Source organism: Pseudomonas sp. P8_241 (assembly GCF_034008315.1).
Lineage (GTDB): Bacteria > Pseudomonadota > Gammaproteobacteria > Pseudomonadales > Pseudomonadaceae > Aquipseudomonas.
The window spans coordinates 4,553,720-4,669,062 of record NZ_CP125377.1 but is presented as its reverse complement, the minus strand read 5'-3'; the positions used below and the strand labels follow the sequence as shown (position 1 = coordinate 4,669,062).

Annotated in this window: 99 protein-coding genes, 4 tRNA genes and 1 pseudogene (1 of these 104 cut by a window edge); 74 read left to right on the top strand and 30 right to left on the bottom strand. The window is 59.5% G+C overall.

Features of this window, described 5'->3' with window-relative positions; translation table 11 throughout:
• A protein-coding gene (mfd, locus tag QMK58_RS20985; RefSeq protein ID WP_053161585.1) for a transcription-repair coupling factor crosses the window boundary here: on the bottom strand, window positions 1-1,201 show its 5' end (the start). 2,249 nt of this gene lie to the left of the window's left edge; the window shows 1,201 of its 3,450 coding nt (coding positions 1-1,201); the start codon lies at window positions 1,199-1,201; the stop codon falls past the left edge of the window.
• A gap of 363 nt (window positions 1,202-1,564) precedes the next feature.
• On the opposite strand from mfd, the gene QMK58_RS20980 reads away from it, so the two are divergent.
• The 3 genes from QMK58_RS20980 (at window position 1,565) to sthA (ending at window position 5,909) form a co-directional block, all read left to right on the top strand.
• Window positions 1,565-3,028, top strand: coding sequence for a glyceraldehyde-3-phosphate dehydrogenase (locus QMK58_RS20980; RefSeq protein ID WP_053161584.1), 1,464 nt, complete (start codon window positions 1,565-1,567; stop codon window positions 3,026-3,028).
• 334 nt (window positions 3,029-3,362) lie between these two features.
• Window positions 3,363-4,307 carry an FAD:protein FMN transferase gene (locus QMK58_RS20975; protein ID WP_082344536.1) on the top strand — a complete coding sequence of 315 codons (945 nt, stop codon included), beginning with the start codon at window positions 3,363-3,365 and terminating at the stop codon, window positions 4,305-4,307.
• Window positions 4,308-4,514: 207 nt separating this feature from the next.
• Window positions 4,515-5,909 (top strand): Si-specific NAD(P)(+) transhydrogenase, encoded by a 1,395-nt coding sequence (sthA, locus tag QMK58_RS20970; protein ID WP_053161582.1) that lies wholly within the window; start codon window positions 4,515-4,517, stop codon window positions 5,907-5,909.
• A gap of 42 nt (window positions 5,910-5,951) precedes the next feature.
• Here sthA and QMK58_RS20965 read toward each other — a convergent pair whose 3' ends face one another.
• Both QMK58_RS20965 and QMK58_RS20960 read right to left on the bottom strand, forming a co-directional pair.
• Window positions 5,952-6,674 carry a glycerophosphodiester phosphodiesterase gene (locus tag QMK58_RS20965; RefSeq protein ID WP_053161581.1) on the bottom strand — a complete coding sequence of 241 codons (723 nt, stop codon included), beginning with the start codon at window positions 6,672-6,674 and terminating at the stop codon, window positions 5,952-5,954.
• A 14-nt stretch (window positions 6,675-6,688) separates the two neighbouring features.
• Window positions 6,689-7,270, bottom strand: a complete 582-nt coding sequence (locus tag QMK58_RS20960; protein WP_320395364.1) for a PilZ domain-containing protein — start codon at window positions 7,268-7,270, stop codon at window positions 6,689-6,691.
• 94 nt (window positions 7,271-7,364) lie between these two features.
• Here QMK58_RS20960 and QMK58_RS20955 point away from each other — a divergent pair, with 94 nt between their 5' ends.
• From QMK58_RS20955 to QMK58_RS20945, 3 genes are all read left to right on the top strand, one after another.
• Window positions 7,365-8,615, top strand: coding sequence for a lipoprotein-releasing ABC transporter permease subunit (locus tag QMK58_RS20955; protein ID WP_320395363.1), 1,251 nt, complete (start codon window positions 7,365-7,367; stop codon window positions 8,613-8,615).
• Window positions 8,616-8,622: 7 nt separating this feature from the next.
• Entirely contained in the window at window positions 8,623-9,306 is a 684-nt protein-coding gene (gene lolD, locus QMK58_RS20950; protein WP_172681847.1) for a lipoprotein-releasing ABC transporter ATP-binding protein LolD, read from the top strand.
• Between the two features lie 66 nt (window positions 9,307-9,372).
• Complete coding sequence (locus tag QMK58_RS20945) at window positions 9,373-10,617, top strand: lipoprotein-releasing ABC transporter permease subunit (protein WP_053161577.1); 1,245 nt, start codon at window positions 9,373-9,375, stop codon at window positions 10,615-10,617.
• A 53-nt stretch (window positions 10,618-10,670) separates the two neighbouring features.
• On the opposite strand, the gene QMK58_RS20940 is transcribed toward QMK58_RS20945, so the two are convergent.
• Window positions 10,671-12,020, bottom strand: coding sequence for a heavy metal sensor histidine kinase (locus tag QMK58_RS20940; RefSeq protein WP_053161576.1), 1,350 nt, complete (start codon window positions 12,018-12,020; stop codon window positions 10,671-10,673).
• A complete protein-coding gene (locus QMK58_RS20935) occupies window positions 12,020-12,700 on the bottom strand; it encodes a heavy metal response regulator transcription factor (RefSeq protein ID WP_320395362.1) in 681 nt (226 codons plus the stop codon). The genes QMK58_RS20940 and QMK58_RS20935 overlap by 1 nt, the downstream gene beginning before the upstream one ends.
• A gap of 155 nt (window positions 12,701-12,855) precedes the next feature.
• Between QMK58_RS20935 and QMK58_RS20930 the strand changes: the two genes are divergently transcribed.
• Entirely contained in the window at window positions 12,856-13,392 is a 537-nt protein-coding gene (locus tag QMK58_RS20930) for a cupredoxin family protein (protein ID WP_320395361.1), read from the top strand.
• Window positions 13,393-13,453: 61 nt separating this feature from the next.
• A complete protein-coding gene (gene queF / locus QMK58_RS20925) occupies window positions 13,454-14,284 on the top strand; it encodes an NADPH-dependent 7-cyano-7-deazaguanine reductase QueF (protein ID WP_320395360.1) in 831 nt (276 codons plus the stop codon).
• A gap of 87 nt (window positions 14,285-14,371) precedes the next feature.
• Here queF and QMK58_RS20920 read toward each other — a convergent pair whose 3' ends face one another.
• Both QMK58_RS20920 and QMK58_RS20915 read right to left on the bottom strand, forming a co-directional pair.
• Window positions 14,372-14,635: a DUF4404 family protein gene (locus QMK58_RS20920; protein WP_053161572.1), complete on the bottom strand. Its 264-nt coding sequence runs from the start codon at window positions 14,633-14,635 to the stop codon at window positions 14,372-14,374.
• Window positions 14,636-14,744: 109 nt separating this feature from the next.
• A complete protein-coding gene (locus QMK58_RS20915) occupies window positions 14,745-15,368 on the bottom strand; it encodes a hypothetical protein (protein ID WP_053161571.1) in 624 nt (207 codons plus the stop codon).
• 199 nt (window positions 15,369-15,567) lie between these two features.
• On the opposite strand from QMK58_RS20915, the gene QMK58_RS20910 reads away from it, so the two are divergent.
• Window positions 15,568-16,257, top strand: a complete 690-nt coding sequence (locus tag QMK58_RS20910; RefSeq protein ID WP_053161570.1) for a VacJ family lipoprotein — start codon at window positions 15,568-15,570, stop codon at window positions 16,255-16,257.
• A 60-nt stretch (window positions 16,258-16,317) separates the two neighbouring features.
• On the opposite strand, the gene QMK58_RS20905 is transcribed toward QMK58_RS20910, so the two are convergent.
• Window positions 16,318-16,617, bottom strand: a complete 300-nt coding sequence (locus QMK58_RS20905) for a PilZ domain-containing protein (RefSeq protein WP_053161569.1) — start codon at window positions 16,615-16,617, stop codon at window positions 16,318-16,320.
• Window positions 16,618-16,893: 276 nt separating this feature from the next.
• On the opposite strand from QMK58_RS20905, the gene rssB reads away from it, so the two are divergent.
• Complete coding sequence (rssB, locus tag QMK58_RS20900; RefSeq protein WP_053161568.1) at window positions 16,894-18,075, top strand: two-component system response regulator RssB; 1,182 nt, start codon at window positions 16,894-16,896, stop codon at window positions 18,073-18,075.
• Window positions 18,075-18,557: an anti-sigma factor antagonist RssC gene (rssC, locus tag QMK58_RS20895; protein WP_020798473.1), complete on the top strand. Its 483-nt coding sequence runs from the start codon at window positions 18,075-18,077 to the stop codon at window positions 18,555-18,557. The genes rssB and rssC overlap by 1 nt, the downstream gene beginning before the upstream one ends.
• Before the next feature lie 207 nt (window positions 18,558-18,764).
• Here rssC and tal read toward each other — a convergent pair whose 3' ends face one another.
• On the bottom strand, window positions 18,765-19,691 hold the full coding sequence (gene tal, locus QMK58_RS20890; protein WP_053161567.1) for a transaldolase: 927 nt from the start codon (window positions 19,689-19,691) through the stop codon (window positions 18,765-18,767).
• Between the two features lie 200 nt (window positions 19,692-19,891).
• Window positions 19,892-20,857 carry a hypothetical protein gene (locus tag QMK58_RS20885; RefSeq protein WP_053161566.1) on the bottom strand — a complete coding sequence of 322 codons (966 nt, stop codon included), beginning with the start codon at window positions 20,855-20,857 and terminating at the stop codon, window positions 19,892-19,894.
• A gap of 290 nt (window positions 20,858-21,147) precedes the next feature.
• Between QMK58_RS20885 and QMK58_RS20880 the strand changes: the two genes are divergently transcribed.
• The 8 genes from QMK58_RS20880 to QMK58_RS20845 are packed head-to-tail and all read left to right on the top strand — an operon-like array spanning window position 21,148 to window position 30,636.
• Window positions 21,148-21,588 (top strand): low molecular weight protein-tyrosine-phosphatase, encoded by a 441-nt coding sequence (locus QMK58_RS20880; RefSeq protein ID WP_053161565.1) that lies wholly within the window; start codon window positions 21,148-21,150, stop codon window positions 21,586-21,588.
• A gap of 39 nt (window positions 21,589-21,627) precedes the next feature.
• Window positions 21,628-23,856 carry a polysaccharide biosynthesis tyrosine autokinase gene (locus tag QMK58_RS20875; protein ID WP_320395359.1) on the top strand — a complete coding sequence of 743 codons (2,229 nt, stop codon included), beginning with the start codon at window positions 21,628-21,630 and terminating at the stop codon, window positions 23,854-23,856.
• A 41-nt stretch (window positions 23,857-23,897) separates the two neighbouring features.
• On the top strand, window positions 23,898-24,980 hold the full coding sequence (locus QMK58_RS20870; protein ID WP_053161563.1) for a glycosyltransferase: 1,083 nt from the start codon (window positions 23,898-23,900) through the stop codon (window positions 24,978-24,980).
• A gap of 15 nt (window positions 24,981-24,995) precedes the next feature.
• Window positions 24,996-26,108: a polysaccharide pyruvyl transferase family protein gene (locus QMK58_RS20865; RefSeq protein WP_053161562.1), complete on the top strand. Its 1,113-nt coding sequence runs from the start codon at window positions 24,996-24,998 to the stop codon at window positions 26,106-26,108.
• Window positions 26,105-27,334 carry a polysaccharide biosynthesis C-terminal domain-containing protein gene (locus QMK58_RS20860; RefSeq protein ID WP_053161561.1) on the top strand — a complete coding sequence of 410 codons (1,230 nt, stop codon included), beginning with the start codon at window positions 26,105-26,107 and terminating at the stop codon, window positions 27,332-27,334. Before QMK58_RS20865 ends, QMK58_RS20860 begins: the two co-directional genes overlap by 4 nt.
• Window positions 27,325-28,428, top strand: coding sequence for a hypothetical protein (locus tag QMK58_RS20855; RefSeq protein WP_053161560.1), 1,104 nt, complete (start codon window positions 27,325-27,327; stop codon window positions 28,426-28,428). Before QMK58_RS20860 ends, QMK58_RS20855 begins: the two co-directional genes overlap by 10 nt.
• 12 nt (window positions 28,429-28,440) lie before the next feature.
• Entirely contained in the window at window positions 28,441-29,478 is a 1,038-nt protein-coding gene (locus QMK58_RS20850) for an acyltransferase family protein (RefSeq protein WP_053161559.1), read from the top strand.
• 27 nt (window positions 29,479-29,505) lie between these two features.
• Window positions 29,506-30,636, top strand: coding sequence for an SGNH/GDSL hydrolase family protein (locus QMK58_RS20845; protein WP_320395358.1), 1,131 nt, complete (start codon window positions 29,506-29,508; stop codon window positions 30,634-30,636).
• 71 nt (window positions 30,637-30,707) lie between these two features.
• Here QMK58_RS20845 and QMK58_RS20840 read toward each other — a convergent pair whose 3' ends face one another.
• Both QMK58_RS20840 and galU read right to left on the bottom strand, forming a co-directional pair.
• Window positions 30,708-31,130: a mannose-1-phosphate guanylyltransferase gene (locus QMK58_RS20840; RefSeq protein ID WP_053161557.1), complete on the bottom strand. Its 423-nt coding sequence runs from the start codon at window positions 31,128-31,130 to the stop codon at window positions 30,708-30,710.
• Between the two features lie 47 nt (window positions 31,131-31,177).
• Complete coding sequence (galU, locus tag QMK58_RS20835; protein ID WP_320395357.1) at window positions 31,178-32,011, bottom strand: UTP--glucose-1-phosphate uridylyltransferase GalU; 834 nt, start codon at window positions 32,009-32,011, stop codon at window positions 31,178-31,180.
• A gap of 382 nt (window positions 32,012-32,393) precedes the next feature.
• Here galU and galE point away from each other — a divergent pair, with 382 nt between their 5' ends.
• The 6 genes from galE to QMK58_RS20805 all read left to right on the top strand — a co-directional run bounded on the left by galE (window position 32,394) and on the right by QMK58_RS20805 (window position 38,594).
• A complete protein-coding gene (gene galE, locus QMK58_RS20830; protein WP_053161555.1) occupies window positions 32,394-33,410 on the top strand; it encodes a UDP-glucose 4-epimerase GalE in 1,017 nt (338 codons plus the stop codon).
• A 229-nt stretch (window positions 33,411-33,639) separates the two neighbouring features.
• The gene (locus QMK58_RS20825; protein WP_053161554.1) at window positions 33,640-33,876 is read left to right on the top strand and encodes a hypothetical protein; all 237 of its coding nucleotides are present in this window, start codon (window positions 33,640-33,642) and stop codon (window positions 33,874-33,876) included.
• 143 nt (window positions 33,877-34,019) lie between these two features.
• Complete coding sequence (locus QMK58_RS20820; RefSeq protein ID WP_053161553.1) at window positions 34,020-35,081, top strand: polysaccharide biosynthesis/export family protein; 1,062 nt, start codon at window positions 34,020-34,022, stop codon at window positions 35,079-35,081.
• Between the two features lie 14 nt (window positions 35,082-35,095).
• Window positions 35,096-35,761, top strand: coding sequence for a YjbF family lipoprotein (locus tag QMK58_RS20815; protein ID WP_320395356.1), 666 nt, complete (start codon window positions 35,096-35,098; stop codon window positions 35,759-35,761).
• A complete protein-coding gene (locus QMK58_RS20810) occupies window positions 35,758-36,519 on the top strand; it encodes a capsule biosynthesis GfcC family protein (protein ID WP_053161551.1) in 762 nt (253 codons plus the stop codon). The genes QMK58_RS20815 and QMK58_RS20810 overlap by 4 nt, the downstream gene beginning before the upstream one ends.
• A complete protein-coding gene (locus tag QMK58_RS20805) occupies window positions 36,516-38,594 on the top strand; it encodes a YjbH domain-containing protein (RefSeq protein ID WP_053161550.1) in 2,079 nt (692 codons plus the stop codon). Before QMK58_RS20810 ends, QMK58_RS20805 begins: the two co-directional genes overlap by 4 nt.
• 24 nt (window positions 38,595-38,618) lie before the next feature.
• Here QMK58_RS20805 and yegQ read toward each other — a convergent pair whose 3' ends face one another.
• Complete coding sequence (gene yegQ, locus QMK58_RS20800; RefSeq protein ID WP_320395355.1) at window positions 38,619-39,944, bottom strand: tRNA 5-hydroxyuridine modification protein YegQ; 1,326 nt, start codon at window positions 39,942-39,944, stop codon at window positions 38,619-38,621.
• A gap of 162 nt (window positions 39,945-40,106) precedes the next feature.
• Between yegQ and QMK58_RS20795 the strand changes: the two genes are divergently transcribed.
• Entirely contained in the window at window positions 40,107-41,168 is a 1,062-nt protein-coding gene (locus QMK58_RS20795; RefSeq protein ID WP_320395354.1) for an AI-2E family transporter, read from the top strand.
• On the opposite strand, the gene QMK58_RS20790 is transcribed toward QMK58_RS20795, so the two are convergent.
• The 3 genes from QMK58_RS20790 to QMK58_RS20780 all read right to left on the bottom strand — a co-directional run bounded on the left by QMK58_RS20790 (window position 41,165) and on the right by QMK58_RS20780 (window position 42,216).
• Window positions 41,165-41,356 (bottom strand): hypothetical protein, encoded by a 192-nt coding sequence (locus QMK58_RS20790; protein WP_053161658.1) that lies wholly within the window; start codon window positions 41,354-41,356, stop codon window positions 41,165-41,167. The genes QMK58_RS20795 and QMK58_RS20790 overlap by 4 nt on opposite strands.
• 115 nt (window positions 41,357-41,471) lie before the next feature.
• On the bottom strand, window positions 41,472-41,666 hold the full coding sequence (locus QMK58_RS20785; protein WP_053161548.1) for a hypothetical protein: 195 nt from the start codon (window positions 41,664-41,666) through the stop codon (window positions 41,472-41,474).
• A 187-nt stretch (window positions 41,667-41,853) separates the two neighbouring features.
• The gene (locus tag QMK58_RS20780; RefSeq protein ID WP_053161547.1) at window positions 41,854-42,216 is read right to left on the bottom strand and encodes a hypothetical protein; all 363 of its coding nucleotides are present in this window, start codon (window positions 42,214-42,216) and stop codon (window positions 41,854-41,856) included.
• A gap of 244 nt (window positions 42,217-42,460) precedes the next feature.
• On the opposite strand from QMK58_RS20780, the gene QMK58_RS20775 reads away from it, so the two are divergent.
• Complete coding sequence (locus QMK58_RS20775) at window positions 42,461-43,279, top strand: shikimate 5-dehydrogenase (RefSeq protein WP_053161546.1); 819 nt, start codon at window positions 42,461-42,463, stop codon at window positions 43,277-43,279.
• Window positions 43,280-43,407: 128 nt separating this feature from the next.
• Here the strand turns inward: QMK58_RS20775 and QMK58_RS20770 are convergent, their stop codons facing one another.
• Window positions 43,408-44,055 carry a YceH family protein gene (locus QMK58_RS20770; RefSeq protein WP_053161545.1) on the bottom strand — a complete coding sequence of 216 codons (648 nt, stop codon included), beginning with the start codon at window positions 44,053-44,055 and terminating at the stop codon, window positions 43,408-43,410.
• Window positions 44,056-44,180: 125 nt separating this feature from the next.
• Between QMK58_RS20770 and QMK58_RS20765 the strand changes: the two genes are divergently transcribed.
• The gene (locus tag QMK58_RS20765) at window positions 44,181-44,690 is read left to right on the top strand and encodes a DUF1993 family protein (RefSeq protein ID WP_053161544.1); all 510 of its coding nucleotides are present in this window, start codon (window positions 44,181-44,183) and stop codon (window positions 44,688-44,690) included.
• A gap of 187 nt (window positions 44,691-44,877) precedes the next feature.
• On the opposite strand, the gene sstT is transcribed toward QMK58_RS20765, so the two are convergent.
• Window positions 44,878-46,110 carry a serine/threonine transporter SstT gene (gene sstT, locus QMK58_RS20760; protein ID WP_320395353.1) on the bottom strand — a complete coding sequence of 411 codons (1,233 nt, stop codon included), beginning with the start codon at window positions 46,108-46,110 and terminating at the stop codon, window positions 44,878-44,880.
• 317 nt (window positions 46,111-46,427) lie between these two features.
• Here sstT and QMK58_RS20755 point away from each other — a divergent pair, with 317 nt between their 5' ends.
• Window positions 46,428-47,588: an MFS transporter gene (locus QMK58_RS20755; protein WP_320395352.1), complete on the top strand. Its 1,161-nt coding sequence runs from the start codon at window positions 46,428-46,430 to the stop codon at window positions 47,586-47,588.
• Here the strand turns inward: QMK58_RS20755 and nhaR are convergent.
• Complete coding sequence (gene nhaR / locus QMK58_RS20750) at window positions 47,575-48,474, bottom strand: transcriptional activator NhaR (protein ID WP_053161541.1); 900 nt, start codon at window positions 48,472-48,474, stop codon at window positions 47,575-47,577. The two genes, QMK58_RS20755 and nhaR, sit on opposite strands and share 14 nt — an antisense overlap.
• A gap of 233 nt (window positions 48,475-48,707) precedes the next feature.
• Here nhaR and QMK58_RS20745 point away from each other — a divergent pair, with 233 nt between their 5' ends.
• Together QMK58_RS20745 and QMK58_RS20740 are read left to right on the top strand one after the other, a co-directional pair.
• Window positions 48,708-48,950: a hypothetical protein gene (locus QMK58_RS20745; RefSeq protein WP_053161540.1), complete on the top strand. Its 243-nt coding sequence runs from the start codon at window positions 48,708-48,710 to the stop codon at window positions 48,948-48,950.
• A 29-nt stretch (window positions 48,951-48,979) separates the two neighbouring features.
• On the top strand, window positions 48,980-49,726 hold the full coding sequence (locus tag QMK58_RS20740; RefSeq protein ID WP_053161539.1) for a TerC family protein: 747 nt from the start codon (window positions 48,980-48,982) through the stop codon (window positions 49,724-49,726).
• Between the two features lie 77 nt (window positions 49,727-49,803).
• Here QMK58_RS20740 and QMK58_RS20735 read toward each other — a convergent pair whose 3' ends face one another.
• Window positions 49,804-49,974 carry a hypothetical protein gene (locus QMK58_RS20735; protein ID WP_320395351.1) on the bottom strand — a complete coding sequence of 57 codons (171 nt, stop codon included), beginning with the start codon at window positions 49,972-49,974 and terminating at the stop codon, window positions 49,804-49,806.
• Between the two features lie 229 nt (window positions 49,975-50,203).
• On the opposite strand from QMK58_RS20735, the gene QMK58_RS20730 reads away from it, so the two are divergent.
• The 3 genes from QMK58_RS20730 (at window position 50,204) to QMK58_RS20720 (ending at window position 51,400) form a co-directional block, all read left to right on the top strand.
• On the top strand, window positions 50,204-50,869 hold the full coding sequence (locus QMK58_RS20730) for a peptidase C39 family protein (RefSeq protein ID WP_413817389.1): 666 nt from the start codon (window positions 50,204-50,206) through the stop codon (window positions 50,867-50,869).
• A 91-nt stretch (window positions 50,870-50,960) separates the two neighbouring features.
• Window positions 50,961-51,173 carry a DUF6021 family protein gene (locus tag QMK58_RS20725; protein ID WP_053161537.1) on the top strand — a complete coding sequence of 71 codons (213 nt, stop codon included), beginning with the start codon at window positions 50,961-50,963 and terminating at the stop codon, window positions 51,171-51,173.
• An 11-nt stretch (window positions 51,174-51,184) separates the two neighbouring features.
• Window positions 51,185-51,400, top strand: a complete 216-nt coding sequence (locus QMK58_RS20720; RefSeq protein ID WP_320395350.1) for a hypothetical protein — start codon at window positions 51,185-51,187, stop codon at window positions 51,398-51,400.
• A 118-nt stretch (window positions 51,401-51,518) separates the two neighbouring features.
• On the opposite strand, the gene pbpG is transcribed toward QMK58_RS20720, so the two are convergent.
• Window positions 51,519-52,457, bottom strand: coding sequence for a D-alanyl-D-alanine endopeptidase (gene pbpG, locus QMK58_RS20715; RefSeq protein WP_053161535.1), 939 nt, complete (start codon window positions 52,455-52,457; stop codon window positions 51,519-51,521).
• A 226-nt stretch (window positions 52,458-52,683) separates the two neighbouring features.
• Window positions 52,684-53,538, bottom strand: coding sequence for a bifunctional methylenetetrahydrofolate dehydrogenase/methenyltetrahydrofolate cyclohydrolase FolD (gene folD, locus QMK58_RS20710; protein WP_053161534.1), 855 nt, complete (start codon window positions 53,536-53,538; stop codon window positions 52,684-52,686).
• Between the two features lie 274 nt (window positions 53,539-53,812).
• Between folD and QMK58_RS20705 the strand changes: the two genes are divergently transcribed.
• The 11 genes from QMK58_RS20705 to QMK58_RS20655 all read left to right on the top strand — a co-directional run bounded on the left by QMK58_RS20705 (window position 53,813) and on the right by QMK58_RS20655 (window position 64,356).
• Window positions 53,813-53,889 (top strand) — tRNA-Arg (locus tag QMK58_RS20705).
• A gap of 32 nt (window positions 53,890-53,921) precedes the next feature.
• Window positions 53,922-53,997, top strand: a tRNA-His gene (locus QMK58_RS20700).
• Between the two features lie 56 nt (window positions 53,998-54,053).
• A tRNA-Leu gene (locus QMK58_RS20695) sits at window positions 54,054-54,138 on the top strand.
• 76 nt (window positions 54,139-54,214) lie between these two features.
• Window positions 54,215-54,290 (top strand) — tRNA-His (locus QMK58_RS20690).
• A gap of 387 nt (window positions 54,291-54,677) precedes the next feature.
• A complete protein-coding gene (tig, locus tag QMK58_RS20685; RefSeq protein WP_053161533.1) occupies window positions 54,678-55,988 on the top strand; it encodes a trigger factor in 1,311 nt (436 codons plus the stop codon).
• Window positions 55,989-56,081: 93 nt separating this feature from the next.
• The gene (gene clpP / locus QMK58_RS20680) at window positions 56,082-56,717 is read left to right on the top strand and encodes an ATP-dependent Clp endopeptidase proteolytic subunit ClpP (protein WP_053161532.1); all 636 of its coding nucleotides are present in this window, start codon (window positions 56,082-56,084) and stop codon (window positions 56,715-56,717) included.
• 111 nt (window positions 56,718-56,828) lie between these two features.
• On the top strand, window positions 56,829-58,112 hold the full coding sequence (gene clpX / locus QMK58_RS20675; RefSeq protein ID WP_007982210.1) for an ATP-dependent Clp protease ATP-binding subunit ClpX: 1,284 nt from the start codon (window positions 56,829-56,831) through the stop codon (window positions 58,110-58,112).
• A 251-nt stretch (window positions 58,113-58,363) separates the two neighbouring features.
• Window positions 58,364-60,760: an endopeptidase La gene (gene lon / locus QMK58_RS20670; protein WP_053161531.1), complete on the top strand. Its 2,397-nt coding sequence runs from the start codon at window positions 58,364-58,366 to the stop codon at window positions 60,758-60,760.
• A gap of 149 nt (window positions 60,761-60,909) precedes the next feature.
• A complete protein-coding gene (locus QMK58_RS20665) occupies window positions 60,910-61,182 on the top strand; it encodes an HU family DNA-binding protein (RefSeq protein WP_002552737.1) in 273 nt (90 codons plus the stop codon).
• A gap of 233 nt (window positions 61,183-61,415) precedes the next feature.
• Window positions 61,416-63,287, top strand: a complete 1,872-nt coding sequence (locus QMK58_RS20660; RefSeq protein WP_053161530.1) for a SurA N-terminal domain-containing protein — start codon at window positions 61,416-61,418, stop codon at window positions 63,285-63,287.
• A 202-nt stretch (window positions 63,288-63,489) separates the two neighbouring features.
• A complete protein-coding gene (locus tag QMK58_RS20655; RefSeq protein WP_320395349.1) occupies window positions 63,490-64,356 on the top strand; it encodes a DUF2242 domain-containing protein in 867 nt (288 codons plus the stop codon).
• Window positions 64,357-64,697: 341 nt separating this feature from the next.
• Here the strand turns inward: QMK58_RS20655 and QMK58_RS20650 are convergent, their stop codons facing one another.
• The 5 genes from QMK58_RS20650 to QMK58_RS20630 form a co-directional block, all read right to left on the bottom strand.
• Window positions 64,698-65,738: an AraC family transcriptional regulator gene (locus tag QMK58_RS20650; protein WP_053161528.1), complete on the bottom strand. Its 1,041-nt coding sequence runs from the start codon at window positions 65,736-65,738 to the stop codon at window positions 64,698-64,700.
• A 3-nt stretch (window positions 65,739-65,741) separates the two neighbouring features.
• Window positions 65,742-66,872 (bottom strand): nitrilase-related carbon-nitrogen hydrolase, encoded by a 1,131-nt coding sequence (locus tag QMK58_RS20645; RefSeq protein WP_053161527.1) that lies wholly within the window; start codon window positions 66,870-66,872, stop codon window positions 65,742-65,744.
• A gap of 112 nt (window positions 66,873-66,984) precedes the next feature.
• The gene (locus QMK58_RS20640; protein WP_053161526.1) at window positions 66,985-67,620 is read right to left on the bottom strand and encodes a TetR/AcrR family transcriptional regulator; all 636 of its coding nucleotides are present in this window, start codon (window positions 67,618-67,620) and stop codon (window positions 66,985-66,987) included.
• Window positions 67,621-67,623: 3 nt separating this feature from the next.
• A complete protein-coding gene (locus QMK58_RS20635; protein WP_053161656.1) occupies window positions 67,624-68,931 on the bottom strand; it encodes a spinster family MFS transporter in 1,308 nt (435 codons plus the stop codon).
• Window positions 68,932-68,948: 17 nt separating this feature from the next.
• On the bottom strand, window positions 68,949-69,932 hold the full coding sequence (locus QMK58_RS20630; RefSeq protein WP_053161525.1) for a flavin reductase family protein: 984 nt from the start codon (window positions 69,930-69,932) through the stop codon (window positions 68,949-68,951).
• A gap of 196 nt (window positions 69,933-70,128) precedes the next feature.
• On the opposite strand from QMK58_RS20630, the gene QMK58_RS20625 reads away from it, so the two are divergent.
• The 6 genes from QMK58_RS20625 (at window position 70,129) to QMK58_RS20600 (ending at window position 79,544) form a co-directional block, all read left to right on the top strand.
• A complete protein-coding gene (locus QMK58_RS20625) occupies window positions 70,129-71,553 on the top strand; it encodes a coniferyl aldehyde dehydrogenase (RefSeq protein WP_320395348.1) in 1,425 nt (474 codons plus the stop codon).
• A 55-nt stretch (window positions 71,554-71,608) separates the two neighbouring features.
• Window positions 71,609-73,261, top strand: coding sequence for a methyl-accepting chemotaxis protein (locus tag QMK58_RS20620; protein WP_053161523.1), 1,653 nt, complete (start codon window positions 71,609-71,611; stop codon window positions 73,259-73,261).
• 161 nt (window positions 73,262-73,422) lie between these two features.
• A complete protein-coding gene (locus QMK58_RS20615; protein WP_320395347.1) occupies window positions 73,423-74,991 on the top strand; it encodes an amidase in 1,569 nt (522 codons plus the stop codon).
• A 355-nt stretch (window positions 74,992-75,346) separates the two neighbouring features.
• Window positions 75,347-77,062 carry an FAD-dependent oxidoreductase gene (locus tag QMK58_RS20610; RefSeq protein ID WP_320395346.1) on the top strand — a complete coding sequence of 572 codons (1,716 nt, stop codon included), beginning with the start codon at window positions 75,347-75,349 and terminating at the stop codon, window positions 77,060-77,062.
• A gap of 2 nt (window positions 77,063-77,064) precedes the next feature.
• Window positions 77,065-78,765: an FAD-binding protein gene (locus QMK58_RS20605; RefSeq protein WP_320395345.1), complete on the top strand. Its 1,701-nt coding sequence runs from the start codon at window positions 77,065-77,067 to the stop codon at window positions 78,763-78,765.
• Complete coding sequence (locus QMK58_RS20600; protein WP_053161519.1) at window positions 78,762-79,544, top strand: SDR family oxidoreductase; 783 nt, start codon at window positions 78,762-78,764, stop codon at window positions 79,542-79,544. Before QMK58_RS20605 ends, QMK58_RS20600 begins: the two co-directional genes overlap by 4 nt.
• 553 nt (window positions 79,545-80,097) lie before the next feature.
• On the opposite strand, the gene QMK58_RS20595 is transcribed toward QMK58_RS20600, so the two are convergent.
• Complete coding sequence (locus tag QMK58_RS20595) at window positions 80,098-80,883, bottom strand: enoyl-CoA hydratase (protein WP_320395344.1); 786 nt, start codon at window positions 80,881-80,883, stop codon at window positions 80,098-80,100.
• Window positions 80,884-81,025: 142 nt separating this feature from the next.
• Here QMK58_RS20595 and QMK58_RS20590 point away from each other — a divergent pair, with 142 nt between their 5' ends.
• The 19 genes and pseudogenes from QMK58_RS20590 (at window position 81,026) to QMK58_RS20500 (ending at window position 107,376) form a co-directional block, all read left to right on the top strand.
• Complete coding sequence (locus tag QMK58_RS20590; RefSeq protein ID WP_053161517.1) at window positions 81,026-81,811, top strand: SDR family oxidoreductase; 786 nt, start codon at window positions 81,026-81,028, stop codon at window positions 81,809-81,811.
• A 56-nt stretch (window positions 81,812-81,867) separates the two neighbouring features.
• Window positions 81,868-82,836, top strand: a complete 969-nt coding sequence (locus QMK58_RS20585; protein ID WP_082344534.1) for an OB-fold domain-containing protein — start codon at window positions 81,868-81,870, stop codon at window positions 82,834-82,836.
• Window positions 82,837-82,844: 8 nt separating this feature from the next.
• Window positions 82,845-83,978, top strand: a complete 1,134-nt coding sequence (locus QMK58_RS20580) for an acyl-CoA dehydrogenase family protein (RefSeq protein ID WP_053161515.1) — start codon at window positions 82,845-82,847, stop codon at window positions 83,976-83,978.
• Complete coding sequence (locus tag QMK58_RS20575) at window positions 83,950-84,369, top strand: MaoC family dehydratase (RefSeq protein WP_320395343.1); 420 nt, start codon at window positions 83,950-83,952, stop codon at window positions 84,367-84,369. The genes QMK58_RS20580 and QMK58_RS20575 overlap by 29 nt, the downstream gene beginning before the upstream one ends.
• Before the next feature lie 17 nt (window positions 84,370-84,386).
• Complete coding sequence (locus QMK58_RS20570) at window positions 84,387-85,565, top strand: lipid-transfer protein (RefSeq protein ID WP_053161513.1); 1,179 nt, start codon at window positions 84,387-84,389, stop codon at window positions 85,563-85,565.
• A gap of 10 nt (window positions 85,566-85,575) precedes the next feature.
• A complete protein-coding gene (locus tag QMK58_RS20565; protein WP_053161512.1) occupies window positions 85,576-86,745 on the top strand; it encodes an acyl-CoA dehydrogenase family protein in 1,170 nt (389 codons plus the stop codon).
• 65 nt (window positions 86,746-86,810) lie between these two features.
• Entirely contained in the window at window positions 86,811-88,016 is a 1,206-nt protein-coding gene (locus QMK58_RS20560; RefSeq protein WP_053161511.1) for an acyl-CoA dehydrogenase family protein, read from the top strand.
• Entirely contained in the window at window positions 88,013-89,155 is a 1,143-nt protein-coding gene (locus QMK58_RS20555) for an acyl-CoA dehydrogenase family protein (protein WP_053161510.1), read from the top strand. Before QMK58_RS20560 ends, QMK58_RS20555 begins: the two co-directional genes overlap by 4 nt.
• Before the next feature lie 192 nt (window positions 89,156-89,347).
• Entirely contained in the window at window positions 89,348-91,030 is a 1,683-nt protein-coding gene (locus tag QMK58_RS20550) for a class I adenylate-forming enzyme family protein (protein ID WP_053161509.1), read from the top strand.
• A gap of 92 nt (window positions 91,031-91,122) precedes the next feature.
• Window positions 91,123-92,505 (top strand): DUF1329 domain-containing protein, encoded by a 1,383-nt coding sequence (locus QMK58_RS20545; RefSeq protein WP_172681845.1) that lies wholly within the window; start codon window positions 91,123-91,125, stop codon window positions 92,503-92,505.
• Between the two features lie 232 nt (window positions 92,506-92,737).
• A pseudogene (locus QMK58_RS20540) lies at window positions 92,738-94,754 on the top strand (type VI secretion system tip protein VgrG).
• Window positions 94,747-95,619, top strand: a complete 873-nt coding sequence (locus QMK58_RS20535; RefSeq protein ID WP_320395342.1) for a DUF4123 domain-containing protein — start codon at window positions 94,747-94,749, stop codon at window positions 95,617-95,619. Before QMK58_RS20540 ends, QMK58_RS20535 begins: the two are co-directional and overlap by 8 nt.
• On the top strand, window positions 95,616-99,050 hold the full coding sequence (locus QMK58_RS20530; RefSeq protein ID WP_053161389.1) for a toxin VasX: 3,435 nt from the start codon (window positions 95,616-95,618) through the stop codon (window positions 99,048-99,050). The genes QMK58_RS20535 and QMK58_RS20530 overlap by 4 nt, the downstream gene beginning before the upstream one ends.
• Window positions 99,043-100,230 carry a DUF6708 domain-containing protein gene (locus QMK58_RS20525; protein ID WP_320395341.1) on the top strand — a complete coding sequence of 396 codons (1,188 nt, stop codon included), beginning with the start codon at window positions 99,043-99,045 and terminating at the stop codon, window positions 100,228-100,230. Before QMK58_RS20530 ends, QMK58_RS20525 begins: the two co-directional genes overlap by 8 nt.
• A gap of 513 nt (window positions 100,231-100,743) precedes the next feature.
• Window positions 100,744-101,499 (top strand): DUF6708 domain-containing protein, encoded by a 756-nt coding sequence (locus tag QMK58_RS20520; protein WP_320395340.1) that lies wholly within the window; start codon window positions 100,744-100,746, stop codon window positions 101,497-101,499.
• Between the two features lie 445 nt (window positions 101,500-101,944).
• Window positions 101,945-102,769 carry a DUF6708 domain-containing protein gene (locus tag QMK58_RS20515; protein ID WP_320395339.1) on the top strand — a complete coding sequence of 275 codons (825 nt, stop codon included), beginning with the start codon at window positions 101,945-101,947 and terminating at the stop codon, window positions 102,767-102,769.
• An 81-nt stretch (window positions 102,770-102,850) separates the two neighbouring features.
• Entirely contained in the window at window positions 102,851-104,041 is a 1,191-nt protein-coding gene (locus QMK58_RS20510) for a DUF6708 domain-containing protein (RefSeq protein WP_320395338.1), read from the top strand.
• Window positions 104,042-104,122: 81 nt separating this feature from the next.
• A complete protein-coding gene (locus QMK58_RS20505) occupies window positions 104,123-105,325 on the top strand; it encodes a DUF6708 domain-containing protein (protein WP_320395337.1) in 1,203 nt (400 codons plus the stop codon).
• Window positions 105,326-105,513: 188 nt separating this feature from the next.
• Complete coding sequence (locus tag QMK58_RS20500; RefSeq protein ID WP_320395336.1) at window positions 105,514-107,376, top strand: long-chain-acyl-CoA synthetase; 1,863 nt, start codon at window positions 105,514-105,516, stop codon at window positions 107,374-107,376.
• 90 nt (window positions 107,377-107,466) lie between these two features.
• Here the strand turns inward: QMK58_RS20500 and QMK58_RS20495 are convergent, their stop codons facing one another.
• Together QMK58_RS20495 and QMK58_RS20490 are read right to left on the bottom strand one after the other, a co-directional pair.
• Window positions 107,467-107,910 (bottom strand): nuclear transport factor 2 family protein, encoded by a 444-nt coding sequence (locus QMK58_RS20495; protein ID WP_320395335.1) that lies wholly within the window; start codon window positions 107,908-107,910, stop codon window positions 107,467-107,469.
• 70 nt (window positions 107,911-107,980) lie between these two features.
• Window positions 107,981-109,309: a spinster family MFS transporter gene (locus tag QMK58_RS20490; RefSeq protein WP_053159825.1), complete on the bottom strand. Its 1,329-nt coding sequence runs from the start codon at window positions 109,307-109,309 to the stop codon at window positions 107,981-107,983.
• A 254-nt stretch (window positions 109,310-109,563) separates the two neighbouring features.
• On the opposite strand from QMK58_RS20490, the gene QMK58_RS20485 reads away from it, so the two are divergent.
• The 4 genes from QMK58_RS20485 (at window position 109,564) to QMK58_RS20470 (ending at window position 115,312) form a co-directional block, all read left to right on the top strand.
• The gene (locus QMK58_RS20485) at window positions 109,564-110,649 is read left to right on the top strand and encodes an alkene reductase (protein WP_053159824.1); all 1,086 of its coding nucleotides are present in this window, start codon (window positions 109,564-109,566) and stop codon (window positions 110,647-110,649) included.
• Window positions 110,646-112,499: a long-chain-acyl-CoA synthetase gene (locus tag QMK58_RS20480; protein WP_320395334.1), complete on the top strand. Its 1,854-nt coding sequence runs from the start codon at window positions 110,646-110,648 to the stop codon at window positions 112,497-112,499. The genes QMK58_RS20485 and QMK58_RS20480 overlap by 4 nt, the downstream gene beginning before the upstream one ends.
• Window positions 112,492-113,577 (top strand): MBL fold metallo-hydrolase, encoded by a 1,086-nt coding sequence (locus QMK58_RS20475; RefSeq protein ID WP_320395333.1) that lies wholly within the window; start codon window positions 112,492-112,494, stop codon window positions 113,575-113,577. Before QMK58_RS20480 ends, QMK58_RS20475 begins: the two co-directional genes overlap by 8 nt.
• Before the next feature lie 67 nt (window positions 113,578-113,644).
• The gene (locus QMK58_RS20470) at window positions 113,645-115,312 is read left to right on the top strand and encodes a DUF1302 domain-containing protein (RefSeq protein ID WP_053159818.1); all 1,668 of its coding nucleotides are present in this window, start codon (window positions 113,645-113,647) and stop codon (window positions 115,310-115,312) included.
• Window positions 115,313-115,343 lie beyond the last annotated feature (31 nt).

The window sequence follows — 115,343 nt, the reverse complement described above, 5'->3', positions numbered from 1 at the left end:
GCAGTTCGAGCAGCACTTCGCGACGGCCCGCGGACTCGGCGGTAAACAGCACGCGTCCGGGGAACTCATCGAGGAAGTTCGCCAGTGCCGCCAACGGCTGGGTAGCCTTGGCTTCGATCGCAAGGTTGGGCAACTCTTGAGCGGGGAAGCGTTCGCGACCGGCGCCGCTTTCGACATCCTGTTGACTGGCGACCACGCGCGGCCAGTTCTTCAGGCGCGCGAAGCAGTCTTCCACCGGCAGGAACAACTCGGCGGGTGGCAATAAAGGACGGGATGGATCGACGCGGCGCTCTTCGTAGCGATTGCGTACATCGTTCCAGAAGTTTTCCGCGGCCTGCTCGATGCCTGGCAGCGAGAACACTTGGGTGTCCTGGGGCAGGTAATCGAACAGGGTCGAGGTTTCGTCGAAGAATAGCGGCAGGTAGTACTCGATACCGGCCGGGGTAATCCCGCTGCTCAAGTCCTGGAAAATCGGGCAGCGGCGGAAGTCGACGTCGAAGCGCTCACGGAACCGCGCCTTGAAGCGGGTGACCGCATCCTTTTGCAGCGGAAATTCCCGGGCCGGCAGCAGCTTGACCGAATCGACCTTGTCGATGGAGCGCTGATTTTCCGGGTCGAAGGTGCGCAGGGTTTCGATTTCGTCGTCGAACAGGTCGATGCGATAGGGCAGTTTACTGCCCATCGGGAACAGATCGATCAGCGAACCGCGTACGGTAAATTCGCCATGCTCGTACACGGTGTCGACGTAGCGGTAGCCGGTCGCTTCCAGGCGGGTGCGCATTTGTTCGACGTCGAGCTTCTGCCCGACGTCGAGCACCAGGCTGCTGCCGAGCAGGAACTTGGTTGGCGCCAGACGATGCAGGGCCGTAGTGATCGGCACGACCAGCACGCCATGCTCCAGCTCCGGCAGCCGGTACAAGCTGGCAATGCGCTGGGAAATGATGTCCTGGTGCGGCGAAAACAGGTCGTAGGGCAGGGTTTCCCAGTCGGGGAAATGCAGCACAGGCAAATCCGGAGCGAAGAAACTCAGCTCCTGTTCCAGCCGTTCAGCACTTTGGCTATCGGCGGTCAGCAGCAAGGTAAAGCGCTTGGCAGCGCTCGCAGCCTCGGCAATGGCCAGGCTGAGGGCGGCACCGGGCAGGTTGCCCCAGTGCTGTTTACCTGCCGCGGCAGGGAGAAGCGGTAGACGCAGAACGGGCACGGAAGGTTGAGCTCCAAGCGTTGCGACAAAGTCGGTAATTGTAGCGGTCAAGGGTGCCGCCTGTCAGTTGCAGACTGTGTCTATTACGCAGGTTTGGCGAAATGTAGTGGTAAAGACAAAAAACGCCGGTTTTTTACTGATAAACAACGGATATGTAGTGGTAAAACGAGCAGGTGTTACGGAGGGTTACGGATAAGGTGGCGTTGTCTCCAAAAAAATGACGGCGCTGCGAGCCCCGGTTTTATTGGGCTCCAGCGGGGCGTGATTTTTTTGAAGGCGAATTTGTTACCGGTTGCACGACAGGCGCGCATTGCTACACGCGTCACAGGGCGGCATAATGTAGCCCCTTTTTTCTGCCCCTACATGTGGAAGGTTCCCGTGACTCAGAAGCCCGACCAGTGTCTTGGTGAATGGATCGACCGTGAAGCACTCGCAGAAGCGATGATTCCGCTTATCGGTCAGCTCTACCGCAATAACAACGTGGTGAGCTCGATCTATGGCCGCAGCCTGATCAATCGTTCAGTCATTGCGATTCTCAAAGCTCACCGCTTTGCTCGTCACCGTCAGTCCGACGAAAGCGAGCTGTCCGTCCACGAAACATTCCCGCTGATCAAGGCGATGAGCGAACTCAAGCTCGGCGCCGCTTCGGTGGATCTGGGCAAGCTGGCGGCCAAGTTCAAGGCCGAAGGCAATGGCCGTACTGCCGAGCAGTTCGTCCGTGAAGAACTGGCTGACGTGGTTGGTCAGCAGAACGCTTCCGCCCGCAAAGGCACCGACGTTGTCCTGTACGGCTTCGGTCGTATCGGCCGTCTGCTGGCGCGCATCCTGATCGAGAAAACCGGTGGTGGCGACGGCCTGCGTCTGCGCGCCATCGTGGTCCGCAAGGGCGCCGAGAACGATCTGGTCAAGCGTGCCAGCCTTCTGCGTCGCGACTCGGTCCATGGTCCGTTCGATGGCACCATCACCATTGATGAAGCCAACAACACCATCACCGCCAACGGCAACCTGATCCAGGTGATCTACGCCAAGAGCCCGGCCGAAGTCGACTATACCCAGTACGGCATCGAAAACGCTCTGATCGTCGACAACACCGGTGTATGGCGTGACGCCGATGGCCTGGGCCAGCACCTGGCCTGCCCGGGCGCTGCCCGCGTGATCCTCACCGCACCTGGCAAGGGCGCGCTGAAGAACATCGTGCATGGTATCAACCACGGCGAAATCACCCCTGACGACAAGATCATCTCGGCGGCTTCCTGCACCACCAACGCCATCGTGCCGGTGCTCAAGGCAGTCAACGACAAGTTTGGCATCGTCAACGGCCACGTTGAAACCGTTCACTCGTTCACCAACGACCAGAACCTGATCGACAACTTCCACAAGGGCAGCCGTCGTGGCCGCGCCGCGCCGTTGAACATGGTGATCACCGAGACCGGTGCCGCCACCGCAGCCGCCAAGGCGCTGCCAGTGCTCAAGGGCAAGCTGACCGGCAACGCGATCCGCGTTCCTACGCCAAACGTGTCGATGGCTATCCTGAACCTGAACCTGGAAAAGGCCACCACTCGCGAAGAGATCAACGAGTACCTGCGCCAGATGGCCATGCACTCGGATCTGCATAAGCAGATCGATTACGTGAGCTCCCAGGAAGTGGTTTCCACCGACTTCGTTGGCTCGCGCCACGCAGGCGTTGTGGACGCGGAAGCGACCATTACCCAGGATAACCGCGTTGTTCTGTACGTCTGGTACGACAACGAGTTCGGTTACAGCTGCCAGGTGGTTCGCGTGATGGAAGACATGGCCGGTGTAAACCCGCCAGCTTTCCCGCGCTAAGCCTTAGCTGCACATGAAAACGCCCCGACCTTGGTCGGGGCGTTTTTGTTTGTGCGGATTGTTGGTTATGGCGGTGATTCGTGATTACAGCCTGATCCTCTGTAGGAGCGAGCATGCTCGCGAAGGAAGCGAACGATTACGCGGGGCGCCTGGATAGACTCGGTGCCCTTGCGTCCATCGCGCGCATGCTCGCTCCTGCAGTTCTATCGCATAATAGTTGGCCTTGACGTTGTGTCAGGGTAGAACGCCATTGGAGACGGATTTGTCGAGTGGGTGCAAGTGTCCTTTTCTGGTGCTATTTGTTGCCCTGTCCGGGTGTGGCTCCGGCGACTCCATGGAAAGCTTCAGCGGCCCGACCATGGGCAGCAGTTATTCGATCAAGTATGTTCTCCGTGCCGATCTTCCCGCTCCAGACCAGGTTCGGGGGCAAGTCGAAAAAATCCTCGCTGACGTCGATCAGCAAATGTCGACCTACCGCAGTGATTCGGACGTTGAGCGCTTCAACGCGTTACCTGCCAATCGTTGTCAGACCATGCCTGCGCCGATCCTCGAATTGGTGCGCGTTGGCGAACAGTTGTCTGCGCAAAGCGAAGGCTCTTTCGATTTGACTGTCGAGCCGCTGCTCAATCTGTGGGGCTTCGGTCCGCAGGCGCGTGAGGAAAAAGTGCCGACGGCCGAAGCGCTTGCCGAGGTGCGCCAGCGTGTCGGCTACACCCACCTGCGCATTCAGGGTGATCAACTGTGCAAGGACGCCGCCGTCGAGGTTGATTTCAACAGTATCGCTGCCGGGTACGCCGTTGACACGATTGCTGCAAGGCTTGAGGGGCGAGGCATCCACGACTACCTCGTCGAAGTCACCGGCGAACTCAAGGCCGCTGGCAACAAGCCCGATGGCTCGCCATGGCGCATTGCCCTGGAAGAACCTCGGGATGACCGACAGGTGGCTGAGCGCATCATCGCTGTCGATGGATACGGTGTTTCCACCTCCGGCGACTACCGCAATTATTTCGAGCAGGACGGCCAGCGCTTTTCCCACACCTTCGATGCCCGCGCCGGTGCACCGGTCTCACACAGTTTGGCGTCAGTGACGGTGATTCATCCTTCAGCCTTGATGGCCGATGGCCTGTCGACGCTGTTGCTGATTCTCGGTCCTGAGCGCGGTTTGGACTACGCCGAAAAACACGATATCGGCGCATTTTTTGTGATTCGTGCCGATACAGGTTTCGTCACACGCAGCAGTCACGCTTTCGAACGCCTCAGTGGCGAAAAAACCGAGTGATTTCGGCAATTTGAGCATTGAAAACTGGCGTTGTAGTGCAGGCAAAAGTAGCCTACGACGCGACCAAGGGTTAATGTGCGCGGCGTTGACGCTTCTATAGACTGTGTCCGGGTTCTGCACTGGCCCCAAATTGTTCCTTCACGCCACAGATCGGCGTGATTTAGCCGCAGGTGCCGAGGGTGCCGCGGCCTGTTCTGAGGAGTACGCATGGCTGTCTACAACTACGACGTGGTGGTGTTGGGTTCCGGCCCGGCGGGGGAAGGTGCGGCAATGAATGCCGCCAAGGCAGGGCGCAAGGTGGCGATGGTCGATAGCCGTCGCCAGGTCGGCGGCAACTGCACTCACTTGGGCACCATCCCATCCAAGGCACTGCGTCACTCGGTGCGGCAGATCATGCAGTTCAACACCAACCCGATGTTCCGGGCCATTGGTGAGCCGCGTTGGTTTTCGTTCCCGGACGTATTGAAAAGCGCCGAGAAAGTCATCTCCAAACAAGTCGCCTCGCGCACCGGTTACTACGCCCGTAATCGCGTCGACGTGTTCTTCGGCACCGGCAGCTTTGCCGACGAGCAAACCATCGAAGTGGTCTGCGCCAACGGCGTGGTCGAAAAACTGGTGGCCAAGCACATCATCATTGCTACAGGTTCGCGTCCCTATCGCCCGGCGGACATCGATTTCCACCACCCGCGTATCTACGATAGCGATACCATCCTCAGCCTCGGCCACACCCCGCGCAAACTCATCGTTTACGGCGCCGGCGTGATCGGATGCGAATACGCTTCGATCTTCAGCGGTCTGGGCGTGCTGGTTGAGCTGGTGGATAACCGCGGTCAGTTGCTGAGCTTCCTCGACTCGGAAATTTCCCAGGCGTTGAGCTACCACTTCAGCAACAACAACATCACGGTTCGACACAACGAAGACTACGACCGCGTCGAAGGCGTGGACAACGGCGTGATCCTGCACCTCAAGTCCGGCAAGAAGATCAAGGCCGACGCCTTGCTCTGGTGCAACGGCCGTACCGGTAACACCGATCAACTGGGCCTGGAAAACATTGGCGTGAAGGTCAATGGCCGTGGCCAGATCGAAGTCGATGAAAACTACCGCACCGGCATCCAGAATATTTATGGCGCTGGCGACGTAATCGGTTGGCCAAGCCTGGCCAGTGCTGCTCACGACCAAGGTCGTTCGGCCGCTGGCAGTATCGTCGACAACGGCAGCTGGCGCTTCGTGAATGACGTGCCGACCGGCATCTACACCATTCCGGAGATCAGCTCGATCGGCAAGAACGAGCAGGAGCTGACTCAGGCCAAAGTGCCGTACGAAGTGGGCAAGGCGTTCTTCAAGAGCATGGCACGTGCGCAGATCGCCGGCGAGCCGCAAGGCATGCTGAAGATCCTGTTCCACCGTGAAACCCTGGAAGTGCTTGGCGTTCACTGCTTTGGTTATCAGGCGTCGGAGATCGTGCACATCGGTCAGGCGATCATGAACCAGCCGGGCGAACTGAACACGTTGAAGTATTTCGTCAACACCACGTTCAACTACCCGACCATGGCAGAAGCCTATCGGGTAGCGGCATACGACGGCCTCAACCGGCTTTTTTGACGGGCTCCGGCCGGTGGCCTGAGCCGGCCGGGGAGACCGATTTCAGCAATTCTCGAGCGTGGCGGTGGCCAAACCGGGAAAGTCTGTAATCAGGCTGTCAACGCCGAAGTCGGCGAGTCTGCGCATCAGCGCAGGCTCGTTGACTGTCCACACTGACACATGCAGCCCCTGACGCTGCGCCTTTTGCAGGCGTTCCGGCGTGCACAGGGTCCAGTTCAGCGCCAGAATCTCACAGCCATAGCTTTGCGCGACTTTCAGCGGGTCGAGCCAGGCATACTCGGCCACCAGCCCGCGGGATACGTCCGGCACCAGGTCCAGCGCGGCTTTCAGCACTTCGCGCGAGCTCGACGTGATCGTCACCTTGTCGAGTAACCCATGACGTTGCGCCATTTCACGAATCGCCAGGACCGTCGTCGCGGCGCGGGTGCGCGAAGCGCTTTTGACTTCCAGTTGCCAGTGCTCGAAATCGCATTGCTCGAACAACTGTTCCAGGGTTGGAATCGGGCATGGCTTGATCCAGCCCGGACCCCCCTTGCGCGCATCGTAAGTCACCAGGTCCGCCGCCGAGTGTTCGACGACCTTGCCGCGACGCTCGGTGGTGCGCTTGAGCGTCGGGTCATGGATGACCATCAGCTCGCCGTCCAGGGACAAATGCAGGTCCAGCTCGCAACGGCGTACGCCGTGCTTCAGACATTGCTGAAAGCTGGTCAGGGTGTTTTCCGGTGCTTCGCCCTTGGCGCCGCGATGGCCGTAGATGAGGGTCACGGTTCTTCCTTAAGTTAAATGCCTGAGTCGAGTTGTTCGCGGGCCAGACGTCGTTCCTGTGCCTGCTTCTGAAAGATGTGGCGGGCGAGGAGTTGTCGTTGGGCGTCGGTCAGGTGTTCGAACTCGGTGCCGACGTCATAACCATCGCCCCTGCGGTCGCAATGGGTGACCCGTGCGCGCAGCAGCAGGCCCAAGGCTTGCGGCATCAACACCAGCTTGACCGACAGACGTGATTCTGCAGCAATGGGTGTTGGATGCTGAAAATCGACGCCACCTTCGGAGATGATCACCGGCTGCGGCTCGCCAATCTGTCCGAGTGCGGTGATGGCGATCACCTGGCTCAACAGATCGATGCGTTTGTTCTGGGATTTGAGGAGCGCCGCGAGGTTCCGGTCGCGTTCGCTGATCTGACGCAACAGGTGCTGGGACTCGAATTCGCTCAGGTGCAATTCGCTGAGCAGATTGAAGAGCGGAGAAGCATCCTGCAACACTTCCTGGCCTGTGGCTTCGGTAGCGGACAGGGGCCGAATTTCCAGTGCGATCATGTCCTCGATACGGTAGTATTCGCGGCGATCTTCTTCATCTAATGTCGACATGGCGAACCCATGGTAGCGGCGGTGGTCTGAGTGTAAAGCTGGTTGTCGACCCCCGCCACAAGGACGTTCCTTTTCCCTCCGAACAAGCCCCGACATGTTCAGACCTCTCTTCGTATTTATCGGCACGCGTTACACCCGTGCAAAGCGTCGCAATCATTTTGTGTCATTCATTTCCCTGACTTCGATGATCGGGCTCGCCCTTGGCGTGGTCGTGATGATTGTCGTGCTGTCGGTCATGAACGGCTTCGATCATGAGATGCGCACCCGCGTGCTGGGCATGGTGCCCCATGCGACCATCGAATCCGGCGAAGCCATCAGCGATTGGCAAAGGCTGGCGACGAAGGTCAAGCAGAACCCGCAGGTGACGGCCGTGGCGCCGTTTACGCAAATGCAGGGTTTGCTGACCAACAACGGCAAAGTCTCCAAAGTCCTGCTCAATGCCATCGACCCTGCGCTCGAGCGCCAGGTGTCGATCATTGATAACTTCATGCAGCAGGGCAAACTCGACGATCTGGTGCCCGGCGAATTCGGCATCGTCATCGGCGACAAGGCGGCGGCGAAACTCGGTGCGGCGGTCGGTGACAAGCTGACCTTCGTGGCACCGGAAGTCACTGTGACCCCGGCCGGGATGTTCCCGCGCATGAAGCGCTTCACCGTGGTCGGCATCTTCCACGTCGGCGCGGGTGAACTGGATGGCTACCTGGGTATCACCAATCTGCAGGATCTGGCGCGTCTGCATCGCTGGAAGCCTGATCAGGTCCAGGGTCTGCGCCTGAAGTTCGATGACTTGTTTCAGGCACCGCGTACTGCGTGGAGCATCGCCCGCGACCTCGGCGAAGACCGTTACTACGCCCGCGACTGGACCCGTACCCACGGCAACCTGTATCAGGCGATCCGCATGGAAAAAGCGATGATCGGCCTGTTGCTGCTGCTGATTGTCGCGGTCGCTGCGTTCAACATCATCTCCACCCTGGTGATGGTGGTGAACGACAAGAAGGGCGACATCGCGATTCTGCGCACACTGGGCGCCACGCCGGGCACGATCATGCGCACGTTCATGGTGCAAGGCACGGTCATCGGTGTGGTCGGCACGGCGATCGGCGCCGTGGTCGGAATCTTCGCCGCGTTGAACGTCAGTGCCGCGATCTCGGCCCTCGAAGGCTTGATCGGGCACAAGTTCCTCAACGCCGACGTGTACTTCATTGATTACCTGCCGTCGCAAGTGCAAAGCCAGGACGTTGTCATGGTCTGTTCTGCGGCGTTGGTCCTGAGTTTCCTCGCCACCCTGTATCCAGCCTGGCGTGCTGCGCGCACCCAGCCTGCGGAGGCGCTACGTTATGAGTGAGTCGGGCATGACTGATAAAGCAATCTTGAGCTGCCGCAACCTGGGCAAATCCTACGAGGAAGGTCCTGAGTCGGTAGAGGTTCTGGCCGGTTTGCAGCTGGAGTTGCACCCTGGCGAGCGTGTAGCGATTGTCGGCAAATCCGGTTCGGGCAAAAGTACCCTGCTCAATTTGCTCGGCGGACTCGACACGCCAACCAAGGGCAGCGTCTGGCTCGACGGTGAAGAACTGTCGGCCCTGAGCGAAAAGAAGCGCGGTCTGCTGCGTAATCGGGCACTCGGCTTCGTTTATCAGTTCCACCACTTGCTGCCCGAGTTCACCGCGCTGGAAAATGTCTGCATGCCGCTGCTGATCGGCAAGACTGCGATTCCCGAGGCGCGCAAGCGTGCCACGGCGTTGCTGGAGCGGGTAGGGTTGGGCCATCGTCTGGAACACAAACCGGCCGAATTGTCGGGCGGCGAACGTCAGCGCGTAGCGATCGCTCGCGCACTGGTGAACAATCCAGGCCTGGTGATGCTCGACGAGCCCACCGGCAACCTCGACTCCCACACCGCCCAAGGCATTCAGGACTTGATGCTGGAACTCAGCACCTCGATGCGCACGGCGTTCCTGGTGGTGACCCACGACATGAACCTGGCTCGCCAGATGGACCGCGTCCTGCAATTGCAGGAAGGTTGCCTCACGACCATCTGATTGGCTGAAACCCGACGGGGCTGAAAAGCGCCTCGGGTCTTTTATTTTTATACGGTGCCCCAGCGAATGTTCAGACCGTTATCGATCTTTATCGGCACGCGCTATACCCGCGCCAAGCGCCGCAATCGCTTTGTTTCCTTCATCTCGATGACCTCGATGATCGGCCTCGCCCTGGGCGTGCTGGCGATGATCGTGGTGTTGTCGGTGATGAACGGCTTCCAGCGCGAAATGAGCTCGCGCATTCTCGGTATGGTGCCGCACGCTACCATAGTCGGCGTCAACCCGATTGATGACTGGAAGCCCGTGGCGGCGGCCGCGATGAAAAACCCGGAAGTGACGGCGGCGGTGCCGTTCACCGAGATGGAAGGCATGCTGTCCTACAAGGGCACGATGCAGCCGATTCAGGTCAGCGGTGTCGATCCGGCGCTGGAGGGGCAGGTATCGATTGTGGCCAAGCACATCGTTCAGGGGCGTCTTGACGCCCTCAAGCCTGGCGAGTTCGGCGTGGTTATCGGCGAAATCACGGCGCGCCGCTTTCGTTTGAATGTCGGCGACAAAATTACCCTGATCGTTCCGGAAATCAGCACCGCACCGGGCGGGATTACTCCGCGCATGCAGCGGCTTAATGTGGTCGGTGTGTTCAAGGTTGGCGCCGAGCTTGACGGTTCGATGGCGTTGATCCACGTTGCCGACGCCGCACAGATGCAGCACTGGGAACCGAATCAGGTGCAGAGCGTGCGTTTGGCGGTGAAGGATCTGTACGCCGCGCCGCAAGTATCCAGCGATATCGCCACAGGTTTGGGTGCAGCCTACAAGGCGGATGACTGGACCCACACCCAGGGCAGCCTGTTTAGCGCAATGAAGATGGAGAAGACCATGATCGGCCTGCTGTTGCTGATGATCGTCGCTGTAGCGGCGTTCAACATCATTGCGACCTTGATCATGGTGGTAAACGACAAGGGCGCGGACATTGCGATCCTGCGCACCATCGGCGCCACACCGCGGCAGATCATGGCGATCTTCATGGTGCAGGGCACGGTGATTGGCATCGTCGGCACTTTGATTGGCGGTGTGTTGGGCGTGATTGCCGCGCTTAACGTCAGTCAGATTGTGGGCTGGATCGAACGGGTCAGCGGGCAGCACATCTTCAGTTCCGATGTGTATTTCGTCAGCAACCTGCCGTCTGAGTTGCAGGGGGCGGATGTGGCGTTGATCTGCTCGGCGGGCTTCATTCTGAGCTTTTTGGCGACTGTTTACCCGGCTTGGCGTGCGGCGAAGATCGAGCCGGCTCACGCGCTCAGATACTCGTAAGCCTGTCGACCGCAATCGCTAGCCTGCTAGCGATGAGGCCGGAACGGTTGGCGTCAATCGCTCTTGGGTAACTCAATCACAAACCGCGTCCAGCCCCGATTCGATTCACAACGAATCTGCCCATCATGGGCGCGGATGATGGACTGCGTAATCGCCAGCCCCAATCCCGCATGTTCACTGCTGCCTTCACGGCGCGCCGGGTCAGCCCGGTAAAAACGGTCAAACAGGCGCGGCAATAGATCATCGGAAATCGGTTGGCCGGTATTTTCAACGCTCAGGCGCAATCTTTTTGGATGATCGACGATTCGCACCCAAACCTCGCCATTGACCGGCGTAAACCGCAGCGCATTGTCCAGCAAGTTCGAAAGCGCCCGCCGCAACATGCTGCGATCACCCTCGATCTGTGCATCACCCTCACGGCTCAGTCTCACCTGTGCGTCTTCAGCCAGCGGCGCAAAAAACTCCAGGAGCAGGTCCGTTTCCTGTGCCAGATCCAGCGTTTCACGCTTGGGCATCAACAATCCGTGATCAGACTTCGCCAGGTACAGCATGTCGTTGACCAGTTGCGCCATCCATTGCAGTTCTTCGAGGTTGCTGTGTAACGCTTCGCGGTAATCCTCAAGGGCGCGTGGGCGGGTGAGGGTGACCTGGGTGTGGGTCAGCAGGTTCGACAGGGGCGTGCGCAGTTCATGGGCGATGTCGGCGGAAAACGCCGACATCCGCTGAAATGAGTCGTCGAGACGTCCAAGCATGGCGTTGAAGTGCTGGGCCATTTCCGCGAGTTCCGGCGGCATGTTTTCCTCCGGCAGGCGTGCATCGAGCGATTGCGCAGACACGCCCTTGGCGACTGCACTCATGCGCCGTAACGGACGCAAGCCGCTGCGGGCTGCCCAGGCACCCAATAGGGCGGTAGCGAGTGCGGATAAACCCACCGTCAACCAGATCAGATGCTGCATGCGTTGCAGGAAATGCTGGTGATGGGTGATGTCCAGCAACAGGGTCAGTTGCGGCGAATCCGGCTTGTCGGGAAACAAGGGCGCATTGAGCACACGGTAATCGGTGCCGTCGTATTTGATAGTCGAAAGACCGGACGGTTGAGAGAGCTTGTCTGGCAGGTTCGGTGAGCTGTCAAACCAGCGTTGGCCATCGCTGCCGGTAAGGCGCAGCGACAGGTCGGCCTGCCGGATCAACTCATCGGCCAGCTTGATTTCACGGTCATTCGATTGAAAGTCCCGCAGTGTACGGCGCAAATCAATCACCTTGCCATTGAGCAATTGCTGATCCAGCTCGACAAAGTGCGCCTCGCTGGCGCGGCTGAACAGCACGCCGGCAAACAACGACACCACGGCGGTGCACGCCGCAAACAGCAGCGCCAGACGGCTGCTCAAGGACAGTCGGCGCATCAGGTGGTGCGCTCTTCGAGGACGTAGCCCATGCCGCGCACGGTATGGATCAGTTTGTTGGGGAACTCATCATCGATCTTCAGGCGCAGGCGGCGTATCGCGACTTCGATGACATTGGTGTCGCTGTCGAAATTCATGTCCCAGACCTGGGAGGCGATCAGCGATTTCGGCAGGACTTCACCTTGGCGGCGCAGGAACATTTCCAGCAGGGCGAACTCCTTGGCGGTCAGGTCGATACGTTGTCCGCTGCGTTCAACCCGGCGGCGAATCAGGTCCAGGCGCAGATCGGCCAGTTGCAAGCTGGTATCCGGTGGCGTCGTGCAGCCCCGACGCAACAGGCTGCGAACCCGGGCCAATAGCTCGGAAAACGCGAACGGTTTGACCAGATAGTCATCGGCGCCCAGTTCGAGACCATGAACCCTGTCTTCTACGGCGTCGCGGGCGGTCAGAAAAAGTACCGGGGTATCCAGGCCGGCGCTGCGCACCGCCTGTAAAATCTGCCAGCCATCGCGGCCAGGCAGCATGACGTCGAGAATCAACAGGGCATATTCACCGCTGAGTGCCAATTGCTGGCCGGTGTTGCCGTCGGCCACCAGTTCCGTATTGAACCCGGCCTCGGCCAGGCCTTGGCGCAGGTAATGGCCGGTTTTCGGTTGGTCTTCGACGATCAGCAGTTTCATGGGCGACTCAGGGAAAGTGGAACGAACGCTTTATACCGTGGGCAGCGCTCATACAGGCCAACCTGACAAAGTTGTAATCTGGCTGTCAGGTTACGGGCAGTGTCAGCAGTTTAGAGTTTTTCGCACGCTGAGCCTTATCTTGTTGGAGCATGACCATGTTTTTACGCCAATCACTGGTACCTATCGCCTGTTTACTGGCACTGAGTTCGACGGCATGGGCAGGCCCGGCGCACACTTTCGACTTTGGCCGGCCGGCACCCGCAGCCAAAGCAACCCGCAGCGTCGAAGTGATCATGGGCGACATGTCCTTCACCCCCAAGACCATCGATATCAAGGCCGGCGAAACCGTACGCTTCGTGCTGGTGAATAAAGGTCAATTGCTGCACGAGTTCAATCTGGGTGACGCAGCGATGCATGCCCGGCATCAGCAGGACATGTTGCAGATGCAGCAAAGTGGCATGCTCACGCCTGCAGGCGTGAAGGAAATGGACCACGGCAACATGGCCGGCATGGATCATGGTTCGATGGGGCACGGCATGAAGCACGACGACCCGAACAGCGCGTTGGTGGAACCGGGCAAAACTGCCGAACTGACCTGGACCTTCAGCCAGGCTACCAATCTGGAATTTGCCTGCAATATTCCCGGTCATTACCAGGCCGGCATGGTTGGCAAATTGACTGTCAGTCAGTAAGCACTCAAAGGCGGGCGCAAAGGCTGATAGAATCCGCTGATTCTTCAGTCAGGTTTCCGCCATGCATCCCGCAGCCGAACACTCGCCGCTGGGCAAATCCAGCGAATACATCGCCACCTACACGCCGTCCCTGCTGTTCCCGATTCCGCGCACCGCGAAGTGGGCGGAGCTGGGCCTGACGGCTGAAACCCTGCCGTACAAGGGCGTGGATTTCTGGAACTGCTTCGAGCTGTCGTGGCTGTTGCCGTCGGGTAAGCCCGTGGTCGCGATCGGCGAGTTCAGCATTGCGGCGGATTCGCCGAACATCATCGAATCGAAGTCGTTCAAGTTGTACCTCAACTCCCTGAACCAGACGCCGTTCGCCGACACGGCAAGCCTTGAAGCGACGCTGGTCAACGACCTGTCGGCCGCTGCCGGCAAGCCGGTGGGCGTGCGCATTCGCCGCTTGAAGGATGTCGAAGCCGAAGGCGTCGTGGCGTTGCCCGGCGTGTGCATCGATGATCTGGACATCAGCGTCAGCAATTACGAGCACCCGCGTCCGGAGCTGTTGCGTTGCGACGATTCGCGCATTGTCGAAGAGAGCGTGCACAGCCATTTGCTCAAGTCCAACTGCCCGGTCACCAGCCAGCCGGACTGGGGCAGCGTGGCCGTGGAGTACCGTGGTTCGGCGCTGGATCATGCGAGTTTGCTGGAGTACATCGTCAGCTTCCGCCAGCACTCGGACTTCCATGAGCAGTGTGTGGAGCGGATTTTCCTGGACCTTCAGCGGTTGTTGAAACCGGAGAAGTTGACGGTGTATGCGCGCTATGTGCGTCGTGGCGGGCTGGATATCAATCCGTATCGCAGCACTGAAGAGGTGCAACTGCCGAACCATCGTCTGGTCCGTCAGTAAAAACAAAAGATCGCAGCCTTCGGCAGCTCCTACGATTCAAGGTGTAGGTGCTGCCGAAGGCTGCGATCTTTTTTGCGTCTGGCGGGCTCAGATCCCCATGCTGACCAAGGCTTGCCCGATGTTGCGCAGTGTCCCGGCAAGGGTCGGGTGTTCGAGTTCGAAGCGTTCGACGGCAAGGTTGACGTTGTCGGCGAGGTTTGTGTCCTTGGTTTTGGTTTCGAGCTCAAGTTCAAGTTCGATCTGTTGCATCAGTTCGTGCAGGTTGTCGCGCTCGGATTCGGACAGAGGCGGATTCTGTTCCAATTGCTCGCGCAGGGCATTGAGCTGTTCTTGCAGTTCGCGGGCAGGCATGGCGTTCTTCCTTCTCTCGATTGGCACTGGCATAGACCGCAGCGGTTCGCCAAAGGTCTGTGGCTGACCTTTAGATTAATCCACTCCTGCCTAACCTGCATGATCTCGATCAGGGCTTTTCGCCTTTGAGTCGGCGCAGGCTGATGTCTGCCAGGCAGGTGTCGAGCTCTCCCAAGTGGTCGATTACCGAATGCACGCCCAAGCCAAACAGCTGCATCGTCGCCTTGCCGCGCTTGATGTCGCGCTCCGGTGGGCTCAACGCTTGCCACGCCTCAGGCGCCAGCCCGCACAGCGAGCCGCACGACGCCAGGCCGATGGTCCACAGTCCGGCATTCAGAGCCGATTGCAGTAATCGGGGTTCGCCGCTGACCAGTACACAGCCGTCCAGTCGCTCGACGCCTAGATTCATTAACGCCTCCCAGCACGCGTCAGGCGCAGGCCAGGGTTTGTTTGTTGCCAGATGTTGCGATGGTTTGATCCATTCTGGCAGATCCATGGCCAGGGAATGGCTGAGGGCGAGAGGAAGTTCATCGAGCCAGGCGCAGCGAATTTGCTGGCGCTGCAAACTCTTCAGGCTGTCCAGTGCGCCGGGCGTTGTCTCGGCATGTTCGGCCAAAGCAGGGCTGCCATGCCCACGTGTGCGTGCGCCGAAGTCCACCAGGCAGCCACTGAGGCCGAACAACACTGCGGTCAGGTTCAGAGCGGTTTGGGGCAGTGTTTCGGCGCGCGGCATGTGGACGTCCCTGAAATATCCTGAAGGCTAAAGGGCGACAGTGACAGTTGAGTGACATTGATGTGAATTGCTCACATTCAGGTTGAATCCATTCAACGGGGATTCGTGCAATGTGTCTAAAGCGGTGTTTACGCCTTATACTTGCCAGCTTGTTGCTCGGGCCACGCGCTCGAGTCGGTACAGTCCAAGGAGTTTTTCTATGCGCTGGAGCAATCATCTAGCCCAGATTTGTGTGTGTGCCAGCCTGTTGCTGGTTCCGTTCGTTGCCCAGGCAGCCTCGGAAGACGACCCTTGGGAAAGCGTGAACCGCCCGATCTTCCAGTTCAACGATTTCGTTGACAGCTATGCCCTGAAACCTTTGGCTCAGGGCTATCAGTTTGTGACGCCGCAATTTCTCGAAGACGGCATTCACAACATGTTTCGCAACGTCGGTGATGTCACCAATCTGGCCAACAACATCTTGCAGGTCAAGCCGGCCGCCGCGGGTGTCGATACCGCGCGCCTGATCTTCAACACGACCTTCGGCCTGCTGGGCTTCTTCGACGTCGGCACGCAAATGGGCCTTCATCGCAATGACGAAGACTTCGGCCAGACGCTCGGTTACTGGGGTGTAGGCAGTGGCCCGTACGTGATGCTGCCGCTGCTGGGTCCAAGCACCTTGCGTGACGCGCCCTCGAAGTATGTCGATGGTTACACCGGACCGTATCGCTACATCAACGATGTGCCGGTGCGTAATTCGGTGTTCGGTCTGAACATCGTCGACACCCGCGCCAGCCTGTTGTCGAGCGAGAAGCTGATCAGCGGTGACAAGTACACGTTTATTCGCAACGCTTATCTGCAAAACCGCGAATTCAAGGTGAAAGATGGCCAGGTAGAAGACGATTTTTAAATCCTGACCGATAAAACAAAAAAAAGCGGCTTTCGAGCCGCTTTTTTTTTTGGAGCGAAGTTAATGCATCGCAAGGATTGTCAGGCCGAGTTTCTGCCTGCCGTCGTCCTGTTCTCTGACCCAAACCACCTCGGTCTCGGCCTCAAGACCTTTCAACGCCGCATGATCGGAGTCGATCCGTACATCAAGCCGATCGCCGACCTTGAACGAGCGCGGCGCCTGGACCTGCATGCCGCGGCTGGAAAGGTCGATGCAGACGGCTGGCACCTCATCGCCTTGATGAATCAGCGACACCTCGGCATCGACCCGCATGCGGATGAAATCGCGCTTTTCGCTGTAGTCTCGACGAGTTTGACTCATGGGCTTGATCCTTCCATTGGGTTACGGTTTTGACGGTTCTTATAACTCCCGGTGATTTGGAGAGTGTAGTCGTCAAGCGACCATCGGCGTGAGCTTGAAACGCCTCGCGGATGGGAGTACCGTCTGCGCCTTAGAAGGGCACCTTTGGTGTACGTGTGTGTAGGGCGAATGCTCGAAAGCAGTGCGACAGAGAGGCTAGAAAGCGAATCCAGTAGTGTGAGCCGGGATGCATTCCCCGCCAGCTACGCCAACCTAATTCTGGCGCCGTTTGCCCACATGCCAAAAACCAGTGCCACGCTGCTGATAATCGATGATGACGAAGTAGTGCGCGCGAGCCTCGCCGCCTATTTGGAAGACAGTGGTTTCAGCGTCTTGCAGGCCAGCAATGGCCAGCAGGGTCTTCAGGTATTCGAGCAAGACAAGCCCGACTTGGTCATCTGCGATCTGCGCATGCCGCAGATGGGCGGACTCGAACTCATCCGCCAGGTTACCGAGCGGTCCTCGCAAACGCCGGTGATCGTGGTTTCGGGTGCCGGTGTGATGAACGACGCGGTCGAGGCGCTGCGCCTGGGTGCGGCGGATTACCTGATCAAGCCTCTCGAAGATCTGGCGGTGCTTGAGCACTCTGTGCGTCGCGCCCTGGATCGTGCGCGCCTGCTGGTGGAGAACCAGCGCTACCGCGAGAAGCTGGAAAAGGCCAACCGCGAGCTCGCCGCCAGCCTGAACCTGCTTCAGGAAGACCAGAACGCCGGTCGCCAGGTGCAGATGAACATGCTGCCGGTCAGCCCCTGGGCCATCGACGAGTTCAAGTTTGCCCACCAGATCATCCCGTCGCTGTACCTGTCGGGTGATTTTGTCGACTATTTCCGGGTCGACGAGCGTCGGGTAGCGTTCTACCTGGCAGACGTTTCCGGTCATGGCGCCTCTTCAGCCTTCGTCACCGTGCTGCTGAAATTCATGACGACGCGCTTGCTGTTCGAATCCAAGCGCAGCGGCACATTGCCGGAATTCAAGCCTTCAGAAGTCCTTGGTCATATCAACCGGGGGCTGATCAGTTGTAAGCTGGGTAAACACGTCACAATGGTCGGTGGAGTCATCGACGAGGAGACAGGTTTGTTGACCTATAGCATCGGCGGACATCTGCCGTTGCCTGTGTTGTACACACCCGACAGTGTTCGTTATCTGGAAGGGCGTGGTCTGCCGGTGGGCCTCTTCAATGAGGCTACCTACGAAGATCACGTACTGGAACTGCCGCCGACGTTCAGCCTGACGCTGATGTCTGATGGCATTCTGGACCTTTTGCCAGAACCCACACTCAAAGAGAAAGAAGCGGCGTTACCCCAACGGGTCAAGGCTGCGGGCGGCACCCTGGATGGGCTGCGGCAGGTTTTTGGATTGGCCACGCTAGGGGAGATGCCGGATGATATCGCCCTGTTGGTGTTGAGCAGGAATCTTTGATGAGTACCGGTAGAATCCAGTTCGCCGAGCAGGACGGCACCTTCGTCCTGAAATTCGTCGGTGAAGTTCGCCTGACCCTGTGTTCGGCGTTGGATGCGACTATTGATCGGATCTTCACCGCGTTGAATTTCAACGCCATCGTGATCGACCTGACCGAAACCCGCAGCATCGACAGCACCACCCTTGGCCTGCTGGCCAAATTGTCGATCCTGTCGCGGCAGAAGGTTGGCCTGTTGCCGACCGTCGTCACCACCCACGAAGACATCACCCGTCTTCTGCAGTCCATGGGTTTCGAGCAGGTGTTCAACATCGTTGACCAGCCTGTGCCATGCCCGGAATGCCTGGACGACCTGCCAGACCAGGATCAGTCCGAAGAAGTGGTGCGGATCAAGGTGCTCGAAGCGCACAAGATCCTCATGGGCCTGAATGACTCCAATCGTGAAGCGTTTCATGACCTGGTGAATGCGCTGGAACGCCACTGATTTCCTGAGCCGATGGTGCTTGTCCAGGCGCCATCGCCAGCAAGCCGGCTCCTACAATTGAACACATCGATTACCCTGTAGGAGCTGGCTTGCCAGCGATGGCGCCCGTTGAGCCACTGCAAAAACCGCGCAGCCAACCTGGTCAAACAGCCACAAAAAAGGGCGAACCCACCAAGGTTCGCCCTTTTTGCATTTCGCTGAATCAGATCACAGCTTGGCTTGCAGCAACGCCTCGAGCTTTTCCTGATCGCGAGCGAACTGGCGAATGCCTTCAGCCAGTTTCTCGGTGGCCATCGCGTCCTCGTTGGACAACCAGCGGAACTGCGATTCGCTGAGGATCAAGCGCGCCTCACCGGCATTGCCCGGTGCCAGTTTGCGCTCCAGCTTGCCAGTGTCAGCTGCCAGCTTGTCGATCAGGTCCGGGCTGATGGTCAGTCGGTCACAACCGGCCAGCTGCTCGATCTGGCCCAGATTGCGGAAGCTGGCACCCATGACCACGGTTTTGTAGTCATTGGCCTTGTAGTAGTTGTAGATGCGCGTCACCGACTGCACACCCGGATCATCGGCACCGGTGTAGTCGTTGCCGTTGGCCTTTTTGTACCAGTCGTAGATGCGGCCCACGAACGGCGAAATCAGGAACACCCCGGCGTCGGCACAGGCGGCTGCCTGAGCGAAGGAGAACAGCAGGGTCAGGTTGGTCTGGATGCCTTCCTTTTCGAGAATTTCGGCAGCGCGGATGCCTTCCCAGGTGGAGGCGATCTTGATCAACACGCGGTCACGGCCGATACCGGCCTTGTCGTACAGCTCGATCAGGCGATGCGCACGCTTGAGCATGGCGTCGGTGTCGAACGACAGGCGCGCATCCACTTCGGTGGAGATACGGCCGGGGATCACCTTCAGGATCTCCTGGCCCACGGCCACGCCAAATCGGTCGCTGGCCAGGCCAATATCGCCCTTGCAGTCATTGACGCTGGCGTTCAGCAACTCGGCATACGCAGGAATGGCCGCGGCCTTGAGCAGCAGGGAAGGGTTGGTGGTGGCATCCACCGGTTTGACGCGAGCGATCGCTTCGAAGTCGCCGGTGTCGGCAACCACGGTGGTCATTTGCTTGAGTTGTTCCAGCTTGGAAGTCATGGGCGTGCTCTGTCCTATGGTCTGATGACATTACCCGAGCGCTGACAGCCACTCAAGGGTATGTACGTGTATCGAAGGCTCCTGCGGCAACAACCTGTATACGATTGTTTGAAAGGCGGGGGGCGGTAGTGATCAATACGATGCCAAAAAGCGCCACAGGTTCAAAGCAACTGACCGTCAGCCCGCCGTTTACGGATGTCCTACTGGTCATTCAACTGGGTTGAGGCAGCCACGCTCGCTGGTTTCGGTTGACCGCCAGCAGTCAGCAAACCGAAATTTCTCTCCCGTTCATTGCTGCCAGTTTGACTGTTTTTCCACTCATAGATCGAAGTAAGCGGGATGTTGAGCCTTTTGACCTCGGCGATGAAACCGCTGATTTTGCCGGCCTGCGCCTCGATCCCGCCGTTGGAGTTGAGCGAGGGAACGCCCCATTCACTGATGACGCCCGGTAGGTTGAAGTTCTGTTGAATGAACGTCTGCGCAGTGCTTATCTGCGCGCCCGACATCCCATAAGGGTGATAGGAGATTGCGCTGAGACACTTGGGGTATTCACTGACGATGCTGTTCAACGCAACGGTTGACGCCGTTCCGGCACTCGGCGGGCGGGCGAAGCCGAAGCCAATCAGCGGCGTCGATTGCAGCGTGTCCTGCTGCGACCTGCATACGGCACTCATGATTGGAACAAACGTGGTGTCGAAATGGCCCGTTGGCCAGTACGTTTCCAGGTCCGGCTCGTTCCATATTTCAATCGCGACGAGCTGCGTGCCATAGGATTTCTCCAGACTCATCACCGAGTTGGCAAACGACTCACCCGCGGCGGCCAGTTCATTGATGTTGCCGGGCCCGGAGAGCAGCGACTTGGTCGAGCGAACGGTCATCAGTACCGGCAGCCCGGCGGATTTTGCCGCGGCAAAGGCGTCGCTGATCTGCTTTTGATACGCCGGGCCGCCCAGGCTATTGGTCCATACGCCAAAGCGCACGAAGCCGAACCCGGCGGCTTTGATCTGCTCGGCATCGGAAGGGGAGAAGGTCTGGATCTTCACTTGGACGCCAATGGTTTTGTTCGCGGCAAGTACGGGGAACACGTCGTTGGCGTGAACCTGATTTACCGTACTGAGCATCAACAGGGTCGAGGCGGTGAGCCATTTGAAATGTACTGATCTCATGTCTGCTCTCCTGGATGGTAATGGCACTCGCCAATCATTTATTCATTCCTTTCATTTCGAGAGCGACGAAATCACAAAGTGCGTGAATGTTATTTTTTGTCAGGTAATGATTGCCGGAAAATCACAGTTATTTTTGGTCCGCTAATTCTGGTTGGGAGCTATTAAGTGCTGTGGTACTTAATACACTTGTATTAACAGGGCGAATCTATTTGTGCGTGCCGCAAGGTCTGTGGATTCACTCAAGTCCACATCTAGATGTTGGCCTATTGATATTATCCAGGAAAGTAACCTTGTTCAAAAAGATCCTTGTCGTCTGCGTTGGCAATATCTGCCGAAGTCCGACAGCAGAAACTTTGCTGCGTAACGCACTGGCCCCTTCAGCCATCAGTGTGACCTCTGCGGGCCTTGCAGCAAGGGTCGGTGAGGCCATGGAGCCGGTGGCGCTCCAGGTGCTGGAAGAGTATGGGCACAGTGCCCAAGGGTTTAAGGCACGGCAAATTACAGCGGATATCGTGAATGAATCAGACCTGATTCTGGTCATGGAACAAGCCCATGTAAAACAAGTACTGAACATTGCCGCCCATGCGCGGGGCAAAGTGTTTCTGCTCGGTAAATGGCAAAGCGAGCGAGAAATACAGGATCCGTATCGTCAGGGAAAGGCCGCTTTTATTCATGCCCATGCATTGATTGAAGATGCTGTTTGCTCATGGGCGCAGCGCCTCGGACATTGATGAATATCCTTCAGATCAGTGAATGGTAAGAACAAACTTATGCAGTTACCGTCAGTAATCGGCACCCGGGACAACGATCAAGACAGTATTGATCTTCTCGGCATTTTTGGTTCTTTGGTTGACCAGAAATGGTTAATAGGTGCGCTCACCGGAGCGTTCATGATGACCGGCGTTGCCTACGCGGTTTTGTCGACGCCGGTGTACATGGCGAACGCGCTGGTGCAGGTCGAGCCGAAAAAGAACGACATGCTCGGTTTTTCCGACCTCAACAGCATGTTAGGCGGACAATCGCCGTCGGTGACCGAGATTGGCATCATCAAGTCCCGCGCGGTGATCGGCAAAACTGTCGATGATCTTCGCCTTGATATCGACGTCACCCCCAACACCTTCCCGGTGATTGGCGGTTTTTTCGCCCGGCGTTATCGCGGCGAGACCGAGTTCAGCGTAGCGGCACCGCGTTTCGGTCTGAACAGCTACGCCTGGGGCGGTGAGCGCCTGGAGATCACCCGGCTCAATTTGCCAAAAGAAATGCTTGGCAAGAAGCTCACGCTGGTCGCCGGCGAGCAGGGTCGATTCCAGTTGTTCGATGAAAACGACAACTTGCTGGTCGCAGGTGTCGCTGGCGAGGCGTTCGCGCAGGGCGGGATAGAGGGGCAGGTCGCTCAGCTGTCGGCCAACCCTGGCACCCGCTTCGAAGTGGTGCGCAACCCACGGATCGTGACCATCCAGAGTTACCAGGATGCGCTGGATATTTCCGAGCAAGGCAAGGAGTCGGGGATTATTCGCTTGGCCCTGGCCAGCACCGACGCGGCCGAGGCGGTGAGGATTCTCAATAAAGTCGCTGCGTTATATGTGCAGCAGAACGTACAACGCACGTCGGCGGAAGCGGCGCAGAGCCTGGCGTTCCTGCAAGGTCAGCTGCCGCAAGTCAAACGCGACCTGGCCAAGGCCAGCGATGCGCTCAACGGTTATCAAACCCGCGGCAAGACGGTCAACATTTCCCTGGAAACCCAATCGGTGCTGGAACAGGTCGTCAGTCTGGACACCCGTATCTCTGAACTGAAAATGCAACAGGCGGAGATGGATCGCAAATTCACCAAACAGCATCCGGCGTACCGCGCCTTGATGACCCAGATCGGCGAATTGACCCAACAGCAGAAGACGCTGGAGAGCAAGGCACAGGACCTGCCTGCCACACAACAGGAGCTGCTGAACCTGACCCGCGATGTAGAAGTGGCGTCGCAGATCTACACGCAACTGCTGAACAAATCCCAGGAACTGGACATCGTCCGGGCAGGGGCGGTGGGCAACGTGCGATTGGTCGACACGGCGGATGTCGACATGACCAACCCGGTCAAGCCGCGCAAGGCACTGATCGTGCTGATTGCAACCTTTCTCGGCGCCTTTTTCGCGGTGGCGCTGGTGTTGCTGCGCAAGTCCCTGAGTCGCGGCCTGGAAGGTCCGGAAGCCATCGAGCAACTCGGCTTGCCGGTGTACGCGTCAATTCCATACAGCGCGTTGCAACAGGAAGAGGACAGTAAAAAACTGCGCTCGAAGGGCGCGTCGGACAAACCGGCCTACCTGTTGGCGCTGCGCAACCCGACGGACTTGTCCATCGAGTCGATCCGCAGTTTGCGCACCTGCCTGCACTTTGCCGGTCTGGACTCGACCAATAACCGGATCATGATTTCCGGGCCCAGCCCCCAGGTGGGCAAAACCTTTGTCTCTTCCAACCTCGCGGCGGTCATGGCGCAGAGCGGTCAGCGGGTGGTGCTGATCGATGCCGATATGCGCAAAGGTCACCTGCACAAGACGCTGAACACACCGATCACCAATGGTTTGTCGGACCTGTTGGTCAAGCGCTGCACTATCGAGCAGGCGATCAACCAGGTCGAAGTCGACAACCTGTATTTCATCAGTCGCGGTCAGGTTCCGCCCAATCCTTCAGAACTGCTGATGCACGCCAATTTTCGCGAATTGTTGGCACAGCTCAGTGAGCTTTACGACGTGGTGATCATCGACACGCCACCGCTGCTGGCGGTGACAGACGCGGCGATTGTCGGCCGTGAAGCGGGCATCAGCCTGATAGTCACCCGTTTCGGGGTGAACCCGGCCAAAGAAGTCGAGTTGACGATTCGACGATTCGCACAGAACGGCATCGAGTTGAAGGGCGCCGTTTTCAACGGCGTCGAGAAGCGTGCTGCGAGCTATTACGGCAACGGCGGCTACGGCTATTACAACTACGAATACGCGTCCGACAAATCCTGAGTTTCAGCGATTTTTCTTACATGCATGCAAGTGGGTGGACTGTGAAAAAAATACTGCACGTGGCTGAAACGATAAAAGGTGGTGTGGCGACCGTTATCCGCACGATTTCGACTTCGCCCGAAGATGACGCGGCTAACTATGAGCTGGTCTATCTAGTGCCACAGGATCAGGAAAAGGAGCTGCACGGCATCCCTGCGCAGCAGATTCGTACCTTTGCCAGGACTGGCCGCAATGTGCCGTCATTGCTGCGTTTCGCCTGGCGACTGACCCAGGTGATGCTCAAGGAAAAACCCGATGTGGTGCATTTGCACAGCACCTTTTCCGGGGTGATCGGCCGTTGCGTCTGCGTCCTGTTGCGACCTTGGCGCAAGCCGAAAATCGTCTACTGCCCGCATGCTTTTTCATTTCTGATGGAAAGCTCCCCGACCAAGCAGAAAGCCTACGCATGGATCGAGCGGGTGTTGCAGAAGGTCACCGACGTGATCATCTGCGTCAGCCAGTACGAACTCGACAAAGCGGCGCGGTTTGGCATTGAGCGCCAGCGCATGAAGCTGATCTACAACGGCATTCACCGCAAGGATGACACGCCGAAAACCACCAGCCCCGAGCCGATTCATCTGCTCTTCGTCGGCCGCCTCGATTATCAGAAAGGCTTCGACGTGCTGCTCAAGGCCTTCGCTAATGTGCAGCGCACCGATCTGAAATTGACGGTGGTGGGCAGTGCCGTCAACGAGGATTCGGTCGAATGTCCACCGATGGACGCGGTTGAATATTTGCCTTGGGTCACGCCGAGCGAAGTGCAGGCGCTGTACCAGCAAGCCGATGCGTTGATTGTGCCCAGTCGCTGGGAAGGTTTTGCCATGGTGCCGCTGGAAGGCATGGCCATGGGCCTGCCGGTAATTGCCAGCAATTGCACGTCGTTGCCCGAGCTGGTCTCCCATGAGGTGTCCGGCTACGTTTTCCCCACCGGTGACCACCAGGCGCTGGCCGATGTGCTGACGAAAATCCAGAAGCCACGGTTGCTTGACCTTGGCAGCGAAGGTCGCAGCATCGTGCGCGAGCGCTTCAGCGCCGCGTTGATGATCCGCCAGACCTACGACCTGTATCGCGCCCCCTCTTTTTAAGTAGAACTCAAGCTTATGAACGTAACGATTTTGCATGGCTATAGCGCGTCCAACTCCGGTGACGGTCTGCTCGTCGATCTGGCCATTGCCCTGGTGCAGCGCAATTTTGGAGAAGAGACTTCGATCAGTGTCGTGGCCTCAGATCCCGACTCCTTCAATTACTTGCCGCACAAGCGTTTCGACGCGCCGGTGATGGCGGCCAAGGGCTTGGGCCGGGTCAAGCAAGCGGTGTTTCTCAATCAGTCTTACGCTGGTCTGGCTGACCTGTTGAAAAAGACCGATTTGATCGTTGGAGTCGGCGGCGGCTACATGCGCTCGAAAAGTGCCTTCGAACACATCAAGTTGAAACTGGGCCACGCCAAGCAACTGGAAACGGCGATCCTCAGTAAAGTACCGTCGGTGTACCTGCCGCAAAGCATCGGGCCGTTTCATGGCGAAAGCAGCAAGATCGTCGAGCACTACGCGCGCGCCGATGCGGTGTTTGTGCGCGATAACCGCTCCTCGGCAATTTTCGATGCCTGTGAAAATGTCTACCGCGCGCCTGATCTGGCAGTCCAGTCATTGGCCGGCAAAATCCTCATGCAACCCAAGTTCACCCATTGCGCGTCTTCGCCGGCAACGGTGTGCGTGGTGCTGCGCAAGCCGCCGGCGTGGAGCAAGGAAAAGAAAGTTGCCTACGTGGCCAACCTGAAGTTGCTGCTGCAGCGCTTGAAGAACAAAAGCAAGGTGGTTTGCGCGGTCCAGAGCGCCGTTCGCGGCAACGATGACGGTGCGTTCTATCGCGAATTGGGCATTACCGAAGACCTGCTGCCATTGAAGGCGACGCTGGCCAGGTTTCAGCCGGATCTGGTGATTTCCGTGCGCTTGCACGGCGCCATCGAATCGCTGCTGTCCGGTGTGCCGGCGTACCACATCAGCTACGAGAGAAAAGGCTTCGGCGCCTATCAGGACATGGGTGTGGAAGACTGGGTGATCAACGGCGGCGATATCGATGTCGACACCATCATCAACACGGTTTACGCGCCGAACGCATTGTCCGATTTTGGCAAGCGCCTGACCGACACCTGTCGCGAGATCGAAGCGAAAGCCGTGGCCATGGACGAGATTATCAAAGGCATCGTTCGATGATATTCCGGTTGTTGCTCCGGGGCGGGGCATTGGGCGCGAAGTTTCTGCTGGTGCTCGCCATCACCCACTACCTGGGTTATGAAGCGCTTGGCCTTTACGGCGTGGTGGTCGCTGCCTCGTTGATTGCGTCGAAGTTCTACAGCGTTGGTTTCAGTTCCGAGATCAATCGGCTGATCAGCGTTGGCGGCAGTTCGCGGGGAGTGATTGACAAAGTGCTGCTGCTGTATCTGGCGGTGGGGCTGGTGTTGTCGGTGGTGACGGTGTTGATGTATTCACTGTTCCAACAGGTTGTCGCGCCGACCGCACTGATCCTCTGTGTGACGCTGGTTTTACTCACTGAGCACCTGTCGTTCGAAATCAACTCGTTCGTGTTTTCCGCGCAAAAAGCCACGGCGGGCGCGCTGCTGTTTTTTATCAAGACTGGCCTGTGGGCGCTGTTGGCGGTGGGCGCGATGATGCTCGGCTGGGTGTCGGGAGTCGCCGACGTGTTGTGGCTGTGGGTCGTCGCCAACGTGTTGGTGATCGTCGCCGGTTACCTGATTGTGGCGAACGTGCACAAGGGTCGAGCCAGCGGGACGCCGGCCACGGCCACGGTGTGGAAAGCCGGGTTGCCGTTCTATCTCGGCACCGGGTTGATCGCGTTGAGTCAGTACGCCGAACGCTTTCTGATCATCGACATCGAACCCTACGCCAGCCTCGGTCAATACGTGTACGCCTGGTCGGCGGCCAACACCTTGCAGGCATTGTCTTACGCGGTGGTGGCGGTGGTCGGCATTCCGGTGCTCGCCAAGCGGTTTCAGGCGAATCAACAGCCGTTTACGGTCCGGCAACTGTTCGTGAACAAATGGGTCATGCGCTCGCTGGCGGTGTCCGCCGCGGTGGCTGTGCTGATTTATCTGTTCTTCAATGTCGTGCTCGATTACGTCGCCACGACAGTGCCGCGTCCGGATAACGCGATCCTTGGCGTGCTGATTTTTTCCTTCGCCCTGCGTGCCATTGGGGACATCGTCTGGGGCGGGTTGATTGCTTCGAAGAACAGTCGGGTTTCACTGGCCAGTGCGGCGATCTGCTTGTTGGTTTCGGTACCGGTCAGCTACGTGCTGATCAAGCACTATTCGATCTACGGCGCCGCCTGGGGCAACGTCTTTGCGATCATCGTGCAGCTCGGCGTGATTGCCGTGCTGACCCGTGTGACCCGTCCGAAAGGGGCTCTGGCATGGGGTTGAAGCTGCCGTGCATCGAGTTTCGCGGCAGAAAACTCGATTCCTCGATTTCGTTCCTGATCCTGTTCACCGGGTTGTTTCTGTCAGTGGCCATGCCGCTGTTGATTCCCCGCGATCCCGGCCCCGATGCCATGACCTTGTGGTCGTCATACGCCCGTGCCGACAACTGCAATTTCTGGAACCCGTTTTCGCCGGATCGCTCTTCCTATGAGTGTTCGGCGTTTCTGTTGCGGCCCACCGGGATCAATCTGACCAATGCCTGGGCCTATGGCATGTTCTGCAATTTTTTCCTCACGGCGATTCCGGTGGTGGTCTTCCGGCGAATGCCGCTGACGATTTTCGGCACCCTGTGTCTGTGGGGCATCGTTCGCTCGTTTTTCCTTGAAAATCTGACCAAGGAAATCATTGTGTCGGTGGCGGTGTTGAGCATTTTGCTCAGTTCGTTGACGCGCAAATATCGCGGCGGATTTTTCCTCTCGGCGGTGATCTACGGCGTACTGATCCGCCCCTACTGGATTTTGTTTTCACTGTCGTGGGTCGGCGTCTGCGTGATGAAGAAGTACGTCTCGCGTTTCACCTTCTTCCTGATGCTGTTCCTGTTCTACCTCGCAGTTGCAATGGCGATTCAGGTGGCGCTCGGGTTTCCGGTGTCGTCGATTCGCGCCAGCAACAACGAACTGCGCACGGCGGGCGAGGAGGGGTCCAAGTCGTTGATTGTCTCGTGGCTCAGTGGCAGCGACTTTGTCTCGCAAGCGCTGGATTCGATGATCATCTTCTTCCGGCTGTCGTTCCCGGTGGAGCTGATTTTGCTGTCAGGACCGGGGCAGGTGATCTTCGTGGCGTTGATGATCATGACCGCGTTGCTGCTGTTCAAAGTCATCACCTCGACCGATTACAAGGGCGCGCCGATCCAGACCAAGCCCAAGGAGCTGATCGCGATTCCGTTGGCATTTCTGCTGGTTCAAGGTCTGTTCGAGCCGGACTTCGGTTCCTTCGCCCGGCACTTCTCGATGGTGGTGCCCGTGTTGTTCGTGGGCCTGGGATTGATGCTGCGAGCGAACAAACCGATGCAGGTTGAATCAAGAGTTCTGAATTGAGGCGGGTGCTTTATGTCGAGCAATAAAAAGTCCCTGGAGATCGAAACCCTGCGCGGACTGGCATGTCTGTTGCTGGTGCTCTATCACGTGATCGGTCCGTTGGGCGGTGGTTTGAAAATAGACCTCGGCTCGCCGTTCCGGGTGATCGCCGATTCCATGGTGTACGTGCGCATGCCGCTGTTCACCTTCATCTCGGGCTACATCTATTCGATCTACAAAATCCGCGGCAATGACTTTTCGGCGTTCTTTGCCGGTAAGGTGCGACGGCTGATCGTGCCGCTGTTTTGCGTGGGCGTGCCGTTCTCGGTGTTGCAGGCGGTAGGGCCGGGGGTGAACAAGGACGTCGGTGTGATCGATGCGTTGTTATCGTTCTGGGTGCCGATCAACCACTTCTGGTTTTTGCAGGCGGTGTTCATCATTTTCATGTTTGTCGGCCTGCTGGAGTGGCGTGGTTTGCTGCGTTCGGCGACGCGCTTGTATCTTCTGTTTGCCTTTGCGGCGGTACTGTTTTTATTACCGCCGTTCAAGCTCGATGCGTTCGGCATTAATGGCGCGATCTACCTGCTACCGTTTTTCGTAGCAGGGATGATTGGCCAGGAAAATGTCGATGCGTTCAAGCAACGGTTCAAGGTGATCGGGCCGTTGGTGTTTGTGTTGATCTCGCTGACGCTGCTGTACGTGGCGGCGATTGATCGCGAGTTGATTGTCGACCGCCGCAGCCTGATCGGTTTGACCGTGGGTTGCGTGTCCTGCATTGCGTTGCTGTCCAGTGACATGCGCTCGAAGTGGTTGACCTGGCTCGGTGGGTACTCCTACGCGATCTTCCTGTTTCATGTGCTGTTTGCGGCCACATCGCGGTTTGTCCTGGGGCGCTTGGGCGTGAAGGACGAAAGCGTTCTGGTGCTCGGTGGTGTGGCGTGTGGTTTGCTGGGGCCGGTGGTTCTGTCGATCGTTTTCAGTCGGTTCAACTTCACCTCCGTGCTGTTTCTGGGAGAGCGGGCAGCAGCCAAAAAACCAGCGGCGAATATCGTCCCGGTGTCTCAGACTTGATGTTTCTCCAAGTGAAGGAAGCGAAGCATGTTGGCAGTGGATGACGTCCGGCCTGTTGCGACGTCAGTGGTCGAAGTCGGCGACGCTCGCGAGCGCTTTGGTCAGTGGCGCGAAGGTAAAGCCGGGAAGGTTCTGTCCATCTCGGTGATCGGCGACAGCTACAGCGCGGGACAGGATTTCTATTTGAACAAACTGGTGCAGCGGCTGGCCGGGGAGGCGGGTTTCGCAGGGCCCGGCTATGTCGGCCTCAACCACGGTGCGGCGCTCGGCGGTACGCATTACAAATACACTCGCAGCAGCGATCAGTACTTCGGCGGTGACTGGCAGGTGTCCGGCCTTGGACAGGCCAGCCCCGACAGTCGCACCGTGTCGGGTCGACCCGGTGCCTGGCTGGAGATTGATGCCAGTTCGATAGCGGCCATCGATACGGCGGTCACCCAGGCGAAATTACTCTACCTCGGCAATGACGAACCTCATGAGATTCGTTACCGCTGGAGCCCTTCGCAAACCTGGCAGCCATTGACGCTGGCGGGCGAGGGGGTTCAGGAAGTGTCACTGCCTGGCACATCGGCAGCGAAAGACTGGTCGTTCCGGCTGGAAGTGGTGAAAGGCGCGCCAACGCTCTTCGGCCTGTGGATAACAAACGATCAGGGCGGTGTGCGGGTATCCAAACTCGCAGCGTCCGGCGCGGCGTCCGCTGACTTTTACCACAGTGATGAGCATTGGCAAGCGCAGTGGAAGACGGTGGTGTCGAAGATTCCCGCAGACATCTACCTGATCATGCTGGGCGGTAACGACCAGGGTTTTGGCGTGAAACCCGAGGAGTACCTGAAGAACATTCAGGGTTTGGTGGGGATGGTGCGCGAGATTCAACCGGCGGCGAGCATCAACCTGATCCTGCGTCAGGACACGACGCGTTCCAGTGCTTACCCGATGTCAGCCTATGCGCAAGTCCTGGAACCCTGGGCACGCAAGGAACACCTCGGTTACGCCAATCTGCAGTGCGCGTTCGGCACCGATTTCAAGCGCTATGCTGCCACCATGATCGGCCCGGACAAGATTCATCCGGTTCCGGCCACGGGTGGGCGGGTGATCGCTGACTATTTCTATAGCTGGATTGTTGGTGAGCAGGACCGCTGTGGTGCTGGCTTGATGTAGGAGCTGCCGAAGGCTGCGATCTTTTGATTTTTTTCAGGATCATGTCAAAGGATCGCAGCCTTCGGCAGCTCCTACAGGATGCTGCGGCAAATTTCGAATGTCTCCAGATGAGCGAGCAGCTCTGCTGTCTTGAGCGGCATCAGTTGCGTAGCACAACGGGTCTCCACGTTGATGATGATGGCCGGATCGTTGCAGCAAATGCGCACTCGGAATCGCCAGTCACTGAAAATCAATTTCAGCCCGTCACGGTCATCCATCTCCAGCGCCTGCCCGCGATAAAGTCTTTTCAGGTGAGCGAGGAGGGGATAGGGATCGAGCATCGGCCGGCGGATGTCTCCGGAGGCGGGAAACAAGCCGATTCGCTCCACCAGCAGCGTGGGGCCGAGCCAGGACTCGTTGGCGCTCGGCAACCGCTGATGTCGCGATAACGAGGACATCACCCCGAGGTTGCCCACCTCCATTGCAATGTATGCCGAGAGTTTTTCAATGTTCATGGTTGGCCTGCCTGAATGAAGAGTGGGCGTCGGGTATTGGAGCGTTCTCAGCGGCCCTTGAGGTACACGTTGTCGTAGCAGAAGTTGGTCGCCTGCAAGTAACCCTCGGCGTCACCGCAATCGAAGCGCAAGCCCTTGAACTTGTAGGCCAGCACGCAACCGTTCTGCGCCTGTTTCATCAGTGCGTCGGTGATCTGGATTTCCCCGCCTTTACCCGGTTGCGTATCGGCGATCAGGTCAAAGATATCCGGCGTCAGAATGTAGCGGCCGATGATTGCCAGGTTGGATGGCGCGTCTTGCGGAGCGGGTTTTTCCACCATGTTGTTGACCCGGTAAATCCCATCGGAGATCAGCTCGCCGGCGATCACGCCGTACTTGTGGGTCTGGTCGCGCGGCACTTCCTGGATGGCCACGATCGAGCAGCGGAATTTTTTGTAGAGCTCGATCATTTGCGCGAGAACTCCATCACCCTCCAGGTTCAGGCACAGGTCATCGGCCAAAACCACGGCGAAGGGTTCGTCACCGATCAACGGGCGGCCACTGTGAATCGCGTGGCCCAGGCCCTTCATTTCCACCTGACGGGTGTAGGAGAAGGTGCAGGTGTCGATGAGCTCGCGGGTGCCGGCCAGGAACTTCTCTTTCTCGGTGCCGCGAATCTGGTGCTCGAGCTCGTAGCTGATATCGAAGTGGTCTTCCAGCGCGCGCTTGCCCCGGCCGGTGACGATTGCCATGTGCTGCAAGCCGGCGTCGCGTGCCTCTTCGACGGCGTACTCGATCAATGGCTTGTTGACGATGGGCAGCATTTCCTTGGGCATGGCTTTGGTCGCCGGCAAGAAACGCGTGCCATAGCCGGCAGCGGGGAACAAACATTTACGAATCATAAAAGTATCCTGGACAGTCATGGAACACAGCCAACGGGTGCGCACAATAATGAGTGATTGCAAGTTTCAATGATTATTGAAGGCTTGCTTTAATACCTGAGTCGGGCCGTTAGTGGCAAATAGCAATGTGCGAATAACACGACAATGTTATGAGATGTCGGTTTAATAGTTATTGGTTATTTTTAGTCGGTATCTGTTGATAGTGGTGAAGTCGTCGGAGTGCTAATAAGTATCCCGCACTACAGTTTGACCTGCAAAAAAATTTATTGCCAGTCGTTGAACTAATTTTGTTTTGGGTTGTTGTCGCTCTTGTTTGTGTGGTTCAGCACACATCTTTGACAAGAGAGGCTTGACACGCACTTCTGCCACTATGGACCGCACTATGAAAATTCTGGTAACGGGTGGAGCCGGTTATATCGGCTCGCACACCACACTCGCGCTGCTTGAAGCAGGCTATGAAGTTGTAGTGCTGGATAATCTTTGCAACAGCAGCGACGCGGCATTGCATGCAGTAGAAGGTATTTGCGGCAAAAGTGCACTGATGGTTCGCGGCGATGTGCGCGACCGGGCTTTGCTCGAGCGGATTTTCCAAGAGCATGCCATTGATGCCGTCCTGCACTTTGCCGGGCTCAAGGCCGTGGGCGAGAGCGTGCGCAAGCCGCTTGAGTATTACGAGACCAACGTCAGCGGCAGTATCACGCTGTGTCAGGCGATGGCCGCTGCTGGCGTGTTTCGCCTGGTGTTCAGTTCATCGGCAACGGTATACGGCGCGCCGGAGCAGATGCCGATCCGCGAGGATTTCCCCACGGGCATCCCGACCAATCCCTACGGTCAATCCAAGCTGATTGTCGAAAACGTGCTGCGTGACCTGAGCCTGGCCGATCCGCGCTGGAGCATCGCCCTGTTGCGGTATTTCAACCCGATCGGCGCGCATCAAAGCGGTCAGTTGGGCGAAGACCCCAATGGCATTCCCAACAACCTGGTGCCCTATATCAGCCAGGTGGCGGTTGGCAGCCTGAAAGAGCTGTCGATCTTCGGCAACGATTACCCCACGGTCGACGGCACTGGCGTGCGTGACTACATCCATGTCGTGGACCTCGCGGACGGGCATCTCAAGGCTTTGCAATCCATTACCGGGCGTATTGGCGTTCATACCTGGAATCTCGGTACGGGCGATGGCTACAGCGTGATGCAAGTGCTGCGCGCGTTTGAACAGGCGTGCGGGCAGCCGGTGCCGTATCGGATGATGCCGCGACGTTCGGGTGACATTGCCCAGAGTTGGGCAGATGCTTCCAAAGCGGCGAAAGAGCTGGGCTGGAAAGCCACACGCAACTTGCAGGACATGGTCACCGACACTTGGCGCTGGCAATCGAATCATCCCAAGGGCTACGAGAAATGATGGCGATTTAGCTCAATGTTATTTTCAGTCAGGTTGTTAGATATCGTCTGCAAAATACACTGGCAATGCCATTTGCAAGTCCGTAGATATAAACCTGCCGTTCGACTTTATCAGTTGGGTAAGACTGTGAAAGAACAACGGCTCTTGTTCGCTCTTTTGCGGACTTGAACGCTACCACCTCTAACACACACACGGTTTCGATCGGGTTGAATGTTAGAAAGGAGTTGATATGAAGAAAGTGATGGCAATTGCCCTGTTGTCGATGGTGAGCAACTGGGCCGGCGCGGTTGAAGCGCCGCTTACAGCAGCGACCAATGTATTGGGTAACGTGGCGGCGACTCAAGCCACAGCAGCCAGTACTGCAATGGTCGCCAGCGCTGTAGCGGCGTCCAACAGCGGTGGAAGTGCCAACGGCGGTACCACGGGTACGACAGGTACCACTGGTACCACCGGCACGCATAACTAACCGGAACATCGGTTAGTGCAGTACAGGGTCGCCCGACGCAAGTCGGGTGACTTTGTTTTAGATTCGCCCTTGAATAGCGTAGTGCCATTATGACTCGTAGTTTTTCTCTTTTAATGTTGGCAAGCATCGCTTTACAAGGTTGCATGTTTTCCCCCGGCCAATACCTGAGCACCAGTGATATCACACGCCAGGGCGCCAGTGAGAGCAGCCGAGTCGAGCTCATTCCGATCACGCCCAAGCTCATCGCCATGAACAGGGCCACGCAAAAGCGTGAGTCCGTGCCGACGGAACTGTTGGCGGCCCCGGCCGAGTACCGCATCGGCAGTAACGATGTGCTGTACATCACGGTCTGGGACCACCCGGAGCTGACCGCACCCTCCGGCGCGCAACAGCAGATCGATGCCAACGGTCGCCTGGTCCGTGCCGATGGCACGCTCTACTACCCGTTTATCAAAGAGGTGCAGGCGGCCGGCAAGACCGTCCAGCAACTGCGATCGGACATCGAAGAAAGGCTGTCGGCCTTCATCGCCGACCCGCAGGTGGATGTCGCCGTGTGGCGCTTTTCCAGTCAGAAAGTCGTGGTGACGGGCGCCGTTGCCAAGGCCGGTCCGCAGGCGATTTCCACCAATCCGTTGAGTGTGGTCGAGGCCCTCGGTACAGCCGGTATCGATACGACGAGTGCCGACTTGTCCGGTCTTTTGCTGACGCGAAACGGGCGGGTGTACACGCTCAGTCTCGACACGCTCAATCAGCCGGATTCGCAGTTGCAGAATGTCTATCTCAAGGGTGGCGATCAGCTCTATCTGCCGTACAACGACAAGAAACGCATCTACGTCATGGGCGAAGTCAACCAGCCACGCGCATTGAGTTTCAAGACCGCCACCATGAACCTGTCCGATGTGCTGGGATCGGTCGGCGGATTGAGTCAGACCACCTCCAACGGCAACGCCGTGTACGTGATCAGGGGTGTTGAAAACCTCGATGTGGAGCCGGCGAAGGTCTACCAGTTGCAAGCCCAGTCACCGACCGCCATGGCGCTGGCCACGCACTTTGAAGTACGTCCCCAGGACGTTGTCTACGTAGGTCCTGCCAACGTGACTCGCTGGAATCGCTTCGTCAGCCAATTGGTGCCGTCGGCAGCGATTGTCGGTACGGGCGCGTCTGCGGCGAAGAACATGAGCGAAGTCAGCAGCAACAGCAATTAAGGCCGGGTCCGATCGTGAGAACGTTGAATGTTGGCGTCTGCTTGATAGCGGCCTTGATGTTGTGTGGCTGTAACCCGCTGATGGTCGCTTCCTTGACCAACTTTAAGTCGGCGGTGACGGGGCCGGATGAACTGGACGTGACGGCAGCCCAGGTGGCGGATGTTCGCTATCCCCAGCTCAAGCTGACCACGCCGTCCGGTTCCGGCGTGCTGGCGTTGGTGCGTGAGCGCGGCGACCTGCAGTTCTGGGTCGCGTCCGGCAAGCAGGTGCTGCTGATGCGCGATGGCCTGGCGGTGCGCAGCATCGGCCTGGGCCTGGGCGGCGATCTGGACGGGACGCGCCTTGCAGCGGTCTCGCCCTTCAAGAAAGGTCTTCATCAAGTGCCGGATGGCTACACCAGCCAGCGCTGGATTGACCTCTACCAGGGCCAGGAAGTCGGGGTGACCTTGAACAGCCGCTTCTCCCGCCAATCCATGGAAACCCTCGAAATCCTCAACAAGGAATACGCCGTGCTGCGTGTCGACGAGCAGATTGACGCGCCGGCCATCGGCCTGCATGCGACCAATCGTTATTGGGTCGATCCCGTTGACGGTTTCATTGTGCAGAGTGAACAGCAACTGACTTCGCAGTTGCGGGTCAGGATTGTTCAACTGACCCCTGATCGCAGGCATGCGCCTTGAAGCGGGTCAGAGCGTTATCGGCGTGCCTGCTGTTGATCACCGGCGTGAGCCAGGCGGCGGTCACCGTCACCGGTGACGTTGCCAACCCGGGAGCGGTCGAACTGCCTGCGGGCGGACGATTGCTCGACGTGATCAACGTGGCACAACCCAATGCCGAAAGTTACTGGTTGGCGGGCGTTTTGCTGCGGCAGTCGCTGATTGAACAACAGACCCGACTCAAGGCCGGCGTGCTGTTTGATCTGGACGTGTTGCAGCGTATGGCCATGCTCTTCGACAGGCCGAGCCGGGCCGCCCTGGCGGTGCGTCTGGCCGAGGACGTCAGGCGCATGCCGGTCACCGGGCGCCAGGTGGCCGTTCTGGACCCGGTCGCCGTGGAAGTCGGGTTCGCCCGCAACATTCGCCTGGACGACGGTGACCGTCTGATCTATCCGCTGCGGGTCGATGAGGTCGAGGTGTTTGGCGCTGTCGCCGAACCTTGCCGGTTGCCCTATCAAGCGCTGCAAGAAGCCCGCGATTACCTGCAAGGCTGTGCGCCGCTCGAGGACGCTGACGCCGATTACCTGTGGTTGATCCAGCCCAACGGCGTCTCCCGGCGAGTCGGCATTGCGCACTGGAATCGCGAGAGCGGGCAGATACCGGCCGCCGGAAGCAAGATTCTGGTCCCGGTCAAAAACGATGACCTTGATCCGCCTATCCCTGAACTGAATCAGCAGTTGGCCGAATTTATTGCCACGCAGCTGGCTGAGGTGGTTCGTTGAATTTACGTTTTGCAGCCGTGTTGTTGTTTCCGTGTGGTTTGGCCTATGCAGAACCGCGTATTACCCAGAATGATTTCGGTGGTGCGGGCCTGTTGCAAACGCCGACGGCCCGAATGGCGCCGGCCGGTGAATTGAGCCTCAATGCCAACCGCACCGATCCCTACAGCCGTTACAGCGTTTCACTACAGCCGCTTGAATGGCTCGAAGGGTCGTTCCGCTACACCGCGATCACCAACCGCCCTTACGGCCCCGAATCGCTGAGCGGCAGCCAGAGCTATAAGGACAAGGCGGTCGACCTCAAAGCCCGCGTATGGGAAGAAACCCATTGGGCGCCCGAAGTGGCCGTGGGCTTCCGGGACATCGGTGGTACGGGCTTGTTTTCCAGTGAGTTCGTGGTGGCCAACAAGCGCTACGACAACCTTGACTTCAGCGCCGGGATTGCCTGGGGTTACCTGGGCAATCGCGGCGATTTCGAAAACCCGTTGGGCTATATCGATGATCGCTTCAAGACCCGACCGGACAGTGAAGGGACCGGTGACGTTAACGCCGGTGCGTACTTTCGCGGCAGCCCTTCCTTTTTCGGCGGCGTAAGCTATCAGACGCCTTGGGATCGGCTCAGTCTGAAACTCGAATACGAGGGCAACGATTACAAGAACGAGCCGAAGGACAACGAGATCAAGCAGGACTCGCCGATCAACCTCGGCGCGGTGTTCAAGCTGACTGACTCGGTCGATTTCAGCGCGGCGTGGGAACGTGGCAACACGGCGATGTTCGGCGTCACCTTTCACACCAACTTCGTCAGCCGAAAGGCACCGGCGAAGACGTTCGATCCACCGGCTGAGCCATTGCCGGCGAAAGCGCCGAGCACCGAGTTGGATCAGGTCAATTGGGCCGATGTGTCACGGCGCCTGCAGCAAAATGCCGGGTACAAGGTCGAGCGCATCAGTCAGCGCGATTCCGAATTGATCGTGTATGGCGAGCAGCAGCGTTACTTCCATTCGGCCAAAGGCGTAGGCCGTGCGAGCCGGATTCTGGACAACAGCGTCAACGACGAGATCGACTGGTTCACCGTGGTCAACAAGCGCTACGACCTGCCGCTTGAAGAGACCAGTGTGCCTCGGCAAACCTTTCGCGAAGTGATCAACAACGAGGAGCCGCTGCAAACGCTGCACCGCACCACCGAGATCAACCCGGCGATGCCGCACAACGAGAAAACCCTCTACACCGAAGCGCCGCAGGCATTCGCTTATGGCGTCGGGTTGGGATTCAAGCAGAACGTGGGCGGCCCCGATGGCCTGCTCTATCAATTCAGCGCCGATGCGGACGCCGAGTACCGGTTCAACCGCAACACCTGGTGGAGTGGCTTGCTCAGTGCCAACCTGATCAACAACTTCGACAAGTTCACCTATGACGCGCCCAGCGGCTTGCCGCGTGTGCGCACGGACTTGCGCCAGTATATGACCACCTCCGATGTGACCATGCCGCTGTTCCAGGTCAGCCATGCCGAGCAGTTGGACAAAGACCTGTACGGCATGGTGTACGGCGGCTATATGGAGTCGATGTTTGCTGGTGTGGGGGGCGAGGTGCTGTTTCGTCCGACCGGTGAGCGCTGGTCATTGGGGGCGGACCTGAATTACGTCCGTCAGCGTGATTTTGACCAGGGGTTTGGTTTGCGTGATTACTCGGTGGTGACCGGTCACATCACCGGCTACACCGACTTGCCCTACGATACGCTGGCAGCCATCAGCGTCGGGCGTTACCTGGCCGGCGACTGGGGTGGCACGCTGGACATCTCACGGGAGTTTTCCAACGGCGTACGGTTTGGTGCCTGGGCAACCATCACCACCGCAACCGGTGCAGAATACGGAGAGGGTAGTTTCGACAAAGGCATCTACCTGTCTATTCCGTTCGACGAACTGATGAGCATGTCGACCATGCGCCGCGCCAACCTTGTCTGGTCGCCACTGACCCGAGACGGCGGTGCACGGCTCAATCGCAGCTACCAGTTGCATTCCATGACCGACAGCCGAGACGACGACCTGTTCTACCGCAACTTCGAGAAGATTACCGAGTAATTCCGGCTCCGGTGTTGTTGATGGTCAGGTCAGGCGCACATCGCGCATCAGCAGGCCAAAACTTAAATCCACCGCATCCGGTATCGGTAAATACACCGTATGCCCATCCCCCGGAGCCACGTCAATCGCGTCGCCTTTGACATTGTTCAGTTGATGCAGATCGAAGTGAAAATTACCCCTGGGCGTCATCAGTTCCATGTGATCGCCCAGGGCAAAGCGGTTCTTCACCTTGACCTCCGCCAACCGGTCCCGTCGCTCGCCGGTCAGTTCGCCGACGAATTGCTGCCGTTCCGACACCGAGCTGCCGTTCTGGTAATTCTGGTACTCGTCATGCACGTGCCGACGCAGGAAACCTTCGGTGTAGCCGCGTTGGGCGAGGGACTCCAGGTCGGTCATCAGACTGCGGTCGAACTCGCGACCGACCACTGCATCGTCGATGGCCCGACGGTACACTTGCGTGGTTCTTGCACAGTAGAAGTGCGATTTGGTCCGGCCTTCGATTTTCAGTGAATGCACGCCCATTTGCGTCAAGCGCTCGACATGCTGCACGGCGCGCAGGTCCTTGGCGTTCATGATGTAGGTGCCGTGTTCGTCTTCGAAGGCGGGCATCAGTTCATCGGGGCGATTGGCTTCCTGCAGCAGAAACAACTGCTCGGTGGGGGCACCGAGACCCAGTGTCGGTTCCGGTTGAAAGAGTTGAACGATGTCCCCGGCGAGATTTTCCGTGGCCGGTTGCGCCGCATATTTCCAGCGGCAGGCATTGGTGCAACTGCCCTGGTTGGCGTCGCGCTTGTTCATGTAACCCGACAACAGGCAACGACCCGAATAGGCCATGCACAACGCGCCGTGGACGAACACTTCCAGCTCCATGGCCGGGACTTGCTGGCGAATTTCGGCGATTTCCTCCAGGGACAGCTCCCGCGACAGGATGATCCGGCTCAACCCCTGTTGCTGCCAGAACTCGACACTGGCCCAGTTGACCGTGTTGGCCTGTACCGAGAGGTGTATCGGCATCTGCGGGTAGTGACGGCGCACCAGCATGATCAAACCGGGGTCGGACATGATCAGGGCGTCCGGCGCCATGGCAATGATCGGTGCCAGGTCCTTGAGGAAGGTTTTGAGCTTGGCGTTGTGCGGCGCGATGTTCACCACTACGTAAAAGCGCTTGCCCTGAGCCTGGGCCTCGCGAATGCCGAGGGCCAGGTTGGCGTGATCGAATTCGTTGTTACGCACGCGCAGGCTGTAGCGCGGCTGGCCGGCGTACACCGCATCGGCGCCGTAGGCGAAGGCGTAACGCATGTTTTTCAGGGTGCCGGCGGGGGCAAGCAGTTCCGGAGCAATGAGATTCATGGTGAGTCGATCGCAAAAGTCGCGCAGGGTAACCCCCTTGGTCCGAGGACTTATTGATCTGGATCTATGCTTTATTCACCAACGGATGGCACTCGTGCGCGCTGCAGTGGCCTAAGCATCAGGGCGTACCTTCGCGTCCCGGCGCACTGGCATGGATCGGACATGAACAAAGAGACGCTCAAAGACAAATCGTTGGCCATCTTGCTGTTGCTGGTGAGTGTTGCGTTCATCTGGATACTGCTGCCGTTCTACGGTGCGGTGTTCTGGGCGGTGATCCTCGGTATTCTCTTCGCGCCCTTGCAACGTCAGCTGCAGCTGAAATTCGGCTGGCAGCGCAATCTCACCTCGTTGCTCACACTGAGCATCTGTCTGCTGATTGCGATTCTGCCGGTGATTATCCTGAGTATCTTCCTGGTCCAGGAGGGAACGGCGCTCTACAAGAACATCGAAAGCGGCGAGTTGGACATCGCCGGCTATGTAGCGCAGTTCAAGCACAGCCTGCCGCCGTACTTCCAGCATCTGCTCGACCGCTTCGGCATGGGTGAGCTCAATGGGCTTCGCGAGAAAATCATCAAGAGCGCCATGACCGGTAACGAGTTCGTCGCCACCCAGGCCTTCAGTTTTGGTCAGGGAACATTCGAGTTCATCGTCAGTTTTTTCATCATGTTGTACCTGCTGTTTTTCTTCCTGCGCGACGGTGCGGAACTCGCACGCAAGGTGCGCATGGCCGTGCCACTGGAGGAAAGCCAGAAGCGTCGGTTGCAGCTCAAGTTCAATCGGGTGGTGCGGGCGACGGTAAAAGGCAACCTGGTGGTCGCCATTACCCAAGGCGCCCTGGGCGGTTTGATTTTCTGGTTTCTGGAGATTCCCAGTGCATTGATCTGGGCGGTGTTGATGGCGTTTCTGTCATTGTTGCCAGCGGTGGGGGCGGGGATTATCTGGGCGCCGGTTGCTGCGTTCTTCCTGTTCACAGGAGCGATCTGGCAAGGGGTGACGCTGGTGTTGTTCGGTGTGTTGGTGATCGGGCTGGTGGATAACGTATTACGTCCGATCCTGGTGGGCAAGGACACCAAGATGCCGGACTACATGATCCTGATCTCGACCCTCGGCGGCCTGGCGATTTTTGGCCTGAACGGCTTCGTCATCGGCCCGTTGATCGCGGCCCTTTTCATGTCGAGCTGGGCCATTTTCATCGAGACCAAACCGCGTGTTCAGCTGCCTTAGGCGCTGAGTTGCCCGGGCCGACCGGTGCCGATTTGTTGCGACATCGCCCTGGCGGCGGGCAGCGAAGTGAGTGGGCCGCTGATTGGCTCGCCGTCCTGCACCAGATACCAGCAGGCAAGCATGCCCAGTTCTCTGAGTGAGGCGGGAACGGCGCTGCCGATAACGGACATGATCTGAATCTGAGACATCATAAGTACCTCCATTAATCTATGGAGCTACCTTACGGTTCTGGAGCGGCAACGAAAAATCAACGCGTTCGATAGTGGACATTGATGCCGCAGTGGGCAATCGACCGGCTGTCGGTCAGTCGACCACCTGATCGAGCATATGAACCACTTCCTGCTCGCTGAGCAGGCCTTTGCGCACCAGGTTCCTGGTCAGCAGCGAAAGAAACTTGGCGCTGCGGTGGCCTTCCAGTTGCTTGAGTTCGGTCAGTACGTTGTACACCTTGGCGCAGGTGCACAAACCGACAATGCGGTGCGGGTTTTGTGTGGGCATGAGGTCGTCCTTGTTCTTATCAACTGTTTGACGGACAGTTTTTCCAATCGGTGTCGATCGGGCTGTTCCCAGAGCGACCTTGACGAGATTTATCCAGACCTGCGACGACGAATGGCGGTGTGTGGGAGACAGATTTTTACGCTCGCAATAAAAAGCCCCGCACAGAAAGCGGGGCTTGATGAACCTGTTACCAGCGGCCGTAACCGTGGGGTGGGCCATAGTAGCCGCGAGGTGGGCCGTAATAACCACGAGGCGGACCGTAATAAACCGGGGCCGGGCGATAGTAGATCGGTTGTTGCACGTAGACCGGCGCCGGCTGGTAGTAAACCGGAGGTGGCGGTGCGTAATAGACCGGCGCGGGCTGGGCGTAGACCGGTTGGGGTGCGACATACACCGGTCGATTGGCGTTGATCAGGGCCGAGCCGACGATGGCAGTACCGACAATCGCTCCGTATACCGCCGCATCATTACCACCACCATGGGCTTGCGCCTGACCTGTGATAGCGAGTGCGCTGATCAGCAAGGCAACTGTGGGGATTTTACGGATCATGATAGTTCCTCGTTTCTTCGACCCGGCGCTTGTGTCTGCGATAGATACAAGGATTGTCGCGGGGATACATCTAAGACAGCTTTTTTCCGAAAAACAGCACAGCCGGTGGGTAAATTTTGTGTAAGGTCTGTACCGGTTTGCTGACGGTCGTGACAGGCCGCGAACAGCTGCACAAATATGATCGATCAGAACCGGTGGGCTGGCTAATCCCGTCCATCCGAAAGTGCGTTTGAAGGAGATTTTCATGCAGATGAACCCCAACAAAGACACCCAGTTGTGCATGTCGCTTTCCGGGCGGCCAGGGAACTTTGGCCTCAGATTTCACAATCATCTGTATGAACAACTGGGCCTGAATTTCTATTACAAGGCCTTCGCCAGTCAGGATCTGCCTGGCGCAGTCGCCGGAATTCGAGCACTACGGATCCGTGGGTGCGGTGTGTCGATGCCGTTCAAGGAAGCCTGTATTGCTTTGGTCGATGAGCTGGATGCATCGGCGGCCGCCATTCAATCGATCAATACAATCGTCAACTCCGATGGCCATCTGAAAGCCTACAACACCGATTACATCGCTATCGCTCAACTGCTGCGAACCCACGAAGTGCCCAAGGATTCGACCTTTGCCCTGCGTGGCAGCGGCGGCATGGCCAAAGCGGTTGCTAGCGCCTTGCGCGATGGCGGCTATAAAAACGGCGTGATTGTGGCCCGCAACGAGCACGCTGGGCAGGCATTGGCGCGATCATTGGGGTACGAATGGCAAGCGGAGCTGGGTGGCCGACGTCCGCAGATGCTGATCAACGTCACGCCGATCGGTATGACCGGTGGTCTGGAGGCCGATCAATTGGCCTTCGAGGCGGATGCCATCGCCCAGGCGGAAACGGTCTTCGACGTGGTGGCAGTTCCCTCGGAAACACCGCTGATTGTGCGCGGCCGGGCTGAAGGCAAGCGGTTGATCACCGGGCTCGAAGTCATCGCGATTCAGGCGCTGGAGCAGTTTGTGCTGTACACCGGGGTGCGACCGACCGAGGAGCAGTTTGGCAAAGCGGTGGAATTCGCCCGCAGCTGACCTGTATTGATTGTACGGACGCCATCGCGAGCAAGCTTGCTCCTACAGGCGCGCACCGCAAGCCTATTGTGGGAGCGTGCTCGCGATGGCGGCGGTGCATCCAGCATCAAAGTGACTGGAAACTCACTCTACTCCAGTCGCTCCAACCGCTCTTCCAGCGCCGCAATCCGCGCTTCAAGCTCTTCGATCCGCTCGATTGAAACACCGCTGCCGGTACTGCGCTCCGACGGATTTTGCCGCGCCGCGAGAATCGCTTCGATATCCGCCGGATCACCCAGTGCATGGGTATAACGATCCTCACGTTGGCCAGCCTGGCGCGGGATCAGCACTGCCAGGCCTCGGGCAATCAACCGCTCCAGTTGATGCACCACCTGTTCGGTGTCTTCGAATTCATGCATGCGACCACTGCGGGTCAGCAGTTCGTTGACCGTCTGCGGGCCGCGCAGGAACATCAGCCCCGTCAGAATCACCTGCGCCGGCACCAGTTCCAGCGCCTTGTCGACCTTATGCTCCCAGCGATCGGCGCGGCTACCCATCACCAATTTGGCAAAGCCGCGCCCTTCAAGTGCACGCAGACTCTGGCCGACCTGGCCAGGGGTGAGGTTCATCACCGGCTCACGGCTGGTCTTCTGGTTGCAGGCAATCACCAGGGCATTGAGGGTCAGCGGATAGGTTTCCGGGCTGGTGGCCTGTTTTTCGATCAACGAGCCCAAAATGCGGATTTCCGTGCCGTTCAGGCGTGGTTCGTCAAAGGTCTGTTCTTGATCAGTGCTCATCGCGCTTTTCCCTGTGCCGTCGAAGCAGCCTAGCCTAATCCTTGCAGGATAAAAGACAAGCCGCAGGACGGTCGGGGGTGGCTATAATCGGCCCACGTTCTTTCCTGTCATCACACGAGACTGCCATGACCATTTCCCTGTACGACGCTTCTGTGCCTGTTTTCCAGCAAATGCTCAACGCCCTGAGCGATGTGCTGAAGAAAGCGGAAGCCCACGCGAGCGCCAAGAACATCGACCCGAACGCCTTCCTGCAGGCTCGCCTGTACCCGGACATGTTCCCGCTGGTGCGTCAGGTGCAGATTGCAGTTGATTTCGCCAAGGGTGTTTCCGCGCGCCTGGCTGAAGTCGAACTGCCGAAGTACGACGACACCGAAACCACCTTCGCCGAGCTGCAAGCGTTGATCGCCAAGGTCCTGGCCTTCATTGGCGAGTTCAAGCCGGACCAGATCAATGGCAAGGAAGGGATCGAGATCGTCACCCGTCCGGGCACACCCAAGGAGAAACGCTTCACGGGTCAGTCTTACCTGCTGACCTATGGCCTGCCGCAGTTTTTCTTCCACGTCACCACGACTTATGCGCTACTGCGTCATAACGGTGTGGAAGTGGGCAAGCGCGATTACATGGGCGCGTTCTAAAACCGTCCAGATACAAAAAAGCCCCCGGAGCCTTAGGCTTCGGGGGCTTTTTCATGGGTATGCATTTATTCGCTGCACCACGAACCCTGTGGGAGCTAGCCTGCTAGCGATGGCGTACTGTCAGCCAACATCAATGTTGAATGTTGCGCCATCATCGCTAGCAGGCTAGCTCCCACAGAGATTTTTGTCAGGCCAGGCGTTCTGCTTTTGCCTCTTCACCCAGGCAAGCCGCTGCGGTGAACAGCACGTCGGTGGAGGAATTCAGCGCCGTCTCCGCCGAGTCCTGCAACACGCCGATGATGAAACCAACCGCCACCACCTGCATGGCGATTTCGCTGGGAATGCCGAACAGGCTGCATGCCAGCGGAATCAGCAACAGCGAACCGCCCGCCACGCCCGAAGCGCCGCAAGCGCAGATTGCCGCAACGACGCTCAGCAGAATCGCGGTCGGGATGTCCACGGCGATACCCAATGTATGCACGGCGGCCAGGGTGAGCACGGTGATGGTGATCGCGGCGCCCGCCATGTTGATGGTCGCGCCCAATGGGATCGACACCGAGTACGTGTCCTCGTGCAGGCCCAGACGCTTGCTCAACTCCAGGTTGACCGGGATGTTCGCCGCCGAACTGCGGGTGAAGAACGCGGTGATGCCGCTCTCGCGCAGGCAGGTCAGTACCAGCGGATAAGGGTTGCGGCGCAGCTTCCAGAACACGATCAGCGGGTTCATTACCAGCGCCACGAACAGCATGCAACCGAGCAGCACGGCCAGCAGGTGTGCGTAACCAATCAGCGCGCCAAAACCGGAAGTGGCCAGGGTCGAGGCCACCAGGCCGAAGATACCCAGCGGTGCGAAGCTGATCACCAGGCGCACGATCACCGTCACCCCGTTCGACAGGTCGCCCAGTACTTCACGAGTGGTGTCGCCTGCGTGGCGAATGGCGATACCCATACCGATGGCCCAGGCGAGAATACCGATGAAGTTGGCGTTCATCAGTGCACTGACCGGGTTGTCCACCACGCTCAGCAGCAGGCTTTGCAGGACTTCGCCGATCCCGCCCGGTGCCGACACCGCAACGTCCTGGGTCGACAGCACCAGGCTCGAGGGGAACATCATGCTGGCCACTACCGCGACCACCGCGGCGGCGAATGTGCCCAGCAGATACAGGAACAGAATCGGCCGGATATGAGTTTCCTGACCGTGCTTGTGGTTGGCGATCGACGCCATGACCAGCACGAACACCAGAATCGGCGCGACCGCTTTCAGTGCGCTGACAAACACTTTGCCGATAAACGCAGTGGACTTCGCCGCTTCAGGTGCAAACAGGGCCAAGGCAATGCCGGCGATAAGGCCGATGACGATTTGCGTGACCAGGCTCAGGCGTTTGAGGCGGTGCAATAAAGAAGGGGATGAAGCAGTCATAAAACGGCGTCTCTGAATTTTTTATAAGTGCATGATTTCGCCGCGCGTTCGGCGGGCAGGAAACCGAAGTGTGTCGCGACATCGACGCAAAAATGGCCGATGAACACTGGGTGTACGTTTTTCAGGGCGCGGACTTTATCACAGCGTAGGCACGATCTTTCAGCCTGTGACGAACTGCCGCCACGGCCTTCAACGCGAAATGCAGGTTCGTGCAACCGCGTCCGGAAACACTCTGTTAAGATTCGCCATCCTCATTTTCATCTTGCCAGTGGGCCTTCGGGTCTTCGCTGGTGTCGTCGTTTTTTCTGGAGTTTTGCATGCTGTTGCCCATTCTTCTGTTGTCCGCCGCCGGTTTCACGGTGCTGACCACGGAATTCATCATCATTGGCCTGTTACCGGCAATTGCCCGGGATCTGGAGGTCAGCATCCCGCAAGCCGGGTTGCTGGTGACCTTGTTCGCGTTCACCGTCGCCGCGTTCGGGCCGTTTCTCACGGCGTACTTCGCCCGTTTCGAGCGGCGCAAGCTGTTTATCTCGGTGTTGATCATGTTTGGCCTGGCCAACACGCTCGCAGCCCTGGCGCCGAATATCTGGGTGATGGCGTTTGCCCGGTTGGTTCCGGCGCTGGGTCTTCCGGTGTTCTGGGCTTTGGCCAGCGAGACGGCGGTGGACATCGTCGGGCCGGACTACGCCGGACGTGCCATTGCCAAGATCGGCTTCGGTATTGTCTGCGCCTCGGTGTTCGGCATTCCGGTGGGCACGCTGATTTCCGACGCGTTCGGCTGGCGCAGTGCTTTCGCGATTCTGGCGGTCATCGCCTTTGCCAAAGCCTTGCTGCTGTTTATCTATCTGCCGAAAACCAACTTGCATCAACATCAAGTGAGCTTCAGGTCGCAGTTCAAGATCCTGCGCAGCCCGCTGATGCTCGGTCACGTGCTGCTGTCAGTGATTGTGTTCAGCGGCATGTTCACCGCCTACACCTATCTGGCGGACATTCTCGAACGACTTGCCGGTTTCAACGGCACGGTGGTGGGCTGGTGCCTGATGGGCTTCGGTGCGGTCGGACTGATCGGCAACTCGCTGGGCGGTCGCGCCGTGGATCGCCATCCACTGATGGCTTCAATGATGTTCTGTGCCTTCATGATTGCCGGGCTGGTGGCGCTGGTGCCGAATATTCATTCACCTGTGGGGCTGGCGGCGGCGATGGGCGTCTGGGGCGTGACCCAGGCCGCGCTTTTCCTGGTCAGCCATGTGCGCTTGATGAAAGCAGCCCCGCAAGCACCGGCGTTCGCCGCATCGTTGAACATTGCCGGGGCCAATCTCGGCATCGGTCTGGGTGCGATGATCGGCGGACGGGTGATCGACAGCGTTGGCCTGCAAGGCCTTGGTTTCGCCGCGGCCGGTTTTATCCTTGCCTCGATCCTGCTGGCCATTGCACTGATGACCTTCAAGCCGCGGGAAGTCGTCACAGCGCTGTAAACAACTCGCGTCGGGCACCTTCGGTAATGGCGACAATGCCGGGGTGCTTGACCTTGCGTTCCACTGAGATGGCGTAGAACGACTCGCTCACCGCGTCGGTCTGGCCGATCACCTCCACGCCGCATTGGCGTTTCACTTCATCGGCAATTACGCTCGGGCCGATGAAAATCCCGCTGCCCGATTGGCCGAAGGCCTGCATCAATGCACTGTCATCGAACTCGCCGACAATCTGCGGCTGGATCTGCTGCTCGGCGAACCAGCGTTGCAAACGGCTGCGCACCACGGTTTCCGGGCCGGGGATCAACAACGGCGCACCGTGCAGGTTGCGCGGAAAGTCGTTTCCATAACGAGCCGCCAGTTCTGGGGTGGCAAAGAAGCTGATCCCGCACTCACCCAGTTTCTGGCTGTAACCCTTGATGTCCAGGTGCGACGGCATCGGGCTGTCGGAAATCACCAGGTCCAGGCGTTGGATCGCCAGGTCGGCGAGCAGACGCTCAAGTTTGTCTTCGCGGCAGGTGATGCGCAGTGGTTCGTTCAGCTCCATGGTCGGTGCGATCAGGCGGTAGACGATGGATTTGGGCACAACGTCAGCGACGCCGACGCGAAACAGAATCTGCTGTTCGTTGGGCTGGGCGCGTAACATCAACTCCAGTTCGCCACCCAGTTGAAACATTTGTTCGGCGTAGGGCAGGGTCTGCCGACCGGCCTCGGTAAGTTCCAGTTGCCGGCCTACCCGGCGAAATAACTCGATGCCATAGGTCTGTTCAAGCAATGAAATCTGCCCGCTGATGGTTTGCGGCGTGAGGTTCAGCTGTTCACAGGCGCGCACGATGCTGCCGGTTTTGGCCACCACCCAAAAATAATGCAATTGGCGATAGTTGAGCACTACTGATATCCCCGTAGGAGCTGCCGAAGGCCGCGATCTTTAAAAGCAACGTCAAAAGATCGCAGTCTGCGGCAGCACCTACATAAAGCGATTGTGTGATGAATGCTGGATTCGTAAAAACCGAAGTATAGCTGCTAAAAATACGAATTTTCCTGAAGTGTTTGTCTCCCTAGAATGCGTCGCTATTAGCGGGCCATCGTTTCGGTCTCGTTCGTTCTATCGAGGAAAACATCATGAAGGTTAAAGCCACGGCCCTGCTGATCACGTCTTTACTGGTATTGGCCGGTTGCGACCAGGCCGAGAAAAGCGCTCAGCAATTGATGGGCAAGGCAGCCGAAAGCGCCAAACAAGCGATTGACGATACCCACAAAGCCGCCGAGCAAGCGCTCAGCGATGCCACGGGTAGCTTGATCAGCAAAAAAGAATCATCGGAAAAAGAGGCGGAAAAAACCGAATCTTCTTCCCAGGAAATCTAAACGTCTTATAACGAGTCAGGACTGACCCAATGGAATACCTTTTACAGCTTGCCGCCAGCCCCGCAGCCTGGGTCGCCTTGTCGACGCTGATCGTGATGGAAATCGTGCTGGGCATCGATAACCTGATCTTCATCTCGATCCTGACCAACAAACTGCCCTTGCAGAATCGGCAGAAGGCACGCCGAATCGGTATCGGCATGGCATTGATACTGCGTCTGGGCTTGCTCAGCACCATCGCGTTCATCGTCCAGTTGACTGCGCCGGTGTTCGAGGTACTTGGCCATGCGCTTTCCTGGAAAGACATGATCCTGATCGCTGGCGGTCTGTTCCTGTTGTGGAAGGCAACCTCCGAGATCCATCACAGCATGGATCCGGCACCGGAAGATCCGAAGTCGGCGACATCGACCGTGACCTTGGGTTTTGCCGCGGCGATCGGTCAGATCCTGATGCTGGACATGGTGTTCTCCATCGACAGCATCATTACCGCTGTTGGCATGACCGAGCATTTGCCGATCATGGTCATCGCAGTAGTGGTCTCGGTGCTGGTGATGTTGTTCGCGGCTGATCCGCTGGCCAAGTTCATCAACGACAACCCGACAGTAGTGATGCTCGCCCTGGGCTTCTTGATCATGATTGGCATGACGCTGATCGCCGAAGGCTTCGGTGCCCACGTACCGAAAGGCTATGTGTATGCGGCGATGGCATTCTCGGCGGCAGTCGAGGTGCTGAACATCCTGCGTCGCAACCGGCATAAGCGCCTGGCTGCTGAAGCCTGATAGTCGCCAAATGAAACGGCCGCCTGAAACTTCTGGAAGAAGTCAGGCGGCCGTTTTTGTTTGTGCCCCGTTGTAAATCAGTGGGCGCTGGCGTGAGAGGCGGGTGATTCTTCTTCTTTTGCCAGTGGTGCCGGCTGAACCGGATGGTGATGGTGGCGTCGGGTAATCCGCAGCACGCCCCACAACATGGCCGCGGCGACGGCCAGCCAGCCGAAAATCAACATCACGATGGTCATTGTCAGGCTCATCTGTGCCTCCTCTTTGCCCTGCTGCGGGCGCACTCACTGTGCTTGTGCTCTTTAGAACACAGTCTAGCCGTTGCCGTATTTCAGGCTATTGACCAAAGGTCGGCTATCACCAACCAGTTCGCTCTATCCAACCCATTCAACTACGGTTTAAGGCTATACCGGCGCTGCGCGGCGACCTATCATCGACGGCCTAGCCGACGCGATTGCCTGGCAACTGAACAAGAGAGTGATGATAGTGCGAGTGATTCCTCGAGCGCTTTGCATGGCGTTGATTATTGCCAGCCTGACGGGCTGTGCGGGGAGTGTCGACCCGCAGGTCAAGCGTCTGCCTGAGCGGGTGGAGCTTAGTGGTCGGTTCTACAAAGGCGTCGCGTTCCAGAGCGGGCCGCAAGTGTTGGCGAGCATGTTGTCGCAGCAGGGCGTCGTGATCACGCCGGGCCTGCTCGATGAACCCTTGCACCTGCCGGGTGCGGAAGGGCAATTGCAACAAAACATGCAAAGCCTTGCCCGTGAGTACGGCATGGTCGTCTATCCCCTCGACAGTAATTTGCCCGCGTTGCTGAGCCAGGTAGCCGCCGGCTTTCCAGTGATGGTGCGCTTCACTGAGGGTTCTGCGATGTGGGCCGAGCCTCGTTACGCGATTCTTTCCGGATATAACCGCCAGAAGCAAACAGTCTTGCTGCGGGCCGGCATGAATCGCAATACGCTGATGAGCTTCAGCTCGTTTGAATCGGCCTTCAAGGACGCTGGCGGTTGGGCAGTGTTGATCCAGAGTCCGACGCAAATCCCGGCCCAGGTCGATCGTCCGCGCTGGCTCAAGGCGGCGAGTGACTTGGCCCAGGCCGGTCAGGAGCAGGCGGCCGCCAAAGCCAGGAAAGCCTTGGCCGCACAGTAGTCCCGTTCGTCACCTGCCGGGCACCTGCGACCGCAGCCAGCCTCTGATCTGTAAGGGCCCGAACGTTTCGGGCCCTGATCAGGAGGCGACCATGGTTCATTCCTCTACGCCCGACGGCCCACATTCATCTGAGCACTCCTCCGGTGATGAGCTCGACTTTGACCCCGATTCCCCCGATCTCGCTGATCCCCAGGTCGACCCCACAGGGCCGGCCAAGGCCCCTCGGGACGTAAAACCGGGTGATAACCCCAAGGCTCCGGCGAAGCCCTACGATCCCCTTGGCGATCTGAAACCGCAGACTTGATGGAGGTGCGTATGTCTACTGATTCGAGTTTCGATGACAAGCGTCCGGAGACTGTTCCTACGACGCCGGAGAAAGACATGGACCCGGTGATGGACCCTGACAGCCCGCTGCGTGATCCGCTGGCCCGTCCAGCGGTTGCACCCGGGGAACATCCGAAAGGTTGGCGGGATCCGAGCGCTGGAGACGGTATTCCGGATGATGACCAGATGCCGCTGCCTAATGATTAATGGCTAAAAAAAACTGTGGCGAGGGAGCTTGCTCCCGCTGGACAGCGTAGCTGTCCCATGGGGCCGCTTCCCAGCCCAGCGGGAGCAAGCTCCCTCGCCACAGGTTCGTGTCGCGTTGCTACTTCGAGGCTTCAACCACGCCGCTCTGGCGTTGCTTGAGGTTTTTGTCCGATTTGTATTGCAACGCTACGGACGGCACCGTCGCGCTGTTGCCGGTTTCGACCCATTTGCGAATGCGCGTGGCATCGGCGAAGTGGGTGTACTTGCCGTAGGCGTCAAGAATGACCAGCGCAACCGGGCGATTAGCCATATGGGTCACCAGCACCAGGCAGTGACCAGCAGCGTTGGTAAAACCGGTCTTGGTCAGTTCGATGTTCCAGTTCGGTTTGTTGACCAGATGGTCGGTGTTGCGGAAACCCAGGCTGTAATTGGGTTTGCGGAACGACACGGTTTTTTGCTTGGTCGTGCTCAGCTCAGTCAGCAAAGGGTACTTGTGCGCGGCGACCAATAGCTTGCTCAGGTCGCGAGCGGTGGACACGTTGCGCGGTGACAGGCCGGTCGGTTCGACAAAGTGCGTGCTGTTCATGCCCAGTGCCCTTGCCTTGGCGTTCATTGCGGCAATAAATGCCGCATAACCGCCAGGGTAGTGATGGGCGAGGCTCGCGGCGGCGCGGTTCTCCGAGGACATCAGCGCGATCAGAAGCATTTCCCGGCGTGGCATCTCGCTGTTGAGTTTGACCCGGGAAAACACGCCCTTCATTTCCGGGGTGTCACTGATGTTGATGTTGATGTACTCGTCCATGTTCTGACGGGCTTCGACCACGACCAGGCCGGTCATCAACTTGCTGACGGAAGCGATGGGTACCACCACGTCCGGGTTATTGGCATAGATGACTTTGTTGGTCTGCAAATCAACCAGCAAAGTGCTGCCGGACGCGAGCTTGAGTCGTGTGTTGTCCCGCGGCGCCGCGGTCGTTTCGCCAGCGCTGGCGATTGGCGTGATGAGAATCCCTGTAACGGCAAACAATAGGCTCAGGATAGAAAGACGGATTTTCACGCTGGCAGACTCATAAGGTGTTGATAAGCCGTTTTGTAACGGGCTATTTCTCAAAAAGCGCGACATTTTGGAGTATGGCTGAATAACTGTCGATGGTTGTTCAAGTAACAGGTGAAAGTCCTTGGAAACATGAAAAAAACGTCATTTTCCGGCGGATGGTCGATCTTTTTTTACAGACAAAAAAAACCCCGCGATGGGCGGGGTTCTTCTTATGCCAATCTGCAACTTAGCTGTGCAGTGTTTCAGCTGCATACAGAGTGTTTTCCAGCAGGCAGGCACGAGTCATCGGGCCTACACCGCCGGGCACTGGTGTGATCCAGCCTGCACGGGGCAGGGCGGTTTCGTAGATCACATCACCGACCAGCTTGCCGTCTGCCTGGCGGTTGATTCCGACGTCAATCACGATGGCGCCTTCCTTGATCCACTCGCCCTTGACCAGGCCCGGCTTGCCGGCGGCGACCACGACCAGATCGGCGCGGCCGACGTGGCCAGCCAGGTCCTTGGTGAAGCGGTGGGTGACGGTCACGGTGCAACCGGCCAGCAACAACTCCATCGCCATCGGGCGACCAACAATGTTGGAGGCACCGACAATGACGGCATTCATCCCGTACAGATCGGCGCCGGTGCTTTCCAGCAAGGTCATAATGCCTTTGGGGGTGCAGGGGCGCAGCAGGGGAATGCGCTGGGCCAGGCGACCGACGTTATAAGGATGGAAGCCGTCGACGTCTTTGTCCGGACGAATGCGCTCCAGCAGTTTGGAGGCATCCAGGTGCTCTGGAAGTGGAAGCTGCAGGAGAACGCCATCAATCGCCGGGTCGTCGTTCAGGCGATCGATCAGATCGGTCAGCGTTTCTTGAGTGGTTTCGGAAGGCAGGTCATAGGCCTGGGAAAGGAAGCCGACTTCTTCACAGTCTTTACGCTTGTGCGAGACATAAACCTGAGAGGCAGGATCGCTGCCGACCAGGATCACCGCGAGGCCCGGCGTGCGCAGACCTTGCTGGCGACGCTCGGTGACGCGTTGGGCGATCTGCTGGCGCAGGCTGGCGGCGATCGATTTGCCGTCGATAAGTTGTGCAGTCATTGCGCGTGATTAACCATCGAGAGGGGAAAAAAAGAGAACGCATTCTCGCATGTCATGCGGTGAGGGCAAAGGCGCTTGGTCTGCAAATTCCTCTAAGCCCTTTAATTAAATGAATTTTTTTTAAAAAAGATTTGACGGCCTTCAGGTCGCTCTATACTATTCGTCGCACTTGTCGGGCACAGCCTAGCACTGGTTGAGAAGGTCGAGCGGAACCGCGGTTCTGCAAAGCTGGAAAGCACTTAGTTTGTAGTCCTTCAAGGTTACAGCTAACAAGGCGCCCGTAGCTCAGCTGGATAGAGCATCCGCCTTCTAAGCGGATGGTCGCAGGTTCGAGTCCTGCCGGGTGCGCCATTAGGCAACTTTGGCACAAGTAACGCGATATGGTGGGCGTAGCTCAGTTGGTAGAGCACGGGATTGTGACTCCCGTTGTCGTGGGTTCGATCCCCATCGTCCACCCCATATTTCGAAAGGCGCCAGATTAACAATCTGGCGCCTTTGCTTTAAAAGCTTCAACCGCGGATGTGGTGGAATTGGTAGACACACTGGATTTAGGTTCCAGCGCCGCGAGGCGTAAGAGTTCGAGTCTCTTCATCCGCACCAAATAAAGCTTTGCTCATGTCGCTTGGCGTGGTCGAGGTTCAACAGAGAAGTTGTTCATTCTTTGTACTGCAATATGGTGGGCGTAGCTCAGTTGGTAGAGCACGGGATTGTGACTCCCGTTGTCGTGGGTTCGATCCCCATCGTCCACCCCATATTTCGAAAAGGCGCCAGATTTAACAGTCTGGCGCCTTTTTTGTTTTAGCGGCTGCAAGTTCTGAGCTGCAGCGGCGGGGCGTTTCGTCGTATTTATGTTTCTCGATGATGCCGCGCTGCCCGCCGGTCTTGCTTGCAAGATCGGCTGTCAGGGAGATGATTGGCAGTCTCTTCTATATATAGAAGGGTTGGCGCAGAGCCCTGGCGTGACTGGCTGTATTTGCCTTCGGGGCGAGGTGCATTCGTGCATTCGCACCTATAAATTGCCTGCTGCGTTTTTACCCGTTTTCAGTAGGGTGACTTCTTGAGTTTGACCCACTAGAATGCATGCCCTTGATTCTGGGGTCGGAAACGGCCGGCTAACGTCTGTGCAACGAGGAATATCCATGCAAGTTTCTGTTGAAAATACTACTGCTCTTGAGCGCCGCATGAGCGTCACCGTGCCGGCTGAGCGCATCGAGACTCAGGTCAACAAGCGTCTGCAGCAGACTGCCCAAAAGGCCAAGATTGCTGGCTTCCGTCCAGGCAAAGTGCCAATGAGCGAAATCAAGCGCCGTTTCGGTGCTGATGCTCGCCAGGAAGCTGTAGGCGACGTGATCCAGTCCTCCTTCTACGAAGCGGTGGTTGAGCAGAAGCTGAACCCGGCTGGTTCGCCGTCGATCGAGCCAAAATCCCTGGAAGCTGGCAAGGACCTGGAATACGTAGCCGTATTCGAAGTGTTCCCTGAGTTCACCGTTGCCGGTTTCGACGGTATCACCGTAGAGCGCCTGAGCGCCGACGTGACTGATGCCGATCTGGACAAGATGCTGGACATCCTGCGCAAGCAGAACACCCGTTTCGAAGTGGCCGATCGCGCTGCCCAGAACGAAGACCAGCTGAACATCGATTTCGTTGGCAAGGTCGACGGTGAAGTGTTCGCTGGCGGTTCCGCCAAGGGCACTCAGCTGGTGCTGGGTTCCGGTCGTATGATTCCTGGTTTTGAAGAAGGCCTGGTGGGTGCCAAAGCCGGTGAAGAACGCGTTCTGAACCTGACTTTCCCAGAGGACTACCAGAACCTCGACCTGGCTGGCAAAACTGCCGAGTTCACCGTGACCGTGAACACCGTTTCCGAGCCAAAGCTGCCTGAGCTGACCGAAGAATTCTTCGCTCAATTCGGCATCAAGGAAACCGGTCTGGAAGGCTTCCGCACCGAAGTTCGCAAGAACATGGAGCGTGAACTGCGTCAGGCGATCAAATCCAAGGTCAAGAATCAGGTAATGGATGGTCTGCTGGCCACCAACCCGATCGAAGTGCCTAAGGCGCTGCTGTCCAACGAAGTTGACCGTCTGCGCGTGCAGGCCGTTCAGCAGTTCGGCGGCAACATCAAGCCTGACCAGCTGCCGGCCGAGCTGTTCGAAGAACAAGCCAAGCGCCGTGTAGTGCTGGGTCTGATCGTGGCTGAAGTGGTCAAGCAATTCGACCTCAAGCCTGACGAAGCCCGCGTTCGCGAAATGATTCAGGAAATGGCTTCGGCCTACCAGGAGCCTGAGCAAGTTGTGTCCTGGTACTACAAGAACGACCAGCAGCTGAACGAAGTTCGTTCGGTTGTGCTGGAAGAGCAAGTTGTGGATACTGTTCTGCAGAAAGCTAGCGTGACCGACAAGTCGGTCTCTTACGAAGAAGCGGTCAAGCCGGTAGAAGCACCAAAAGCCGACTGATCACTTTTGCGGTAAGAAGCAATCACCATAAGCCAGCCTTCGTGCTGGCTTATGCGTATTCAAGACATAACTATTTGGGAGTGACTGCAGAGCATGTTCCGAAATTCGTATATTCAGCAGAACTCTGATATCCAGGCCGCAGGCGGCCTGGTCCCGATGGTTGTCGAGCAGTCCGCTCGTGGCGAGCGTGCCTACGACATCTACTCGCGCCTCCTCAAGGAGCGGGTGATCTTTCTGGTTGGTCCGGTAGAGGACTACATGGCCAACCTGATCTGTGCGCAACTGCTGTTCCTTGAAGCGGAAAACCCGGACAAGGACATCCATCTCTATATCAACTCCCCGGGCGGTTCGGTGACGGCGGGCATGTCGATCTACGACACCATGCAGTTCATCAAGCCTAACGTGTCGACCACCTGTATCGGTCAGGCGTGCAGCATGGGCGCGTTCCTGCTGACGGCCGGTGCTCCTGGCAAGCGTTACTGCCTGCCGAACTCGCGTGTGATGATTCACCAGCCACTGGGCGGTTTCCAGGGCCAGGCGTCGGATATCGAAATCCATGCCAAGGAAATCCTCTTTATTCGTGAGCGTCTCAACACGCTGATGGCCAAGCATAGCGGCCGTACGCTTGAGGAAATCGAGCGCGATACCAACCGCGACAACTTCATGAGTGCAGAAGCTGCGAAGGAATACGGCTTGATCGATGAAGTGATCAACCAGCGCCCTGCTTAACTAAGCAGCTCAAAATAGGGTTGGTCGGCGGGTCCGATCACCAGCGGGCTTGAAAAAGCCCGCAATAGCCTTCATCTTGTGTTGCAAGCCTATCGGATTTGGATCGAACGAATGACTGACACCCGCAACGGCGAGGACAACGGCAAGCTGCTCTATTGCTCCTTCTGTGGCAAAAGCCAGCATGAAGTGCGCAAATTGATTGCCGGCCCCTCGGTCTTTATCTGCGACGAGTGCGTCGACCTGTGCAATGACATCATCCGCGAGGAGGTGCAGGAAGCCCAGGCCGAAAGCAGCGCGCATAAATTGCCTTCGCCCAAAGAAATCAGCGGCATCCTTGATCAATACGTGATTGGTCAGGAGCGTGCGAAAAAGGTTCTGGCCGTAGCGGTGTACAACCACTACAAGCGTCTGAACCAGCGTGACAAAAAGAATGACGACGTCGAACTCGGCAAAAGCAACATCTTGCTGATCGGCCCGACAGGCTCGGGTAAGACCCTGCTTGCCGAAACCCTGGCACGCTTGCTGAACGTTCCGTTCACCATTGCCGACGCAACCACCCTCACCGAGGCGGGTTACGTGGGTGAAGATGTCGAGAACATCATTCAGAAACTGCTGCAGAAGTGCGATTACGACGTAGAGAAAGCCCAGATGGGTATTGTCTACATCGACGAAATCGACAAGATTTCCCGCAAGTCCGACAACCCGTCGATCACCCGGGACGTTTCCGGTGAAGGCGTGCAGCAGGCCTTGCTCAAGTTGATCGAAGGCACGGTCGCTTCCGTTCCGCCTCAAGGTGGTCGCAAGCATCCGCAGCAGGAATTCCTGCAGGTCGACACCCGTAACATCCTGTTCATCTGCGGTGGTGCGTTCTCCGGTCTGGAAAAGGTTATTCAAAACCGTTCCACCAAGGGCGGCATCGGTTTCAACGCAGAAGTGCGCAGCAAGGAAGAAGGCAAGAAAGTCGGTGAATCCCTGCGTGAAGTCGAGCCTGACGATCTGGTCAAGTTCGGTCTGATCCCGGAATTCGTTGGTCGTCTGCCAGTTCTTGCAACGCTGGACGAGCTTGACGAGGCTGCGCTGATGCAGATTCTCACCGAGCCGAAGAATGCCCTGACCAAGCAGTATGCCAAGCTGTTCGAGATGGAAGGCGTTGATCTGGAATTCCGTTCCGACGCCCTCAAATCGGTCGCCAAGCGTGCCCTGGAACGTAAAACCGGTGCCCGTGGCCTGCGTTCGATCCTCGAAGGCGTATTGCTCGACACTATGTACGAGATCCCCTCGCAGTCCGAGGTGAGTAAAGTAGTGATCGATGAAAGCGTGATTGAAGGCAAATCCAAGCCACTGTATATCTACGAAAACAGTGAGCCGACTGCCAAGGCCGCGCCAGACGCTTAAGCGTCACGCAGCTGAAATAAAGAAGGGGCCTTCGGGCCCCTTTGCTATTGTGGGCGCTGCACCGTTGCTGCTCGCAAGCGTCACCTTGGCGATGAAGGCCACCCCATTTTTGGTCGTGTCCCGGCCATCGCAGGCAGCAATCTTTTAACTGGTATTTTTATCAGCTTGTTTTTTTCCAAAGCAGCCCCCATCTTGGTTTCAAGCTTACTTCCATCTGTTTACGGCCTTATGGCCGCCGTAGAGGCGAAATCATGAAGACAACCATCGAATTGCCTCTCCTGCCATTGCGTGATGTCGTGGTTTATCCGCACATGGTTATCCCGCTGTTCGTGGGGCGCGAGAAATCCATCGAAGCCCTCGAGGCTGCGATGACGGGCGACAAGCAGATTCTTCTGCTGGCCCAGAGAAACCCGGCTGATGATGATCCCGGTGAAGACGCCCTTTATCGCGTCGGTACAATTGCCACCGTTCTGCAGCTGCTGAAGCTGCCTGACGGTACGGTCAAGGTTCTGGTCGAGGGTGAGCAGCGTGGCGCGGTAGAGCGTTTCATCGAAGTGGATGGCCACTGCCGTGCCGAAGTCTCCCTGATCGACGAAGTAGACGCGCCTGAACGCGAGTCGGAAGTGTTCGTTCGCAGCCTGCTGTCTCAATTCGAACAATATGTGCAACTGGGCAAGAAAGTCCCGGCTGAAGTCCTGTCGTCGCTCAACAGCATCGACGAACCAGGCCGCCTGGTGGACACGATGGCCGCTCACATGGCCCTGAAAATCGAGCAGAAGCAGGAAATCCTCGAAATTATCGACCTGTCGGCCCGTGTCGAGCACGTTCTGGCGTTGCTGGATGCCGAGATCGACCTGCTACAAGTCGAAAAACGCATTCGCGGTCGCGTCAAAAAGCAAATGGAGCGCAGTCAGCGCGAGTACTACCTGAACGAGCAGATGAAGGCTATTCAGAAAGAACTCGGCGACAGCGAGGAAGGCCACAACGAAGTCGAAGAGCTGAAAAAGCGTATCGATGCCGCCGGCCTGCCCAAAGACGCACTGGCCAAGGCAACGGCCGAGCTGAACAAGCTCAAGCAAATGTCGCCAATGTCTGCAGAAGCCACTGTGGTGCGCTCGTACATCGACTGGCTGGTTCAGGTGCCGTGGAAGGCTCAGAGCAAAGTACGTCTGGATCTGGCGCGCGCAGAGGACATCCTCGACGCCGACCACTATGGTCTGGAAGAGGTCAAAGAACGCATCCTCGAATACCTCGCCGTGCAAAAACGTGTGAAGAAGATTCGTGGTCCGGTGTTGTGCCTGGTCGGTCCTCCGGGGGTGGGTAAAACCTCTCTGGCGGAATCGATTGCCCACGCCACCAACCGCAAATTCGTGCGCATGGCCCTCGGCGGTGTGCGTGATGAAGCTGAAATCCGTGGTCATCGCCGTACTTACATCGGTTCGATGCCAGGAAGATTGATTCAAAAGATGACAAAGGTGGGCGTCCGCAACCCGCTGTTCCTGCTCGATGAAATCGACAAGATGGGCAGCGACATGCGTGGCGATCCGGCGTCGGCGTTGCTGGAAGTGCTTGATCCGGAGCAGAACCACAACTTCAACGATCACTATCTGGAAGTCGATTACGACCTGTCCGATGTGATGTTCCTTTGCACCTCGAACTCCATGAATATTCCGCCGGCGCTGCTGGACCGGATGGAAGTGATTCGTCTGCCCGGTTACACCGAAGACGAGAAGATCAACATCGCCGTCAAATACCTTTCGCCCAAGCAGATCACTGCCAACGGCTTGAAGAAAGGCGAGTTGGAATTCGACGCCGACGCGATCCGCGACATCATCCGCTACTACACCCGTGAAGCCGGTGTACGGGGGCTGGAGCGTCAGATTGCCAAGGTTTGCCGCAAAACCGTCAAAGAGCACGCGCTGGAAAAACGCTTCTCGGTGAAGGTCACGGCCGACATGCTGGAACACTTCCTGGGCGTGCGTAAATTCCGCTACGGGCTGGCTGAGCAACAGGATCAGATCGGTCAAGTGACCGGCCTGGCATGGACGCAAGTGGGTGGCGAACTGCTGACCATCGAAGCCGCAGTCGTTCCCGGCAAGGGCCAGTTGATCAAGACCGGTTCCCTGGGTGACGTGATGGTCGAGTCGATCACTGCCGCCTTGACCGTTGTGCGCAGCCGGGCGAAGAGCCTGGGGATCCCCCTGGACTTCCACGAGAAGCGCGACACCCATATCCACATGCCGGAAGGGGCGACCCCGAAGGACGGCCCTAGTGCCGGTGTGGGCATGTGCACGGCCCTGGTGTCGGCATTGACCGGCATTCCGGTTCGCGCCGATGTCGCCATGACAGGTGAAATCACCCTGCGTGGTCAGGTACTGGCGATTGGCGGTTTGAAGGAAAAACTGCTGGCCGCTCACCGTGGCGGAATCAAGACTGTGATCATTCCTGAAGAGAACGTGCGTGATCTCAAAGAGATTCCGGACAATATCAAGCAGGATCTACAGATTAAACCGGTTAAATGGATTGACGAGGTCCTGCAAATTGCGTTGCAATACGCGCCGGAGCCCTTGCCGGACGTGGCTCCGGAGATAGTCGCAAAGGATGAGAAACGCGACGCAGATTCTAAGGAAAGAATTAGCACGCATTAGTACGTATTTGCCTGGGGGGCTTCCTTGACAGTTTTTTAGAGCCCTTGTTATAAAGCGGCTCATAAGTGTCTGTAGGCCATTCAGCACTCGTTTATGCTTTCACCAAAAAACTTAGAATCATACTCAAAATAGATATAAGGGGACTTAGAGTGAACAAGTCGGAACTGATTGATGCTATCGCTGCATCCGCTGATATCCCGAAAGCTGCTGCCGGCCGTGCGCTGGATGCGGTAATCGAATCCGTCACTGGCGCTCTCAAGGCTGGCGACTCTGTTGTTCTGGTTGGTTTCGGTACTTTCTCCGTGACTGATCGTCCAGCTCGCATCGGTCGTAACCCACAGACCGGTAAGACACTGGAAATTGCAGCCGCCAAAAAACCAGGTTTCAAAGCCGGTAAAGCACTGAAAGAAGCTGTCAACTAAGTTCGATTCAGGTTTTTACCCATCCGGGTCGGGGTCATGCCTGACTTGGCAGCGGAGCGGCAGTCCACACGGCAAGTCGCCGGTTATAGATGCCGAGGGTCATGAGTTCAAGCCCTCGATCCGCTCCGCCAGTTACGAGAAGGCGCATCCTCGGATGCGCCTTTCTTCTATCCGGATTCTACCCACGCTCCACGGTTGCCTAATTTTGAAGTTCAACCGTTTCTGGGGGACGCATGCTGCAGAATATCAGGGACAATTCACAAGGCTGGATTGCCAAGACCATTATCGGGGTCATCGTTGCTTTGATGGCTTTGACCGGTTTCGATGCCATTTTTCAGGCCACGACGAGCAAGAATGACGCGGCGAAGGTCAATGGTGAAGAAATCAGCCAGAACGAGCTGAGCCAGGCGGTCGATATGCAACGCCGTCAGCTCATGCAACAGCTGGGCAAGGATTTCGACGCTTCCTTGCTGGATGAAAAAATGCTGCGCGAATCGGCCCTCAAGGGCCTGATCGATCGCAAACTGCTGCTGCAAGGCGCAGAAAACTCGAAATTCGCTTTTTCCGAAGCGGCTCTGGATCAGGTCATCCTGCAAACCCCTGAGTTTCAGGTGGATGGCAAGTTCAGCCCCGAGCGTTTCGACCAGGTGATTCGTCAACTTGGCTACAGTCGCATGCAATTCCGCCAGATGCTGGCTCAGGAAATGCTGATCGGCCAGCTGCGTGCAGGCCTGGCCGGCAGCGGTTTCGTGACCGATGCACAGGTGCTGGCTTTCGCCCGTCTGGAAAAACAGACTCGCGACTTCGCCTCCCTGAACATCAAGGCTGACCCGGCGGCTGTGAAGCTGACCGACGATGAGGTCAAGGCGTACTACGACGAGCACGCCAAGGAATTCATGACGCAGGACCAGGTTGTCATCGATTACCTCGAATTGAAGAAGGCATCCTTCTTTGATCAGGTCAGCGTCAGCGACGAAGACCTTCAAGCGGCTTATCAGAAAGAAATCGCAAACCTGTCCGAACAACGTCAGGCTGCGCACATCCTGATCGAAGTGAACGACAAGACGACCGAGGCACAAGCCAAGGCCAAGATCGAAGATATCCAGGCGCGACTGGCCAAGGGTGAGAAGTTCGAGGCGCTGGCCAAGGAATTCTCCCAGGATCCCGGTTCTGCCAACAATGGCGGTGACCTGGGTTATGCCGGTCCTGGCGTCTACGATCCGGCCTTTGAAAAAGCCTTGTACTCGCTGACCAAGGATCAGGTGTCCGGGCCGGTTCGCACCGACTATGGTTTCCACCTGATCAAGCTGTTGGGCGTAGAAGCGCCTGAAGTGCCTACGTTTGCCAGCCTGAAAGACAAGCTGACACGAGCGCTGAAAACCCAGCAGGTCGAGCAGCGTTTCGTTGAGGCGAGCAAGCAGCTGGAGGACGCCTCCTTTGAAGCGTCAGACCTGGCTCAGCCTGCACAGGACCTGAAGCTGACCGTGCACACTTCCGCGCCGTTCGGTCGTGAAGGCGGCGAAGGCATTGCGGCCAACCGTGCTGTGATCACCGCAGCTTTCAGCCAGGAAGTACTGGATGAGGGCGCCAACAGCACCGCTATCGAGCTCGATCCGGAAACCGTGATCGTGCTGCGTGCAAAGGAGCACTTGAAGCCTTCGCAACTGCCGCTGGAAAACGTTGCTGGCGCCATCCGCACCCAGTTGACCAAGGAGCACGCGAGTGCTGCTGCCAAGACCAAGGCTGATGAGTTGATTGCCAGCCTGCGTGATGGCAAGACGCCGCTGAACCAGGCGATCGACGGCCAGAACTGGAAAGTCACGGAAGCGGCGACCCGCGCTCAGGAAGGGGTTGACCCTGCTGTGTTGCAAGCGCTGTTCCGTATGCCGAAGCCTGCCGCCAAGGACAAGCCGACCTTCACCAGCGTAACGCTGGCCGACGGTAGTTTGATGATCGTTCGCCTCAACGGCGTGAACGAAGCGGCAACGCCGACCGAGGAAGAGAAGGCGCAGTATCGTCGCTACCTCGCTTCTCGCATCGGCCAGCAAGACTTCGCGGCCTATCGCAAGCAACTCGAGAGCGAGGCGGACATCAAGCGGTTCTGATGCCTGACTGAGTTTTACGTTGCACAAAAGACCCCGGCCCAATGGCCGGGGTCTTTTGTTTGGCCGTGTGTCATTTACCCGGGGGACTTTTCCTTGAAAATGCGGTCAACCCAGCTGTAACTTCTTTAAGACACAATCGATGCTCCGCTAAGCATCGATCTGTTGCACAATACGCCCCGAACCGTTTTCCTCAGGATGTTCAATGTTTAAATCATTTCCGATGCGTGTTGCCGGGCTGGTGGCGATGCTGGCCGCAGTGGCCGGTTGTTCCTCGGACAAGGCCGCCATCTATGAGCATGAGAACTTTGACGATTCCGGAACGTTTTCCCGCAACTATCCGGTGACCGATGTGCAGAGCTGCGAAGCCGCCCGTCGCGCTTTGCTCAGTCAGGGTTACATCATCACCAGCAACGATCCGAAGGTGATCAGTGGGCACAAGAGTTTCCAGCAGACCGGCGAGAATCACATGGAGATCAGCTTCAGTGTGGTCTGCACGGATGACGGCAGCAAAGGGCATCACGCCACCATGTTCGCCAACGCCTTGCAGGATCGTTATGCGCTGAAGAAGACCAACAACTCCGCGAGCCTGGGCGTGGGTGTGCTGGGTTCGGTGTCGATGCCAATCGGTTCGTCGGACGACTCGATGGTCAAGGTCGCCAGCGAAACCGTATCCTCTGCCAAGTTCTACGAGCGTTTCTTCGCGTTGGTCGAGTTGTTCCTGCCGCCGGAAGCGAAGAAGGCCGCGCACATCACCGAAAAACCGAAAACCGATCCCTTGGGCATGCCTGAGGCCAAGGCAACCCCGGCACCGCTGGCACCTGCACCCGCACCGGCCCCCGCACCGGCAACGGAACCTGTTGCAGAGCCGGCTCCGGTCGCACCCGCGCCCCTCGAAGCGACGCCTGCGGCTTCCGAACCATTTGCCCCGCCTGTGGAAGCGGCGCCGATAACGCCGATCGAAAGCGTCGAACCTGCACCCTCCACCGAAACCATCACGCCACCTTCGAATCCGACTGATTTGCCGCCGCCGAGTGAACCCATCCCGGCGATACCTGCCTCTGGTCAATGAGTAAGAAGTCGCCGGATCGGTTCAGACGACTGATCCGGTGATAGCCTCAAAGATTGATCCGCATCAAACCAGGCCACTGTTCTGAGGCTTGCTACGAAAAAACCAATGATAAATTCCGAACCAGCTGCTACGTTTTATTCAGTAGCAACAGAGTGTCGTGTCCGCGTCATTTTTCTTTCACGCGGGCACTTTATGCTTGAGGGGCTGGTCATTTATTCAGACGTTTTCAATACGCGGTGGGGGATTCAGGAATGGACGATTATCAAGAAGAGCTGCTCGAGTATCAGGCGTTTGAATTGGACCCGCTGGAGCCAGCGGAAGACGCGACTGAGCTGTAAGCGTCAGGCGGATTGGCGATGACTGCGGCGAAACTCGCCGGGCGTCTGGCCGTTCCAGCGTTTGAATGCACGTTGAAACGCTTCGGCTGACGCAAAGCCCAGCAGGTAGGCGATTTCTCCGAACGCCAGTTCGGTGTCGCGTATGTACGTCATGGCCAGATCGCGACGGGTGTCGTTGAGAATCGCACGAAACTGCGTGCCTTCCTCGGCCAGTTTGCGGCGCAAGGTCCAGGTGGGCAGCTTCAGGCGTGCCGCCACTTCTTCCAGGTCGGGTTCCCGGCCGCCACTGAGCAAAGGCCCGAGCAGCGCGATGATCCGTTCACGCAGGCTGCGGGTGCGCGTCAGTTGTTCCAGTTCCCGTTCGCACAATAGCAACAGATGCCGCCAGGTACTTGGGCAGTGTTCGGGATTGCGCTGGGCGAGGCTTGCCAGGCTCAGCCGCAGTTGATTGTGCTCGCCGCCAAACTGGATCGGACTCTCTCCCAAGGTCTCATAGGCGGCGCGGTAATCAGGTTCATCGAACTCTATTTCGATGCGTTCGGCGCTTAGCGGGGCAGGGCTGATGCTGGATAAATGCTGCAGCCAGCCGGCAATGATCGAGTCCACCACAAAACGGTTGTAGGCGTTATAGGGGCTGATGGAATAGAAACGCAGCCAGGCGCCCCGAGCGTCTTCGTGAAAGCTGGATTGGCCGCGATAATTGGAACCGTACAAGGCCTCGAATCGAATCAGGCATCGCGCCGCCTCTCGGACCGTAGGCGCCTGGGCGGCGGTGACCCCGGCAAGGCCTAGCTGGCTCAAGCGGCTGAGCTGACCCATGAGCAAGCCCAGTGCCGGGTTGTGGGTCAATTGAATGGCTGCGTGTCCCAAGCGCATGTACCGCGGGATCGACAGGCGCGCTCCCGCTTCGCTCAGGCGCGCCGTATCCAGGCCATATTGTTCAAGCAGCGGCTGTGGGTCCACGCCATGGCTACGTACAGCATCGGCCAGGCTGTGAACAAAGCCTACGGTAAGATCGCCAAGACGCATCGGCTGCGGTTTCATGGATTACAACCAGAGGTTCAGCAAGCGTGCACCATGGGCGTTGCCGTCGGCGAACTGTTGCCCATTGCTACTGAGAAAGCTTTGCCCGGCGCTGCCCTGATCCCAGAACTGACCGCGCAGAAACACACTCACGCCGGCAATGGCCTGACTTTGCGGTGCCTGGGTGGTGAGGGTGAGGCGATGCCAGGCTTGCCCTTCGCTCAGATCACCGGGTATGGGGCTGATTGACCCGGATGAGGGGTCGCCGCGCTCATTTCGCCACGGCCGATCCCAGGCGCCACGGCCCGCGACAAACGCCGGTACGGCAACCAGTTGCACGCTCTGATCGTCGAGCTTGCGGTAGTTTTTTGCATACCAGCTGTCGCGCCCGATCAGTATGCCCAGACGACCGGCCGGGGTATCGAAGACATTCGGTGCGCGCTCGTCATGGGTACGGTCAGTAGCGTTTTCGGTAAAAAACGGCCGCAATTGGCGCTGGGGCTGACCGATTGGCACACCCTCGGGGTCAAACACCACGCTGCTGTTGTACAGTGCTCCGCGCCCGATTTTCAGCGTGCCGTCGATAATGCCGGGTTCGGGCAGCACGATGGAGCCCGCCACCAGGGTCACGTGGAATTCTTTGGCCAGTCCGCCGAACAGTGCCTGGTAATCTCTGGCCATGCCCTTGGCTTTCATGCGCAAGTGGGCGTCATCCAGACGATTGCCGCCGTCCGCCGTGATCAAGGCGCGAACGAATTTCAGCGGATTACTCACCGCCAGCCAGTTCATGGCCTCTTTCAGGGAAGAGGCCTGGTACAACTCATCCTTCTCCCCGCTGACCATCAGCCAGGTGCCGACATGTTCCGGCAGCACCACGATGGTCTTGGCGTTCAACAAGCCCTGGTCCCGGGCAGCGTGCAAGTAGGCTGCGAGTTTACGGCGCAGACGCTCGGGGCTTTGATAGTCAGTGGGAAACAGCTCGGGCTGGATGCCCAGCAGATTGCCGCGATCAGAGGGTGTGCCTTGATCGACGGCGAGACTGATCCGCAGGTCCGAGAGGTAGTGGCCCACCGGTCGATCCGCGGCCCACATGGCGTAGGTCGTCACAGTGGCGAGCAACGCCATGGAGAATGTCAGGTACAGAAGTTTGCGCATTGGGAAACAATTGACAGCCGTGTGCGAGATTTCATGTTTTGCCTTCGGATCGGTATCGAGCCTACGGCAAAACCATGGGGTATGGATAGGATTCTCCCACGTTTGAGGGTTTTTACCTTGCTCTGGAGCAGGGAAGGCCAGCATGCAGCATTGTAGTGACTTCAGTCTTCCTGCTGCTGGCAATAATGCTGGAAGCAAGCGCTGTGAGTGTTTCTGTCAGTCGCACTTCGGTTGTTTCAGTGCCGTACCATTGTGACTGGCCGAACAGAAGGACAATGAGCGCATTCGTGGTCGGGCAGGGGGCTGCCGAATGTTTGCCTTCTGCGCCGCCTACATCGCGAATGATGGTGCAAAGAGCAGACGAGTATCTGTCTTTGAGCTGGAGGATCTGCTGCTTTTGTTCTTGATTGAGATTGAAGAACTCCCGGGTAATCAGCGTCAACCTGTGTTTTTCGTTGCAGCTGAAGGCAGCGAAGGCCTGAATAAACAGCAGCAGACGCTTTTGGGGGCTTCGTGCTCCTTTCATTCGACGCGTAGTGTCCAGCAACAAGTCCGACAAGGCGGACTCAATCAGTTCGAACAACAAGGATTGTTTGCTTTCGATGTGATGGTACAGCGATCCGGCGTGCAGCCCCACGTAACTCGCCAGGTCGCGCAAGCCGATCGACTGGAAACCCTGTGTGGCAAAGAGCTCAATGGCCGCGTCAAGCACTCGATCGCGGGCGCTGTGTTGCGATTTGATCAGCATGAGTTATTCCGAGTGGCGATAATCCGTTCTGGACGCATGGTGGGCAGTGCGGATCAGCAACAACACCGCGCAAACCACCGGCAAATTGACCAACAGCAGTGCATAGCGCAGAGACTCACGGCCGAACACGGGAAGCAACATATCGCTGAACAAGCCGGTTATCAGTGGCCCGACACCGACCCCGAGCAGCGTGCTGACGATGGTTTGCAACGCCATGGCGGTCCCGCGTCGACCGGCTGGTACCAATTGGGTGACGAGGTTGTAGGACGGGGCGACCCACCAGACGGAAAAAAACGAATAGAGCGCGCACCAGAGCATGGCGCGTGGAATCGGTACATCGCCCAGGCGCACCAGCAGGGAATCGGACCAGAGCAGGTAGGGGATCAGCGCGCTGATTGCTGCCAGGTGGCCCAGCACCGGAATCGAAATTTGCCAGTGTGGATGGCGGCGGCACAGCCGGTCGCTCAACCAGCCACTGAACAGGCCTCCGATCCCGGCCGAAATACCGCAGATTACCCCCGCAAGCAGTCCGGCGTGTTGCAGTGACAAGCCGTGGGAGCGCACCAGAAAACTGGTGTTCCACATGCCAATGGCGTAGGCGCTGAGCGTGGTCAGGCCACCGGCGAGGATCAGGCATCGGTAGGCCGGCAGAGCCCAGAGTTTGCGTGCTTCGGCGTACATGCCGAGCAGCGCGGGTTGCGTGTGGGGCTGTGGCGTGAGGTCCCAGCGGCCGCGCTGCGGGTCACGCACGGCGAACGCCAGGATGGCGCTGAACACCAGGGCCGGCACGCCAAGGGCAACGAACGCAGTACGCCAGCCATAGTGTTCCACCACCCAGGCGCCGATACTCAAACCGATGATCGAAGAAAAGGTCGGTGCCGCGGTAAAACAACTGATGGCAAATGAGCGGCGTTGGGGTGGATACAGGTCAGCGATCAACGACAGCGAGGCCGACGTCGTCGGCGATTCGCTGACGGCCACCAGCATTCGCGCAATGGCCAGTGCCAGAAAGCTGCCGGCCAACCCGCAAGCCATGGTCGCCACAGCCCACAACAGGCAAGACATTGCCAGCAGACGAATTCGCGGCATGCGGTCCACCAGTCGTCCCGCCGGCAGGCCCATCAACGCATAGACTGCGGCGAACGCCAGGCCCGAGATCAGGCCTATGGCGGTGTCGCCGACCGCGAATTCGGCTTTGATCGGTTCGACCATGACCGCGAGTATTTGTCGCCCGACGAAGTTGTCGGCAAACACCATGGCCAGCAGCATTAACAAACCATGGCTGCCCCAGCCGACGCTGACCGGTGACAATAAACCTGCGCGGGCGGTCACCGCGGTGCCCACAGATCAGGCAAGCCCGGGTCACTGACGACAATCAGGCGCTTGAGCAAGACCTTCAAGGCCTGGGCGTCGGCGGCGCCGAGCTTGACGGAGAGGTCTTCTTCCACGGCCTTGGCCAGCGCCAGTTGGTGCAGTGAAACTTCGCGACCCTGGGCTGTGAGGACAAACCGCAGCGAATCTGCCGGTCCCTCGAATGCGACAAGACGCTGGCGTTCGAGAAAACGCATGCTCGCCAGCGTGACTTCGCGGCCGGTGTAATTTACGAAGGTGTTGATTTCCTCGAGGGTCAGGTTGTCGCGGATACACAAAATCGACAGAACAAAAAATGTCTGTTCGTCCAACTGCTGACTGTTCAGCAAGTGGCGCAAGGCGTTGAGTACCTGGTAATGCGCGCGTCCCAACAGGTAACCGAGCAAGTCCTCGGTGTAGCTGCATTCCGGTGGTGGCGGTGTGGTCGCCAGGCGCAACTCGCTGCGTGGCTTGCGCGTGGCCAGGGCGTATTGGCCACTCTGGAACGCCAGTGGCGCCCGGTCGCTGTGATCGAAGGCGAGTACCTCGCCGACAAAGATCACGTGGTCGCCGCCTTCGTACTGGAAGGCCGTGCGGCACTGGAAGCGTGCCGTGCAATCCTGCAGCAGCGGTGCCTCGCTGACGCCATGATCCAGTTCGATCTCGGCGAACTTGTCCTCGCCCTGGGTGGCGAAACGTCCCGACAGGGTCTCTTGCTCCGTGGACAGTACGTGCACGTTCCAATGCTTGCCGTTGCTGAACACCGGCAGGCTGCGCGCTTGCTTGGACAGGCTCCAGAGCACCAGCGGCGGGTTGAGTGAAACCGAGTTGAAGCTATTGGCGGTGATGCCCACGGGCGAGCCGTCTTCGGTTTGGGTGGTGATGATCGTGACCCCGGTGGTGAACGTGCCGAGCGCGGCACGAAATGCCTGGGGATCGAAGCTGATGTTTTGGATTGCCATGACTGGCCTCATGGAGTGGAATTTTCGTATGGCCAGTATTGGGCGTTTGCAGGCCCTGAACATCGTCTCAACGGACTAACGCTAATGCAGGGCCTCGTCCGATTGGACGAGGCGGTGCAGCGGGCGGCGAGGCTAGGGTGGCGTCAGGCGCATCGGGCGCTCAGCGGCCATCGAGCCAACCTGCAAGGGGATAACAATGAGTTCAGCCAAAGACCTTTCCAACCTGCTGGCGCAACAGAAAAGCGCCTTTGCCAGCGCCGGCAGTGTCAGCGCCGACACCCGCCGCCAGCGCCTGCAGCAAGTGATCGACCTGTTGGTCCAGAACCACGAAGCATTGACTGCGGCGATCGACCAGGACTTTGGCGGGCGGCCTGTCGGTTTCTCTCTGATGAATGACGTACTGGGCACCCTGGCTTCGCTCAAGCATGCCCGTGACCATCTACAGGAATGGATGCAGGACGAGCCGCGCGAGATGTTTTCCCCCTATGACCAGCTCGGCGCACGGGCTTGGGTCATGCACCAGCCAAAAGGCACGGTGGGCATTCTCGGGACCTGGAACGCCCCGCTGTATACCTTGTTCAGCCCGTTGGCTTCGGCCCTGGCGGCCGGTAACCGGGCCATCCTCAAGCCTTCCGAAGTGGTGCCGCGCACCGCTGAATTGGTCGCGCGTCTGTGTGCCGAACACCTTGATCCGCAGGTTGTGGCGGTGGTCAACGGCGGGCCGGATCTGGGCGAAGCCTTCAGCAGTCAACCCTTCGATCACCTGGTGTTCACCGGCAGCACGGCGATTGGTCGGCTAGTGATGGGCAATGCCGCAAAAAACCTGGTGCCGGTGACCCTGGAACTCGGCGGCAAGTCGCCGGTGATCATTTCGCACACTGCCGACCTGAACAAAACAGCCTTCAACCTCGCGGCGGGCAAGATTTGCAATGGTGGGCAGGTTTGTATCAATCCGGATCTGGTCTACGTACCCAAGGCTCAGCTGGAATCGTTTCTCGATGCGCTGCGCAGTGCCTATCGCGATCTCAACCCGACAGTGGCCGGCAACCCGGATGTGGTGGCGGTGGTCAACCAGCGTCATCTGGAGCGGGTCGAAGGTTTGGTGCAGGACGCCGAATCCCGCGGCACGCGCATCGAGTGCCTTCCCGAACCCCTGGCCGTAGATGCCCAAGACCGTCGTCGTCCGCTGCGAGTGGTGATCGATCCGGCCCCGGACAGCCTGATCATGCACGAGGAAATCTTCGGCCCGGCGATGGTCGTGCTCAGCTATGACGAACTCGATCAGGTCATCACCGACATCAACGGCAGGCCACGTCCGCTGGCGTTGTACTACTTCGGCGAGGATGCTCAAGAGCAACGTTACGTGCTCGAGCACACCCTGTCCGGCGGGGTCACCCTTAACGATGTGATGATGCACCCCGCGCTGCACGATGCGCCATTCGGTGGCGTCGGTGCTTCAGGCATGGGGCATTATCACGGCCGCGAAGGCTTCCTCGAATTCAGTCACATGCGCACGGTGTTCAAGGCATCAGTCCACGACCCACGCCGTGAATGGGGCCTGCTGCCGCCTTACGGCGAACACTATCTGGCGGCCATGCTGGCCGGGGTCACCTCCGACTGATTCCAGCGCAGGGGTGCCTTCGCCCCTGTCCGCTGCTTGAGACAGGCCATTGAAAATGTTCAAGGCAATTACTATCGCCCAGCGCCTGTGGCTCTGGGCGCTGTTGGCCACGTTGCTGTTTGTCCTGGCGGTGCTGTTGGGCGCCTATGGATTGCAACAGGCGCGCGACAGTCTGCGCGCGATCAACGAGGACAACCTGGCGACATTGTTGATGTTCGGTGAGATCGAACATCGCCTCGGTGAAAGTCGGCGCCAGGTTTTGCTGGCGATCCAGCAAGACCCTGAGGGCCCGCTGGTAGCGGCGTTCGACCGACCGGTGGAAGCTACCCTGAGTGCCATCGAAAGCAATAACCGGGCACTGGCCGAGATCTGGGCAAGCTATCGCCAGCGCTCATTGAGCGGTGAAGAGCAGCAGGCGGCGGATGCGTTCGACCAGCATTATCAGGCGTGGCAGGATGAGTTGGGCATCCTTCTGGAATCCTTTCGTGCCGGTGATTTTCGCCTGCCGGGCATTTTGTCCTTTCTGCGCATGGCCGAGCCTCAGGGCAATGCCGCCGTGGCTGAACTGAGCAGGTTGCAGGCACTGCAGAAAATCAGCGCAGCGCAGGCCTACGAGTCGGCGCAGCACCGCTATCGTTCGACGTTACTGGCGTACCTGGCACTGGCGCTGGTGGGCGGGTTGGCGGGGAGCCTTACTGCGTTTTCCACGTTACGTCGACTCAAGCGCGCCTTTGCCCAGGCGGGTGCCAGTGTGCGTGCAATCGCCAGTGGCGATCTGTTGCAACCGATCGATATCAGGGGCAGCGATGAGTTCGCACGGATGCTGCGCGACATTGCGCTGATGCGTGACAGCCTGCACGGGCTGATCTCTCAAATGCGCGAGCTGGTACAACGGGTCAGTCGCGAAGCGGCACACATGGCCGAGTCGGCAGAGCTGGCCTCCACGGCCACCCGGCAACAGGCGGACGCGGTGCGCGGAATTTCCCGTGCGGTGGAAGATTTGTCGGGGTCGATCAGTGAAGTGGAAAACCATGTCGATGTGTCACGTGACATCACCCAGCATTCGGCGGGGCGCTCGGGCAAGAGTGAAGGCTTTATCCGCGACATGGCCCAAGAGATGAACCGCATCAGTGACGTGATCAGCGACACGGCTGTGCACATTCGTGAGCTCGAAGGGTTCTCCGCAGAAATCAGCCAGGTGCTCAATGTGATTCGCAGCATTGCCGAGCAAACCAACCTCCTGGCGCTGAATGCCGCCATCGAGGCTGCTCGGGCGGGTGAGGCGGGTCGCGGGTTTGCCGTGGTCGCCGACGAAGTGCGTCTGCTGGCCCAACGCACCGCCAGTTCGATTGGCGAAATCGACCTGACTGTGCAACGTATTCAAGTGGGTACGTTGGCGGTGGTCGACGGCATCGGTCGGGTCGTCAGCCGGGTACGCGACGGCGTCAGTCTGGCCCATGAGGCCGGTGATTCGGTGGCGCAAATTCGCAGCGGCACTGATGATGTGATCCGCAGTGTGGACACCATCGCCACGGTAATCACCGAGCAGGTCAGGGTTACCCGGGAAATGGTTGTTCGGGTCGAGAGTGTCTCCAGCGGCACCGGTGCGCTGTCGGCCAACGCCGGGCGCAGTGCGGCGGCCGCCGCGGACCTGGAACAACTGGCGCGGGCACTGGATCAGTTGTCGGCACGTTTTAATGTCGCTTGAACAGCGGCCTTGCTCCATTTGAATACCGTAACCCCTGTGGGAGTGAGCCAGTTCGCGATAGGGTCAACCCATTGACCCACCGTTTTCGCCAGCAGACTCGCTCTCGCAAGGAGCAAGAACTCAATCATTCAGTCACTCACAACCAGGGCGCGATCACAACAATGGACAACCTTGAAAACGCACCACTCAACTCCACCACTGGCTGGCCGCGCCGCAGCGTGCTCAAGGCCGGTGCCGTAGCGGTCGGCGTCGGCCTCCTGGGGCGATTTGCCGATGCGCGCGCACAAGGGCTTTCGGCCAGTGACTACCAGGCCATGGATGCCTGGGCCATGAGCCAGGCGATACGCAGCGGCGAACTGAGCGCCGAGGACCTGCTGACAGCCGCGCTCGCCCGTTACAACGAGGTCAACGCCAAGGTCAATGCAGTGAACATGTTGCATGAAACCTACGCTCGCACATTGCTCGCCCAGCGACGCGCTGCCGGTACCTCCAACCAGGGCATCCTGGCGGGTGTGCCATTGCTGTTCAAGGACCTGAACACCACGCTACAAGGAACGATCACCAGCAACGGTAGCCGGATGTTCAAGGACTCACCGCCCGCCGCCCGCACCAGTACCCTGATCGCCCGCTACGAGCAAGCCGGTGCAGTGCCGTTCGGCAAGACCACGTCCCCCGAGTTCGGCTTGACCACCACCACCGAATCCCTGGCCTGGGGCCAGACCCATAATCCGTGGAACCTGGCCATGAGCGCGGGCGGTTCTTCCGGTGGCTCGGCAGCCGCAGTGGCGGCAGGGATCGTTCCTGTGGCGCATGCCACCGATGGCGGCGGATCGATCCGCATCCCTGCCTCATATTGCGGCGTCGTCGGGCTCAAGCCCAGCCGCTATCGCACCCCCAGCGGGCCACTGCATTTCGAAGGCTCGTTTGGTGCCAGCGCTGCCAACGTGGTGTCGCGCACGGTGCGCGATACGGCGTTGTTCCTTGATGCCGGTCAAGGTCATGAGGCGGGCAGTGCTTATTGGTGCGCACCGTTGATTCGGCCTTATGTGGAAGAGTTGCAGCGTGATCCCGGCAAGCTGCGCGTAGCCGTGGTGCGTCAATCGCTGACCGGTGCCCCTCTGGAACCGGCGATTGCCGCCGCTCTGGAGCAGACCATCAAGCAACTGTCGGCCCTTGGGCATCAACTCGACGAATTGACGCTGAACATCGATCCACGCCAGTTGTTCGGTGCCCATGGCACTGCGCTCGGCACGGCATTGCGTGTGCAGATTCATGATCGCGAGCAGGTACTCGGACGGGCTGCCACGGCTCAGGATCTGGAGAAGATCACCTTGGTCAACCTCGAGCGCTCGAAGGCGACCAGCGGCGAAGACCTGTACCGAGCGCGGCAAGCGTTCGAGAGTATTGGCGCGACGATGGAAAAGCACTTCGAACGCTACGACGTGATCCTGTCGCCAGTCACTGGCAGCCTGACCCCGAAGCTGGGTCTGTTGTCGCTAGACCAGCCTTGGGACAGCTACGCCCATCAGGCCATGGGCAGCGCCGGTTTCACCGTGATCGCCAATGTCAGCGGCCAGCCGGCCATCTCACTACCCCTGGGCCAGAGCGATGACGGCCTGCCGGTGGGCATGATGTTTACTGCCCGTCTGGGTGGCGAAGATGTGCTATTGCGTCTGGCCAGCCAACTGGAACAGGCCCACCCGTGGGCTGCCAGACGTGCCACTCTTTAACCCGCCCCCATCACCCTGTAGGAGCCGGCTTGCCGGCGAAGGCGCCGGCATCAGCGCAGCAAGGTTCAGGACCGCCTTCGCCGGCGAGCCAGTTCCTGCAGGTTTATTGGGCGTTGCCGGGATTTGCGCCTGACAGTGATCCCCTGTAGGAGCCGGCTTGCCGGCGAAGGCGGTGTGTCAGGCGAGTGAGATGTTGGATGTGCCGGCCGTATCGCTGGTAAGCCAGCTGGGCACCCCCTAGTCCACTTTGACGATGAGCCCATCCCCCCGCAGCCCCGATCATGGGCTGCACTCCGCCAGCGCACCCTGCGTGGTCGGCGGTTTCTTTCTGACCTCAGCTAATGGCATAACAACAATGACGGCTCAAGTTCAGTCTCAGACCCACTACGACGTGATTGTCGTCGGTTCGGGCGCAGGTGCGATGACTTCGGCAGTGTTCCTCGCCGACCAGGGATTAAGCGTGTTGGTCGTGGAAAAAAGCGACCAGTACGGCGGCACCTCGGCGATCTCCGGGGGCGGTATCTGGATCCCCAACAACCACTACTTCGCTCGCATGAGCGGCAACGACAGCTACGCCACGGCGCTGACCTACCTGAAGGCGGCAGCGGGCGAACATGTCGATGAAGTGCGCTTGCGTGCCTACCTGGACAACGCGCCGAAGATGATCGAGCAGCTCACCAGCAACAGCCGGGTGCGTTATGCAGTAGCGGCCAAATACCCTGATTACTATCCGCATCTGCCGGGAGCGCTTGCCGGTGGGAGAACCCTGGACCCTGAATTTTTCGACACCAGCCTGTTGGGTGACGAACTGACAAACCTGCGCAAACCATCGCCTTCGACGCTGCTGATGGGGTGCATCGCCTGGACAGCGCGTGATGCGCACAAGGTGATGGCTCGCAGTTTCGGCTGGCGTCTGCTGATCATGAAACTGATGTTGCGCTACAAGCTGGACTTCAAGTGGCGACGCAAAAGCAAGATTGATCGTCGCGCGTCCCTGGGTAGTTCGCTGGTAGCCTCGTTGCGTCGCTCGCTGATGGACCGCAACGTGCCGCTTTGGCTCAACACCGATTTTTCCGGCCTGATCACCGACAACGGACGGGTCACCGGCATCACCGTGCAGCGTGACGGAGCCGAGCGGCAACTGCATGCGCGCCACGGGGTGATACTGGCCTCGGGCGGCTTCGAACAAAATCAGGTCCTGCGCGACCAGTACCTGCCCAAGCCAAGCCGCAGGTCCTGGAGCGCGACACCACCGGGCAACAACACCGGCGCAGCGCTGGAAGCCGGCATGGCTCAGGGCGCGGCCACCGCATTGATGGATTGGGCCTGGTGGGCGCCGACCATTGCCGTACCAGGAGAAGAAAAGCCTCGGGGGATTTTCGCCGAGCGTGCATTCCCTGGCGCCATCGTGGTCAACGGTGAGGGCAAGCGCTTTGTCAACGAAGCGGCGCCGTACCTGGAGTTCGTCGATGCCATGCATCAGGACAACCAGAAAACCGGCGGAAAAACAGTGCCGGCCTGGGTGATTTTCGACGCGCATTTCCGTTTCAACTACGCCATGGGTCCGTTGATGCCCGGCCAGATCATGCCCGACAGCCGCCTGCGCAAGGAGTGGCTCAACACGCTGTACTGGAAGGCGGACACCCTGGCCGGTCTGGCCCGGCAGATTGGCGTCGACAGTGCCGGCCTGGAAGCCACCGTCAGCAAGGTCAACGGCTACGCGGACTCTGGCGTAGACCTGGACTTCGCCCGTGGCGGTAACGTCTTCGACCGTTATTACGGCGACTGCAACGTCAAGCCCAACCCTTGCCTGGCGCCGCTGCGCAAAGGCCCGTATTACGCCATGCGTCTGGATGCCGGGGACATCGGCACCAAGGGCGGCCTGCTGACCAACGAGCATGCGCAGGTGGTGCGCGATGATGGCACGACCATCGCCGGCTTGTATGCCATCGGCAACTGCTCGGCATCGGTGATGGGCACCAGCTATCCGGGAGCGGGAGGCACTCTGGGACCGGCGATGACCTTCGGCTATGTCGCCGCCAACCATTTGGCCAGCCAGCGCAAGGAGTGATCATGTCCATGTCCGATAACATCCCCAGCACTGAAGTACTGCCGCCGTTGCAGGTGGCCGATAGCAACAGCCTGACCTGGGATGAACAATGCGATGTGCTGGTCGTTGGCTGGGGGGCGGCCGGAGCCTGTTCCGCACTGGAAGCTCGCGCCCAGGGCGCCGATGTGCTGATCGCCGACCGCTTCACCGGCGGTGGTGCCAGCGCCAAGAGTGGCGGGGTGGTCTACGCCGGTGGCGGCACTCGCCATCAGCAGGCGGCGGGTTTCAACGACAGTCCCCAAGCCATGTTCGATTACCTCAAGCACGAAACCCAAGGCGTGGTCAGTGACGACACATTGCGGCGTTTTTGTGACGACAGCGTGAGCAACCTGCAGTGGCTGGAAAGTCACGGCGCCCCCTACGCCCACCAGATGCCGCCGGGAGGGGGAAAGACCTCGTACCCGCCTGACGGCTATTTCCTCTATTACTCGGGCAACGAGCTGGTACCTGATCACGGCGGTCCCTTGCCTCCTGCACCACGCGGGCATCGTACGGTGGGCAAGGGGCAGGGCGGCGCGGTGCTTTTCGCTCACCTCAAGGCTGCGTGCCTGAAGGCCGGAGCGAGGACGCTGCTGCAGGCGGCGGCGCGTCGACTGGTGATCGATCCCCTGGGACGGGTGCTCGGTGCCGAGTTTTGGTGTATTCCCGCCGGTACCAAGGAGGCGCAGATGCATGCGCGACTCGCTGCCCGCGCCGAACGATTGCAGAATTTCGCGCCTGGATATTGCAACAAACTGCGCAAGAAAGTCTGCCAGCTCGAGCAGGATTTCGCCCGGCCACGACGCGTGAGGGCGCGCAACGGAGTGATCCTGAGCACCGGCGGATTCATCTTCAATCGCCAGTTGCTCGAACAACACGCGCCGAAGTTTCGTCGCAACTTCAAGGTCGGCGCCACCGGCTGCGATGGCAGCGGCTTGCGCCTGGGCGCCAGTGTCGGCGGTCAGGGTTCGGGGCTGGAGCGGGTATCGGCGTGGCGTTTCATCAACCCGCCGTACAGTTGGCACAAGGGCATCGTGGTCAATCGCGAAGGACGGCGCTTCTGCAATGAAGAAGTCTACGGTGCCACCCTCGGTCAACCCTTGATGGAAGAGCAGGGCGGCAAAGCCTGGCTGGTACTGGATGCGCCGTTGCGCAAAAAATCCATTCGCGAGGCGCTGTTTGGCGGCTACTGGTGGTTCCAGAGTTTTCCCGCTCTGGCGCTGATGTTGTTCAAGGTGCGCAAGGGCAAGAGCCTGAGCGAACTGGCCGACGCGACATCCATGGACCCCGCCGTGCTGCGTGCCTCGGTGCTGGCCGCCAACGCCGCCGCCCGTGGCGAGGCGCCAGAGCCTTTCGGCAAGTCCGAGGGTGGGCGCCAGGTGCTGGAGCAAGGGCCTTTTTACGCCTGCGATATTTCGGTGACCAATCCGGTATTCCCCCTGGGTGCCCTGACCCTGGGCGGCTTGCGCGTGGATGAACGCAGCGGCGCGGTGCTGGACGAACAAGGCCAGGCGATCGATGGCCTGTACGCGGCCGGGCGCAGTGCCTTGGGAATACCTTCGCACCTGTACATCAGCGGCCTGTCCCTGGCCGACTGCGTGTTTTCCGGTCGGCGTGCCGGTGCCGCTGTCGCCCACTCGCAAGACCTGCATCGTCAATCGACCCACGCACACGAGATGACATGATGACCCTCAATCTCACCAACAAGAACGGCCGGGTTCACGGCAAGGTTGCGCTGGTCACCGGCGGCGCCAAGGGGATCGGTGCTGCCAGCGTCAGGCTGCTGGCGGCCGAAGGCGCCCAAGTGCTGATCAGCGACCTGGACGTCGAGGCGGGCCAGGCGCTTGCGGCGCAAATCGGACCGGCTGCAGCCTTCATTCACCACGACGTCAGCAGCGAAGCGCAGTGGCGCCAGGTCATCGACCATGTTCGCGAGCACTATGGTCGCCTGGATATCCTGGTCAACAACGCCGGCATCCTGATCTGCGGCTCGATTGAAGAGACCAGTCTGGAACAGTGGCAGAAGGTCATGCGGGTGAATGCCGACAGCGTGTTTCTAGGCTGTCGCGAAGGCATCGCGCTGATGAAGGATACGGGTGGTTCGATCATCAACCTGTCGTCCATCGCGGCCCTGGCCGGGCGTGACGATTACCTGGCCTACAGTGCCTCCAAGGGCGCGGTGGCGGCGTTGTCGCGTTCGGTGGCGGTGCTTTGTCGACGGCGCAAATACCGTATTCGCTGCAATACCCTGCACCCGGATGGCGTACTCACCGACATGACCCGCGGCGGCTTTCCCGAGGGAGTCGATCCGAATCGCCTGACCATCGACAGCGACCCGATGAATCGCATGTGTCGTCCCGAAGATGTGGCGGCCAGCGTGTTGTTCCTGGCCAGTGACGAGGCTCGTGCGATCAATGGGGTGGAGTTGCGCATTGACAGTGGGCAGATGGTGATGAGTATCTAACCCTTGCTCGCGATGGCGGCCTGACAGCCAACCAGAATATTGCGGATGTACACGATCCTGTGTGCGGGCTTGCCCCGCGAAGGCGGCTTTCCGGTCGACACTGATTTTGCGGGTGTCCCCGATCCCCTGTAGGAGGGAGCCTGCTCGCGATGGCTTTGTGTTGGGCGACTTGTTTTTTGATGGTGTACATATCCATCGCTGCGGTAACGGCGGCTTATGGTTTCGCCCTTACGGCGAGTCACTTTTGACAAACGCCTCAAAAGTCTTGCCCCACCATTCGGCCCCTCGCTTAGGCTCCGGGGTGCCCTCACTCCGGCATTGCTCCGTGGGCCCGCCGCGATCGGCCATCCATGGCCGTGCGCGGCTATCCCGGCATCCATGCCGGGATGCCCACTACGCAACGCCTGCGTTCGGCCTCTGGAAACGGGGCGGGTGGATCAAGATCAAAAGCCAAGCAAGATCAAAAGATCGCAGCCTTCGGCAGCTCCTACGGGGAAGTGTGCACGAGCTACCGACCAGGCCGCCCGGGTTTTGCACCTCGGTTGACGAGCGCTTAATACCCTTCGAACTGCGCCGGGCGTTTGTCGATGAACGCCTGCATGCCTTCCTTCTGGTCCCGTGAGGCGAACAGCAGGGCGTTGGCCTTGCGTTCCAGGGCCAGGCCGGTTTCCAGCGGCGCGTCCATGCCGGCCAGGATCACTTCCTTGATCTGCTCGGCGGCCAGGGCCGGCATCGCCGCGATGACGCGGGCCAGTTCCAGGGCGTGGGACTGCACCTGGTCATCGTCCACCAGATCGCTGACCAACCCGGCGACCCAGGCGTCTTCGGCGCTGATCGGTTGCCCGGTGAGTGCCATGCGCATCGCCTTGACCTTGCCCACCGCGCGCACCAACCGTTGGGTACCGCCGATACCGGGCATGATGCCGATGCGAATTTCCGGTTGGCAGAAGCGCGCACTGCGCCCGGCGACGATCAGGTCGGCGTGCATCGCCAGCTCGCAACCACCGCCATAGGCGTAACCGCAAACCGCCGCGATCACCGGCTTCGGGCAATGCTGGATCGGCCCCCAGACCCGCTCGGTGTGGCGCTTGTAGATATCGATGGCGCCGACCCCGGCCATGCTGTTGATGTCGCCACCGGCCGCGAACACCTTGTCACCGCCCGTCAGCACGATGCAGCGCACCTCGGGATCGATCGCCAGCTCACTGAAGAAACGCGACAGCAGCGCCTGCAGCTCCAGGCTCAGGGCATTGGTCGCCTGCGGGCGATTGAGGCGCAGCAGGGCCACACCGGGCAGTGGACGTTCGAGCAGAACCGGTGCAGCGAATGAGTCGGACATGGGCAGCCTCAAAGAGCAGTCAAGGTGTGAATGGCCGCCAGTGTCCTGTTCGCGAGGTTGAATTTTCATCGTCCGTTCAGACGTAGTTTGCCCCGCAGTTCGTCCCTAGAGTGACCCTTGTCAGTAGAGAAAGGAGCACATGATGGAGCTGCATTCGGGTCTTGATTACAGCGGCAAAGTGGTGCTGGTCACCGGTGGCACCAAGGGCATCGGCGCCGGTATCGCACGGGGGTTCCTCGCTGCCAACGCACGGGTGATCGTCTGTGCCCGGCGCGAACCTGAGCAGGTGCCGACACTGGGTGGCAAGAGCGCAAGTTTCATTGCCGCCGATGTGCGTGACCACGATTCCCTGCAACGCCTGTTCACCAGCATCGAGCGCGACTTCGGGCGTCTCGACGTGGTGATCAACAACGCCGGCGGCAGCCCGTCTGCCGACGCGGCTACGGCTTCGCCGAGGTTTCACGAAAGCATCATCGGGCTGAATCTGATCGCACCGCTCAACGTCGCCCAGCACGCCAACCGGCTGATGCAGGCGCAGGCCCAGGGCGGTTGCATCGTCTTTATCGGCAGCATCAGTGCGTTGCGCTCCTCGCCAGGTACCGCAGCCTACGGCGCGGCCAAGGCTGGGGTGCTGGCGCTGGTGCAATCGCTGGCGGTGGAGTGGGGGCCGAAGGTACGGGTGGTCACGGTCAGCCCAGGGTTGGTGCTGACCGAACAGGCGCATCTGCACTATGGCTCCGAGGCCGGTATCGCGGCCGTCGCTGCGGGTATTCCGGCCGCGCGCATGGCGGTGGCCGAAGACATCGCCAATGCCTGCCTCTACATCGCATCACCACTGGCCAGTTACGCCAGCGGTTGCAACCTGTTGCTCCATGGCGGTGGTGAACGCCCGGCATTTCTCGGTGCCGCGCAGGTTCTGCCCACCTGATCGACCTATTGCGGCGACCGGGTTCGGTGGCCGCCTTCAATCTGAAGGAGACGACTTTGGCTGATCCACAATTGCTATCCAATGTGCGCGCCCTGGTGGGGCGCCAGTACGGCCGCGTGTATGCCTGGGACGAAGTCAACGCACCGATGATTCGCCAATGGTGCGAAGTCATGGGCGTGGACAACCCGCTGTACACCGACGCTGATTTTGCCCTGGGCACGCTACATGAGGGCCTGATCGCGCCGCCGGCAATGTTGCAGGTGTGGACCATGGAAGGCCTGCACGCCAATAACTATCCGCCTGGCTCCACCGACGAGAACCCGTACGAGGTGCTCAAGGAAATGGAAGCCTACGGCTATGCCTCCACCGTAGCAGTGAACTCCGAGCTGAGCTTCACCCGCCCGGTGCGCCTGGGCGAAAAGCTCTACTACACCACGCGCCTGGATTCGGTGGGCGATGAGAAAACCACCGCCCTGGGCACGGGTTTTTTCGTCACCCTGGTGATGAGCCACTTCGTCGAAAAAGCTGGCGGCGACGAGCCGGTGGGCCAGCTGCTGTTTCGCGTCTTCAAGTTCCGCGCGGCCAATGCCCAGGCGCCGGCCAAGGTTGAGGCGGCACCGGTCAAGGCCAAGCGCCCTTTGCCGGGCATCAGCGACGACACGCGGTTCTTCTGGGAAGGCTGCGACAAGGGCCAGTTGTTGATCCAGCGTTGCAGCGCCTGCCAGACCCTGCGTCATCCACCGGCACCGGTGTGCATTGAATGCCACAGCTTCGACTGGGACACCCTGCAAGCCAGCGGCCGCGCCACCTTGTATTCGTTTGTGGTGATGCACTACCCCGAAGTACCACCGTTCGATTACCCCAACCCGATCGGCCTGATCGAACTGGAAGAGGGCGTGCGCCTGATCGCAGGCCTGGTCGGTATCGAGCGTGAGCAATTGCAGATCGGCCAGCGTTTGCAGGTCGAGTTCCAGACCTTCGATGACCAGCTGACCCTGCCGTTGTTCCGGCCGGTAGAGGCATAGGAGCCACCATGGATTTCGAATTGAGCGAAGACCAGCGCGCCATTGCGCAAATGGCTGACGGCTTGTTTGTCGACCATTGCCATGACGACTACATGCGCCAGTGGGATACCAGTGGCGAGCCGATGATGGCGCCGCTCTGGGCGCTGTGCATCGAGACCGGCCTGCATGCCCTGGCGATTCCCGAAGAACACGGCGGCAGCGGCCTGGGCATGACCGAACTGATGCTGGTGCTGCAAGCCCAGGGCAAGGCCCTGGCCCAGGTGCCGTTGTGGCGTCATCAATTGGCGGCCGCGACCCTGGCGCGTTTCGGCGCTGACGACAGCGCGGAGTGGGTGGCCAAGGCGGCATCCGGCGAGGTGTTGCTGAGCCTGTCAATCGACGGCTTGAGCAGTGCGCGGGGCATTGAGTTGCAGGCACAGGCGAATGTCGGGGGCTGGTCGATCAATGGTCGGGTCGCAGCCTTGTCACTGGGTGACCAGGCCCGCGCCGCACTGGTGCTGGTGCAGGCCGAGGGCCAGCCGCGCTTGCTGCTGCTCGACCTGGCGGCGCCTGAAATTCAACGGGTGTCGGCGGTGCTGACCCACGGCGAAGCGGTGGCCGACCTGCACATCGAAGGCTTGACCGTGGACGCCTCGGCGCTGTTGCCGACCGAGGCTGTCGCCTGGCTGGAACTGCGCAGTGTGGCGGCATTGGCGGCCCTGCAATTGGGGGTCAGCGAAGAGCAGATCCGTCGCACCGTGGAGTACGTCAGCGAGCGCCGACAGTTCGAGCGCAGCATCGGCAGCTTCCAGGCGGTGCAGATGAGCATGGCCGACAACCACATTGCCGTTGAAGCCTTGCGCACGGTGCTGTGGCAACTGGCCTACCGCATCGATGCGGATCTGCAGGCACCCTCCGAAGCCCTGGCTACCGCGTGGATGGCCTGTGAAGCCGGACATCGCATCGGGCATGTCGCACAGCATGTGCATGGCGGCATCGGCGTCGACCTGACGTACCCGATCCACCGTTTTCTCTACTGGAGCCGCGGTCTGTGCCTTGCCCTCGGTGGCTCGGCAGCAAGCCTGGAACGCCTGGGCGACTGGCTCAACGATAACGACAAGCTGGGATGGAAATATGACCTCGAAGAACACCAAGCGCTTTGAAGACGTGCGCCCCGGCGAAGCACTGCCGGAGCTTGCCGTGCCGATCACGGTGACGCTGATCAACGGCGGCGCGATTGCCACCCGTGACTACTTCCCCGGTCACCACGATGCGGAGGCGGCCCGTGCCCTGGGTTCACCCCATGTGTTCATGAACATCCTCACCACCAACGGGCTGGTGCAGCGGTTCATCGAGCAGTGGGCCGGGCCATTGGCGCAATTCACCGCACTGAAAATCAAGCTCGGCGTGCCGAACTATCCCGGCGACTGCATGACCTTCAATGGCAGCGTCACCGGTGTTGATGCGCACACTCGTTCGGTGGAAATCACTTTGAGCGGCAAAAATTCCATGGGCAACCACGTGACCGGCACGGTCGCGCTGGTCCTGCCCTGACAGCCGGAGAGACACAGATGACTGATTCATCGATTTCCGGGCGCGCCGCGATCGTTGGCCTGGGCGCGACCGAATTTTCCAAGAACTCCGGACGCACCGAATTGCGCCTGGCCCTGGAGGCCACCTTGAGTGCGCTCAAGGATGCCGGTATCGATCCGTCCGAGGTCGAGGGCTTCAGCTCTTACTCGGTGGACAAGGTCCCGGAGTACGAAATTGCCCGGTTGCTGGGCTGCAAGGATGTGAAGTTCTTCTCCCAAGTGCCCCATGGCGGCGGCGCAGCCTGCGGGCCGGTGATGCACGCAGCGATGGCGGTGGCCACCGGGATGGCGAAAGTGGTGGTGGTCTATCGCGCCATGAATGAACGTTCGTGGTATCGCTTCGGCACCGGTGCCTACGGTTTTGCCAACACACCGACCTTCGACAACGTCAACTACGGCTGGTACATGCCCCACGGCTTCCATACACCGGCCGCCTGGGTCGGGATGTTCGCCCAGCGCTACATGCACACCTATGGTGCCACCAGCGAAGACTTCGGTCGGGTGGCGGTGGCCGCACGGGATTTCGCCGCGACCAACCCGCAGGCGTTTTTCCACGGCAAGCCGATCACCCTGGAAGAACACCAGGCTTCGCGCTGGATCTGCGAACCGCTGCACCTGCTCGATTGCTGCCAGGAGTCCGATGGCGCTGTGGCGATGGTCATCACTTCGGCCGAACGCGCCCGTGACCTGCGGCAGAAACCGGTGACCATCAAGGCCGGTTCCCAAGGCATCAGCCACGGTCAGCAGAGCATGACCTCGTTCTACCGCGAAGACATCACCGGCCTGCCGGAAATGGGCGTGGTTGCCCGCGAGCTGTATCGCCAGTCGGGCCTGGGGCCTGATGCGTTCCAGACCGCGATTATCTATGACCACTTCACCCCGTTCGTGTTGCCGCAATTGGAAGAGTTCGGTTTCGTCAAACGCGGCGAAGCCAAGGAATTCATCCGCGCCGGGCACCACGCCCGTGGCGGCAAACTGCCGATCAACACCCATGGCGGGCAACTGGGCGAAGCCTATATCCACGGCATGAACGGCATCGCAGAAGCGGTGCGTCAGGTGCGCGGTACGGCAGTCAACCAGGTGGCGGATGTACAGAACGTGCTGGTCACCGCCGGTACCGGCGTACCCACCAGCGGCCTGATTCTCGGCGCAGTGTAAGGAGCAGCAGATGTTCGTCGACCTCACCCCCGAACAACATGCCCTGCGCCTCAAGGTGCGGGACTATTTCCAGGCCCTGATGACCCCGCACATGCGCGAGCAATTGCGCGGCAAGGAAGGCGGCGAGCTGTATCGCCAGACCATCCGCCAGATGGGGCGCGACGGCTGGCTCGCGGTTGGCTGGCCCAAGGCCCATGGCGGCCAGGGTTACGCCGCCACCGAACAGTTGATCTTCTTCGAAGAAGCCAACATCGCCGGGGCGCCACTACCGTTCGTGACCATCAGTACCGTAGGTCCGGCGTTGATGGCACACGGCAGCGAGCTGCAGAAAGAACGCTTCCTGCCCGGCATCGCCGCCGGCGAGATCATGTTTGCCATCGGCTACTCGGAGCCGGATGCCGGCAGTGACCTGGCCGTGCTCAAAACCAGCGCTCGCCAGGACGATGAAGGCTTCGTGGTCAATGGCAACAAACTGTGGACCTCGGGTGCCGAATCGGCCGACTTCGTCTGGCTGGCGGCTCGTACCGATCCGACCCAGGCGCGGCACAAAGGCATTTCGCTGCTGATCGTCGACACCACGACCCCGGGCTTCTCTCACACCCTGATTCGCACCGTCGGCAATCCGACGGCAGCCACCTACTACGACAACGTGCGGGTGCCCAACGAGATGCTGGTGGGTGAGTTGCACGGAGGCTGGAAGCTGATCACCTCGCAGCTGAATCACGAACGTCTCGGCCTGGGCACCTGGTCGGACAAGGTCGTCGCGCTGTTTCGCCGGGTTTACCTGTGGGCGCGGGCCCGCGATGAACAGGGCCGTCGGGCGATGGACAAGGCCTGGGTGCGCAGCTCGCTGGCCGAGTGCTATGCGCGTCTTGAGGCCATGCGCCTGATCAACATGCGCATTGCCGCCGACCTCGAGCTCGACCGTATGAGCGTTGCGCTGAGTTCGACCACCAAGGTTTACGGCTCCGAGTCGGCTATCGAAATTCTGCGCCGGCTGGCCGCAATCGTCGGTGCCAATGGTTCGATGCGCAGCGGTTCGGCGGCGACGTTGTTGGAGGGGGCTCTGGAGTATGAATTGCGCTCTGCCACGACCCTGACCTTTGGCGGTGGCACCAATGAAATCCAGCGCGAGCTGATCGCCCAGTTTGGCCTCGGCATGCCGCGCACCCAACGCTGACACCGGTCCATCAAAAACAAAAAGCGTACTCGCTCCGGATCCGGGGCGGGTCGAAGGGGACTTTCATGAGCACTATCGAGCAATTTCGGCACGACACCCGTGCCTGGCTGGAGGCCAATTGCCCGCTGTCGATGCGCACGGGCATGGCTGAAGGCGATGTGGTGTGGGGCAGCCAGAACCCGCAGTTTCCCTGTGAAGACGCGCGCCTGTGGTTCGAACGCATGCGCGACAAGCGCTGGTTCTGTCCCGAGTGGCCTGAGGAATATGGCGGTGCGGGCCTGAGTGACGAACAACTGGCGGTGCTGGAAAGCGAGATGCGTCGCATCAAATGCCGGCCGCCGCAGATCAACCTCGGCATCTGGATGCTCGGGCCGGTGTTGCTGGCTTACGGCAGCGAGCAACAGAAACGTGATCTGCTGCCGCCGATTGCCCGCGGTGAAGTGCGCTGGTGCCAGGGCTTCTCCGAGCCGAACGCCGGTTCCGACCTGGCCAGCCTGAAAATGGCCGCTCGCGATGCTGGTGATCACTTCGTGGTGGACGGCAGCAAGATCTGGACGTCCTACGGCGACAAATCCGACTGGATGTATGCCCTGGTGCGCACCGACTTCAGCGCGCCGAAACACGAAGGCATCAGCTTGATCGTGCTGGACATGCGCAGTCCCGGCGTGAAGCCGCAGCCGATCGATTTGATCAGCGGAAAGTCGGCGTTCTGCCAGGTGTTCTTCGACAGCGTGAAAGTGCCCAAGAGCCAGTTGATCGGGCCGTTGAACGGCGGCTGGAACCTGGCCAAGTATCTGCTGCAGCACGAACGCAAGGCGATGTCGAAATTCGGCGAGTTCAGTCTGCCGTCGCACGTCGATCTGCTGGCCCTGATGCGCGAATACGTACCGGCGCCACAGAGTCAGAGTGAACACGCATTGCACGCTCGCGCCACCGCTTGTGCGATGAACGAGCAGGCCTACAACCTCACCGTGCAGCGCATGGGCGAAGAGGCGCGGGCCGGCGACGACATCGGTGGCCTGATGTCGATCATGAAACTGGTGCACACCGAACAGGAACGCGACAAGTTCGAAGTGCTGCTCGATGCCATGGCCGGGCATGCCTTCGGCTGGGAGAGCGCGGCATTCAGCGAGCAGCAACTGGCGGTGACCCGCTCCTGGTTGAACAGCTATGCGCTGACCATTTCCGGCGGATCTTCGGAGGTCCAGTTGAACGTCATCGCCAAGCGCGTGCTGGGCTTGCCCGACGCCAAAAAAGGAGTCACCCCATGAGCCTGCGTTATAGCGATGAACAGCGTTTGCTGGCCGACAGCGCCCGGGACTTTCTCGCCGCCCGCAGCCCGGTCAGTGCCCAGCGTCGACTGCGCGATGACGCAGTGCGGTCGGGTTTCGATGCGCAACTGTGGCGGGACGCCGTCGACCTGGGATGGAGTGCGATTGCGTTTCCGGAAGCCTTTGGCGGCCTGGATTTCGGTTGCAAGGGCCTTGGGCCGATCTTCGAATCCATGGGTCGCAACCTGTCCGCCATGCCGCTGTTGTCCAGCGTGGTGCTTGGCGGTTCACTGGTGCTGCTGGCGGGCAGTCCGGCGCAGAAGGCGCACTGGTTGCAAGCACTGATCGGCGGCGAACAGCGCCTGGCCCTGGCGATGGACGAACACTCGCGTCACGACCCTAGCCGCATCGCCCTTGAGGCCAAGGCCGAGGGGCAGGGCTATCGCTTGCACGGCGACAAGTTCTGGGTGGTCGACGGCTTGGGTGCCGATGCCTACGTGGTCGCGGCGCGCACGTCCGGCCAGCCTGGCGAGACGCAAGGCATCAGCCTGTTCCTGGTGCCGGCCGATACACCGGGATTGACCGTCAGCGCCTTGTCGCTGATCGATTCGCGCAACAGCGCACGCCTGCAACTGGATCAGGTGCATTTGAGTAGCGATGCGTTGCTGGGCACCTTGGGCGAGGGCTGGACTGCGCTGGAAACCGCGCTGGACCGTGGCCGCACCTGTCTCGCGGCGGAGCTGCTGGGGATGGCCGAGCAGCTGTTCGAAACCACCCTGGAATACCTCAAGACCCGCGTGCAGTTCGACACCGCCATTGGCACCTTCCAGGTTCTGCAACATCGCGCCGCGCAGATGTACATCGACCTGGCGCTGAGCCGCAGCGCCCTGATGGCCGCGCTGGCGACCCTCGATGACACCGGCCTCGACCCCGGGGCACGGGCGCGGCTGGTCAGCCTGGCGAAATGGAAGGCCGGCGACACGGCGATCAAGGTGGCCAACGAAGCCGTGCAGATGCACGGCGGTATCGGCGTCACTGACGAGCTGGACGTCGGCCTGTACCTCAAGCGAGTCCGGGTTGCCCAGAGCTGCCTGGGTGACCGGGATTTCCATTGCGAACGTTATTCGACCCACGCGTAGTACCTGTAGGCAGTCAACGCCTGTGGGAGCGAGCCTGCTCGCGATAGCGGTGTAACTGTCGGCATTGATGTCGACTGACACGCCCTCATCGCGAGCAGGCTCGCTCCCACAGGGATGTCGCTTGACCGACTGACATTGGCTCAATTGCACACCTGCGGATGTGCAACCACGGCTGTCCTGGAGAAAACACAAATGAGCATTGAACGCTGGCAAACCGCGTGGCGGCAACTGATCGCCCCCGGTGCGCCGTTTGAAGTGGTGACGCCTGATGACGGCGCGCCACGCTACTTCCGTCACGCTGCACACGACCTGCTGCAGGTGATCGACGCGGGTCGGGTTCACGGTGACCGTGAATTCCTGGTCTGGCAGACGCAACGCCTGACCTTCAATCAGTTCTACGATCAGGTCGACCGCCTGGCCGGGCAGATGGTTGCCCGCTTCGACTTGCAGCCGGGCGAGCGGGTGGCGATTGCCATGCGCAACCAACCGGCGTGGCTGGTGGCCTTCGCCGCGATCGTGCGCTGTGGTGCGGTGTGTGTGCCGCTCAACAGCTGGGGGCTGCGCGACGAGCTGCAGTACGCGCTGCAGGACAGTGGTTCGCGCCTGCTGCTGTGTGATGAGGCACGCCTCGATACGCTGTATGAAGATCTGGCCCGTGAGCAGCGAGGCACGATTGTCGTCGGTGTTCACGAAGGAACGTTGCCCGACCACTGCCTGCATTTTGAAGACCTGATCAGCGCCCCGGCATTGCCGTTGCCGGTGCTGAACATCGACCCCGAGACGCCGGCACTGATCCTCTACACCTCGGGCACCACCAGTCGTGCCAAGGGCGCGGTGTCGAGTCACCGGGCCATCTGTCAGGCGATTTTCGCCCTGGATTTCCAGGGTGCGTTTTGCGCCATGAGCTCGCCCGAGCGTATCGGCGTGGTGATCAACAGCGGCTATCCACCCACCACTCTGGCGGCAGTGCCGCTGTTCCATGTCAGCGGCTTGCATGCGCAGTTCCTGTCGGCAATACGCGGCGGTCGGCGTTTGATGCTGATGTACAAGTGGGATGTCGAACGTGCCATCGACCTCATTCGCGATGAGCGCTGCACCCAGTTCAACGGGGCACCGGTGATGATGCAGCAACTGCTTGCTTCACCACGTTTCGGCGGCGAGCACACCGTCAGCCTGTTCGGTCTCGGACTGGGCGGTGCAGCTTCGTCCGCCGGCGTGCTGGACAACATGCTCAAGCTCAAGCCCGACATCATCGGCGGTGCCGGGTACGGCCTGACCGAAAGCAACGGCATCGGTGCGGCCATCGGTGGCGATCCCTTCGTCTACAAGCCTGCGGTCGCCGGTTGGGCCTTGCCGATAGTCGACATCCGCATTGGCGACGATCCGCACCAGCCACAGCCGGCCGGCACAAGCGGGGTGATCTGGCTGCGTTCGCCGACCCTGATGAGCGCCTACTGGAACCTGCCGCAAGCCACTGCGCAAAGCCTGCGCGACGGGTGGCTCGACACCGGCGATATCGGCTGTCTCGACGATGAGGGGTTCCTCAGTATCACCGGTCGGGTCAAGGAATTGATCAACCGGGGTGGTGAGAAAATTTCTGCCGCTGAAATCGAAACCTGCATCCTCGATATGCCGGGCGTGTTGGAAGCGGCCGCATTCGCCATCGCCGACCCGCTGCTGGGTGAAGTCGTGGGGCTGGCCGTGCATGGCCAGGCTTCGACGCTGCCCCAGGAGGCACAGATCTGCGCCTTCATCGCCGAGCGCCTGGCCGCCTACAAAGTGCCGACGCAGGTCTATCGGGTACTCGAACCCTTGCCACGCAACGCCACCGGCAAGGTGCTCAAGGCACAACTGCAAGAAAAGTTGGACGCCTGACGCCGCCTTAGTCTTTCCGGACGATGTCGGGGCCGGCAGAACACGAACAATGGGTCCATTCCACAAAGCCTTATCAGCGAAGGAGGCATCACATGAAAATAACAAGAACAGGTCTCATGCTCGCGGTCGCAGTCACAGCCAATAGCGGGCTGATGGGTTATGCGCACGCCGCGGTAACACCCCAGGAAGCAGCCAGGCTGGGCAAGGAGCTGACCTGTGTCGGCGCCGAGCAAGCCGGCAACGCCGAGGGCACCATTCCGCCGTACACCGGCAAATACCTGGGTGAAGTCCCAGGCTGGAATCATGTGAAATTCTCCGGCGACCAGCCGGTGGATCCCTACGCGGCGGAGAAGCCGGTCCTGGTGATCACTGCGCAGAACATGAGCCAGTACGAGGCACACTTGACCGAAGGGCAGAAGGCGCTGCTGAAGAAGTATCCGACTACCTACAAGATGAACATTTACCCCGGCCATCGGGATTTCCGCTACCCCGATTACGTGTGCAAGCGGGCCATGAGCAATGCCCTGAATGCCAAGCTGGTCAATGACGGGGCAGGTTTTGAAGGGCTGGGCCAGGTGCCGTTTCCGATACCCAAGAACGGCATGGAACTGCTGTGGAACCACCAGTTGCCGGCGCGTGCCTACACTGAGGAAAAGACCTCTGACCTGGCCTCGGTCCTGCCCAATGGCAGCATCGGCTGGGGCCGTGCCTATGCACGCAACCTGTCGCAGGCCAACTCGCCAACCGTCGAGCCCACCACGGATGGCAAGATCCAGGCCATGAGCAACAACATGACCCTCAAACCGGCCCGCGACAACGGCACCCTGAGCATTTCCCACGAACCCTACAACTTCGCCGTCGAGTCGCGTCAGGCCTGGTCTTACAGCCCGTCCACCCGGCGTGTGCGGCAACTGCCGGGCTACGGTTACGATCAGCCGATGATCGGCACCAACGGCACCATGACCGTCGATGAGGACCGCTTGTTCAACGGCTCACCGGAGCGTTTCAACTGGAAGCTGGTTGGCAAGCGAGAGATCTACAGCCCGGCCAACGCCTACAAACCCAACGCCGGGACCGTCAAGCTCTCCGAGATGTTGACCCCCAACCACCCCAACCCCGATCTCATGCGTTATGAGTTGCGTCGCGTGTGGGTGCTGGAAGCCGACTTGAAGGAAGGCTTTCGCCATGTCTATGGCAAGCGTGTGCTGTTCATCGACGAAGACACCTGGAACGCGGTCATGGCCGACAACTACGACGCCCGTGGGCAACTGTGGAAACACGCCATGATCAACTACTACTACCACCCTGACATGAGCGGCTGGCAGGCCGGTTCACAGTTCTTCATGGACTTGAACTCTGGCCAGTACACCGGTTACGGCATGACCAACGAAGCGAAAAAGGGGCCGATCCTCAACGAAGGTAAATTCACCCCGGACCAATACACCGCGGATGCGGCGCGGGCGATCGGGCGGTAAGCCTTTACCGATCGAGACACTGCAATGACAAAAGCCCCGTCGAATTTCGATGGGGTTTTTTTTGGTTCAAACAACAACATTCTGAAAATACGGAAATTTCCGACGTGATCAGTGGATTTTTCCGGCATTCACCCTTGTGCCTTCTTGTTAGCTTGCCCGGCCGTAACCGCTTGTCCATGCCGTCCTGGTTTGGGGTTCGCGCGGTTGTCGTTCTCAGCTCAAGGATCAGCTTATGTTCGCATCGGCCCATACCGCGCATTTCGAACTGAAAATTCCCACCGTACGCAACGATTTCAAGGTCCTGGCGTTTGACGGTGTCGAAAGCATCAGCACCTTGTATGCGATCCGGGTGGAGTTGGTCAGCGAGTACCCGGATCTGGACCTGGAGAGCCTGCTCAGCCAGCCGGCCTTTCTGCGGTTCGGTCACAACGGCGAAGGCCTTCATGGGCGTATCGAAGAGGTGTCGGTCGGTGCGTCCGGCAAGCGCCTGACGCGCTACCATTTGACCCTGGTGCCGGCGCTGCACTACTTGCAGTTCAGCCACAACCAGCGGATTTTCCAGCACCAGAGCGTGCCGCAGATCATTGCCGAGGTCCTCAAGGGGCACGGTATTCTCGGCGATGCCGTGACCTTCAACGTCAGCACCAGTCCCGTGCGTGAATACTGCACGCAATAGGGAAAGCGACTTCGACTTCATCCAGCGGCTGTGCAGCGAAGACGGGATTGCCTGGCACCATCAACACAGCCCGGAAGGGCATCACCTGGTCTTCAGCGACGATCAGACCTGGTTCCCCAAACTCGGCGAAACGCCTTGTCAGCCAGGTTCTGGCCTGGTCGCCGAGCATCCGGTGGTCAGCCAGTTCTCCCTGCGCTTGAGCACCCGAACCAGCACGGCCACGCGCCGCGGCTATGACTTGAAACGCCCCAGCCGCTTGCTGGAAAGCCAGTTCACCGCCGGGTTTACCCCAGCACTCGAAGACTACCGTTACCCGGCGCTGATCGAGAATGAAAAACTCGGCCGACAACTGGCCCGTCAGGCGCTGGAGCGGCACCGTGTCGACTACCAACTGGCCGAAGGCCAAAGCGACCAGCCGAGCCTGCGCAGCGGTCATTTCTTTGGCCTGAGCGAGCACCCGCGGCAAGCCTACAACGACTTGTGGTTGCTGCTCAGTGTCCATCACCGGGGCAAACAACCCCAGGTGCTTGAAGAGTCGGTCAGCAGCGACGTCCAGCCTGAAGACGGCTTTACCCAGGGCTATCGCAACAGCTTTGGCGCAATTCCCTGGGACGTGTTTTATCGTCCGCCGCTGGTCACGCGACAATCGGTGCTGGTCAGCCAGACCGCCCGTGTCACCGGTCCTGCGGGGGAGGAGATCTTTTGCGATGAACATGGGCGGGTCAAGGTCGAGTTTCATTGGGACCGCGCCGAACGCAACAGTGACAAGAGCAGCTGCTGGCTGCGGGTGTCATCCGCGTGGGCGGGTGAACAATTTGGCGCGGTGACTATCCCGCGCATCGGCATGGAAGTGCTGGTGACCTTTCTGGAGGGCAACCCCGACCAGCCTTTGATCACCGGCTGCGTGCCGAACACGGTTACCGCCGTGCCGTATCCCTTGCCGGAACACAAGACCCGAACCGTGCTGCGCAGCCACAGCTCACCGGCCAATGGCGGCTTCAACGAGCTGTCGATCGAAGACCGCGCCGGCCAGGAGCTGATCTACCTGCGCGCCCAGCGTGACCTACAACAGCAAGTCCTCAACGACAGCCGGCTGGAGGTGGGTAACCAGCGGCATGAAATCATCAAGGGCGACAGCATCACGGTGCTGGAAGCAGAAGACCGGCGCACCGTGACTGCCGACCGCAAGGTCGAGCTCAAGGCCAACGATTATTTGCAGGTGGCCCACAGCAGCCACACCCGTGTCGGCCAGACGCTGGTGGTCGAAGCCGGCCAGCAGGTGCACCTCAAGGCCGGGGCGAATCTTATCCTCGATGCCGGGGTCAGCATCACCTTGAAAGCCGGCGGCCAGCACATCGTGATCGGGCCGGGTGGCATTTTCAGCAGCACAGAGATTCAAGTCGGCGGTGCGCCTTTAGTCGGCGTCAACGCCTTGCAAGCTCGGCCTGTTGAACCGACGGCTCTGCATGCGCCCTTGATACCACAGACGCAGCGCAGCGCCTTGCTGGCCAGAAAACCGATCTGTGCCATCTGCGAAGCCGCTGCACAACAGGAGGGGCAATCCCATGCTTGAGTTACCGCCATTGCCGGATGATTTGCCCTGGGCGGCTCCCGCCTACCTGCTATTGGACGGTGTCAGCGTAGCGGATCTGATGCAACGCCTGTCTCGCTGGAATAGACCCCTCTACTGTTTGTATCGGGATACACGCTGGCATGAGCTGGCAGACATTTCGCCTTGCTTGATCGCGCTCGAAGGCAGTGCTGATCCGCTTCTGACTTATTTTTGCGAGCACGCCGCCCTCGAATGGGGCTACCTGCTGTTCAGTGAGGCTGATGTGCAGTCGCAGCTCGAGCATTGGCGCCACCTGCTCAGTGTCGAACAGGCGGATGGCGTGGAGGTTATGCCACGTATTGCTGATCCTGCCGTCATGCATCAGCTGTTGCGTCTGGCAGAGCAAGACGGCAGCGCACGCTGGTTCGGGCTTGTCGCACACTTCTGTCTGCCTGATGGGGTCGAAGGGGTCTGGCGCCAGCACATTCGCCCCGAACAGCCCTGCGCTGAACCGCAGACTTATCGATTGACCGACCGGGAGCTTGCGGCGCTGGGAGAGGTTGAGTTTCGCAACATCGTCTGCAGTTTGAGTGAGCACCTGCAAACATATTTTCCTGCCTTCATGGCGAGATTTACGCTGCCTGAGCGTCGGCCATACGCACAAAAACTGGCCAGCGAAGCCTACCGGCAAGGCTTTTCCTCAGAGCAGGAACTGACCCTTTACGCGAACGTTTTTGCTTATCTGGCCGGCCAGCCTGTGACTGAACATCCTGACATTGCTCAACTGCTGGCGCAGGCGACAGCGGGCGCCCCATTGGCGCGCTTGGAACGTGCTGCCGATCTGGCGGCAAACCGTGCTGCACATCGCCAAGGAGGCCTGCTGTGACGACACAATCAGCACCCAAAACAAGCGCCAATATCGCCGCCCTGGCCAAGAGCGCCAAGGATGCCCGTTCACCGATAGGGCTCTGCCCCTTGATGGGCCGGCAAGTGCAGCTGTTGCCGCTGCGCTACGGCCTGGTCGAGCACCTCGATCCCTCGTCGGAACTGCCCATGCCGCTGACGTTGAACAGCCAGCCGCTGGGCATTCGACTATTGCGCGATGGCTACCTGTACATCATCGACGACACGACCGGGCATCTGCACGAATACAGTATTGAACAAGGGCAAATCAGCAAGCTGCTCTGGAACAGTCAGGAGGTATCGGCCGACAAACGCACCGCGGCGGTGGGCGAACCTCATTTGATCTTTAACCGGCAGCACACCTTGTATGCCAGCTACTCGGAAATCCAGTGGACGGCGTACAAGTGCGCACAAGTGCTCAAGGTCAAGGCCGAGCGCGAACGTCTGATGCAACGCATCGATCTGGCGAGTGCTTGCCCGGCCGCCGGGGGGACTCACTTGTTGAGCACGCCGCAGGCCGAACGCTGGCTGGCGGAGGTCGCGCAGAACAACCTGGCATCCGGCGTCCGTGGGCTCGAGTCATTGCCCGAGGGCGCCCATCCGCAAGAACGCCAACCCTATAGCTGGGAAGCCACGCCGGTGTTCAAGGCCACGGCGATTGAAGCGCTGACCAGTCAGGTGTTGGGCCTCTACCAGAACGATTATCTGTTTCTGGTCTTGCGCGACGATTTTGGCGTGATGCGCGACCTGGCCAGCGCCCAACTGCAGGTGGCCGACTGGATCGAGCACTGGAGCGCCGACGATGACGCCCAGCGCAAATACCTCACCGGCGCCTTCATCCAGTCCTTGTACGAGATGAGTGCGGCGCGCCTGGATGACCTGGCCACCACAGATCCCGATGTCAAAGCCTTGAACGAGGAGCTTGACCCGCAACAGCGGGCAGCTGTGCTTGATTACTTACGAGTCCGACGCGAGCATGCCGGGGGGGCGATCTATGGCGACGAGCAGTACTGGCGAAGGGCGGCGACACGCGATCCTTATGCGCGCGCCTTCGTCAGCCTGCACGATTGCCTGGGCGAAGTGCTTTGGCAAAAACATCAAAGCACCATCGCCGGCCTCCACGTGCGAACCTGGGAGGCGTTGCACGGCGAGGCCATCGGCCAGCGTGGCATTGATCACCTGGTCAATCGGGCGGACATGCAAGCGTTCGTCCGCCAGCAGCAAGCGTTGCTCAGCCATTGGCAAAAGCGTCTTCAGGCCATTCGCGAAGACCGCTTGAACATGATTGTCGGCGGCCATTTCCACCGTGCTGCCTGGTACTACGATTTCGAACAAAGCGCGCTCATCCAGCATCGCCTGGAAACCGAATTCGTCTGCGTGGCGGCCCTGTGCGGCCAGCGTGACCCGACTGAAAAGCTCGCCACCTTTCTCGAGCAAAACCCGCTCACCGTGGTACCGGGGCTGGAAACCCTGACCCTCGCCGAACAGCTGGATGTGCGCAAGAAGCTCCTGGACCTGAGCAACTTCTCGATCAATGTCGCCACGGCCCAGGACAGCCTGGCCAGCGTCAATGTGCTGGCCAATCAATTCAACAGCCTGATGAGCGAGCGGCTGCCCAACTATGCCGATATGAATACGCGGTTCAGGGGGCTGCAGAGTTTGCTGGATGGGGCATATGTTCCAGCGCATCAGCTCCATGCTGCAGACCAGCTGGATCGAGCACACAGTGATTTCAAGCGACAACAACCTATCGACCCCAACAGCTTCCTCCGGAATCTCGGCGCGCCCGCACGCCTGCAGCTGTTGCGCGAGTTCTCCCGCAGCGGCTTGACCCTGCGGGCGGCGTCGGCCTACGAAATCCAGGCGTTCAACCAGACCCGCGATGCCGCTCTCGATCTGCGCCGCCAGCTCAAGGACACCTACAAACTGCGCCATCGCGAGATGACGCAGCAGACCTTCGGCTCGACAACACCGGGCAGCGAGCAGGTTTATAACCAGCGGATCAATCAGCTCAGGGCTGCGCTGGTTCCGTTGGAAGACAGCCTCAGCCGTGCTTTGACCGTCGGCGGCGGCGGGCCGGGGCAGATCGGCACGGTGGTCGATGGCATGGCCCCGGTGTTGCGTGAAGAAATGCAGCGAACAGTGCGCGACTTCCGTGCAACGGGGACGTTTGGCAAGCCCCTGAGTAGCGCCTTGAAGTCTGGAGGGGACGGGATTGCGTTGTTGCTGTTTGTTTATCAGGGGCAGAAGTTTGTTGAGGTGTTGAGTGCGCTTGGTAAAAAGACAGATCGTTCGTTATCAGACTTAGCGACTCTCGTTGAGACATTCACCTTAATGTCAGCTGCTGGTTTTGCTGCGGTTCAGGGCTTGTCAGTAACCATATTGCAGGCGCACATCGAACAGATGGACAGTGCCGCCGGAAAGCTCACCACCATGAGCCGTTTGGGACGTTGGGCGGGTGTTGCAGGGGTTGGTGCCTTTGGATTTGGTGCTCTGGCCGCCGCAATTGATTCAGGCAAGCATTCCTGGCAATGGGGCAAAGCACTCGCCGAAGGCAATCATCAGGGGTTGGCGGCCACGACCCTGCAAATCGCTGGCGACGGCATCCTGGTAGGCACCAACATCTGGGGTGCCAAACACACCCTCTCGATCATCAACCAGATTCTCAATAAACCCGCCGAATTGCGAGCCCTGGCTTGGGCCGAAGCCAGCCCAAGGTTGCTGAGCATCGGCCTCAAAACCAATCTGGTGGGGCTGATCGGTACGGCCCTGCAACTGATGGGCGAAGGTTTGTACAACTACTTCAACCTGGACGCGTTTCAAAAATGGCTGCAAGCCAGTGCCTGGGGCAAGGCCGATCGGCAACGCAGCCTGCCCGAAGACTGGAGCGCCCTGGCCGGGGTGGTGCAACAACCGACCTGTGAGCTGGTCCGCGAAGGCCCGCGCACCTACCTGCAACTGCGCCTGCCCGGTGTCCGCACCCGGGAAATGGACAGCCGACAACTGCAGCTGCTGGCCTATCATCGAACCCGCAACCGCTATCTACCCGGTCCCTACAATCCCCGTTTGCCGCCCCTGCTCTGGCAGGAAAACAGCGCGGCTTGGGCCGCGGTCACCGTGGTCGCCAGCCAGGCAGAAGAGGCGCTGACCCTGCACCTGCCCATCAGCGAAGCCCTGCAAACCACGGATTTCGCCCTGGCGCTCAACATCGGTTACCAACTGGAAGCCGAGCGCGACTTGATTCACCGCACCTGTTTTGTCCTGCGCGATCTGCACATCGCCACCGTTCGGGGCGTACGGCTGCCGGCCCAGGGCCGGTTTGTCCTCGACGCCGTGGACACCTTGCCCAGCGGCTTGAGCAAGGCCCCTTACTGGTTGTTCACCCGAGAGGAAATGGCGGCGATCGATGATTAGCCAACTGTTCAAACGCAAAAGCACAGCCACTGTCCCGGAGCCGGGCATTGATATTCAAAGCCAACGGCCCCGTGCCGGGGAGCTGCGGGTCAGGGGCCTGAATGAAACTTTGTTCCTGGCGCCGTTGCCGGTGTACACCGGACAGGCGCAGGTGTCGCGGCGTAATTTTTCGGCGATGAACGAGACCTATCTGGAGTTGGGAGGAAATAATTACGGGATGGTGGAACAAGGGAAAAGATTGGCGTTTGGAATCTGGATTCCTTTGTTTGTAGCTCTTATAGCGCCAAGCCTATTTATCCTGTATGGAATGCTTTTTTATCCAGAAAACTTTAAGACTCCATGGCGCGATCTACTCCTATTTATAGAGGTAGGTAGTAAATTCAGCATTGCATCCATTCTCCCTCTAGGTGCCGTTGTTTACGGCATGCTCTCCAACGTCCGAACCCTGGCCAAAAGCTATCCCGTCCGCTTCAACCGCCAGCGTCGCGAAGTCTGCTACATCGACGACACCACCCACCAGGTGCTGATCGTGCCTTGGGAAAATGTGGTGGCCTGGGTCGCCCGCAGCCAGGGCGTGACCAGCTACGGCGCGATGCGCGATTACACGTTCGGCATGGGGCTGGAGGACGAAGAGCGCGACAGGGTGCAGTTCGTGTTGTCGGCCCAACCCAGTGACGCACATGCGCTGGGCATGTGGACGTCGATCCGCAACTACATGGAGGAAGGGGAACTGGTGGACACGCCGAATCCCATGCTCGTTGTTCTGGGGCTTACACCCACCGAAGATGAACTCAAACCTTATGAAGGCCTGCACACCTTTGAGATCGAACGCAAAGGTGCACGCTTCATGGGCTCGCTAGACGATGGCGCCGAGCATCTGAGCGCGGAGCAGCGACACCGTTACGGTTATGGCAAACGCTCCCGCTGGCCTCTGCGGTGGTGGTACGTCAGACGCGTGATCGTGTTCTGGAAAATGCCCTACCTGATCGCCGAATGGGCTCACCGCAAAGGCCGTCCGACCCTGCCTGAAAGCGTCCAGGCCTGGTCACAACCGCTACCCCCGGAGCAATGGGCCAGGCCCAGCCCCGCCCTGCAAAAAGCCAACGCCCTGGTCAAGCACGCCATGGACAAAAAAGGCGCGACCTTCGTCGCCGCCTGCAAGGCGGCGGGGCTGCATTGAACACACCGCTGCATACCTGGCCCAGCGGCCTGAGCAAGGCCCCTTACTGGCTGTTCACCCGAGAGGAAATGGCGGCGATCGATGATTAGCCAACTGTTCAAACGCAAAAGCACAGCCACTGCCCCGGAGCCGGCCGTTGATATTCAAAGCCAACGGCCCCGTGCCGGGGAGCTGCGGGTCAGGGGCCTGAATGAAACTTTGTTCCTGGCGCCGTTGCCGGTGTACACCGGACAGGCACAGGTGTCGCGGCGTAATTTTTCGGCGATGAACGAGACCTATCTTGAACTGGGCGGTAGCAACTATGGGATGGTTGAACAGGGAAAGAGACTGGCGGCATTTATTTGGATGATCTTGTTTATGGCTTTTTTAGCTCCCAGTTTTGCAGTTTTGTATTGGGTTCTTTTTTATCCAGAAAACATTCGTGAGCCGATTAACGAGCTTATCAATGCTATCAAGGTATTTTCCAGTTATGCACTTTTATCCATTATCCCGATTGGAGCCATGGTTTACGGCATGCTCTCCAACGTCCGAGCCCTGGCCAAAAGCTATCCCGTCCGCTTCAACCGCCAGCGTCGCGAAGTCTGCTACATCGACGACACCACCCACCAGGTGCTGATCGTGCCTTGGGAAAACGTGGTGGCCTGGGTCGCTCGCAGCCAGGGCGTGACCAGCTACGGCGCGATGCGCGATTACACGTTCGGCATGGGCCTGGAGGACGAAGAGCGCGACAGGGTGCAGTTCGTGTTGTCGGCCCAACCCAGTGACGCACATGCGCTGGGCGTGTGGACGTCGATCCGCAACTACATGGAGGAAGGGGAACTGGTGGACACGCCGAATCCCATGCTCGTTGTTCTGGGGCTTACACCCACCGAAGATGAACTCAAACCTTATGAAGGCCTGCACACCTTTGAGATCGAACGCAAAGGTGCACGCTTCATGGGCTCGCTAGACGATGGCGCCGAGCATCTGAGCGCGGAGCAGCGACACCGTTACGGTTATGGCAAACGCTCCCGCTGGCCTCTGCGGTGGTGGTACGTCAGACGTGTGATCGTGTTCTGGAAAATGCCCTACCTGATCGCCGAATGGGCTCACCGCAAAGGCCGTCCGACCCTGCCTGAAAGCGTCCAGGCCTGGTCACAACCGCTACCCCCGGAGCAATGGGCCAGGCCCAGCCCCGCCCTGCAAAAAGCCAACGCCCTGGTCAAGCACGCCATGGACAAAAAAGGCGCGACCTTCGTCGCCGCCTGCAAGGCGGCGGGGCTGCATTGAACACACCGCTGCATACCTGGCCCAGCGGCCTGAGCAAGGCCCCTTACTGGCTGTTCACCCGAGAGGAAATGGCGGCGATCGATGATTAGCCAACTGTTCAAACGCAAAAGCACAGCCACTGCCCCGGAGCCGGCCGTTGATATTCAAAGCCAACGGCCCCGTGCCGGGGAGCTGCGGGTCAGGGGCCTGAATGAAACTTTGTTCCTGGCGCCGTTGCCGGTGTACACCGGACAGGCACAGGTGTCGCGGCGTAATTTTTCGGCGATGAACGAGACCTATCTGGAGTTGGGTGGTAGCAACTACGGGATGGTTGAGCTAGGGAAGAGGCTAGCAATCCAGATTTGGACTGCCTTATTCACAGCAGTTGTGGCTCCCAGTTTTATAATCCTTTATGGGGTGCTTTCCTATCCTGAAAACTTTCCGACCCCATTCAAGGATCTCGTCGATGCTATCAAGGTGTTTTCGAGTTACGCACTTCTATTCATCCTTCCCATCGGCGCCTTCATCTACGGCATGCTCTCCAACGTCCGAATCCCCGGCCAAAAGCTATCCCGTCCGCTTCAACCGCCAGCGTCGCGAAGTCTGCTACATCGACGACACCACCCACCAGGTGCTGATCGTGCCTTGGGAAAATGTGGTGGCCTGGGTCGCCCGCAGCCAGGGCGTGACCAGCTACGGCGCGATGCGCGATTACACGTTCGGCATGGGCCTGGAGGACGAAGAGCGCGACAGGGTGCAGTTCATGTTGTCGGCCCAACCCAGTGACGCACATGCGCTGGGCATGTGGGCGTCGATCCGCAACTACATGGAGGAAGGGGAGCTGGTGGACACACCGAATCCCATGCTCGTTGTTCTGGGGCTTACACCCACCGAAGATGAACTCAAACCTTATGAAGGCCTGCACACCTTTGAGATCGAACGCAAAGGTGCACGCTTCATGGGCTCGCTAGACGATGGCGCCGAGCATCTGAGCGCGGAGCAGCGACACCGTTACGGTTATGGCAAACGCTCCCGCTGGCCTCTGCGGTGGTGGTACGTCAGACGCGTGATCGTGTTCTGGAAAATGCCCTACCTGATCGCCGAATGGGCTCACCGCAAAGGCCGTCCGACCCTGCCTGAAAGCGTCCAGGCCTGGTCGCAACCGCTACCCCCGGAGCAATGGGCCAGGCCCAGCCCCGCCCTGCAAAAAGCCAACGCCCTGGTCAAGCACGCCATGGACAAAAAAGGCGCGACCTTCGTCGACGCCTGCAAGGCGGCGGGGTTGCATTGAACACACCGCTGCATACCTGGCCCAGCGGCCTGAGCAAGGCCCCTTACTGGTCGTTCACCCGAGAGGAAATGGCGGCGATCGATGATTAGCCAACTGTTCAAACGCAAAAGCACAGCCACTGTCCCGGAGTCGGGCATTGATATTCAAAGCCAACGGCCCCGTGCCGGGGAGCTGCGGGTCAGGGGCCTGAATGAAACTTTGTTCCTGGCGCCGTTGCCGGTGTACACCGGACAGGCACAGGTGTCGCGGCGTAATTTTTCGGCGATGAACGAGACCTATCTGGAGTTGGGTGGTAGCAACTACGGGATGGTTGAGTTGGGAAAGAGATTGGCACTTCAGATATGGATGGTTTTGTGTACTGCTTTTTTTGCACCTGTGCTTATTTGTCTATGGCTCGTTGCTTTTAGCCCCCCTGAAATCGACCGAAAATTCTTCGACATTGTTGGGGGGGCCGTGCAGGTATTCGCTACAGGCTCGCTTCTATTCATTTTTCCCGTCGGCGCCTTTATCTACGGCATGCTCTCCAATGTCCGAACCCTGGCCAAAAGCTATCCCGTCCGCTTCAACCGCCAGCGTCGCGAAGTCTGCTACATCGACGACACCACCCACCAGGTGCTGATCGTGCCTTGGGAAAATGTGGTGGCCTGGGTCGCCCGCAGCCAGGGCGTGACCAGCTACGGCGCGATGCGCGATTACACGTTCGGCATGGGCCTGGAGGACGAAGAGCGCGACAGGGTGCAGTTCGTGTTGTCGGCCCAACCCAGTGACGCACATGCGCTGGGCATGTGGGCGTCGATCCGCAACTACATGGAGGAAGGGGAGCTGGTGGACACGCCCAACCCCATGCTGGCCGCATTGGGCATCACCTTGAGCGAGGACGAGCTCAAACCGTATGAAGGGTTGCACACCTTTGAGATCGAACGCAAAGGTGCACGCTTCATGGGCTCGCTAGACGATGGCGCCGAGCATCTGAGCGCGGAGCAGCGACACCGTTACGGTTATGGCAAACGCTCCCGCTGGCCTCTGCGGTGGTGGTACGTCAGACGCGTGATCGTGTTCTGGAAAATGCCCTACCTGATCGCCGAATGGGCTCACCGCAAAGGCCGTCCGACCCTGCCTGAAAGCGTCCAGGCCTGGTCGCAACCGCTACCCCCGGAGCAATGGGCCAGGCCCAGCCCCGCCCTGCAAAAAGCCAACGCCCTGGTCAAGCACGCCATGGACAAAAAAGGCGCGACCTTCGTCGACGCCTGCAAGGCGGCGGGGTTGCATTGAACACACCGCTGCATACCTGGCCCAGCGGCCTGAGCAAGGCCCCTTACTGGTCGTTCACCCGAGAGGAAATGGCGGCGATCGATGATTAGCCAACTGTTCAAACGCAAAAGCACAGCCACTGTCCCGGAGTCGGGCATTGATATTCAAAGCCAACGGCCCCGTGCCGGGGAGCTGCGGGTCAGGGGCCTGAATGAAACTTTGTTCCTGGCGCCGTTGCCGGTGTACACCGGACAGGCACAGGTGTCGCGGCGTAATTTTTCGGCGATGAACGAGACCTATCTGGAGTTGGGTGGTAGCAACTACGGGATGGTTGAGTTGGGAAAGAGATTGGCACTTCAGATATGGATGGTTTTGTGTACTGCTTTTTTTGCACCTGTGCTTATTTGTCTATGGCTCGTTGCTTTTAGCCCCCCTGAAATCGACCGAAAATTCTTCGACATTGTTGGGGGGGCCGTGCAGGTATTCGCTACAGGCTCGCTTCTATTCATTTTTCCCGTCGGCGCCTTTATCTACGGCATGCTCTCCAATGTCCGAACCCTGGCCAAAAGCTATCCCGTCCGCTTCAACCGCCAACGTCGCGAAGTCTGCTACATCGACGACACCACCCACCAGGTGCTGATCGTGCCTTGGGAAAATGTGGTGGCCTGGGTCGCCCGCAGCCAGGGCGTGACCAGCTACGGCGCGATGCGCGATTACACGTTCGGCATGGGCCTGGAGGACGAAGAGCGCGACAGGGTGCAGTTCGTGTTGTCGGCCCAACCCAGTGACGCACATGCGCTGGGCATGTGGACGTCGATCCGCAACTACATGGAGGAAGGGGAACTGGTGGACACGCCGAATCCCATGCTGGCCGCATTGGGCATCACCTTGAGCGAGGACGAGCTCAAACCGTATGAAGGGTTGCACACCTTTGAGATCGAACGGCTCGATGCCAGGGCGTTGGGGCGACTGGACGACGGAGGAGGCCATCTGACTGCCGAAGAGCGCAAGCGTTGGGGGTACTCCAAACGCTCCCGCTGGCCTCTGCGGTGGTGGTACGTCAGACGCGTGATCGTGTTCTGGAAAATGCCCTACCTGATCGCCGAATGGGCTCACCGCAAAGGCCGTCCGACCCTGCCTGAAAGCGTCCAGGCCTGGTCGCAACCGCTACCCCCGGAGCAATGGGCCAGGCCCAGCCCCGCCCTGCAAAAAGCCAACGCCCTGGTCAAGCACGCCATGGACAAAAAAGGCGCGACCTTCGTCGCCGCCTGCAAGGCGGCGGGGCTGCATTGTGTTTCTTCCTGAAGACACCTTCTCGGCGCCGAGCAGGGTCATCGCCATGACGAAAATGGAGGTGGCCAGATTCAGGTATTCAGGCGCAAACAAATGACCTCACTCCCGGACATTTTTTAGTCTTATCGGACGATGCCCCTCTGGCGTGCAGCGTGAACTATCTGCCCTTACTTATTGGCAGGTTTTCTACGGAGTCAGGAATGAACGGTTTCAATACACCGCATCAACCGACGATGCTCGACAACAGCCCCGTGTCCCGCGAACACACTCAGCGTCTGCTTGATCGACGGGCAGTGGCTGCGGGGCAAATCAAACCGGCGGACTGTTACACCATCGCCGATCGGCTGGAAGAGCAGGCCACGCGTTTCGCCCAGCGCCCGTTCCTCATTTACGGCGAACAGCGCTTGAGTTATGCCGAGGTCGATGCACGTGCCAACCAGATGGCACATGTTTTCCATGCCCGCGGTTTGCGCCCGGGCGACGTCTGCGCCATGGCCCTGGAGAACCGCCCGGAGTTTTTTTTCAGTTGGTTTGGCCTGGCCAAACTCGGTGTGGTGGCGGCCTTTATCAATACCCAGGTCAGTGGTCGGGCCTTGGCGCATGCCGTGGTGTCGACTGCCGCCAAGGCCATGGTGGTGGGTGAGGAGTGCCTGAACAATCTGTTGTCCACCGAAGGCCTGCCGGACGTACCCTGGTTGCTCGTGCCGGACGCCGAAAACCCCGCCAGTGAAGCATCCCGCGCCCGTGTAGATGCAGGGTTCGCCGAACAGGTGGCGGCGGCACCACGCACTGCATTCGCACGCGAGCTGCGGGCCGAGGTGCCGGCCGAGTCGCCGGCGATGCTGATTTTCACCTCGGGCACCACCGGTTTGCCCAAGGCTGCGATCTATAGCCATATGCGCTGGTTGTCCATCGGCGACGTGATGGAGGTGACCCTCGACGGCACGACCGAGGACGTATTCTACTGTTGCCTGCCGCTCTATCACGGTGCCGCGGCGACGTCAGTGACGGCCACGGCCCTGCGTGTCGGAGCCAGTATCGTGGTCCGCCGCAGGTTCAGCGTCCGGGAGTTCTGGAAGGACATCCGTGGCCACCACATCAGCATTTTTCAGTACATCGGGGAAATCTGCCGCTACCTGCTCAATCAGCCCGTGGTCGATGGCGAGCGTGAGCACAGCTTGCGTTGCCTGCTGGGCGCGGGCCTGACGCCGGAGACCTGGCAGCGCTGGCTGGAGCGTTTCGGCCCGGTGCAGATTCTCGAGGGCTGGGGTGCCACCGAGGCCAACACCAGCCTGATCAATCTGGACAACCAGCCAGGTTCCTGCGGGCGCGTGCCGTTCTGGGATAAAACCAATATCCGCCTGGTTCGATATGACGTCGAAAGCGACAGTCATCCACGGGACGAAAATGGTTTCTATCAAGTCTGCAAGGTTGGCGAAGTCGGTGAGGGCATGGCCTTCATTGTCGATCATCCGCAAATCGGCGCCGGACGCTTCGAGGGTTACACCTCGGCGCAGGCCACCGAAAGCAAGATTCGCCGCAATGTCTTCAGTCAGGGCGATGCGTATTGGAGTTCGGGTGACCTGCTGCGGTACGACGAGAACGGTTACTTCTATTTCGTCGATCGCATCGGTGATACCTACCGCTGGAAGAGCGAGAACGTTTCAACCCAGGAAGTCGCCGATGCCCTGGGCGATTTTCCGGGGCTGGAACTGATCAACATCTACGGCGTACAGGTACCCGGGCATGAAGGGCGCGCCGGTATGGCGGCGGTGCTGATGCAAGAGGGCCAGGACTTCGACCCCCAAGCGTTCTACGCGCTCACTGAAGCGCGCTTGCCACGCTATGCCGCGCCGGTGTTCGTGCGGGTGTCCGCCGCGGCGGATCTGACCAGTACCTTCAAGCTGCGCAAGGTCGATCTGCAACGCCAGGGTTACGCGCCGAGCGCGTTCAACGATCCGTTGTACATCCGCGATGAAAGCAGCCGCAGCTATCGGCCGTACTCCGACGAATTGCTCGACAGAGCCGGTCTGCAGCCATTCGCGGTGGCCCCTCAAGTCTGATGAGCTGGCGGCCCGCGGCCGCTGGCCAACCTTCGCCATAAAGCCCAACACCTGACACCTCAATGTCGGGATCGTTGGGCTTCTGTGTATTCAGTGACCCTGCATCAGCAAATGCTCACTCAAGTCCCCGATCATTTCCAGGTGCGAGTAGTCACGAAAGCTGAATCGCCAAACCCCGTCGACACGCTCGAACTCATCGAGATAATGCCCGGCGGCGATGGGTTGCAGGGGCAGGGTGTCGGTGGCTTGCAGCACCGTATAGCAGGAACGAATCGTGGCGGTTCCAGCGTCTTCGTCGATGTCGATGACGGGATTGCTGATGATGTGTTGGGTTCGGGGTGTGCCGCAGGGATAAATCCTGATTCGTTGCTGCCAGATGCCCAGCAGGGCTGTGTGATCCAGGAAACCGCTCTGGCTTTGAACCTTGATTCGGGCATGACGAAACAGCTCGGCAGCCTTGATCAGTTGGCCGCCATCCAGGTACTGGGCATAGCGATAGAGCAGGTTGCTGATGTGTACGGCACTGGTGCTCATGTTGATCCTCATAACAAAAAGCCGCTGCAACCCTTGGCGGTTTGCAGCGGCGAGAGGTGGGGCAAGGAGATCAGGCTGTCGCGGTCTGGACCGGCGTGACGAGTGGGGCGGGGTTCTTGATCTGTTGCCGGTAACGTGGCAATGCCAGGGTCAGGAACACGCTGGCCAGCACCAGCATCGACACCGATGAGGCGAGGGCATAGCGCAGTGATTCGGTGCCCAGGGACGGCAAGAAAAAATCACTCAGCATGCCCACCAACAGCGGCCCGACACCGACACCCAGCAGGGTCATGAACATCACGAAAATGGCCGTGGCCTGGGCCAGGCGTGTCGCCGGGAACAGGTGGGTAATGGCGCTCAGGCACGGCGTTGCCCACCACACGCCAAAGAACGCAAATACGCTGTAGAACAGAAAGGCTTGCGGCACGGCGATACTACCGATATGGAACGCCGTGCCTTGAGGCCAGAGAAAATAGGTCAGGGCGAAAGGAATGCTGATCAGTGTGCCAAGCAATGGCACGCCGATTTGCCAGCCAGCATTGCGCCGCACCATGCGGTCGGTGAGCAGGCCGCAGATCAGCGTGCCGATGGCCGCTCCGCCGCCACCGACCACGCCAACAAGAAATCCGGCCTGTTGCATGTTCAGGCCGTGGGAGCGGATCAGGAAGCTCGGGCTCCAGGTGCCGATGGCGTAGCCGGCAATCGCCGCCGCGCCACCGGTGAGCACCAGCCACAGAAAAGAGGGCGTGCGAAACACCTCGGCGAGGGTTTTGGCCCAGCCGTCTTGCAGCACGGCGGCGCTGCTCAGCGGTACGACGCGCTTGGGCGCACGCACCGTCAACAGCAGTAGCAGGCCGAGGAAAATGCCCGGTGCGCCGATCAGCATGAAGGCGTAGCGCCAACCGTGCTCCTGGGCGATCCAGCCACCCAGACCGAGGCCGACTACTGCTCCCAGGCTGGAACCGAGCATCAGGAAGGCCAGGGCCGTGGATCGGCGGTTGGCCGGATACAGATCCGAGACCATGGCCACCGACGGCGCCGTGCCGCCGGCTTCACCGACAGCCACGCCAATGCGTGCGAGCACCAGGGTCAGAAAGCTTCCGGCCACGCCGCAGAGCATGGTCATCAGGCTCCAGGCGATGCAACTGAAGGCGATCACCGGCTTGCGCCCGATGCGGTCTGAAAGGCGCCCCAGCGGGAAGCCGAACACCGTATAGAACACCGCGAAAGTCACCCCTGACAGCAGGCCGATGCCTGTATCGGAAATGCCGAATTCGAGCTTCACCGGCTCAATCAGAATCGCCATCAACTGACGGTCGATGTAGTTGAAGACATAAATCATGGCGAGCACGAACAGCGCGTAGTGCGTTCGCCATGTCACGGGGGTGGATTGGTTCACTGCGGGTGCTCCCGGTTTTGTTCTGGTTGACGCGATGCTCAGCTCGTCACGGTATTTTCTCATCGTCCGTTCAGACCATTTTTGAGTTTGCAGACAAGCCGTCCTGCACGTTCGCCGACCTAGTCTTGTCGGACGATGTTTCGCTTGCGCTCAACGTCAATCATTCAGCCCGTATTCGCTGGCATGTCAGTGCTTGCCCACGTTGTGGCAAGCCCTGCGACAGCCAGAAAACAATAAGAAGCTGAGGAATTGAAATGAGCGTCTTGTTCGAGCCGATCGCCCTGGGCGAACTGCAACTGGCCAACCGCATCGTCATGGCCCCCATGACCCGCAGCCGTGCCCTTGCCGATGCGGTACCTGGCGGCGATATGGTCGAATATTATCGCCAGCGTGCCAGCGCCGGGTTGATCGTGGCCGAGGGGACCGCGCCTTCTGCCAGCGGCCTTGGCTATTGTCGCACCCCGGCGATCTACAGCGACGAGCAGATCGTCGGCTGGCAGCGGGTCACCGAGGCGGTGCACGCCGAGGGCGGGCGCATCGTCCTGCAGCTGATGCACGTCGGCCGCGCCGCCAGCCGCCACAACAAACCTGCCGGGGCTGCCACGGTGGCACCTTCGGCATTGCGCGCTCGCACCCAGGTGTTCAGCGACACTGCCGGCCTGGTGGACACCGATGAGCCACAGGCGCTGACCTTGCAAGGTATTGACGAGGTTATCGAAGACTATCGCCAGGCCGCGTTGAATGCGCGCCTGGCCGGCTTCGACGGCGTCGAGTTGCACTGCACCAGCGGCTATCTGCCGATGCAGTTTCTGGCATCCGGCAGTAACCGGCGCAACGATGCCTACGGTGGCGATGTGACCGGGCGGGTGCGTTTTGCCAAGGAAGTGATCGAGGCCATGGCTGCTGCGATCGGCGCCGGGCGCGTCGGCTTTCGCCAGTGCCCCGGCAACCCCTACAACGACATCGACGACTGCGATCCGGCGGCCACGGCGGCGGCGTTATGCGAAGCCGTGGCGCCGTTGGATCTGGCCTACCTGCACATTATGCGCTCGCCACTGGCAGAGCTTGATGCGTTCGCCCTGGCACGTCGGCACAGCCCTCATGCATTGATTCTCAACGATGGTTTCGACGGTCCTTCGGCCAGTGCCGCTCTCGCGTCGGGCGAGGGGGCTGCTGTGTCGTTCGGCCGTCACTTTATAGCCAACCCCGATCTGGTGGCGCGCTTGCAGCGTGGCCTGCCGCTCAGTGGCTTCGACCGCAAGACCCTCTATACGCCGGGGCCGGTGGGCTATTCGGATTACACCGCCCATCAAGGGATTGCCCGGGAGGTGGCGCAATGAACCTCAACGATTTGAAGCACGTGCTGCCGACCGCTCCCGTATCTCGGGAGCAGACCCAGGCGTTGCTCGACCAGCGCTCGGCCGCCGCCGGGCTGATCAAGCCGGGCGACCACTACACCCTGGCCGATCGCCTGGAACAACAGGCGAGCGAACAGGGTGAGCGCACGTTCCTGATCTATGGCGAGCAGACCCTGAGTTACTCCGAGGTGGATGCGCGAGCCAATCAGATGGCCCACACCTTTTATGCCAATGGACTGCGCGCTGGTGATGTCTGCGCCCTGGCCATGGAAAACCGTCCGGCGTTTTTCTGCACCTGGTTTGGCCTGGTCAAGCTCGGGGTGGTGGTGGCCTTCATCAACACTCAGGTCAGCGGCCGCCCCCTGCTGCATGCGTTGCAGGTCACCGAGGCCAAGGCGTTGGTGATCGGCGAAGAGTGCCTGGCCAATGTGCAGGCCACCGAAGGTTTTCCAGACCTGCCGTGCTGGCTGCTGCGCGATGCAGAAAACCCCTGGACGGGAGCGCTGCCCAAGGGTGTCGACGGGCATTTCGATGCACGCCTGGAGAAAGCCCCGCGCACACCGTTCCCCCGGGATATCCGTGCGCACATCGATGCGCAGACGCCGACGCTGTTGATCTTCACCTCGGGCACCACCGGCTTGCCCAAGGCCGCGCGCTACAGCCACATGCGCTGGATGTCGTCGGGCGATGTGATGCACACCACCCTGCAAGTCACCTGCGATGATGTGTTCTATTGCTGCCTGCCGCTCTACCACGGTGCCGCGGCCACGTCGGTGACTTCTACCGCGCTGTGTGCCGGTGCGGCCATCGTGGTACGCCGCAAGTTCAGCGTGCGCGAGTTCTGGAACGACGTGGCACGGCATCAGATCAGCATCTTCCAGTACATCGGCGAGATCTGCCGCTACCTGCTCAACCAGCCGGTGCGAGCGGGCGAGCGCGAGCACAGCCTGCGCTGCATGCTCGGTGCCGGACTGTCGCCGGACTCCTGGCAACGCTGGCTGGAGCGCTTCGGCCCGATCCAGGTGTTCGAGGGCTGGGGCGCTACCGAAGCCAATGCTGCGGTGATCAACGTCGACAACTATTTCGGTTCCTGTGGACGGGTGCCGGACTGGAATAAAACCAACCTGCGGCTGGTGCGTTACGACATCGAAAACGACTGTCATCCCCGGGACGAAAACGGTTTCTATCAAGTCTGCAACGTGGGCGAGGTCGGCGAGGCCATGGGCTTTATCGTCGATCACCCTGAGATCGGTGGCGGGCGTTTCGAGGGCTACACCTCGGCTGAGGCAACCGAGAGCAAAATCCGCCGCAATGTGTTCCGCCAGGGTGATGCCTACTGGAGTTCCGGCGACTTGCTGCGCGAGGACGCCGACGGTTACTGCTACTTCGTCGATCGCATCGGCGATACCTATCGCTGGAAGAGCGAGAACGTGTCGACCCTCGAAGTGGCGGACGCCCTGGGCGATCTGGCGGGCCTGGAACTGATCAATATCTATGGCGTCCAGGTGCCGGGCAATGAAGGTCGCGCCGGTATGGCCGCGGTGTTGATGCAAGCGGATCAAGTGTTCGATCCGGCCGCCCTGTACGCCCTCACCGAAGCTCGCCTGCCGCGCTACGCGGCCCCGGTGTTCGTGCGTGTCACCCAGTCGGCTGACCTGACCGCCAGCTTCAAGCTGCGCAAGGTCGATCTGCAGCGACAGGGCTACTGCCCGACCCGTTGCAGCGATCCGCTGTTGATCCGCGACGAACAGGCCCGCACTTATGTGCCCTATTCGCAAGAAGCGCTGGCGCGCGCCGGCCTGAGACCTTTCGTGGTGGCCGACCATGGCTGATCTCGACACTAACGGTCACGAACTGCGCGACGGCCTGCGTTATCCCTGGCCGCAGGCGCCCGATTCCGGGCAGGTGCGCGAAGTGGCGCCGGGCGTGTGGTGGTTGCGCATGCCGCTGCCGTTTCGCCTGGACCACATCAACCTCTATCTGCTGCGCCATACCGACGGCTGGGTGGTGGTGGACACCGGCATGAACACCGATCAGACCCGCGAGGTCTGGGATCGGGTGCTGGGTGAAGTGTGTGGCGGGCTGCCGCTGCTGGCGGTGGTCTGCACCCATTTTCACTCCGACCATGCCGGGGTCGCCGCGTGGCTTTCCGAGCGTTTTCACTGCCCGGTGTACATGACCACCAGCGAGTTCCATTCGTTGCACATCAGGTTTCCCGCCGATCAACCCCCGGGCTGGGACTTTCTCGATTTCTATCGCAAGGCCGGCGTGGCTGACGATCAAAGCCGCGAGATGTTCGCGGTCATGAGCAATGCGCATTTTCTGCCTGCGCCGCTGAACCATTACCGCCGTTTGCACGAGGGCAGCCTGCTGAATATTGGCGGCCGTACCTGGCAGGTGGTCATCGGTCGAGGTCACTCGCCGGAGCATGCCTGCCTGTACGCCGCCGATGACGGCTTGCTGATCTCCGGCGACCAGGTGTTGCCGCGCATCACCTCCACCGTCGGCGTGCATGCCATAGAACCGCTGGCCAATCCGTTGCGCGACTGGCTCGACTCCATCGAGCACTTGCGCAGCCTGCCCGACAGCGTGCTGGTGCTGCCGGCGCACGAGCGGCCGTTCTTCAATTTGCATCAGCGCCTGGATCAGCTGGAAGCCCATCACCACGGGCATCTGGCGCTGATGCTGGCCAACTGTGACGAGCCGCGCACCGTGCTCGAACTGATGGCTGTGTTGTTTCCCAGGCTGTCGGGTCGTTTCGACGAACTGATGGCGCTTGGCGAAACGTTGGCCCATGCCAACTACCTGGTGGCCGAAGGGTCGCTGGAGCGGGAGGAGGACCGGGGGCGATATCGCTACCGGCGTGCTGTAAGGGGAGCGTGCGCTGTTAACCCGCTCAGAGTGTTTTGAGCGCACGGCAGGGCAGCAGTGTTGAACATTCCAGGCAGCCAGCCGGTTGTCATTGAGGAGAATCAGTGTGATCAACAAAAACAACAATAACTCTACGGTCATCGGTTCGAGCGCATTCCAGGTCAGTAGCCTGGCGGCAGCCATTGCACTGGTGTCCACACCGGTGTGGGCCGGTGATACGTTCGAGTTCGACAACGGCGCGACAATCGACTGGTCGGTGACCACCAGCTACGGCATCGGCGTGCGCACGGGCAGTCAGAGCGATCGCTTGCTGACGGTCAACGCCGACGATGCCAACCGCAACTTCGACAGTGGCAGCCTGACCACCAACCGCGTGGGCGCGCTGGCCGAAATGATCCTGCGCAAGGACAACTACGGCGCCGTGGTGCGCGGCAGTACCTTCTACGACGACGTCTATCATCGGGAGAACGATAACGACTCGCCCGCCACCGTGAACAAAAACGGCAGCAATGACGAGTTCACCAGTGACACCCGCTACTACAGCGGCGGTCGCAGCAAACTGCTGGATGTGTATGTGTTCAGCGGCTGGCGCTTTGACAACGACACCATGCTCGACGTCAAGGCCGGGCGGCACATCGAGTCCTGGGGCGAGAGTCTGTTCTATCCGGGCGTTAACGGCGTACAAAACCCTTCCGACGCGGTAAAAGCCTCGCAGCCGGGAGTCGAGGTCAAGGAAATCCTCTTGCCGGTGGGCCAGTTCTCCGGTTCGTTCCGATTGAACCCCCAGCTGACCTTCGGTGCGTACGTGCAGTACGAATGGAAGGGCACCGAACTGCCGCCGGTGGGCAGCTACCTGTCGGGCAGCGACGTGGTCGGGCCAGGTCGCGAGTTTATCTACGCCAACGGCCAGAAGATCGCCTACCGCGGCACTGATGATCCGAGTGATGGTGGCCAGTGGGGCGTGCAGATGCGCTACCGCCCGGTCCCGGCCCTCGAGCTCTCGCTGTTTCACGTCAACTACCACGACAAGAACCCGGCCACCGCACTGGTCGGCTACAACGCCTTGCCGGTGGGCGGTGGCCGCAACGCCTTCGTCAGCAATGGCTACGAGATCAAGTATTTCGAAGACATCAAGCTGACCGGCATCAGCGCCTCGACCAAGCTTGGCGACACCCAGGTCGGCGCCGAATGGTCGTACCGCGATGGTGCGCCGGTGATGGTCAATACCGGCCTTGGCGCTGTACCGGCCAAGGGCAAAGGCCAGCAAATGCAGTTGTCTGCGATCCGTATCCTGGGGGACCGCCCCTGGGCCAGCCAGACCAGCCTGACTGCCGAAATCATCCGCGTGCAGGTCGACAGCGTCGAGTCCACTTCGGCGGCGCCCAACCTGCAAGGCGTGAACCTTCTGCCTACCCTGGCACCTCTAGTGGCCCCTTCCGATGACTACACCTACAGTACCGCCGCGGGCTACCGCACCAAGTCTTCCAGCGCCTACACCGTGGGCGCATCGTTCAGTTATCCGGGAGTTTTCCAAGGCTGGGATCTGGAAGTCCCCTTCAGCTTCTCCAACGTCTTCAGTGGCTCCACGCCCATGGCCGGAAGCATCTCCGGCGTCGCCGGTGACCGACGCCTGAGCATGGGCACGACCTTCAAATACCTGGGCAACCTGGAGCTCGGTTTGAAATACATCAGCTACCTGGGTGAAGCCGACCCGATCGATCGTCCGTTCGCCGACCGCGACTACGCCACGTTCTCGATGAAATACACCTTCTGATCGACGACTCGAGGTCCGGGCAGCTCTGCTG

Bases quoted from the DNA above. Each gene is read 5' to 3' on its own strand.
- QMK58_RS20980 (WP_053161584.1), top strand. From the start codon at position 1,565: ATGTGGAAGGTTCCCGTGACTCAGAAGCCCGACCAGTGTCTTGGTGAA.
- QMK58_RS20975 (WP_082344536.1), top strand. From the start codon at position 3,363: ATGGAAAGCTTCAGCGGCCCGACCATGGGCAGCAGTTATTCGATCAAG.
- sthA (WP_053161582.1), top strand. From the start codon at position 4,515: ATGGCTGTCTACAACTACGACGTGGTGGTGTTGGGTTCCGGCCCGGCG.
- QMK58_RS20960 (WP_320395364.1), bottom strand. From the start codon at position 7,270: ATGTCGACATTAGATGAAGAAGATCGCCGCGAATACTACCGTATCGAG.
- QMK58_RS20955 (WP_320395363.1), top strand. From the start codon at position 7,365: ATGTTCAGACCTCTCTTCGTATTTATCGGCACGCGTTACACCCGTGCA.
- lolD (WP_172681847.1), top strand. From the start codon at position 8,623: ATGACTGATAAAGCAATCTTGAGCTGCCGCAACCTGGGCAAATCCTAC.
- QMK58_RS20945 (WP_053161577.1), top strand. From the start codon at position 9,373: ATGTTCAGACCGTTATCGATCTTTATCGGCACGCGCTATACCCGCGCC.
- QMK58_RS20940 (WP_053161576.1), bottom strand. From the start codon at position 12,020: ATGCGCCGACTGTCCTTGAGCAGCCGTCTGGCGCTGCTGTTTGCGGCG.
- QMK58_RS20935 (WP_320395362.1), bottom strand. From the start codon at position 12,700: ATGAAACTGCTGATCGTCGAAGACCAACCGAAAACCGGCCATTACCTG.
- QMK58_RS20930 (WP_320395361.1), top strand. From the start codon at position 12,856: ATGTTTTTACGCCAATCACTGGTACCTATCGCCTGTTTACTGGCACTG.
- queF (WP_320395360.1), top strand. From the start codon at position 13,454: ATGCATCCCGCAGCCGAACACTCGCCGCTGGGCAAATCCAGCGAATAC.
- QMK58_RS20920 (WP_053161572.1), bottom strand. From the start codon at position 14,635: ATGCCTGCCCGCGAACTGCAAGAACAGCTCAATGCCCTGCGCGAGCAA.
- QMK58_RS20915 (WP_053161571.1), bottom strand. From the start codon at position 15,368: ATGCCGCGCGCCGAAACACTGCCCCAAACCGCTCTGAACCTGACCGCA.
- QMK58_RS20910 (WP_053161570.1), top strand. From the start codon at position 15,568: ATGCGCTGGAGCAATCATCTAGCCCAGATTTGTGTGTGTGCCAGCCTG.
- QMK58_RS20905 (WP_053161569.1), bottom strand. From the start codon at position 16,617: ATGAGTCAAACTCGTCGAGACTACAGCGAAAAGCGCGATTTCATCCGC.
- rssB (WP_053161568.1), top strand. From the start codon at position 16,894: ATGCCAAAAACCAGTGCCACGCTGCTGATAATCGATGATGACGAAGTA.
- rssC (WP_020798473.1), top strand. From the start codon at position 18,075: ATGAGTACCGGTAGAATCCAGTTCGCCGAGCAGGACGGCACCTTCGTC.
- tal (WP_053161567.1), bottom strand. From the start codon at position 19,691: ATGACTTCCAAGCTGGAACAACTCAAGCAAATGACCACCGTGGTTGCC.
- QMK58_RS20885 (WP_053161566.1), bottom strand. From the start codon at position 20,857: ATGAGATCAGTACATTTCAAATGGCTCACCGCCTCGACCCTGTTGATG.
- QMK58_RS20875 (WP_320395359.1), top strand. From the start codon at position 21,628: ATGCAGTTACCGTCAGTAATCGGCACCCGGGACAACGATCAAGACAGT.
- QMK58_RS20865 (WP_053161562.1), top strand. From the start codon at position 24,996: ATGAACGTAACGATTTTGCATGGCTATAGCGCGTCCAACTCCGGTGAC.
- QMK58_RS20860 (WP_053161561.1), top strand. From the start codon at position 26,105: ATGATATTCCGGTTGTTGCTCCGGGGCGGGGCATTGGGCGCGAAGTTT.
- QMK58_RS20855 (WP_053161560.1), top strand. From the start codon at position 27,325: ATGGGGTTGAAGCTGCCGTGCATCGAGTTTCGCGGCAGAAAACTCGAT.
- QMK58_RS20850 (WP_053161559.1), top strand. From the start codon at position 28,441: ATGTCGAGCAATAAAAAGTCCCTGGAGATCGAAACCCTGCGCGGACTG.
- QMK58_RS20845 (WP_320395358.1), top strand. From the start codon at position 29,506: ATGTTGGCAGTGGATGACGTCCGGCCTGTTGCGACGTCAGTGGTCGAA.
- QMK58_RS20840 (WP_053161557.1), bottom strand. From the start codon at position 31,130: ATGAACATTGAAAAACTCTCGGCATACATTGCAATGGAGGTGGGCAAC.
- galU (WP_320395357.1), bottom strand. From the start codon at position 32,011: ATGATTCGTAAATGTTTGTTCCCCGCTGCCGGCTATGGCACGCGTTTC.
- galE (WP_053161555.1), top strand. From the start codon at position 32,394: ATGAAAATTCTGGTAACGGGTGGAGCCGGTTATATCGGCTCGCACACC.
- QMK58_RS20825 (WP_053161554.1), top strand. From the start codon at position 33,640: ATGAAGAAAGTGATGGCAATTGCCCTGTTGTCGATGGTGAGCAACTGG.
- QMK58_RS20820 (WP_053161553.1), top strand. From the start codon at position 34,020: ATGTTTTCCCCCGGCCAATACCTGAGCACCAGTGATATCACACGCCAG.
- yegQ (WP_320395355.1), bottom strand. From the start codon at position 39,944: ATGAATCTCATTGCTCCGGAACTGCTTGCCCCCGCCGGCACCCTGAAA.
- QMK58_RS20795 (WP_320395354.1), top strand. From the start codon at position 40,107: ATGAACAAAGAGACGCTCAAAGACAAATCGTTGGCCATCTTGCTGTTG.
- QMK58_RS20790 (WP_053161658.1), bottom strand. From the start codon at position 41,356: ATGTCTCAGATTCAGATCATGTCCGTTATCGGCAGCGCCGTTCCCGCC.
- QMK58_RS20785 (WP_053161548.1), bottom strand. From the start codon at position 41,666: ATGCCCACACAAAACCCGCACCGCATTGTCGGTTTGTGCACCTGCGCC.
- QMK58_RS20780 (WP_053161547.1), bottom strand. From the start codon at position 42,216: ATGATCCGTAAAATCCCCACAGTTGCCTTGCTGATCAGCGCACTCGCT.
- QMK58_RS20775 (WP_053161546.1), top strand. From the start codon at position 42,461: ATGCAGATGAACCCCAACAAAGACACCCAGTTGTGCATGTCGCTTTCC.
- QMK58_RS20770 (WP_053161545.1), bottom strand. From the start codon at position 44,055: ATGAGCACTGATCAAGAACAGACCTTTGACGAACCACGCCTGAACGGC.
- QMK58_RS20765 (WP_053161544.1), top strand. From the start codon at position 44,181: ATGACCATTTCCCTGTACGACGCTTCTGTGCCTGTTTTCCAGCAAATG.
- sstT (WP_320395353.1), bottom strand. From the start codon at position 46,110: ATGACTGCTTCATCCCCTTCTTTATTGCACCGCCTCAAACGCCTGAGC.
- QMK58_RS20755 (WP_320395352.1), top strand. From the start codon at position 46,428: ATGCTGTTGCCCATTCTTCTGTTGTCCGCCGCCGGTTTCACGGTGCTG.
- QMK58_RS20745 (WP_053161540.1), top strand. From the start codon at position 48,708: ATGAAGGTTAAAGCCACGGCCCTGCTGATCACGTCTTTACTGGTATTG.
- QMK58_RS20740 (WP_053161539.1), top strand. From the start codon at position 48,980: ATGGAATACCTTTTACAGCTTGCCGCCAGCCCCGCAGCCTGGGTCGCC.
- QMK58_RS20735 (WP_320395351.1), bottom strand. From the start codon at position 49,974: ATGAGCCTGACAATGACCATCGTGATGTTGATTTTCGGCTGGCTGGCC.
- QMK58_RS20730 (WP_413817389.1), top strand. From the start codon at position 50,204: ATGATAGTGCGAGTGATTCCTCGAGCGCTTTGCATGGCGTTGATTATT.
- QMK58_RS20725 (WP_053161537.1), top strand. From the start codon at position 50,961: ATGGTTCATTCCTCTACGCCCGACGGCCCACATTCATCTGAGCACTCC.
- QMK58_RS20720 (WP_320395350.1), top strand. From the start codon at position 51,185: ATGTCTACTGATTCGAGTTTCGATGACAAGCGTCCGGAGACTGTTCCT.
- folD (WP_053161534.1), bottom strand. From the start codon at position 53,538: ATGACTGCACAACTTATCGACGGCAAATCGATCGCCGCCAGCCTGCGC.
- tig (WP_053161533.1), top strand. From the start codon at position 54,678: ATGCAAGTTTCTGTTGAAAATACTACTGCTCTTGAGCGCCGCATGAGC.
- clpP (WP_053161532.1), top strand. From the start codon at position 56,082: ATGTTCCGAAATTCGTATATTCAGCAGAACTCTGATATCCAGGCCGCA.
- clpX (WP_007982210.1), top strand. From the start codon at position 56,829: ATGACTGACACCCGCAACGGCGAGGACAACGGCAAGCTGCTCTATTGC.
- lon (WP_053161531.1), top strand. From the start codon at position 58,364: ATGAAGACAACCATCGAATTGCCTCTCCTGCCATTGCGTGATGTCGTG.
- QMK58_RS20660 (WP_053161530.1), top strand. From the start codon at position 61,416: ATGCTGCAGAATATCAGGGACAATTCACAAGGCTGGATTGCCAAGACC.
- QMK58_RS20655 (WP_320395349.1), top strand. From the start codon at position 63,490: ATGTTTAAATCATTTCCGATGCGTGTTGCCGGGCTGGTGGCGATGCTG.
- QMK58_RS20650 (WP_053161528.1), bottom strand. From the start codon at position 65,738: ATGAAACCGCAGCCGATGCGTCTTGGCGATCTTACCGTAGGCTTTGTT.
- QMK58_RS20645 (WP_053161527.1), bottom strand. From the start codon at position 66,872: ATGCGCAAACTTCTGTACCTGACATTCTCCATGGCGTTGCTCGCCACT.
- QMK58_RS20640 (WP_053161526.1), bottom strand. From the start codon at position 67,620: ATGCTGATCAAATCGCAACACAGCGCCCGCGATCGAGTGCTTGACGCG.
- QMK58_RS20630 (WP_053161525.1), bottom strand. From the start codon at position 69,932: ATGGCAATCCAAAACATCAGCTTCGATCCCCAGGCATTTCGTGCCGCG.
- QMK58_RS20625 (WP_320395348.1), top strand. From the start codon at position 70,129: ATGAGTTCAGCCAAAGACCTTTCCAACCTGCTGGCGCAACAGAAAAGC.
- QMK58_RS20620 (WP_053161523.1), top strand. From the start codon at position 71,609: ATGTTCAAGGCAATTACTATCGCCCAGCGCCTGTGGCTCTGGGCGCTG.
- QMK58_RS20615 (WP_320395347.1), top strand. From the start codon at position 73,423: ATGGACAACCTTGAAAACGCACCACTCAACTCCACCACTGGCTGGCCG.
- QMK58_RS20610 (WP_320395346.1), top strand. From the start codon at position 75,347: ATGACGGCTCAAGTTCAGTCTCAGACCCACTACGACGTGATTGTCGTC.
- QMK58_RS20605 (WP_320395345.1), top strand. From the start codon at position 77,065: ATGTCCATGTCCGATAACATCCCCAGCACTGAAGTACTGCCGCCGTTG.
- QMK58_RS20600 (WP_053161519.1), top strand. From the start codon at position 78,762: ATGATGACCCTCAATCTCACCAACAAGAACGGCCGGGTTCACGGCAAG.
- QMK58_RS20595 (WP_320395344.1), bottom strand. From the start codon at position 80,883: ATGTCCGACTCATTCGCTGCACCGGTTCTGCTCGAACGTCCACTGCCC.
- QMK58_RS20590 (WP_053161517.1), top strand. From the start codon at position 81,026: ATGGAGCTGCATTCGGGTCTTGATTACAGCGGCAAAGTGGTGCTGGTC.
- QMK58_RS20580 (WP_053161515.1), top strand. From the start codon at position 82,845: ATGGATTTCGAATTGAGCGAAGACCAGCGCGCCATTGCGCAAATGGCT.
- QMK58_RS20575 (WP_320395343.1), top strand. From the start codon at position 83,950: ATGACCTCGAAGAACACCAAGCGCTTTGAAGACGTGCGCCCCGGCGAA.
- QMK58_RS20570 (WP_053161513.1), top strand. From the start codon at position 84,387: ATGACTGATTCATCGATTTCCGGGCGCGCCGCGATCGTTGGCCTGGGC.
- QMK58_RS20565 (WP_053161512.1), top strand. From the start codon at position 85,576: ATGTTCGTCGACCTCACCCCCGAACAACATGCCCTGCGCCTCAAGGTG.
- QMK58_RS20560 (WP_053161511.1), top strand. From the start codon at position 86,811: ATGAGCACTATCGAGCAATTTCGGCACGACACCCGTGCCTGGCTGGAG.
- QMK58_RS20555 (WP_053161510.1), top strand. From the start codon at position 88,013: ATGAGCCTGCGTTATAGCGATGAACAGCGTTTGCTGGCCGACAGCGCC.
- QMK58_RS20550 (WP_053161509.1), top strand. From the start codon at position 89,348: ATGAGCATTGAACGCTGGCAAACCGCGTGGCGGCAACTGATCGCCCCC.
- QMK58_RS20545 (WP_172681845.1), top strand. From the start codon at position 91,123: ATGAAAATAACAAGAACAGGTCTCATGCTCGCGGTCGCAGTCACAGCC.
- QMK58_RS20535 (WP_320395342.1), top strand. From the start codon at position 94,747: ATGCTTGAGTTACCGCCATTGCCGGATGATTTGCCCTGGGCGGCTCCC.
- QMK58_RS20525 (WP_320395341.1), top strand. From the start codon at position 99,043: ATGATTAGCCAACTGTTCAAACGCAAAAGCACAGCCACTGTCCCGGAG.
- QMK58_RS20520 (WP_320395340.1), top strand. From the start codon at position 100,744: ATGCTCTCCAACGTCCGAGCCCTGGCCAAAAGCTATCCCGTCCGCTTC.
- QMK58_RS20515 (WP_320395339.1), top strand. From the start codon at position 101,945: ATGCTATCAAGGTGTTTTCGAGTTACGCACTTCTATTCATCCTTCCCA.
- QMK58_RS20510 (WP_320395338.1), top strand. From the start codon at position 102,851: ATGATTAGCCAACTGTTCAAACGCAAAAGCACAGCCACTGTCCCGGAG.
- QMK58_RS20505 (WP_320395337.1), top strand. From the start codon at position 104,123: ATGATTAGCCAACTGTTCAAACGCAAAAGCACAGCCACTGTCCCGGAG.
- QMK58_RS20500 (WP_320395336.1), top strand. From the start codon at position 105,514: ATGAACGGTTTCAATACACCGCATCAACCGACGATGCTCGACAACAGC.
- QMK58_RS20495 (WP_320395335.1), bottom strand. From the start codon at position 107,910: ATGAGCACCAGTGCCGTACACATCAGCAACCTGCTCTATCGCTATGCC.
- QMK58_RS20485 (WP_053159824.1), top strand. From the start codon at position 109,564: ATGAGCGTCTTGTTCGAGCCGATCGCCCTGGGCGAACTGCAACTGGCC.
- QMK58_RS20480 (WP_320395334.1), top strand. From the start codon at position 110,646: ATGAACCTCAACGATTTGAAGCACGTGCTGCCGACCGCTCCCGTATCT.
- QMK58_RS20475 (WP_320395333.1), top strand. From the start codon at position 112,492: ATGGCTGATCTCGACACTAACGGTCACGAACTGCGCGACGGCCTGCGT.